Annotated in this window: 91 protein-coding genes, 1 tRNA gene and 2 pseudogenes (2 of these 94 only partly in view); 49 read left to right on the top strand and 45 right to left on the bottom strand. The window is 42.9% G+C overall.

Annotated features, from left to right (window positions below; all coding sequences use genetic code 11):
• The 7 genes from CYLST_RS12030 to CYLST_RS12000 all read left to right on the top strand — a co-directional run.
• Positions 1–4,819: the 3' portion of a type I polyketide synthase gene (locus tag CYLST_RS12030; RefSeq protein ID WP_015207997.1), read on the top strand. The gene continues 566 nt to the left of window position 1, outside the view; 4,819 of the gene's 5,385 nt are visible here — the last part of the coding sequence; its start codon lies off the left edge, out of view; it ends in the stop codon at positions 4,817–4,819.
• Positions 4,820–5,014: 195 nt separating this feature from the next.
• On the top strand, positions 5,015–6,748 hold the full coding sequence (locus CYLST_RS12025) for an SDR family NAD(P)-dependent oxidoreductase (RefSeq protein ID WP_015207996.1): 1,734 nt from the start codon (positions 5,015–5,017) through the stop codon (positions 6,746–6,748).
• A 385-nt stretch (positions 6,749–7,133) separates the two neighbouring features.
• Positions 7,134–8,495: a beta-ketoacyl [acyl carrier protein] synthase domain-containing protein gene (locus CYLST_RS12020; RefSeq protein ID WP_015207995.1), complete on the top strand. Its 1,362-nt coding sequence runs from the start codon at positions 7,134–7,136 to the stop codon at positions 8,493–8,495.
• Positions 8,495–11,842 (top strand): PfaB family protein, encoded by a 3,348-nt coding sequence (locus tag CYLST_RS12015; RefSeq protein WP_015207994.1) that lies wholly within the window; start codon positions 8,495–8,497, stop codon positions 11,840–11,842. The genes CYLST_RS12020 and CYLST_RS12015 overlap by 1 nt, the downstream gene beginning before the upstream one ends.
• Positions 11,843–12,050: 208 nt before the next feature.
• Complete coding sequence (locus CYLST_RS12010) at positions 12,051–13,712, top strand: PfaD family polyunsaturated fatty acid/polyketide biosynthesis protein (RefSeq protein ID WP_015207993.1); 1,662 nt, start codon at positions 12,051–12,053, stop codon at positions 13,710–13,712.
• Between the two features lie 11 nt (positions 13,713–13,723).
• Positions 13,724–15,235: a thioester reductase domain-containing protein gene (locus tag CYLST_RS12005; protein WP_015207992.1), complete on the top strand. Its 1,512-nt coding sequence runs from the start codon at positions 13,724–13,726 to the stop codon at positions 15,233–15,235.
• Positions 15,236–15,548: 313 nt separating this feature from the next.
• Positions 15,549–16,352 (top strand): SDR family NAD(P)-dependent oxidoreductase, encoded by an 804-nt coding sequence (locus tag CYLST_RS12000; protein ID WP_015207991.1) that lies wholly within the window; start codon positions 15,549–15,551, stop codon positions 16,350–16,352.
• Positions 16,353–16,355: 3 nt separating this feature from the next.
• Here the strand turns inward: CYLST_RS12000 and hetI are convergent, their stop codons facing one another.
• Entirely contained in the window at positions 16,356–17,084 is a 729-nt protein-coding gene (hetI, locus tag CYLST_RS11995; protein WP_015207990.1) for a 4'-phosphopantetheinyl transferase HetI, read from the bottom strand.
• A 37-nt stretch (positions 17,085–17,121) separates the two neighbouring features.
• Positions 17,122–18,210: a YheT family hydrolase gene (locus tag CYLST_RS11990; protein WP_015207989.1), complete on the bottom strand. Its 1,089-nt coding sequence runs from the start codon at positions 18,208–18,210 to the stop codon at positions 17,122–17,124.
• A gap of 155 nt (positions 18,211–18,365) precedes the next feature.
• Between CYLST_RS11990 and CYLST_RS11985 the strand changes: the two genes are divergently transcribed.
• The 3 genes from CYLST_RS11985 (at position 18,366) to CYLST_RS11975 (ending at position 21,227) form a co-directional block, all read left to right on the top strand.
• Positions 18,366–19,109, top strand: a complete 744-nt coding sequence (locus CYLST_RS11985) for a response regulator transcription factor (protein WP_015207988.1) — start codon at positions 18,366–18,368, stop codon at positions 19,107–19,109.
• A 345-nt stretch (positions 19,110–19,454) separates the two neighbouring features.
• Positions 19,455–20,327, top strand: a complete 873-nt coding sequence (locus tag CYLST_RS11980; protein ID WP_015207987.1) for a hypothetical protein — start codon at positions 19,455–19,457, stop codon at positions 20,325–20,327.
• Between the two features lie 54 nt (positions 20,328–20,381).
• The gene (locus CYLST_RS11975) at positions 20,382–21,227 is read left to right on the top strand and encodes a hypothetical protein (RefSeq protein WP_015207986.1); all 846 of its coding nucleotides are present in this window, start codon (positions 20,382–20,384) and stop codon (positions 21,225–21,227) included.
• Between the two features lie 157 nt (positions 21,228–21,384).
• On the opposite strand, the gene CYLST_RS11970 is transcribed toward CYLST_RS11975, so the two are convergent.
• Together CYLST_RS11970 and chlP are read right to left on the bottom strand one after the other, a co-directional pair.
• Positions 21,385–22,002, bottom strand: coding sequence for a Uma2 family endonuclease (locus CYLST_RS11970; protein WP_015207985.1), 618 nt, complete (start codon positions 22,000–22,002; stop codon positions 21,385–21,387).
• 300 nt (positions 22,003–22,302) lie between these two features.
• Entirely contained in the window at positions 22,303–23,559 is a 1,257-nt protein-coding gene (gene chlP / locus CYLST_RS11965) for a geranylgeranyl reductase (RefSeq protein WP_015207984.1), read from the bottom strand.
• A gap of 198 nt (positions 23,560–23,757) precedes the next feature.
• Here chlP and yidD point away from each other — a divergent pair, with 198 nt between their 5' ends.
• From yidD to CYLST_RS11930, 8 genes are all read left to right on the top strand, one after another.
• Positions 23,758–24,258, top strand: coding sequence for a membrane protein insertion efficiency factor YidD (yidD, locus tag CYLST_RS11960; RefSeq protein ID WP_015207983.1), 501 nt, complete (start codon positions 23,758–23,760; stop codon positions 24,256–24,258).
• A gap of 103 nt (positions 24,259–24,361) precedes the next feature.
• A complete protein-coding gene (locus tag CYLST_RS11955) occupies positions 24,362–25,378 on the top strand; it encodes a sulfate/molybdate ABC transporter ATP-binding protein (protein ID WP_015207982.1) in 1,017 nt (338 codons plus the stop codon).
• A 702-nt stretch (positions 25,379–26,080) separates the two neighbouring features.
• Positions 26,081–30,721 (top strand): hypothetical protein, encoded by a 4,641-nt coding sequence (locus CYLST_RS35895; protein ID WP_015207981.1) that lies wholly within the window; start codon positions 26,081–26,083, stop codon positions 30,719–30,721.
• 17 nt (positions 30,722–30,738) lie between these two features.
• The gene (locus CYLST_RS32280; protein ID WP_015207980.1) at positions 30,739–31,155 is read left to right on the top strand and encodes a hypothetical protein; all 417 of its coding nucleotides are present in this window, start codon (positions 30,739–30,741) and stop codon (positions 31,153–31,155) included.
• Positions 31,156–31,257: 102 nt separating this feature from the next.
• Positions 31,258–31,599, top strand: coding sequence for a hypothetical protein (locus CYLST_RS11940; protein WP_015207979.1), 342 nt, complete (start codon positions 31,258–31,260; stop codon positions 31,597–31,599).
• 18 nt (positions 31,600–31,617) lie between these two features.
• A complete protein-coding gene (locus tag CYLST_RS11935) occupies positions 31,618–32,061 on the top strand; it encodes a hypothetical protein (RefSeq protein ID WP_015207978.1) in 444 nt (147 codons plus the stop codon).
• Between the two features lie 41 nt (positions 32,062–32,102).
• Positions 32,103–32,258, top strand: a complete 156-nt coding sequence (locus CYLST_RS34435; RefSeq protein ID WP_015207977.1) for a hypothetical protein — start codon at positions 32,103–32,105, stop codon at positions 32,256–32,258.
• A gap of 363 nt (positions 32,259–32,621) precedes the next feature.
• Entirely contained in the window at positions 32,622–32,963 is a 342-nt protein-coding gene (locus CYLST_RS11930; protein WP_015207976.1) for a hypothetical protein, read from the top strand.
• A gap of 74 nt (positions 32,964–33,037) precedes the next feature.
• Here the strand turns inward: CYLST_RS11930 and CYLST_RS11925 are convergent, their stop codons facing one another.
• The 6 genes from CYLST_RS11925 to CYLST_RS11900 form a co-directional block, all read right to left on the bottom strand.
• Positions 33,038–33,622 carry a Uma2 family endonuclease gene (locus tag CYLST_RS11925; RefSeq protein WP_015207975.1) on the bottom strand — a complete coding sequence of 195 codons (585 nt, stop codon included), beginning with the start codon at positions 33,620–33,622 and terminating at the stop codon, positions 33,038–33,040.
• A gap of 288 nt (positions 33,623–33,910) precedes the next feature.
• Positions 33,911–34,645 carry an HAD family hydrolase gene (locus CYLST_RS11920; protein WP_015207974.1) on the bottom strand — a complete coding sequence of 245 codons (735 nt, stop codon included), beginning with the start codon at positions 34,643–34,645 and terminating at the stop codon, positions 33,911–33,913.
• A gap of 137 nt (positions 34,646–34,782) precedes the next feature.
• Complete coding sequence (locus CYLST_RS11915) at positions 34,783–35,919, bottom strand: 30S ribosomal protein S1 (RefSeq protein WP_015207973.1); 1,137 nt, start codon at positions 35,917–35,919, stop codon at positions 34,783–34,785.
• A gap of 478 nt (positions 35,920–36,397) precedes the next feature.
• The gene (locus tag CYLST_RS11910) at positions 36,398–36,502 is read right to left on the bottom strand and encodes a photosystem II reaction center protein T (protein WP_015207972.1); all 105 of its coding nucleotides are present in this window, start codon (positions 36,500–36,502) and stop codon (positions 36,398–36,400) included.
• 150 nt (positions 36,503–36,652) lie between these two features.
• Entirely contained in the window at positions 36,653–38,185 is a 1,533-nt protein-coding gene (gene psbB / locus CYLST_RS11905; protein WP_015207971.1) for a photosystem II chlorophyll-binding protein CP47, read from the bottom strand.
• A gap of 561 nt (positions 38,186–38,746) precedes the next feature.
• Entirely contained in the window at positions 38,747–39,073 is a 327-nt protein-coding gene (locus tag CYLST_RS11900; RefSeq protein ID WP_015207970.1) for a hypothetical protein, read from the bottom strand.
• Between the two features lie 803 nt (positions 39,074–39,876).
• Between CYLST_RS11900 and CYLST_RS11895 the strand changes: the two genes are divergently transcribed.
• Positions 39,877–41,529 (top strand): ABC transporter substrate-binding protein, encoded by a 1,653-nt coding sequence (locus CYLST_RS11895; RefSeq protein ID WP_041233076.1) that lies wholly within the window; start codon positions 39,877–39,879, stop codon positions 41,527–41,529.
• Between the two features lie 142 nt (positions 41,530–41,671).
• Positions 41,672–42,697 carry an ABC transporter permease gene (locus CYLST_RS11890; RefSeq protein WP_015207968.1) on the top strand — a complete coding sequence of 342 codons (1,026 nt, stop codon included), beginning with the start codon at positions 41,672–41,674 and terminating at the stop codon, positions 42,695–42,697.
• Between the two features lie 666 nt (positions 42,698–43,363).
• On the opposite strand, the gene CYLST_RS11885 is transcribed toward CYLST_RS11890, so the two are convergent.
• From CYLST_RS11885 to CYLST_RS11875, 3 genes are read right to left on the bottom strand one after another with little or no spacing between them, the layout of a single operon-like run.
• Entirely contained in the window at positions 43,364–44,932 is a 1,569-nt protein-coding gene (locus tag CYLST_RS11885) for a TniQ family protein (RefSeq protein WP_015207966.1), read from the bottom strand.
• 1 nt (position 44,933) lies between these two features.
• Positions 44,934–46,103: an AAA family ATPase gene (locus CYLST_RS11880; RefSeq protein WP_015207965.1), complete on the bottom strand. Its 1,170-nt coding sequence runs from the start codon at positions 46,101–46,103 to the stop codon at positions 44,934–44,936.
• Between the two features lie 2 nt (positions 46,104–46,105).
• Positions 46,106–48,820: a TnsA endonuclease C-terminal domain-containing protein gene (locus CYLST_RS11875; protein WP_015207964.1), complete on the bottom strand. Its 2,715-nt coding sequence runs from the start codon at positions 48,818–48,820 to the stop codon at positions 46,106–46,108.
• 594 nt (positions 48,821–49,414) lie between these two features.
• Here CYLST_RS11875 and CYLST_RS11870 point away from each other — a divergent pair.
• The 3 genes from CYLST_RS11870 to CYLST_RS11860 all read left to right on the top strand — a co-directional run bounded on the left by CYLST_RS11870 (position 49,415) and on the right by CYLST_RS11860 (position 52,016).
• Positions 49,415–51,130 carry an alpha/beta hydrolase gene (locus CYLST_RS11870; protein ID WP_015207963.1) on the top strand — a complete coding sequence of 572 codons (1,716 nt, stop codon included), beginning with the start codon at positions 49,415–49,417 and terminating at the stop codon, positions 51,128–51,130.
• A gap of 348 nt (positions 51,131–51,478) precedes the next feature.
• Positions 51,479–51,694, top strand: coding sequence for a hypothetical protein (locus CYLST_RS11865; protein ID WP_041233075.1), 216 nt, complete (start codon positions 51,479–51,481; stop codon positions 51,692–51,694).
• A 64-nt stretch (positions 51,695–51,758) separates the two neighbouring features.
• Positions 51,759–52,016, top strand: coding sequence for a hypothetical protein (locus tag CYLST_RS11860; protein ID WP_041233074.1), 258 nt, complete (start codon positions 51,759–51,761; stop codon positions 52,014–52,016).
• Between the two features lie 280 nt (positions 52,017–52,296).
• Here CYLST_RS11860 and CYLST_RS11855 read toward each other — a convergent pair whose 3' ends face one another.
• From CYLST_RS11855 to CYLST_RS11845, 3 genes are all read right to left on the bottom strand, one after another.
• Positions 52,297–52,848, bottom strand: a complete 552-nt coding sequence (locus tag CYLST_RS11855; protein ID WP_015207962.1) for a Uma2 family endonuclease — start codon at positions 52,846–52,848, stop codon at positions 52,297–52,299.
• Positions 52,849–52,881: 33 nt separating this feature from the next.
• On the bottom strand, positions 52,882–53,997 hold the full coding sequence (locus CYLST_RS11850) for an ABC transporter permease (protein ID WP_015207961.1): 1,116 nt from the start codon (positions 53,995–53,997) through the stop codon (positions 52,882–52,884).
• Between the two features lie 72 nt (positions 53,998–54,069).
• A complete protein-coding gene (locus CYLST_RS11845; RefSeq protein WP_015207960.1) occupies positions 54,070–54,945 on the bottom strand; it encodes an Npun_R2479 family HD domain-containing metalloprotein in 876 nt (291 codons plus the stop codon).
• A gap of 887 nt (positions 54,946–55,832) precedes the next feature.
• Here CYLST_RS11845 and CYLST_RS11840 point away from each other — a divergent pair.
• From CYLST_RS11840 to CYLST_RS11820, 5 genes are all read left to right on the top strand, one after another.
• The gene (locus tag CYLST_RS11840) at positions 55,833–57,350 is read left to right on the top strand and encodes an efflux RND transporter periplasmic adaptor subunit (protein WP_015207959.1); all 1,518 of its coding nucleotides are present in this window, start codon (positions 55,833–55,835) and stop codon (positions 57,348–57,350) included.
• Positions 57,351–57,396: 46 nt separating this feature from the next.
• Complete coding sequence (locus tag CYLST_RS11835; RefSeq protein WP_015207958.1) at positions 57,397–60,585, top strand: efflux RND transporter permease subunit; 3,189 nt, start codon at positions 57,397–57,399, stop codon at positions 60,583–60,585.
• A gap of 42 nt (positions 60,586–60,627) precedes the next feature.
• Positions 60,628–60,699, top strand: a tRNA-Gly gene (locus tag CYLST_RS11830).
• Between the two features lie 74 nt (positions 60,700–60,773).
• Entirely contained in the window at positions 60,774–61,532 is a 759-nt protein-coding gene (locus tag CYLST_RS11825; RefSeq protein ID WP_015207957.1) for an ATP-binding cassette domain-containing protein, read from the top strand.
• A 15-nt stretch (positions 61,533–61,547) separates the two neighbouring features.
• Positions 61,548–63,080 carry a glycine betaine ABC transporter substrate-binding protein gene (locus CYLST_RS11820; RefSeq protein ID WP_015207956.1) on the top strand — a complete coding sequence of 511 codons (1,533 nt, stop codon included), beginning with the start codon at positions 61,548–61,550 and terminating at the stop codon, positions 63,078–63,080.
• 97 nt (positions 63,081–63,177) lie between these two features.
• On the opposite strand, the gene CYLST_RS11815 is transcribed toward CYLST_RS11820, so the two are convergent.
• From CYLST_RS11815 to ovoA, 6 genes are all read right to left on the bottom strand, one after another.
• Positions 63,178–64,740 (bottom strand): radical SAM protein, encoded by a 1,563-nt coding sequence (locus CYLST_RS11815; RefSeq protein ID WP_015207955.1) that lies wholly within the window; start codon positions 64,738–64,740, stop codon positions 63,178–63,180.
• Positions 64,737–66,098 carry a MurL C-terminal domain-containing protein gene (locus tag CYLST_RS11810; RefSeq protein ID WP_015207954.1) on the bottom strand — a complete coding sequence of 454 codons (1,362 nt, stop codon included), beginning with the start codon at positions 66,096–66,098 and terminating at the stop codon, positions 64,737–64,739. The genes CYLST_RS11815 and CYLST_RS11810 overlap by 4 nt, the downstream gene beginning before the upstream one ends.
• Positions 66,099–66,225: 127 nt before the next feature.
• Entirely contained in the window at positions 66,226–66,720 is a 495-nt protein-coding gene (locus CYLST_RS11805; RefSeq protein WP_015207953.1) for a DUF427 domain-containing protein, read from the bottom strand.
• A 166-nt stretch (positions 66,721–66,886) separates the two neighbouring features.
• Positions 66,887–68,008, bottom strand: coding sequence for a mechanosensitive ion channel family protein (locus CYLST_RS11800; RefSeq protein ID WP_015207952.1), 1,122 nt, complete (start codon positions 68,006–68,008; stop codon positions 66,887–66,889).
• Positions 68,009–68,050: 42 nt separating this feature from the next.
• Positions 68,051–69,025, bottom strand: a complete 975-nt coding sequence (gene egtD, locus CYLST_RS11795) for an L-histidine N(alpha)-methyltransferase (protein WP_015207951.1) — start codon at positions 69,023–69,025, stop codon at positions 68,051–68,053.
• 83 nt (positions 69,026–69,108) lie between these two features.
• A complete protein-coding gene (gene ovoA / locus CYLST_RS11790; RefSeq protein ID WP_015207950.1) occupies positions 69,109–70,467 on the bottom strand; it encodes a 5-histidylcysteine sulfoxide synthase in 1,359 nt (452 codons plus the stop codon).
• A gap of 883 nt (positions 70,468–71,350) precedes the next feature.
• Here ovoA and CYLST_RS11785 point away from each other — a divergent pair.
• The 5 genes from CYLST_RS11785 (at position 71,351) to CYLST_RS11765 (ending at position 75,929) form a co-directional block, all read left to right on the top strand.
• Positions 71,351–71,851 carry a DUF2231 domain-containing protein gene (locus tag CYLST_RS11785; RefSeq protein ID WP_015207949.1) on the top strand — a complete coding sequence of 167 codons (501 nt, stop codon included), beginning with the start codon at positions 71,351–71,353 and terminating at the stop codon, positions 71,849–71,851.
• A complete protein-coding gene (locus tag CYLST_RS11780; protein ID WP_015207948.1) occupies positions 71,848–72,465 on the top strand; it encodes a DUF2231 domain-containing protein in 618 nt (205 codons plus the stop codon). The genes CYLST_RS11785 and CYLST_RS11780 overlap by 4 nt, the downstream gene beginning before the upstream one ends.
• Before the next feature lie 93 nt (positions 72,466–72,558).
• The gene (locus CYLST_RS11775) at positions 72,559–73,473 is read left to right on the top strand and encodes a cytochrome c oxidase subunit II (protein ID WP_015207947.1); all 915 of its coding nucleotides are present in this window, start codon (positions 72,559–72,561) and stop codon (positions 73,471–73,473) included.
• A gap of 121 nt (positions 73,474–73,594) precedes the next feature.
• Entirely contained in the window at positions 73,595–75,262 is a 1,668-nt protein-coding gene (ctaD, locus tag CYLST_RS11770) for a cytochrome c oxidase subunit I (RefSeq protein WP_015207946.1), read from the top strand.
• 64 nt (positions 75,263–75,326) lie between these two features.
• Entirely contained in the window at positions 75,327–75,929 is a 603-nt protein-coding gene (locus CYLST_RS11765) for a cytochrome c oxidase subunit 3 (protein WP_015207945.1), read from the top strand.
• Between the two features lie 91 nt (positions 75,930–76,020).
• Here the strand turns inward: CYLST_RS11765 and CYLST_RS11760 are convergent, their stop codons facing one another.
• From CYLST_RS11760 to tmk, 7 genes and pseudogenes are all read right to left on the bottom strand, one after another.
• Positions 76,021–76,422 carry a ribosomal maturation YjgA family protein gene (locus CYLST_RS11760; protein ID WP_015207944.1) on the bottom strand — a complete coding sequence of 134 codons (402 nt, stop codon included), beginning with the start codon at positions 76,420–76,422 and terminating at the stop codon, positions 76,021–76,023.
• A gap of 89 nt (positions 76,423–76,511) precedes the next feature.
• Positions 76,512–78,806, bottom strand: coding sequence for a hypothetical protein (locus CYLST_RS11755; RefSeq protein ID WP_015207943.1), 2,295 nt, complete (start codon positions 78,804–78,806; stop codon positions 76,512–76,514).
• Positions 78,799–79,512: a hypothetical protein gene (locus tag CYLST_RS11750; RefSeq protein ID WP_015207942.1), complete on the bottom strand. Its 714-nt coding sequence runs from the start codon at positions 79,510–79,512 to the stop codon at positions 78,799–78,801. The genes CYLST_RS11755 and CYLST_RS11750 overlap by 8 nt, the downstream gene beginning before the upstream one ends.
• A gap of 12 nt (positions 79,513–79,524) precedes the next feature.
• Complete coding sequence (locus CYLST_RS11745) at positions 79,525–80,343, bottom strand: ParB/RepB/Spo0J family partition protein (RefSeq protein WP_015207941.1); 819 nt, start codon at positions 80,341–80,343, stop codon at positions 79,525–79,527.
• Positions 80,344–80,825: 482 nt separating this feature from the next.
• Positions 80,826–81,849 (bottom strand): annotated as a pseudogene (locus CYLST_RS11740) (IS4 family transposase).
• 601 nt (positions 81,850–82,450) lie between these two features.
• Positions 82,451–83,407: a DNA polymerase III subunit delta' gene (locus CYLST_RS11735; RefSeq protein WP_015207940.1), complete on the bottom strand. Its 957-nt coding sequence runs from the start codon at positions 83,405–83,407 to the stop codon at positions 82,451–82,453.
• 32 nt (positions 83,408–83,439) lie between these two features.
• The gene (gene tmk, locus CYLST_RS11730) at positions 83,440–84,078 is read right to left on the bottom strand and encodes a dTMP kinase (protein WP_015207939.1); all 639 of its coding nucleotides are present in this window, start codon (positions 84,076–84,078) and stop codon (positions 83,440–83,442) included.
• Positions 84,079–84,171: 93 nt separating this feature from the next.
• Between tmk and CYLST_RS11725 the strand changes: the two genes are divergently transcribed.
• Together CYLST_RS11725 and CYLST_RS11720 are read left to right on the top strand one after the other, a co-directional pair.
• Complete coding sequence (locus tag CYLST_RS11725) at positions 84,172–87,003, top strand: ATP-binding protein (RefSeq protein ID WP_015207938.1); 2,832 nt, start codon at positions 84,172–84,174, stop codon at positions 87,001–87,003.
• Positions 87,004–87,083: 80 nt separating this feature from the next.
• Positions 87,084–89,069: a sensor histidine kinase gene (locus CYLST_RS11720; RefSeq protein WP_015207937.1), complete on the top strand. Its 1,986-nt coding sequence runs from the start codon at positions 87,084–87,086 to the stop codon at positions 89,067–89,069.
• A gap of 148 nt (positions 89,070–89,217) precedes the next feature.
• On the opposite strand, the gene CYLST_RS11715 is transcribed toward CYLST_RS11720, so the two are convergent.
• The 7 genes from CYLST_RS11715 to trxA form a co-directional block, all read right to left on the bottom strand.
• Positions 89,218–90,063, bottom strand: a complete 846-nt coding sequence (locus tag CYLST_RS11715; protein WP_015207936.1) for an alpha/beta fold hydrolase — start codon at positions 90,061–90,063, stop codon at positions 89,218–89,220.
• Between the two features lie 150 nt (positions 90,064–90,213).
• On the bottom strand, positions 90,214–90,912 hold the full coding sequence (locus tag CYLST_RS11710; RefSeq protein WP_015207935.1) for a glutathione S-transferase N-terminal domain-containing protein: 699 nt from the start codon (positions 90,910–90,912) through the stop codon (positions 90,214–90,216).
• Positions 90,913–91,059: 147 nt separating this feature from the next.
• Positions 91,060–91,725, bottom strand: coding sequence for a nitroreductase family protein (locus CYLST_RS11705; RefSeq protein ID WP_015207934.1), 666 nt, complete (start codon positions 91,723–91,725; stop codon positions 91,060–91,062).
• 74 nt (positions 91,726–91,799) lie between these two features.
• Positions 91,800–92,921 (bottom strand): alkene reductase, encoded by a 1,122-nt coding sequence (locus tag CYLST_RS11700; RefSeq protein ID WP_015207933.1) that lies wholly within the window; start codon positions 92,919–92,921, stop codon positions 91,800–91,802.
• 13 nt (positions 92,922–92,934) lie between these two features.
• Positions 92,935–93,135, bottom strand: a complete 201-nt coding sequence (locus CYLST_RS35890; protein WP_245587494.1) for an SDR family oxidoreductase — start codon at positions 93,133–93,135, stop codon at positions 92,935–92,937.
• Positions 93,060–93,548, bottom strand: a complete 489-nt coding sequence (locus CYLST_RS11695; protein WP_245587493.1) for an SDR family NAD(P)-dependent oxidoreductase — start codon at positions 93,546–93,548, stop codon at positions 93,060–93,062. Before CYLST_RS11695 ends, CYLST_RS35890 begins: the two co-directional genes overlap by 76 nt.
• 63 nt (positions 93,549–93,611) lie before the next feature.
• The gene (gene trxA / locus CYLST_RS11690) at positions 93,612–93,935 is read right to left on the bottom strand and encodes a thioredoxin (protein WP_015207932.1); all 324 of its coding nucleotides are present in this window, start codon (positions 93,933–93,935) and stop codon (positions 93,612–93,614) included.
• 80 nt (positions 93,936–94,015) lie between these two features.
• Between trxA and CYLST_RS11685 the strand changes: the two genes are divergently transcribed.
• A complete protein-coding gene (locus tag CYLST_RS11685) occupies positions 94,016–94,369 on the top strand; it encodes an ArsR/SmtB family transcription factor (RefSeq protein ID WP_015207931.1) in 354 nt (117 codons plus the stop codon).
• A gap of 99 nt (positions 94,370–94,468) precedes the next feature.
• On the opposite strand, the gene CYLST_RS11680 is transcribed toward CYLST_RS11685, so the two are convergent.
• Positions 94,469–94,741: a multicopper oxidase domain-containing protein gene (locus CYLST_RS11680; RefSeq protein ID WP_041233071.1), complete on the bottom strand. Its 273-nt coding sequence runs from the start codon at positions 94,739–94,741 to the stop codon at positions 94,469–94,471.
• Positions 94,742–95,234: 493 nt separating this feature from the next.
• Between CYLST_RS11680 and CYLST_RS11675 the strand changes: the two genes are divergently transcribed.
• The gene (locus CYLST_RS11675) at positions 95,235–96,359 is read left to right on the top strand and encodes a site-2 protease family protein (RefSeq protein ID WP_015207930.1); all 1,125 of its coding nucleotides are present in this window, start codon (positions 95,235–95,237) and stop codon (positions 96,357–96,359) included.
• Between the two features lie 106 nt (positions 96,360–96,465).
• On the opposite strand, the gene CYLST_RS11670 is transcribed toward CYLST_RS11675, so the two are convergent.
• From CYLST_RS11670 to CYLST_RS11660, 3 genes are all read right to left on the bottom strand, one after another.
• Positions 96,466–96,924 carry an ATP-binding protein gene (locus tag CYLST_RS11670; RefSeq protein ID WP_015207929.1) on the bottom strand — a complete coding sequence of 153 codons (459 nt, stop codon included), beginning with the start codon at positions 96,922–96,924 and terminating at the stop codon, positions 96,466–96,468.
• The gene (locus CYLST_RS11665; protein ID WP_015207928.1) at positions 96,921–99,044 is read right to left on the bottom strand and encodes a WD40 repeat domain-containing protein; all 2,124 of its coding nucleotides are present in this window, start codon (positions 99,042–99,044) and stop codon (positions 96,921–96,923) included. The genes CYLST_RS11670 and CYLST_RS11665 overlap by 4 nt, the downstream gene beginning before the upstream one ends.
• A 193-nt stretch (positions 99,045–99,237) precedes the next feature.
• Positions 99,238–100,794 (bottom strand): P-loop domain-containing protein, encoded by a 1,557-nt coding sequence (locus tag CYLST_RS11660; RefSeq protein ID WP_015207927.1) that lies wholly within the window; start codon positions 100,792–100,794, stop codon positions 99,238–99,240.
• A 222-nt stretch (positions 100,795–101,016) separates the two neighbouring features.
• On the opposite strand from CYLST_RS11660, the gene CYLST_RS11655 reads away from it, so the two are divergent.
• From CYLST_RS11655 to CYLST_RS11645, 3 genes are all read left to right on the top strand, one after another.
• Positions 101,017–101,622, top strand: a complete 606-nt coding sequence (locus CYLST_RS11655) for a vWA domain-containing protein (protein WP_015207926.1) — start codon at positions 101,017–101,019, stop codon at positions 101,620–101,622.
• 56 nt (positions 101,623–101,678) lie between these two features.
• Complete coding sequence (locus CYLST_RS11650) at positions 101,679–102,284, top strand: vWA domain-containing protein (RefSeq protein WP_015207925.1); 606 nt, start codon at positions 101,679–101,681, stop codon at positions 102,282–102,284.
• Between the two features lie 154 nt (positions 102,285–102,438).
• Positions 102,439–102,831: a salt stress protein, Slr1339 family gene (locus CYLST_RS11645; RefSeq protein ID WP_015207924.1), complete on the top strand. Its 393-nt coding sequence runs from the start codon at positions 102,439–102,441 to the stop codon at positions 102,829–102,831.
• Positions 102,832–102,886: 55 nt separating this feature from the next.
• Here the strand turns inward: CYLST_RS11645 and CYLST_RS11640 are convergent, their stop codons facing one another.
• A complete protein-coding gene (locus CYLST_RS11640) occupies positions 102,887–103,219 on the bottom strand; it encodes a winged helix-turn-helix transcriptional regulator (RefSeq protein ID WP_015207923.1) in 333 nt (110 codons plus the stop codon).
• A 149-nt stretch (positions 103,220–103,368) separates the two neighbouring features.
• On the opposite strand from CYLST_RS11640, the gene CYLST_RS11635 reads away from it, so the two are divergent.
• Positions 103,369–103,992, top strand: a complete 624-nt coding sequence (locus tag CYLST_RS11635; RefSeq protein WP_015207922.1) for an FMN-dependent NADH-azoreductase — start codon at positions 103,369–103,371, stop codon at positions 103,990–103,992.
• A gap of 191 nt (positions 103,993–104,183) precedes the next feature.
• On the opposite strand, the gene CYLST_RS11630 is transcribed toward CYLST_RS11635, so the two are convergent.
• Positions 104,184–104,687 carry a 2TM domain-containing protein gene (locus CYLST_RS11630; protein ID WP_015207921.1) on the bottom strand — a complete coding sequence of 168 codons (504 nt, stop codon included), beginning with the start codon at positions 104,685–104,687 and terminating at the stop codon, positions 104,184–104,186.
• Between the two features lie 417 nt (positions 104,688–105,104).
• Between CYLST_RS11630 and CYLST_RS11625 the strand changes: the two genes are divergently transcribed.
• The 4 genes and pseudogenes from CYLST_RS11625 to CYLST_RS11620 all read left to right on the top strand — a co-directional run bounded on the left by CYLST_RS11625 (position 105,105) and on the right by CYLST_RS11620 (position 106,889).
• On the top strand, positions 105,105–105,812 hold the full coding sequence (locus CYLST_RS11625) for an ROK family protein (RefSeq protein ID WP_015207920.1): 708 nt from the start codon (positions 105,105–105,107) through the stop codon (positions 105,810–105,812).
• Positions 105,800–105,943 carry a hypothetical protein gene (locus CYLST_RS34430; protein WP_157162570.1) on the top strand — a complete coding sequence of 48 codons (144 nt, stop codon included), beginning with the start codon at positions 105,800–105,802 and terminating at the stop codon, positions 105,941–105,943. Before CYLST_RS11625 ends, CYLST_RS34430 begins: the two co-directional genes overlap by 13 nt.
• Positions 105,944–106,065: 122 nt before the next feature.
• A pseudogene (locus CYLST_RS35885) lies at positions 106,066–106,182 on the top strand (SDR family oxidoreductase); the annotation flags it as partial.
• Positions 106,183–106,310: 128 nt separating this feature from the next.
• A complete protein-coding gene (locus tag CYLST_RS11620; protein WP_015207919.1) occupies positions 106,311–106,889 on the top strand; it encodes a cytochrome b in 579 nt (192 codons plus the stop codon).
• Between the two features lie 16 nt (positions 106,890–106,905).
• On the opposite strand, the gene CYLST_RS11615 is transcribed toward CYLST_RS11620, so the two are convergent.
• Positions 106,906–108,093, bottom strand: a complete 1,188-nt coding sequence (locus tag CYLST_RS11615) for a glycosyltransferase (RefSeq protein ID WP_015207918.1) — start codon at positions 108,091–108,093, stop codon at positions 106,906–106,908.
• Positions 108,094–108,217: 124 nt separating this feature from the next.
• Here CYLST_RS11615 and shc point away from each other — a divergent pair, with 124 nt between their 5' ends.
• The 3 genes from shc to CYLST_RS11600 all read left to right on the top strand — a co-directional run bounded on the left by shc (position 108,218) and on the right by CYLST_RS11600 (position 112,467).
• Complete coding sequence (gene shc, locus CYLST_RS11610) at positions 108,218–110,143, top strand: squalene--hopene cyclase (protein WP_015207917.1); 1,926 nt, start codon at positions 108,218–108,220, stop codon at positions 110,141–110,143.
• A gap of 356 nt (positions 110,144–110,499) precedes the next feature.
• Positions 110,500–111,339, top strand: coding sequence for a DUF2887 domain-containing protein (locus tag CYLST_RS11605; RefSeq protein ID WP_015207916.1), 840 nt, complete (start codon positions 110,500–110,502; stop codon positions 111,337–111,339).
• A gap of 540 nt (positions 111,340–111,879) precedes the next feature.
• Positions 111,880–112,467, top strand: coding sequence for a pentapeptide repeat-containing protein (locus tag CYLST_RS11600; protein WP_015207915.1), 588 nt, complete (start codon positions 111,880–111,882; stop codon positions 112,465–112,467).
• A 65-nt stretch (positions 112,468–112,532) separates the two neighbouring features.
• Here CYLST_RS11600 and CYLST_RS11595 read toward each other — a convergent pair whose 3' ends face one another.
• Positions 112,533–112,844, bottom strand: coding sequence for a hypothetical protein (locus CYLST_RS11595; protein WP_041233070.1), 312 nt, complete (start codon positions 112,842–112,844; stop codon positions 112,533–112,535).
• Positions 112,845–112,958: 114 nt separating this feature from the next.
• Between CYLST_RS11595 and CYLST_RS11590 the strand changes: the two genes are divergently transcribed.
• Complete coding sequence (locus tag CYLST_RS11590; RefSeq protein WP_015207913.1) at positions 112,959–114,965, top strand: ATP-binding cassette domain-containing protein; 2,007 nt, start codon at positions 112,959–112,961, stop codon at positions 114,963–114,965.
• Here the strand turns inward: CYLST_RS11590 and CYLST_RS11585 are convergent.
• Positions 114,949–115,343, bottom strand: partial view of an orange carotenoid protein N-terminal domain-containing protein gene (locus CYLST_RS11585; protein ID WP_015207912.1) — the 3' portion only. 115 nt of this gene lie beyond the right edge of the window; the window shows 395 of its 510 coding nt (coding positions 116–510); its start codon lies off the right edge, out of view; the stop codon is at positions 114,949–114,951. The two genes, CYLST_RS11590 and CYLST_RS11585, sit on opposite strands and share 17 nt — an antisense overlap.

The raw sequence follows: 115,343 nt of genomic DNA, 5'->3' as shown, positions 1-115,343 counted from the left end.
AGTTTGGGAAAAGGTGCTGAAAAGCAGTGGTTTATCTGACGAAGATACACAAAAAATTGTTGAGAAAATCAAAAGCGCTTATATCAAATGGGATGAGAATGCTTTCCCTGGGATGTTGGCTAACGTTGTGGCGGGAAGAATTGCCAACCGGCTGAACTTTGGCGGGACAAACTGCGTTGTTGATGCAGCTTGCGCCAGTTCTTTTGGTGCTTTAAAAATGGCAATTAGTGAGCTAATTGAGTATCGCAGCGACATGATGCTAACTGGCGGTGTGGATACCGACAACACCATCATGGCTTACATCTCCTTTAGCAAAACTCCTGCTGTAACTCCCAGTGAAAATGTCAAACCCTTCGATGCTAAATCTGACGGGATGATGTTGGGTGAAGGTATTTGTATGCTTGTCCTCAGACGCTTGGAAGATGCGGAACGGGACGGCGACAAAATCTATGCAGTGATTAAGGGTATTGGTACTTCTAGCGATGGTCGCTACAAGAGCATTTATGCTCCTCGCAAAGAAGGACAAGTCAAAGCGTTAGAACGTGCTTATGATGATGCTGGCTTTTCTCCTGCGACTGTTGGCTTGATGGAAGCACATGGTACTGGGACAATGGCGGGAGATCCGACAGAATTCGGTTCTTTGAGAGACTACTTTGATGTACATGATTCTAAAAGGCAGCACATCGCCTTGGGTAGCGTCAAATCCCAAATTGGACATACCAAAGCGGCAGCGGGTGCGGCCAGTTTAATCAAAACTGTTTTGGCGCTACATCACAAAATCTTACCGCCGACAATTAATATTACTGAGCCGAACCCCAAACTGAATATTAAAAATTCGGCCTTTTATTTGAATACCGAAACTAGACCTTGGATTCGGGCCGCAGGGGAACCGCCAAGACGTGCGGGTGTGAGTTCTTTTGGCTTTGGTGGCACAAATTATCACGTTGTGCTGGAAGAATATGAAGCGGAACAAAAAGACGCCTACCGCTTACATAATGCGCCTAGTGAGGTGCTGCTGTTTGGTTCTTCCCCAGCTGCGTTGTTGCTTCAAGCGACTGAGGTTTTAGGTAAGTTGCAGTCTGAGGGTGGTGAGAGACACTATGCAGAATTAGTTCTGGAGTGTCAAACACAAGTAATTCCTCTCCCTGCTGCCAGAGTTGGGTTTGTGGCTGAGAATTTGGCTGAGGCTTGCAAGTTACTGCAAATTAGTATAGATTTGCTGAAACTCAAATCTGCGGCAGCGTCTTGGGAGCATCCCCAAGGGATTTATTACCGCGCTTCGGGGATGGATTTGGGCGGTAAAGTTGTGGCGTTGTTTTCTGGGCAAGGTTCACAATATTTAGAGATGGGTCGAGAAGCGGCGATGAATTTCCCGGAGATGCGCCGCCTTTATGGACAGATGGACAGTCTGTTGCTGAATGATAATTTGCGACCGGTTTCGGATATTGTTTTTCCCCATCCGGTTTTTGAGGAAGCGGAAAAGAATGCCCAGGTTGCGGCTTTGCAAAGAACAGAATATGCTCAACCGGCGATTGGTGTGTTTAGTGCTGGGCTATATTCTATTCTGCAACAAGCTGGCTTTAAGTCAGATTTTACTGCTGGACACAGCTTTGGGGAACTGACAGCTTTGTGGGCTGCTGGGGTTTTGAGTGAGGAAGATTACTTGTTTCTGGTGAAGTCCAGAGGTCAAGCAATGGCGGCACCGGAAGATCCGGATCATGATGCGGGCAGTATGCTGGCGGTGAAGGAAGATATTGTCAAGGTGGAAGCGGTGCTGAGGCATTTTCCCCTGGTGACGATCGCTAATTTCAATTCTCCGACTCAAATTGTCTTGGCTGGGCCAACGGCGGAAATCGCCAGAATCCGCCAAGCGTTGCATGACCAAGGTAGCGCCGCTGTGTTGTTACCGGTCTCCGCAGCTTTCCACACATCGCTGATTGCTTTTGCTCAAAAGTCATTTGCGATCGCGACTAAGTCTGTGGCTTTCCAAAATCCGAAAATTCCGGTTTTCAGCAACGTCACCAGTAGACCATATCCCAAGGAACCCCAAGCGATCCAAAAAATCCTGGAAACTCACCTCTCTAACTCGGTGTTGTTTAAGCAGGAAATTGAAAATATCTATGCAGCTGGTGGTCATTGCTTTGTGGAATTTGGTCCGAAGCGGATTCTCACCAACTTGGTTAAAGATATTTTAGGCGATCGCCCCCACATTACCGTATCTCTCAACCCCAGCACCCAAAAGAATAGCGATCGCTCTTTGCGAGAAGCAGCTGTGCAGTTACGCGTTATCGGTATGCCTCTCGGCAACCTCGATCCTTACCAACTGCCCCCAGTACTTCCCCCAACCGAGAAAAAGAAAACGCTAAATGTGCGCTTGAACGGCATTAACTACGTATCTGACAAAACCAAAAACGCCTTCACTCAAGCTTTGCAAGACGGGCACCAAGTAGGGGCTATTTCTCCCCGACCTCTTGTCGAGTCTCCTGTTCCATCGCCGGCTGCCATATATAGCCCCACCCCAGAATTTTCTGAGATTACGGCGACAAGTAATGGTAACGGACATAAAAAGACATCCCCAGTGCCTCCTGTAACCTTTTCACATCAACCAACCCCAGAACCGTTAGCGCAGCGTCCCGGAGGGAAGATGCAAACAACACCAGAAAAACTTGTAAATTTCCAACTGGCTCTCGAAAGCTTAGAAAACCTTTTAACCGAGTTTCAGCACAATCAAACTGAGAATTTACAAGTTCACGGGACTTATCTTAACCATCAGATGGAATACGCCAAAACGTTTTTCCAACTGATACAACAGCAAAATGCCCTGTTTGCCAACGCTAAATCTTCTCCTGAAGCCGCCCAGCTTAAACTTGTGGTGATGGAAAGTTTAGAGCGCAGCATGATGCAGTTTCATAGCCAACAAGGTGAAACCCTCCGCATTCATGAGCAATATCTCCAGGAACAGGTGGAATATGCCAAAAACTTCTTCCAACTCATCCAGCAAGAATATTCTCGGTTACTTTCTGGAGAAGTGACAATTCAATCTCTAACGGAGAAACTCAGCAACGGCAAAAGTTTATTGCCTTTGACAACAGAAGCACCAGTACCTCCCACCGCCAAGATTGTCGAAACTCAGCCCTTACCTGTAATGCAGCCCTTAGTTAAAAGTGGCTCATCTGTAGTTGAGGCAGCAGTTGCCAAGATTGTCGAACCAGTCATAGAGGCAGCAGTTGCCAAAATTGCTGAACCTGTAATTGAGGTACAAGTTGCCAAGATTGTCGAACCAGTCATAGAGGCAGCAGTTGCCAAGATCGCTGAACCTGTAATTGAGGCAGCAGTTGCCAAAATTGTGGAACCGGTAGCCATCCCAGAACCCGCAGCGACATCTGGCATTAATATTGCTGACTTGGGTAAAAACCTGTTAGCCATCACCAGCGAAAAGACCGGCTACCCCGTCGAGATGCTGGAATTAGATATGGATATGGAAGCGGACTTAGGGATTGACTCGATCAAACGGGTAGAAATCTTGGGAGGTTTGCAAGAGATATACCCCGACTTACCTAAGCCAAACTTGGAAGAACTGGCAGAAAAACGCACCATCGGTCAAGTTGTTGACTATTTGCAATCCCACGCTTTGGGAAATCCCACGGTAGTAATTGCACCTCAAGAAGTAAAACAGGCAATCGAGATGCCAGTAATTCCTGAGCCAGTTATCACCTTTAGCCCAGAACCAGAAGCACCTGTTAACAATCAATTTGCTAACTTGGCTGAAACATTATTAGCCATTACCAGCGAGAAGACTGGCTACCCAGTGGAGATGCTGGAGTTAGATATGGATATGGAAGCGGACTTAGGGATTGACTCGATCAAACGGGTAGAAATTTTGGGAGGTTTGCAAGAGTTATATCCCGACTTACCCAAACCAAACTTAGAAGAATTAGGTGAACTCCGCACCATCGGGCAAATAGTTGATTATCTCCAAAAGCTGGTTGGAGGTGAAAAAAAAAAGTCTCAGTCTGAGGTAACGACGTTATCTCCGTCTAACGTGGGGTTTCCCCGCCCTCCTGAAGCAGTATCGCCCCCACCAGCGGTAGATCCCAATACCCCAAGACTGCCTGCAAAGCTTAAAACCCTACCCCGTCCAGACTTTTTGGAATTCAGTTTACCAGAGGGACACATCGGTTTAATCACCGATGATGGTTCCCTCACCACTGCCAAACTAGCGTATTCGCTGATTGAACAAGGCTGGAAAGTAGTAGTTTTGAGTTTCCCTCTATCGCTTGTTGCTTCGCAAGTGCCTTTACCCACAGGTGTAACCCGTGTGACATTGGCAAACTTGAGTGAAGAACATCTGCAACAACAACTACAAGCGATCGCTAATCACTGCGGTGCGATCGCCGCCTTCATCCATCTACATCCTCTATTTGCGGCAGAAAACACAGGTAAACTGAGCTATCCAGAAGTTGAAAAGGCGATCGTCAAGCACGTGTTTTTGATCGCCAAACATCTCAAACAATCTCTAAATACAGCAGCAGATCAAGGACGGAGTTGTTTTTGCACAGTTGCCCATCTCGACGGTGCCTTTGGCTTAAAACATCAGCAAAACTTTAGCCCAATTGCTGCCGGTTTATTTGGATTAACCAAAAGCCTGAGATGGGAATGGCCCAAAGTATTCGCCCGCGCCATTGACTTAAATCCAACTTTAGATCCACACCAATCAGCCGAATATATCATTGCAGAACTACACGATTCCAATAGATATATCGCTGAAGTTGGCTACAGTTCTCAAGGACGAGTCACCCTAGTTGCAAAGAATGGGTAATGGGTAATGGGTAATGGGTAATGGGTAATGGGTAATGGGTAATGGGTAATGGGTAATGGGTAATGGGTAATGGGTAATGGGTAATGGGTAATGGGTCAGAGAAATCAATCACCTCTTCCCTAATTCCCAATACCAATTATCTCTTACCCAATAACTAATAAAAAAGCTAGTTTGTCCAGATATTTTAGAGGATTTATGACACAAATAGTCCGTGATAATCCATCATCTGTTTTTGTGGTCAGTGGTGGCGCCAAAGGGATTACAGCGCAATGTACAATTAAATTAGCACAACATCAACCGAGCAAATTTATTCTTCTTGGTCGTTCAGAATTATTAGAAACAGAGCCAGAATTTGCTCGTGATTGTTTAGAAGATGCAGCGTTAAAAAAACGCATCATGGAGCATCTTATTTCTCAAGGTGAGAAACCCACACCCATGAGTGTGCAAAAGGTATTTAATCAGATTACTTCTAGCCGCGAAATTAAAATAACACTGGCAGCGATCGCAGCAGCAGGTGGAAAAGCCGAATATATTAGCGTCGATATCACCGATAAAACGGCTGTGCAGGAGAAACTAAAAACTGCTGTAGAACGCCTGGGGGCAATTACCGGCATTATTCATGGTGCAGGCAATTTAGCCGATAAATTAATTGAAAAGAAAACAGAACAGGACTTTGAGAAAGTTTACACCGCCAAAGTTCAGGGATTAGAGAACTTGCTGACTTGCGTAAACCCCCAACAACTACAGCATTTAGTGCTATTTTCTTCAGTTACAGGGTTTTACGGGAATATCGGACAGACTGATTATGCGATCGCTAATGAAATTCTCAACAAATCAGCCCAACTTTTGAAACAATACCATCCCCAGTCCCATGTAGTCGCAATTAATTGGGGCGGTTGGGATAGTGGCATGGTAACACCAGAACTCAAAAAAGCCTTTGCCGAACGGGGAATTGAAATTATTCCTGTGGAAGTTGGCGCCCAAATGTTAGTTAATGAACTGCATCCCGCCTATCATGACACAGCACAAGTAGTCATTGGTCATCCAATTACCCTACCACCTGCACCCCTAGATCCGGTACTGCGAAGCTATCGAATCCGCCGACGGATGATATTAGCAGAAAATCCCTTTTTGCACGATCATACAATTGCTGGTTCACCAGTATTACCAGCAACCTGCGCCATGTCATGGATGATCAACGCCTGTGAAGAACTTTATCCAGGTTATCGATATTTACGTTGTCAAGATTTCAAAGTTTTAAAGGGCATTACCTTCAATGAAAATCTTGACACTGAATATACTATAGATGTCCAAGAAGTTACTAAAATCGATGGCGACACCATCGAATTCCAAACAAAAATCTTCAGCATCAATGCCAAAGGCAAAACACTGTATCATTTCTCATCCTTCATCAAACTGGTAAGAAAAATCCCAGCAATTCCCATTTATCAATCACTGGATCTCACAGAAGATAATATCATCACCACCACAGGCAAAGACTTTTATCAAAATGGAGATTCCTCATTATTTCATGGCCCAGCCTTTCAGAAAATCACCAGAGTATTAAATGTCAGTCCCACAAAACTCACAGCCGAATGCTTCTGGGAAGAAATCAGCCCCCAACAACAAGGACAGTTTCCTGTCAAATGGCACAATCCTTATACAAATGACATCAGCACCCAATCCTTATGGCTTTGGTTAAGCCATTTTCATCAAGAAGTTTGTTTACCAGGACAGTTAACACACTCCGAACAATTTGCACTTACACCATGCAACGAAGCCTTTTATGTCTCCTGTGAAATCATCAGCAAAACAGATACTGGAGTCAATGCCAACTTCATACTCCACAGCCGAACAGGTGAGATATACTCCCAGATATTAGGAGCAAAAGCAGTTATTTGGCCAATGAAACTACTCAAGCAAAAATAACCCTTACTCACTCCATTCCCAATACAATTCAGACAAGATCCCCCCGCCTGCGACGACCCCCTTTTTAAGGTGGTAAAAGAGAGTTAAAAGCCCCCTTTTTTAAGGGAGGAGGTGGGGGGATATTCGAGAGATTCAAAAGTCAACCGAACCGTATTAACTCCATTCCCCCTCCTCCTCTGCGTCCTCTGCGTCTCTGCGGTTCGTTAATCTTCCTGACAAAATTAAACTAACAGCAGAGAAAATCAAGATATTTTTCCCGAATACCTTAGATCATTGCATCTACCAAAATATTCCTGTAAAAGCAATTAGCGTAAATCGTTAAATCCTTGCCATTTTGGGGAACTGCGTAAATCCTAAAAAGTTCGCCCCAACGAGGATTTCAACAGTGGAAAAAATCGCCATCATCGGGTTATCTTGCCTCTTTCCAGATGCTAACAACCCAGAAGAATTTTGGCAGAATCTAACCGAAGAAAAAGATTCGACATCATCCGTAACAGACACAGAAATGGGAGTAGATCCCGCAGTCTTTTACGAACCTAACAAAGGTCAACCAGAAAAAATCTATTTTCAAAAAGGAGGTTTCATCCGGAACTTTAAGTTTGATGCCAGCGAATACAACTTGCCTACAGCATTTGTACAAAGCTTGGACAACACCTTTAAATGGTCACTTTATGCTGCCAAACAAGCAATTAAGCAAAGTGGTTATTTAGGAAATCAAACTGTACTTTCAAAATGCGGCGTAATTTTAGGGACTCTAGCCTTACCCACCAAATCTTCTAATCAATTGTTTGCACCAATTTATCAGCAAACAATTGAGCCGGCAATTAGCGAACTTTTACAAGACCAAGATTTTCATTTGGCAACTTCAGCAACTGCCTCCCCAGTCGCTCCATCTAATGCCATGATTTCCGGCTTGCCAGCAGCCATTGTTGCTCAAGCGTTTTCTCTGTCTGGGATTCATTTCTGTTTAGATGCTGCCTGTTCGTCATCGTTTTATGCGATTAAGATGGCATCTCATTATCTATGGTCACGAAAAGCTGATGTGATGTTAGCTGGTGCCATCAGTTGTACAGATCCGCTGTTTATCCGGATGTTCTTTTCGGGGATTCAAGGATATCCCGAAAATGGTATTAGTCACCCATTGGATAAGTCATCTAAAGGACTAATTACATCCGAAGGCATTGGGATGGTAATGCTGAAGCGCTATAGTGATGCTGTGAGAGATGGCGATCGCATTCTTGCCACTATTTGCGGCAATGGACTCTCTAATGATGGCAAAGGCAAACACCTACTCAGCCCCAATTCCAAAGGACAAACTCTAGCCTTCGAGCGAGCTTACACTGAAGCCAAACTTAGCCCCCAAGCAATTGACTACATGGAGTGTCACGCAACAGGCACTTCTCTCGGAGATACCACCGAATTAAACTCCATCGATAGCTTTTTTGGCAAACACCAAGCAGCGCCTTTGGTCGGTTCTGTCAAAAGTAATGTCGGTCACTTGCTCGTTGCTGCCGGTATGGTGAGCTTGACGAAGACGGTTTTGAGTATGTCTCATGGCGTGATTCCCGCAACTATTAATATTGCTGAACCTCTCGGTTCTGAGAATAGTGTGATTTCCGCCCAAAACATTGTGAGAACTACCACGCAATGGCCCAGCAAAGGGGCAACTAAACACGCGGCTTTAAGTGCTTTTGGTTTTGGTGGAACGAACTCTCATCTAATTCTTGAACAAGGGGAAGTAGTCTAATGAGTCTTGAACAAGAAAACAGCGGGAAACTGGCAATTGTTGGGATGGATGCGTTTTTTGGTGATTGTAACGGTTTAGATGCCTTTGAACGCAGTATTTACGACGGTAAACAGCATTTTATTCCTCTACCCCCAAAAAGGTGGCATGGCATAGATGAGCAAGAAAACCTACTCAAAGAGTACGGTTTGCCAGAAGGAAAAGCACCTTTGGGGGCTTATGTTACCGATTTTGAAATCGATACCTTAGCTTACAAAATCCCCCCAAATGAAATTGAAAAGCTGAATCCCCAACAGTTGCTACTGCTGAAGGTTGCCGATCGCGCTTTGAAAGATGCCAAAATCTCTGAAGGGGCTAACGTAGCGGTAATTATCGCCGCTGAAACCGAATTTTCTGTTCACCAGTTACAGCAACGCTGGAATTTATCTTGGCAGATTAAAGACGGTTTGAAGTCTGGGTCAATTGCCTTACCAGCAGATAAAATTGCTCAACTGGAAACCATAGTTAAAGACAGTCTTCACGGGCAAGTAGAACCCGGTGAATATCTCAGCTATGTCGCCAACATTATGGCAAGTCGAATTTCGTCCTTGTGGAATTTCACTGGCCCTGCCTTCACCATCAGCGCCGTCGAAACTGCCGCCTTCAAGGCTCTAGAATTGGCACAAATGTTACTGACGACTGGGGAAGTAGATGCAGTTGTCGTTGGTGCCGTCGATTTGGCTGGTGGTGTAGAAAATGTTTTGCTGCGAAACCAATCGGGAACCATTAACACTGGTATTAATACCTTAAGCTATGACCAAAAAGCCAACGGCTGGATCGTTGGCGAAGGTGCCGGTGCTGTTGTTCTCAAGCGTCACGAAACTGCTTTAGAAAATAGCGATCGCATCTATGCAATTATTGATGCCGTTAACATTGGTCAAGCTCATTCTGTAGCTGCCGATGCAGCAACTATTAGCCAAGTCTGCAATCAAGCTTTCGAGATGGCAGGCATTCAACCCGCAGATGTAAACTATGTGGAGGTTTGCGGTAGTGGAATTCCCCAAGAAGACGAAGCCGAAATCACCGGCTTACTCCAAGCTTATCCCCCCGTCGGTGACGGTTTACATTGTGCAATTGGCAGCGTCAAAGCGAATATTGGCCATACTTACGTTGCTTCAGGAATTGCTAGTTTAATCAAAACGGCTCTCTGTCTCCATTACAGATACATTCCCGCCACTCCCAACTGGTCAGGGGTCAAAAAACCCCAAGTCTGGGAGGGTAGCCCCTTCTACGTAGCTACAGAATCAAGACCTTGGTTTGTCAAAGATGGTATTTGCCGAATAGCGGCAATTAATAGCCTAGGTTGTGATGGCACTTATGCCCATTTAATCTTGTCGGAAGAACCCAGCCAAGAAGAACGCAGCAGCAAGTATTTGCAGCAAATGCCCTTTTATCTTTTCCCCTTGGCAGGTGACAGCAGCACAAATATCTTAGAGGTGCTGAACAATCTTCAACAAACGATTGAAAACAGTTCCTCTTTATCCAACAGCGCTAGCCAGACTTATGCTACCTATCAGCAGCATTCTCAGGCAAAGTATGTTTTAGCCATCACCGGACGTAACAAAAAAGAAATCCTCAAACAAATCGAATCTGCTCACAAAGGCGTAAATGATGCCTTTGAGAAAGGTACAGATTGGCAAACGCCCCTTGGTAGTTACTTTACCGCCAAACCATTGGGTAAAGAAGGAGCAACTGCTTATGTGTATCCAGCGGCTGTAAATTCTTACGTCGGCATCGGTCGCAGCGTGTTCCGCTTATTCCCCAAAGTCTTTGAGGATTTGAAAAGCAACAATCTCTACAACCGTGCTGCCGATGTTGAGAAGCTAGTCTACCCCAGAAGCTTGCCGAAATTATCTACCCGGCAACTGGAAACTCTCGAAAAGCGATTGTTAGATGATTCCCTGGCAATGTTTGAGAGTGAAATCGCCTTTGCCAGATACATGACAGCAATTTTCCGCGATGAGTTTCAAGTTAAGCCCCAGTATGTTTTTGGCTATAGCTTGGGTGAAACTAGCATGATGGTTGCCCAAGGCGTTTGGAGCGATTTTGAGGGTGGAAGTAACACTTTAAACTCATCTCCGCTGTTTGGAGACAAGTTATCTGGCCCGAAAAACGCCGTGCGTGAGTATTGGGGATTACCCACTTCCACAGATTCAGAAGATAAGAGCTTCTGGAATACCTATGTTCTCATGGCCACACCTGCCCAGGTGAGAGAATGTCTCAAACAAGAAAATCATGTTTATTTGACCCAGATTAATACACCAGAAGAAGTATTAATTGCTGGTGATGATGCAGCATGTCAGAGAGTGATTAAAACCCTTGGCTGTAATGCGTTTGCGGCGCCTTTCGACCATGCAATTCATGCAGAGGCGATGCGATCGCAATATGGCGAAATCAAAAAGGTAAACACCTTACCCACCCAAGACATCCCCGGTATAGTGTTTTACTCCGCCGCTGATTATCAACCGATTAATTTGGATAGCGATGCGATCGCTCACAATATTGCCAAAGGACTGTGCCAACAACTAGATTTTCCCCAATTAGTTAATCGCATCTACGACGATGGTGCCAAAATCTTTATCGAAGCTGGTGCTGGTGGTGTTTGTTCTCGATGGATTGATAAAATTCTCGCCAACAAAGAACACATCACCGTATCTCTAAATCGCCGAGGTATGGATGACCATACATCACTCGTCAAAGCACTAGCAAAACTCCTCAGCCATCGAGTGTCTTTAGATTTATCACCGCTGTATTCTCTTGCATCTGATACTGCCAATCAAACTAAATTAACACTGAGAAAAATTACCTTGGGCGGCAACTCAATTACCACTTCTATCTTAAGTGAAGATAACCGACAAATTTTCCTCAGTGACCGTGGACAACAACAGCATCAAAGCATAGCTAAATACCGAGAATCTAAAATCATTAATTCCCTAAAGGGAAACAGCGAAATTTCCCTTAGTGCAATTAATTCTCGCCCCATACCGCCATCCAATCCCCAGCCAGAAAAAGTCGAAATGAAAACTATCATGGATAACGGTTTTGAACTTAGAGAACAACTACAATCTTCAGAGTTAACCGCCACGAAACAGCAAATTCCCCAACTCGTCCTCACACAGGAACCTGGTAATACAATTACCATGCCCGATTTAAATACATCTCAGTATCAAAAGCTGAATGCTAACAATTCAAAAATGACTAAAGCACATACTAGCTTTTTACAAGCTAGACAGGATTTTAGTAAACAAATGAGCGAAATTATTCAATTGCAATTAACTTGCGCCCAAAACTTGCTCAACGAAAAATCCTGATTTCACCCCAACTTTTTCTCCTTTCCCCGTCCTCTTCCCTCGTTCCCAGTCGTTTCCCTCGTTCCCAGTCTCCGACTGGGAATGCATCCTCAGAGGTTCTACCTCCTATTTATTCCTCCTTTCCTCGTTCCCAGCCTCTGACTGGGAATGCATTCCCAGGGGCTTCCGCCTCCTTGCCTCCTATTTAATAACTTGAGGGATAACTACCGTGACAACCGTAGATACGGTACGCAGCAAACATGATAATGGTCTTGGTTTTTTCGCCTGGTTTCACAATCAAAACCAAGTATGGAAAGGTTCATTAGATTGCATATCTTTTGAGCGAAATGCCATCAAAGATAAATTCCTAGCATTAGATAAACCTTGTTACATCGTTAAAGTTGCCGATAAAATTGGTGTTACTAATGATGGGTATTTATCCAATACTGATAACAGTACAACAACCCAAGTAGAGCTACTATTATCTATTCCTCCAGTACGCAGCCAACAGTTAGGTGATCCAACTTTTCTCTCCTCTCATGGCGTGAAATATGCCTATGTAACTGGGGCAATGGCTGGCGGTATCGCTTCCGAAGAAATGGTAATTGCACTCGGAAAAGAGAAAATATTAAGTTCTTTTGGTGCAGGCGGTTTAAGTCCAGATCGTTTGGAAACAGCCATTAACCGCATTCAACAGGCTTTACCTCATGGCCCTTATGCTTTCAATTTAATTCACAGTCCTAGTGAACCGGCAATTGAACGCCGCGCAGTAGATTTATACCTCAAATATGAGGTGAAAACGGTAGAAGCTTCTGCCTTTCTAGACTTAACCCCTAATATTGTTTATTATCGGGCAGTTGGACTGAGTTTGAATGCTGCTAATCAAATTGAAATAAAAAATAAAGTCATTGCCAAAATTTCTCGCAGAGAAGTTGCCACTAAATTTCTACAACCAGCACCAGCAAGAATTCTTAAAGAACTTGTTGAGCAAGGACTAATTAGTGAGTTACAAGCAACTCTCGCAGCCAAAGTACCGATGGCTGATGATATTACCGTCGAAGCTGATTCTGGTGGTCATACAGATAACCGTCCCTTGGTTTGTTTGTTACCTTCTATCATTAGCTTGCGAGATGAAATTCAAGCGCAATATCATTACGCAAAACTCATTAGAGTAGGTGCTGCTGGTGGAATTGGGACACCACAATCAGCCTTAGCTGCCTTTATGATGGGTGCTGCTTATGTGATGACAGGCTCAATAAATCAGTCTTGCATTGAAGCTGGTAGCTCAGAACACACCAAGAAGTTACTAGCTCAAGCCGAAATGGCCGATATGATGATGGCTCCAGCGGCAGATATGTTTGAAATGGGCGTGAAGCTGCAAGTCCTCAAACGCGGCACAATGTTCCCCATGCGAGCGCAGAAACTATTTGAACTCTACCGCAGCTATGACTCAATTGAAGACATTCCTCTGCCAGAAAGAGAGAAATTAGAAAAACAAGTTTTTCGCAAAACTATTGCCGAAGTATGGGAAGGAAGCGCAGCTTATTTATCTCAAAGAAATCCTGAGAAATTGGGCAAGGCAGTCAATAATCCCAAACTGAAAATGGCTGTGATTTTCCGCTGGTATTTAGGATTGTCTTCTCGTTGGTCTCTCACTGGCGAAAAAGGACGAGAAGCCGATTATCAAATTTGGTGTGGCCCGGCAATGGGAAGCTTCAACGACTGGGTTCGAGGTTCCTACTTATCTGAACCAAATAATCGTCGGGTAGTGGATGTTGCCGACCAAATTATGACAGGTGCAGCATTTTTATACCGCATCCAAAGTTTAAAAATTCAAGGGCTGCAAATATCTGATTATTACAGTCAGTTTCAACCAGTTCATGCTAAATAGGAGATGTACAAATGACTTTTAAACAGTCTTATACCGCCGAAGATATTCAAGTATGGTTAGTGTCTAATTTGGCTGAGTTAATCGGAGTTACAACCGATGAAATAGATGTTAAAGAACATTTAGAAAACTACGGTTTAGATTCAGCCCAAGCAATGATTTTGGTGAGTAAGTTGGAGAAATTGCTGGGATTTCAACCATCCCCGCTCCTCCTCTGGCACTACCCAAATATTGAAGCCCTTTCTCAGCGTTTAGCAGAAGAATTGCCAGCCGATTCTCTCCTTCAAGATACAGTTTCTCCTGCCAAGACTGCCACCCCTTTCTTAGATTTGGCTGCGGAAGTTATTCTTGACTCCACTATCCAACCTGATATTGCATCTTATGTGGCTGTAGATGAACCTAAACACATTTTCTTAACTGGAGGAACAGGCTATTTAGGTGCTTTTGTTATCCAGGAATTATTACAAAAAACCCAGGCAGATATCTATTGCTTAGTGCGTGCTGATCATGCCGCTGAAGGCAAAATTAAACTGCAAAAAAACCTGGAAACTTATGCCCTTTGGGATGAGCAGTTTAATTCGAGAATTATCCCAATTGTTGGTGATTTATCTCAGCCACTGTTGGGAATTGGCGCTGAACAGTTTCAATTACTTGCTGCCAATATTGATACTATCTACCATAGTGCTGCTTTGCTGAATTATGTTTATCCCTATTCAGCACTGAAAGCAGCCAATGTTCTGGGAACTCAAGAAGTTTTACGCTTGGCTTGTCGTGTCAAAGTCAAACCTGTACATTACGTTTCTAGTGTCGCTGTTTTTGAATCACCTGCTTATGCTGGCAAGCTTGTCCAAGAACAAGATGATTTCAATCATTGGGAAGGGATTTTTCTTGGTTATTCTCAGACTAAATGGGTAGCAGAAAAGTTAGTTAAGATTGCTCGTGACCGAGGACTTCCTGTCACAATCTATAGACCACCATTAATTTCAGGTGATAGCAAAACAGGTATTTGTAATACACATGACTTTATTAATTTAATGGTCAAAGGCTGTCTACAAATGGGAGCTTTTCCTGATGTGGATTATATGTTGGATATGTCTCCTGTAGACTATGTCAGCAAAGCTGTTGTTTATCTATCCCAGCAGAAATCATCTATTGGTAAGGCTTTTCATTTACAACATCCCCAACCTGTTCCCTTGAGCGCTTTAATTGACTGGATACGCTCTTTTGGTTTTTCAATTGAGATGATTCCATATCAACAATGGCAAGAAAAGTTAATCAATGATGTCTCTTCTGTAGATAATCCTTTATACACACTGAGACCATTTTTACTAGAGCGTTGGTCTGACGAACAACTGACTATTCCAGATTTGTATCTGCAAGCTAGAAGACCTCATATTAGTTGCCAAGATACTCTACATGCACTCGCAGGTAGTTCTATTGTCTGTCCACCGATTGACTCCCAATTGTTGATCACTTATACCTCCTACTTGGTTCAAACTGGCTTCCTGAATATGGCCCAGTTATAACGCCAATTTCTGAGTAAGAATGAAGAGAGAACTATGTTCTTCATTCTTTCTTCAGAATTTAGCACTAATTAAGCAGAGATAATTAGAATTAGATGGAAAATTAAAATTTTGTTCGTAGTGAGCGATTTATCGCTCAGTTTAAATTATTTTAAGGACTGAAGTCCTTACTACGAACTTTTTTAATCCTTGAAAATGGGAACGACTTCAGACTTTTCTGGTAGTTCAAATATGACAGTTACTTGATTGTAGGCAACTGAAAACCACGCTCAGATCCAGGATAGCTTCATCAAGTTGAATTCACCAAGTTTCTGATATGAACACAACACAACAAATTCAGTATAAACAAACTGTTCTGATTACTGGGGCAGCTAGTGGAATCGGCTATGAATTAGCGTGTATTTTCGCCCATGATGGTTACAATCTTGTATTAGTCGATAGAAATGGGTTAAAACTCTCAGAAATAGCGGCGCAGTTCCAAGAAGAATTGGAAATTTCTGTGAGAGTTATTGTCAAGGATCTATCGATTTCTACATCTCCTGAAGAAATATTCACAGAACTTCAGCAAGCGAGTATCAAGGTTGATGTGCTAGTGAATAATGCTGGATTTGGTACTTATGGGTTATTTAATGAAACAAACCTGGCTATTGAACTGGAGATGATCCAGGTAAATTTGGTCTGTCTCACCCATTTAACCAAGTTATTTTTGAAGGAAATGGTCAAGCAAGGCCAGGGAAAAATATTAAATGTTTCCTCGGCGGCGGCTTTTCAACCAGGCCCTTTGATGGCGGTTTATTTTGCTACTAAGGCTTATATCTTATCTTTTTCAGAAGCGATCGCTAATGAGTTAGAAGGTACTGGTGTCAGTGTGACAGTTCTTTGCCCTGGTTCCACAGCATCGGCTTTTCATGAAAGAACGGGAATGGCAGACTCTAAGTTGCTTAAGGGGAAGAAGATGATGGATGCCCAAACAGTTGCCCAGATTGGTTATCAGGCTTTAATGAAAGGCAAAACTGTTGTCGTTCCTGGTTTGCTAAATCGACTACTGGCCAAAAGCGTCAGGTTTGTACCCAGAAAGCTGGTGACAAGAATTGTGAGAACGATGCAGGAAGATAATTAACCCTCATTGGTTCGGCAGATAATGCCAGCACTGGAAACGCCAAGCATCACCCGCTACGACAACAGCCGCCAAATAGTTGCTAGCAGGTACTAACTCCAGGAGACTCCAGTCTTGATCTATCAGTAACTTAGCTGGTTCTGTGGGCGTCAGGGATACCTCAATTTGCTCTAGTTGCGCTATTCCGTCTCCGGTTGCTTTTAAATAGGCTTCCTTGCAAGTCCAGTACCGAAAAAATACCTCTGGTTGGAGGTTTGCAGTTAGCGCGTGCAATAAATCATATTCTCTCGGTAAAAAGAACCGCTTGGCAAGGCTTTCTATGTCAGAAACCGGGCGAATGTATTCTATATCTACACCAATTTGGCCGCAACTCACCCCACACAAACCCAAGTTTTCAGAGTGAGACAAGTTAAAAAACAGTCCACTATTAGCAAATATCTCTGCTAACATCGGCTTACCACGGGGTTGATAATCAAACTGCACTTTTGCCGGCTCGATACCCAAATAGCGCCCTAATATCGCTCTGAGGCTACCGCGACCAGCGATAAACCGCTGCCGATGTTTGGGAAAATAGAAACGATCAGCCCGTGCTATTTCATCGCTGGAAAGGGTTTGAGCAAAAGATTGTAGTTGTGCTTCTGGTTGCTCTAGGTTTATTTGCCAGACATGCACATCATTTGGCGATAAAGTTAAATCTGTCGGTGGGGGCAGCCAGAGATAATTAGAAGCAGTCATGCCAATGCCAGGATTTTAGATTTAGAATTGGGAAGATTCAATTAACCAGTGATATCCTTTCTACCTTTTCTCTTTGCTTTTCCTCCAGCCACTGTAAAACGCGATTCCATGCCCACCAGGGATCAGGGTCTTGAGCTTGGCGCTGGCATTGTTTGCTACTCAAATAGCCAAGGTGACCGCCATGACGAGTCAGCAACAAATCTATCAACGGATTGCTAGCACAGCCAGCTTCTAATTCGGGTATGATAGCTGGGTGAAAAAATGGGTCATCGGCAGCATAAACAATTAAGGTCGGTTTAGAAAGCTGGGGTAACAACTGTAAAGCACTGCTGGCTTCATAATACGCTTCCACAGTGGGAAAACCCAAGCGCTGAATTACCAGTTCCTCGTCAAATCCCCAAATGCTGTTCGCCCGTTCAATCGCTGCTGGATCAAGGCTACCAGGATGAGCATCATGTATTTTCCAGGCGAGTTTTTTCAAATTTTTGGCGATCGCGGCTTCAAAATATTTGCCAATCGGTTGTTTGACTAAATAAGTTAGCGATCGCAAAGAATCCAAACTCGGACAAATTACCGCCCCACCCGCAATGTCACTGTCTTTTAGTCCTAAGTACTCATTCCCCTTCATCAAATCCGCCGCAATTTTCAGCCCCCAGAGCGCCAATTGTCCCCCCAATGAAAACCCTGTAAACCAAAATTTCTTCGGACATCCCATATTTGCCGCCGCCGCCGCAATATGCACAAAATCTTCCCCCTCATACAAGCCATCGGAGGTCAATGTCGGCGACAACTCGGCAGTTCTGCCGTGGGCACGCCAATCAAATAACACCACGGCGTATCCTTGAGCGTAAGCTTTACGTCCCAGCAGTCGCAAAGACCAACCTTCTTCTAAATCGCCTGTAATGCCATAAGTAGCCACAATTGTGCTATGAGCATTTTCCGGTATGGCAACCCAGCCAAAGATAGGCACACCTTGCCCACCCATAAAGATCATTTTGTGGTAAGGCGGCTCTGGATGTAGAGTGGTATTCTGCCAATTACGTTCTCCCCACAAAGCAGTGTACACAGTCAAAGCTACACCGTTTTGCAGCAACTGCGGCGGTTTATAGGCTGGATAATGCTTCATAGATGGAATTTCGAGTGATTTGGTCTTGATTTGACGATTCTTTAATCTTAATATTTATGTAAGATTTAAAATCTTTTTTATAATCAGGACAGCAATCTTTGTATCTATCAAAGGTTCTTAATTATCCTTAAATAAGTAGCCATAATTTTTTAAGAATGCCGAGGATTCTTGTCATAGACGATGACCCAGCGATTTCAGAACTCGTTGCTGTCAATCTAGAGATGGCTGGCTATGATGTTAGCCAAGCCGAAGACGGCATCAAAGGTCAAGCGCTGGCCCTCCAGCTACAACCAGACCTGATCATGCTCGATCTGATGTTGCCCAGGGTAGACGGCTTTACCGTCTGCCAACGCCTGCGTCGGGATGAGCGCACCGCTGAGATCCCCGTCTTAATGCTGACGGCTTTAAGCCAAACTCAGAATAAAGTCGAAGGGTTTAACGCCGGCGCAGATGACTACCTCACCAAGCCCTTTGAAGTCGAAGAAATGCTAGCGCGGGTAAGGGCCCTTTTGCGACGTACTGACCGCATTCCCCAAGCTGCAAAGCACAGTGAAATTCTCAACTATGGGCCTCTTACCCTCGTTCCTGAAAGATTTGAGGCGATATGGTTCAATGAGACCGTAAAACTGACTCACTTGGAATTTGAGCTGCTTCACTGTTTGCTTCAACGCCACGGACAAACAGTTTCCCCCAGCGAAATTCTCAGAGAAGTCTGGGGCTACGATCCTGATGATGACATCGAAACAATTCGGGTGCATATCCGCCATTTGCGAACCAAGCTGGAACCAGATCCCCGCCACCCTCGCTATATCAAGACGGTATATGGTGCGGGATACTGTCTAGAGTTACCCAGTGTACAGTCAGCAATTGAGGGGGTTATCACAACAGTGGTTGAGTAAAATATTACTCAATTCCCTTAGCTAATAGATTAATTGGCACTCCTTGCCGTCACAATTCAGGGAGTGCCAATCTATTTTGGATTTTGGATTTCACAAAACTGTGTAGCTTGGGTTGAGACACGAAACCCAACACAGCTTCGTTGTTGGTGTTTGATTTCACTCGGTTCAACCCAAGCTACTAGTCAGACTAAATATCTCGAAGCTTTACTTGGTCGTAAAGTAGAGGATGAGAAAAGATAGAAAGAGCGTAATAGTCATCCTACTTATCAGTCGTTATGGCAAAACTCAGTCAAAAGGTTAAATTAGTTACAAGAATGTTAATAACAATATTGCAATAACTCGCGTATGTCTCGCCACAAAGTACAAAAGTCATCTTTTGGGAACAATGCGGCTCCCAAGAAAAGCAGTTCTTTGAACCAAGCAAGCTCTTGGACAAACCCTTATCAACAAAGAAATGCCAAAGCCTCACAACAGCCAATAAATACTGTCAAGCCACCAACAGCAGAGGAATGGCTCAAAGATAACATCATGCTCAGAGCCATAGAAACAAGGCTTGCTCAACTTCAGAGACAGCAGCTAGAAGAGAATCCTGGCACTGAACCACAGCAGCCAGTTGAAAATGTACAGATGAAGTGTGCCGCGTGTGAATCACAAGAAACTGAAAAGGAACAGAATAATGGTTTTGAAGACTTGCAGCTTAAAGAAGATGGGACAAGGACTTCAGCATCAATGCAACAGATAGGTACAACAGGGTTTGATGGTTCGGCTACAAAACTACCTCATCTCAATCAAGTTCAGCAGCACGATATCCAGAGTCAAGAGCAAGAAGCAATCCAATTTGCCCGTATGCTTGACCCAAATGGTCAGGAATGCCAGGAACTTTTGCAAACCATTCGTAATGTTATTAGCGATATTCAGAAGCGAATAGGAGAACTACATGAAAACAGTGGAAACTTGCCTGAAACTCATCCTGACGATGACAAGCAACCAAGGTTAAGCAAGCGAGGGCATAGGGGAATCATAAATAGACTTAAGAAGACCTTAGCCAAACATAAGGCAGTATATGCATCCAAATGCGGTCAACTTCCCGATGATATCAGAGAATCAGAAGATCCACACAATAATTGGTTTCAATTACCCGATATCCAATGGCCTAATCCTCTAGAATGGATTCTACCTTTACCTTCGTTAGACCCATTTCCTAGACATGGATATTAAATAGAAAGCAATGTGCAACTTTATTCCTTGGTTGCTAATGTGGAAAGAAAAATTATGAATTCAGAAGTAATAACAGAAACAATTAATAAAGCAATAGCATCTAGTGATGCTAAACTCTTGAGGGAATGCTTTTTTTCTATAAAAAGCACCTTATCAGATGTTGAGATTTTTGCAGAATATTTTGATTTTCTTTCTGGGTTACTCAATCAAGATAAATTCTTAGAATTAGGAGGAGGATGGTATTTCCTCATGCTCTTAGGAACAGTTATGTTCAATCTATCAACTTCTGAAAAACAGAGCTTATTGCCAAGTTTACAACTGGCTCACGAAGCATTTGATAATATCAATCCACAGATTATTGAAGAAGCTATTGAACAAGCTATGGCTGTGGGTGAAGAAATGCAGATGGAAGAATGTGCCGATGCTATATCAGGTAATATGTCGATGAAAAACTATTTTCCCGAATATTTTTTTGATCTGATTATTGATTTACTCAAGCAACAAAAGTTTTTAGTTTCCCAAGGCTCATCGCATTTTCTTACAGTGTTAGAATTTAACTTTCGACTTTTATCTGATGTTCAAAAAGATAGTCTGCTCCCACTGCTGGAGACTGCATATCCATCTTTTACTGATTGGATGTCTTGGTTTGTGATTTCTGAACTGTTAGGACAATATTTTGCTGATGAACGAGCATTTGAAATTTTATGTAGACTAAAAAATGTAGCAGCAGAACAACCACGTTCTCTTGTACCCCATGGTTTTGAGCATATTGTTAGAGATTCTGGCAATGAAGCTTTAGCTAAAAAGGCATACGCTGAACTCTTAGAAATGAAAAGTGATGTTTCACCACAAGTCAGAGATGAAGTTGAAACATCACTCAAGCAGATAGATAATAAATAAATTATCATGGGCCATGCCTAGCATAACTTGTCTAGCTTCCTACCTTGATTTTCTTATTTCATTGCTGTGCTTTACGACATAATCAATAAAATGTCTACCAAAATCAGCTTCATCGTTTGTTTTGGGTTTCACTCGTTTCAACCCAAGTACACTGTGATCACAATTTATGTATCTGACTAGCGGTAATAACCTGCTCAACCGTTATATTTAATTCTGTAAAAGTAGGAGAAATTATTCTGTCTTCTCCTGTAAATGCTTGTATTTGATATTGCCCATCAACCAACTGATAAACAAAAATCGTAGGTAATTTGGGATTTCCTAGATAATTTCTAGAGGCAATAGCTAAATAATCCACAATCCAATACTCTTTAATTCCCAAACGTTGATATTCATCTAGTTTGTCTATGTAATCATCTTCCCAGTTAGTTGATGTTACTTCTACAGCTAGTTGAATTGGTTCAATAACAGCGCCGTAAGTTGTAACATTGGCGTTCCATAAAGATGCACTTACTACGCTGACATCTGGGTTTCTCCCTCGTTCTTCCCCATTAGCAGCAACAGTTCTGATGACTATATCTTTATCTACAATATAGTCAAGTTCTAAACGCTCACTTTCTCTGTCAAAAGATTTAACAAGATATCTGGCTATATTTTTATGCGCCCTAATTGCTTCCGCTTTGACAATATCCCCATTCACCAATTCGTAGATACCATCATCAGGATGGTGTACTAGAAATTCTTCAAAAGTTAGTTTTTTCAGGGTGATGCTAGTCATAGTAACCTCCTATTCCCATTCTAGAACATCCTCTAAGAGTGTTCCAACTTTCAAAATATCCCCAATATTCTGTAGAACAGGCGTCTCGCCTGTTGAGGGACTGTTGAGGGACTGTTGAGGGACAGGCGAGACGCCTGTCCTACGGGATAATTTATTTTTTTTGCTCACTCTAAAATGAAAAATAAGAAAATAACTAAGTGGATTAAATATATTTGATGTTATTTAACTGAAGAAAGTAATTCACAATTATTATGAATTACTTCCTCTCTTGGAGCATACTCGCAAACCTGAGACAATTGCTTAGGGTGCGAGGGCGTTACCGCGAATTAAGCTACCAATGGTTTTGGCAGTAATTTTTAGTTGGGTGATGGGATTGGCTGGAACCACAGTTTTATACAGATAACTATCAAATGTTAGTTTCTGTACATCCATGTCACCGCACATTTCTACAAAGGCTTCGCGGGTGGCGTCGGAACGATAAAAGACACTTTGCAAAATGTCTAGCACCTTGTAGGTGAGACCATATTTTTTATCCCAACGCTTCAGGTAAATCTTAAGATCGCCTTCTGAGGGAATACGGGCGCCGCTGTTGGATGCTTCCACAATGGTTTCGGCACACATCCGCCCAGATTTAGCTGCAAAGTAGATACCTTCACCGGAAGATTTGGTAACATAACCAGCAGCATCACCCACTAAAGCGATGCGACCGACAACGCGCCGGGGGCGGGGATGTTCGGGGATGGGGTGAGCTTCTACTTTGATAATTTGACCGCCTGCTAGTTTCTCAGAAGCACGGGCGCGAATACCAGCTTGTAGTTGTTTGATGCTGGCTTTGTTAACGTGCATTGTGCCAGTACCGACGGCTACGTGGTCATATTTGGGGAAAACCCAAGCGTAGAAGTCGGTGGAAACGTCATCGCCAACGTACATTTCGGCGAGGTCGTTGTAATAGTCCATTTTGTCTTGGGGTAGGCGAATCCGCTCTTGAAAAGCGATCGCATAATTGTAATCCCCAGCATCCATTTCTTTAGCAATGCGGGAATTAGCCCCATCCGCCCCAATTACTAAATCTACTTTCAGGGTTTTGGCAATCCCTTGAGCGCCACTTTCTGTATGGTCTACGTAATGGATGGTGTAGGGGTCAGTATTGTTGGTGGGTATATCGAGTTTATGAACGGTAGCATTTATTAAAATTGCACCTAGTTTTGCCGCTCGATCCCGCAGGAATCCATCTAGGACTTCCCGGCGACACATTCCTATATATTCATCTTGATTAATCAGATTGATATCAACCTCACGATTTGAGGGTGAAATCATTTTCATCTTCCGCACTCGACGGTCGATAATCTCTGGTGGTAGGTCAAATTCACTCACCATACACAGAGGAATCGCCCCCCCACAGGGTTTAGCGTTATCTAGCTTCCGTTCAATCAGGTAAGTTTCAATTCCAGCTTTTGCCAGTGTTTCAGCGGCAGATGAACCAGCTGGGCCTGAGCCAACAACAGCAACCCGTAGTGTCAAAGGTTTTCTCCCAATCTTCACATTTACCGAAAGCATCGTATCACGGACTTTTGGCTGATTTCTCGCTTAACCTTAGGGTTTTGATAGAAATGCAATATTCCTTAATATTGCGATACAAATATCAGCCTCTAGAGACGATTAAATTTTAGAAAAAAATAATATTTAATCGCAACGAAATCTGCATTTATAGATTGTTGTTATCTGAATGATAGACTCGCACATCGCAGAAAAAAAATGCAAATTTCTTTGTTCGATTCTTTTACTAGACAAATCAGCACCGCTGCAATTACTGGATATCAAAAGCATATTTCGCCTCACAAAGGCTTTGTTTGCGCTCATCGAGTCTTATATGGTGGGGAATCTTGCTCTCAATACATCAAAAGAGCGATCGCACAAGATGGCTTAAAAATAGCGTTTATCAAGTCACGGGAACGGTTCCAAGCTTGTAAGCAAGCTAATCAAATTTTGCACTCCCAAATCGAGAACCCAGAACCGACAGAGGAAGAAGAAGAGGAAAAACAAAACCCACCAGCTAAGGCTGCTCAAAGGTTTTCATTCGTGGGTAATGACATTTCTTTCTGCCCTGACTGCGCCGATTTAAGCTGTAGTTGTGCCGAACTTGTCAGCATGACTCCTGATTGCGGTGCCCTCGATTTTGGGGCGGCTGATTGTAGTGGTGCTGATTGCAGTGGTGCTGATTGTAGTGGTCTCGATTGCGGGGGCTGTAGTTGGTAACTTTTCTGTAATTTAATTAATTCAAAAGCCAGTATGTATGATATATATAAAACACCTTAATCCTAGCAACGAACCGTAGATTAATCGCAGAGGTATAGCATCAGTGGGCATAGTAGTTGAGAATATATCCAAGAAATTTGGCAGTTTCCAAGCAGTTGATCAGGTTAATTTGGAAATTCAGAGTGGTTCACTGGTTGCTTTGCTGGGTCCTTCGGGGTCTGGTAAATCTACCTTGCTGCGGTTAATTGCCGGTTTAGAAATGCCAGATAGCGGCAAAATCTTGCTGACTGGGAAAGATGCCACAAATCAAAGTGTGCAAGAACGGAAGATTGGGTTTGTGTTTCAGCACTATGCCCTATTTAAGCATTTGACTGTGCGGCAAAATATTGCTTTTGGTTTAGAAATTCGCAAAACACTACCCAAGAAGGTTAAAGGACGGGTAGACCAGTTGCTAGAATTGGTGCAACTGAGTGGATTAGGCGATCGCTATCCATCACAACTTTCTGGTGGTCAAAGACAACGGGTAGCTTTAGCCAGAGCGCTGGCTGTAGAACCCGATGTATTATTGCTAGATGAACCTTTCGGGGCACTTGATGCCAAAGTCCGCAAAGATTTACGGGCATGGTTACGCCGCTTGCATGATGAAGTTCACGTTACCACTGTTTTTGTCACCCACGACCAAGAAGAAGCGATGGAAGTTTCAGATGAAGTTGTGGTGATGAATAAAGGACGGGTGGAACAGATAGGAACACCAGCGGATATTTATGATAATCCCGCTACAGCTTTTGTCATGAGTTTCATTGGCCCGGTGAATGTTTTGCCCAGTTCTTCCAAGATTTTCCAAAGCAGCGGTTTTAATACACCAAACCCAGAAGTGTTTTTGCGTCCCCAAGATGTGATTGTCGAGAAAATTGCTAATGGGACAACAGCACCTGCAACAGTCAGCCGAGTCATTCATTTGGGTTGGGAAATTCAAGTAGAATTAAGATTAGATGATGGGCAAACCGTAACAGCGCATTTAACTCGCGATCGCTTTGATCAGTTAGAGTTAGAACCACAGCAGCGCGTCTATGTCAAGCCAAAAGATGCCAAATCTTTCCCGTTATATTATTCAATTTAAACCACCTCGCCCCCAACCCCAGGGCCAACGCATCTACAGTAGAGGAATTCTTTAATAGCAAGGGTTTGGGCGTTTCTTTAATCAGGCTATTTTTTCATCAAGATTTTTATCCAGAAAGCATTTCAGAAATTACGTGCCTTTGCCCTGTTGGGGAGTGCACCTAGAGTAGGTGATGTCATCGCCAAATCTCACACAAACTAGAGAAAGTCAGTTGCAGCCACCCGCTTGGGTGGTTTTTTTTATAAGCGTCATATATTAATGTACTTAATTTAAATATCTAGGACTTACGCATTGACAGACAAGCCAAAATAACGGGTATAGTTTTCAAGGCTTCTAACTAGATTATTCAATGGGATTTTTGCGATTGCAACCAATCAAGGGTGATTGACAAAAGCCTGAAACAACGTATTTACGTTGATACACAAGATTGTTATTTTGTACAGTGCGTAAGTCCTAATATCAAGCTTTTTTTACTTTCCTCAGAGAAAAATATAACAAAATAAATAGGGGATATACTGATTAACAAAATGACAAAAATCTTTCCTACCTTTAAGTAAAAAGCTAGGCAAGATATGGACTACAAAAGGGTGCAAAAAAACAGTTTCGGAAATCCCGTTTCCCAAAAAGAGTCTAGAGAGTCAAATCAAACCACACTCTTTTGGTATCCAGCCTGAATCAGCTTCTACTTAAAGATTTAAGAAAATGTATAACAGGCAACACAGAACTTCCAGAAAATCAAATTCTCAGAACACACCAGCACCAAATCGGTTCGCACCGCGTGGCTTTGGTGTTCTGCCCAAAACCGAAGAAGTAACGCCTCAACAAGACCAAACGCCAGAAGAACAGACTCAAAAGGAAGAGGCACAGCAGTATCAAAGTGGTTTTCTAGATGGCTTAAAACTTACGCCCCGCCCATCCCCAGCTAGAACACCAAGAATTCAGATGAAGTTGACCCTAGGTCAGCCTGGGGATATGTATCAGCAAGAAACAGTCCCATCAAACCCGATTGCTATCCAGCCTCAAGCCAACACGGATTTATCCCCAGAACAAAATCCAACGTTAGAGCCATTCGAGAAAGTTGAGGAAGTAGCGACTGAGGCTGTTGAAATCCAGCGTCTGAGTGAGTTAGGGGATAATGGTGATGATGATGCCAACTCGCCGAATGGAGGAACTGTTCAACGTGCCTGCTCAGAATGCGAGACAGAAAAATCACTCCTCTCCTCCAGACTCACCATAGGCTCGACCGGAGATAAATACGAGCAAGAGACAGACTCGATGGCAGAACGGGTGATGTCAATGGACACACCAACGACTAAAGAGCAAATAATTCAGCGCCAGGGTGAGGAACAAGAGCAACCCCAACAGCGACAGCCTTTATCGGCATCCATCACCCCACTCGTTCAACGCTTGTCAGAACTCGTTCAGCGGATGGCTGAAGTCAAAGCATCAACTAAAGAAACTCTAGTAAATTCCAACAAGGAACCACTCTTTACCTCTAAACAAGATCATCTAGAGTCTACACAACTGCCCTTGCTCCAGCCAAAACACATTAACCAGGTGAATGCCCTTCCAGGTAATAAAGCTAAATATTTAGACAACCACTCTCATAAAGAGACATCAACTGCCCAAGAGCAACCAATTCAACGCCTGACTGACAAAACGCTTCAAAGGTCAGGAAACAGTGATACAACCTCGGCAACTCCCAGCTTAGAGAATCGTTTGGGGAGTCAAACAGGTGGGGGAATTCCGGAGATACAAGGCAAAGACCCCCTGGAGCCAAAGATCCTCCCAGGCGAAACCCTGGAAATTGCCTTGAATAAAAACCTATTCAAGCCACACCATCAGAAATCAGCAGCATTTATCACTCCACTCATCCAACGCTCACCTGAAGAAGAAGCTGAAACTGCATCAGGTAAAAATACAACTGAAGGCAGTTCTTCTGTGGCGAATTCTCTGGTGAATACAGACAAAGTCACTCCCAACGGATTTACTCCTGCTGAAACTAATTCAAATACATCGGGAGTACCGTCTGAAGGAAATTCAGATCCCAATAATATCAGCACTTCTCAATCCAAGTCTGGAGATTCTACTAAAAGCAATAGTTTGCAACCACCTAGCGAAAATGGTATGGGGCAGGAGATAGCAGTCCCAATACAAAATGCTAGCCAGGCTCAAGTTGTTACAAATAGTGCAGTTCAGCAGAGTACAACCGTACAGTCTGGTGTGAGTACAAATCAAAGCAGTGGTGTTGCTAGCTCCACCAGTATTGCAGGGACGGCAACCAACACAAACGCGCCCCAAGTTGCTACTGCCTCTGCACCTGAATTTAGCACCGATGCCGGTGGGCTGAGTCCGGAATATGCCTCCCTAATTCAGGAACTCGCTACACAGCACGCAATACTACTCACTAACGCCGAGCAACAAAAGGCGCAAATCACCAGCGCCGCTGAACAACAAAAGCAAAGCATTCAGCAAATGGTTGAGACTGAGGCATTGCGGGTTGAGGGTACTTATGATCAGGTGATCACAGGCATCCAGAGTACAGGCGAAGCCCAACGACAATCTATTTACACTGGGCTGGAAGCCGAACGTGCTAAAGTCAACGCCGCCGCTGATGCTGAAATTTCCCAGTTGGAAACTGCCGTTACCACCAAGAAGACGGCAATATTGAACAAGGGTCAAGAAAAAGCTCAAAAAGCTGATATGTTGGGCAACCAAGAAGCCCAGCGTGCCCAACAGGGTAGTACCGAGCGCGGAAAGCGGGCGCAGCAAATTGGTAATGAAAAATCTGCTCAATACAGTGGTGGCGATAAGGGTAAGGAAATCGCTGGCAACATCAACAATGAAGTTCCCAAACTGGTTAGCAAATTCTTGGAAATGGGTAACAACATTGCCAGCAGCGTTCGTGAAAAAGCCACCGGGATGGCAGGGCATTTCCGTGGGGAAGCAGGGGAGATTGCTGGAGAATTTGACAAGCAACAAGGCAATGCAAAACAAAAAATTCTGGATAACCGCGACAAGACGCTGCAAAGCCTGCAAACAATGGCAGATGACGCCGCCACCCAGCTTGGTAAAGATACGAATGATCTAGTAACCAAATTGAGTTCCGACAAGGCAGGCAAGGCCGCCCAAGTGCGCGAACTGGCTCCAGGCTTAAGTAATCCCCTAGATGGAAGTGTAAAGGATGCGCTAGCAAAGATTGACGCCCAGACCACCAGCACCTCTGACGAATTGAACAACTTTGCTGAAAAGGTGAAGGAAGGCGGATGGTATGCACCATTCGTACAAGATGCCCGTGCTGAAATGTTGGCAGCGCAGACTGCACAGCAGAACGAACAGCAAAACTTTGTCACCCAGGTAATTAGTAGCTTTTCACAAGCGGCATCAACCGCCCAAGGCGAGGCCACTGGGCAGGCACAGACGCTCATCAGCGCCGTGGAAAAAGTTGGTAACGACTTTCAAACTAATGCCAGTAAGGTCGCCGATGAAACTAAGGGCAAGATGCAAGAAGCCAGTAGTAAAGGCGAAGAAAGCATGAAAGCGGTGACAACGGCAGTGGAGAGCAAGTTGCAAGAAGCTGTTGATAAGAGCGACAGCGAATGGGAAAAGCAACTGAGCGAAAAGGGTAAAGAAATTACTGAGCTAGTAGATAACGCATTGACAAAACAGGACAGCGTTCTCAGTAATTTCTCCTCTGACATTGATTCGCGGGCAGCGCGTGCAGCTAACCCCGGTATCTTTGAGTCTATCTGGAATTTCGTGGCTGGCGTCTTTGAAGGGCTAGTGCTTGGTGCATGGGAGATGCTCAAATCGGTTTGGGAGGCAATGAAGACGCCCCTTTTCTGGATAGTCGTCGCTGTCGTTGCAGTCGTGCTAGTGATTGCGGTGGTGGCGTTGGTCATCGGGGGCGCAACGGTGATGGCTGCCATCGGTGCGGTGCTGGCATTTGTCGGAAAGGTATTGCTAGTAATCGGTATAATCGCTGGCGTGATTGCTGCGGGTTACTTCTTGTATCAGATGCTTACCAAGCCCAACCTGAGTTGGCGTGAGCGCGGCCAGTTGTTTGGTAAGGCTATTTTTGAGCTAATCATGGCGTTTGCCGGTACGGGTATTCTCAAACGGCTGGGTGTATTTGGTCAGTTAGGTCGGCTGAGTGAATTTGTCAAGCGTGTAGGCGGAGTTGGGCGTGCTATCCGCTTGATCAACAAATTACCCAACCTGGAAAAGTTAATCCAACTGCTGGATAAGGTTGGCGATGCCGAAAAACTAATTCAACTATTAGATAAAGTCAACGATGCGGAGAAGGTAATCGAACTGATAGACACGGTTGGTAATGTAGAAACCGTTCTCAACTTAGTGAAGACGATTAATAAAGCCGATGATGTGCTGAAGTTGTGGCGTGCTATTGGCAATGCTGATGAGATTCTTAAACTCTGGAATGAGATTAAAAACGCGGATAACATCATTAAACTTTGGAGTGAGATTAAAAATGCCGATGATATTCTCAAACTCTGGAATGAGTTTAAAAATGCTGACGAAATCTTAGCTATTTGGAAAGCAGTCGGAAACACCGAAGACATTGCGAGGCTGCTGAAGCTTAAAGATATGACACCAGCACTACTGGTGGAAATCCTGAAAGCGAAGAACATGACAGTAGCCAGTCTGGAGGCGTTGATGACAATGCCAGAAATGACTGCGCCCCGTCTGAAGAGTTTACTAGATGAGGTTGGTGACGCAGAACTGCTTATACGCTTATTTACAGCATTAGAAGATTCTAATCCAGCACATCTGCCGGTTTTGTTGCAGGAGATTAAGAAATTTGGATTGAGTCCCAATGACTTACTCAACATATTGGAAGAAGCTAAACAGGCACGTAACACTGGTATTCCAATCGGTATACCAGAAAAACTCTTTGTGCAAGCATCCCAAACTGCGAGAGAAATGGCTGCCGGATTAGGCTATGGTAGCGATATTGTGGTGCAAGGCAGTCGTGTACGCGGATACAGTATGGATTTTGTAAATGGAGTACTGGAGCCTGTTCTCAAGCGTGTACAACCTGGACCAGACACCGATCTTGATGTTGCTGTCAGGTTGTCTCAAGAAGCTTTCAACGCAGCTCTTAAAAAGAGTTTTGGCACACCCAACCCTGGTTCAGCTAAAGCAAAAACAATGGGGGTAGCAATTGAAGACGGAAGAATCTTTGGTGGTGATGCCAGACCTAACCTACGAGAGATACGCAAAACGATTGCACGTATCTTGCAAATGCCAGAAGATAAAGTGCAAGTCACTCTCGTTAATACCGGAGGCAAATTCGACTCCACACCCACTATCCCACTTAAATAGAGACACGAGGTGATACGATGTCTGATGATTTAGCTTGCATGATCTATGCCGACATAAACGAGAATGAACTAGCAGAAAAATTGCGGCGTCTGTTATCTCAAAAAAACTATAATGCTAGTTTTTTTCTTGACGATAATGAAATTTTAGTCATTAAGAACTTAAGCTTTGACTCAATCCAACGTCAACAATTCCCCGATGGCTTTCTGTACTTCCAGCAGATCATTGAGATTTTTCCTGACGAGACGAAAACTGTCTCTTTAGAAAATCAAATTGCCTTAGTTTCAAGAATACTTCAATATCTCTGGTCGGAAGGTGTACCAGCAGTTGCAGCCTGTGATTATGAAAATAAACTGCCAAATAATGGCGGATACAAAAATACGGTGATTCCCTGGGTGAATTCTGAAAGAACAAAAGCCCATAAATATCAAGACTGAAAATTGTCAGATGGAAACCGAGTTAACTCTATTGAACCCAGTTTAAAGTTCTAACACTTTGATGGTCGCTTCTATCATGTTCATTTAACAGAGGTTCCCTAAATGCAACTTGTAAAAACTGTGGTTAAGGCACAGGCGCAGGTGTTCACCTTGACAGAAAAATTTGATGATCAGGCGTGGCGGCAATTTGCCAGGTTGATCGATGGGTATGCGATCGCTCAGGAATTGGGCTTTGATTTGATGACTTGGGGTGAAACCCAGGAAACCGCCTACCGCCAGAGCGGGATTCGGCATTTAAACATATTGGAACTACGCCTGATGCTGTTCTATGAGTTCCGCGCAGATTACATGAGTGGTTACACTTATCATGAGCGTGATCACCTAGTGGATAGCTTGCTAGCAGTATTGAGCAAGGCAACAGATCAGCCTTACCAACGGATTTAGCTCAAAAGTCAGGGGCTGATGAACACACACATTGAAGATCAACTTGTTGATAGCCTGAAAATTATCTGGGAGGAGACACCACAATATAGTGGACTCAGAGTGGTGGACGTTCCACCAAAACTGAGGGTACTACAGGACTTCCTCACTACGCGGTTCTGGCCAAGCCTGGTGCGTTTTATTGCGTCTGGCGTCTTAGACAGACATGGACGCACCCAAGAATACAGCGGATTCATGTTTCCAGAAGACCTTGACCCTGGTGACGAACCCTTTGAGGGTGTGATGATATTTGACCCGTTGGATACTATCTATCTCAGCGATAGTGCTTTTGACCGCTTGATGAACCGTTACTTTCAGACAGTGATCGAAGGAGCTACAAAATATCAGAAAGACGCGCTTAAGGAAGATTGGTGGACAGAATTCTTCGACATCGCTAAACAGATCAAACAAAGGGTGAGTGGATAATTGCAAAAATTGCTAAATAATGAGAGACATGAGATGATAGAGTGTCTGACGATTTAGCTTGCATGATCTATGCCGACATAAACGAGAATGAACTAGCAGAAAAATTGCGGCGTCTGTTATCTCAAAAAAACTATAATGCTAGTTTTTTTCTTGACGATAATGAAATTTTAGTCATTAAGAACTTAAGCTTTGACTGAATCCAACGTCAACAATTCCCCGATGGCTTTCTGTACTTCCAGCAGATCATTGAGATTTTTCCTGACGAGACGAAAACTGTCTCTTTAGAAAATCAAATTGCCTTAGTTTCAAGAATACTTCAATATCTCTGGTCGGAAGGTGTACCAGCAGTTGTAGCCTGTGATTATGAAAATAAACTGCCAAATAATGGCGGATACAAAAATACGGTGATTCCCTGGGTGAATTCTGAAAGAACAAAAGCCCATAAATATCAAGACTGAAAATTGTCAGATGGAAACCGAGTTAACTCTATTGAACCCAGTTTAAAGTTCTAACACTTTGATGGTCGCTTCTATCATGCTCATTTAACAGAGGTTCCCTAAATGCAACTTGTAAAAACTGTGGTTAAGGCACAGGTGCAGGTGTTCACCTTGACAGAAAAATTTGATGATCAGGCGTGGCGGCAATTTGCCAGGTTGATCGATGGGTATGCGATCGCTCAGGAATTGGGCTTTGATTTGATGACTTGGGGTGAAACCCAGGAAACCGCCTACCGCCAGAGCGGGATTTGGCATTTAAACATATTGGAACTACGCCTGATGCTGTTCTATGGGTTCCGCGCAGATTACATGAGTGGTTACACTTATCATGAGCGTGATCACCTAGTGGATAGCTTGCTAGCAGCATTGAGCAAGGCAACAGATCAGCCTTACCAACGTATTTAGCTCAAAAGTCAGGGGCTGATAAACTCACATATGGAAGAGCAATGGGCATTGACGAACAGGAAATACACTTTTACCTAAAACCCACTCACAGGTGGTAACATCTCTAAAACTGCAATCTGCAAATCAGGAAACTCTAAAGGTGAAACAATCCCATCTTCTGGCAAAATCACTTCACTTTGATAACCTTCTTCGCCTGGTTCGCGGAAAATATGCAACTCACGTTTTACCACATCTAACACCCAATAATCTTTAATTCCCGCTTGAGAATAAGCTTTAGCTTTAGTTTCACAATCTAACTTCAAACTGCTATCTGCTACTTCAATAATTAGATAAACTTCTGAAGGGGTGGGATGATGATCTGCATAGTCTAGCGGGTCTATTTTCACAACAGAAATATCTGGTTCTGGTTCAGACCGATTATTTAACTTTACCGGGTCTTGAACACATATCAGAGCAATATTCCTTAAACAATTTTGCAGTAATCTATCTGTTCTCCCCACAGCTGACCGATGGGCTGTTCCTTTAGCAATCATCCAAATTATCTTCCCTTCTAGAAGTTCCACACGTTCATCTGCACCAAAAATGCCAGCGTCAGCCATCCGGTGGTACTCGTCAACTGTCCACAGGCGCAGTTTTAAGGTTGTTTCTGTGTTCTGCATGGCTTATTTAGCAACTGTGAGGAGTAATTAATATCTTAACATTTTTAACTTGACATATCTGTATTTATATGATTTTTAAAAGGGCGGTTAGAAACCGCGTCTACACAGGCAAAACCCACACTTCGGCAAGACTTCGGCGTGAGCGCTCAGTCGAACGCTCAGTGACCGCCTCCGTGGGTTTCAAATATCTAGTTTTTCCTTAGTCCGCGGAGGCGGACTTTGTTTGTGTAGCCGCGAATTCCATTCGCCACGGCTGTACTACCCCGCGTTGCATCCAAACGAGAATCTTTATTCTTCGACAATTTGAATTTCATCGAGTTGGTTAATCACCACATCTGCACCTCGGACATGATCTGACTTACCCACCCAAGTGATACCAATGCAACCGGCGGCTTTAGCATTACGCGCCATTTGCATATCACCGACGGAATCACCTACCATTAATGTAGCTGCCGGTTCGACTCCCAAAGCTTGGCAAGCTTGTACAAATAGTATTGGATCTGGTTTACTCGGCCCTTCATCTACTCCCATTTCCAGTTGGATGTAATCGCTTAACTGGTGATTGGCGACAAATTTCTCAACTTCTTCAGTTGTGGCTGCTGAAAGAATGCCGAGTTTTAACCCTGCTGCTGAGAGAGATTGCAAGACTTCCAAGCTACCGACAAACAGCGGTGAGGGAGTTTGGCCAATGAATTGTTCGGCTTCGTCTAAGGCTTGACGGGCGATTTTTAAGGACTCAAACCAGCCTCTACCAGTTTCGGCTATATAAGCTGCTGCTGCTACTTCTGTTTCTCTGCGACTGGCTACAGAGATTAAACCGGCGGGATCTAAGCGATCGCTATTTATCCCAAAAGCCATTAACAACGGTTCCCCAGTTCCGGGAATCTGGGCGTCGATCATCCGCGCACCTCTTTGTCCAAGCGATCGCAAATACACTTCTGAGTCTTCTAAAGTCCCATTTTTATCAAACAAAATCCCTTGGATATTCGCAAACGTGATGTTTCTACATTTAATAGTTGCCAAAATATTCCACCCCGCTAAAACAATTCAAAAAAATTGAAAATCGCTAAAAGCTATTCTCCATAAAAAAAAGAGGGATTTTCCCTCTTGATATCATGATTTGATGCTTGTAGTTGCAATTATCTGCAACTACAAATCTATTACTCTTGAATAGCTGCTGAAATCTCTTCTTGAGTTTCCGTTGCTGCTAGAATCTCTTCTTGAGTTTCCGTTGCTGCTGGAATCTCTTCCTCAATTTCCATTGCTGATGGAATCTCTTCCTCAATTTCCATTGCTGATGGAATCTCTTCCTCAATTTCCATTGCTGATGGGATATCTTCTTCAGCTAAAGCTTCCACAGCTTCCACCGATGCAGCAGGCGCAGCCGCAGCACCCTGCTGTTTAGCTAGCAGCTGTTCCCGATACTTAGCTGCCATTTCTTCAGCCTTATCGTAAACCAAATCACGGTTCTTAATCATATCACCGGGTTCGGGTTCCAACTGTTTAGTAGACAGAGAAATCCGACCTCTTTCTGCATCCAAGTCAATGATCATGACTTTTACTTCATCATTGACATTGAACACACTATGGGGTGTATCAATATGCTCGTGAGATATTTCCGAGATGTGCAATAGTCCGCTGACGCCACCGATGTCGATGAAGGCACCATAAGGCTTGATACCGCGAACAGTACCAATCACCACCTCGCCAACTTCCAAGCGGTTCATCTTACGCTCAACCAGCGCCCGACGGTGGGAGAGAACTAGGCGGTTACGTTCTTCATCTACTTCTAGGAATTTCAATGGTAGTTCTTCACCTACCAATTCTTCTTTCGGTTTGCGAGTACTGATGTGAGAACCGGGGATAAAGCCGCGCAGTCCCTCAATTCTTACCAATGCTCCACCACGATTAGTCGCAAACACGCCAGAACGAACAGTAGCATCTTCTGCTTGCAACTGCCGTACTCGCTCCCAAGCACGCATATATTCAATCCGACGAATCGAGAGGGTTAGCTGACCATCTTCGTTTTCATCGGTGAGAATGAAAAATTCCCGTGTTTCGTTTGATTGTAAGACTTCTTCCGGGCTATCCACCCGGTTAATAGACATTTCTTGTATGGGTATATATGCTGCTGTTTTAGCACCAATGTCAATCAGAGCGCCGCGCGGCTCTATACTGAAGACAGTTCCTGGCACAATGTCACCAGGGCTAAAGTGATAATCGTATTTGTCAAGTAGAGCAGCGAAATCTTCGTGAGTAAATCCAATTTCTGTAGCGGTTAAGTTCTGATTGACCATGCTGATTCGTTCCTGGTTCTAGTCTCCGTAAAGGTTTTGCCACAACTCTCGATGTATTTGCAAGCGCTTCATATAGTAGTCTACACTTACATCCGTTTTTATCGTAGCGCAGAAAAGCTAGTATTATCACATATTAACTTCCAGATAGAAAATTATATCACAAATCAAAAAATTATTAAAAGGTAACAGGTAAAAGGTAACAGGTAAAAGGTAACAGGTAAAAGGTAACAGGTAAAAGGTAACAGGTAATGGGTAATGGGTAATGGGTAATGGGTAATGGGTAATGGGTAATGGGTAATGGGTAATGGGTAATGGGTAATGGGTAATAGGCAAGAGGCGAGAGGCAAGAGGTAAGAGGCAAGAGGTAAGAGGCAATATTTGAGGATTTTAAAAAATACACAAACGCGAATATCCGTTGCTACCATGCTCAGTAACAACGGATAGAAGGTTTATTTTTCCTTAGAAGTCTGGTGTTAACCTACTTATCTTTTTTCTCAAAGCGAGGCGGTTCGCGAAATGCGATCGCAAAAAAGAGAACACCTACGGCCAAGGTCAAAATCAAGATGTATGCAACGCTTTCCATATTATAAGTTCCTATTTATCTAGCTAGCGACATTTAGTGTACCAAGCCTAGGGATTGGGAAAAAGGTAATTGGTAACTGGTAATTGGGAAAAAGGTAATTAGTAAAAACTATTACCCATTACCCATCACCCATTACCCATTACCTAGACGTTAGAGAGCTTCCTTCCGGCGGCGGGTTGACTTGTCACCCACTTTCTGGAACAGACCCCACTCAACTTGTTCTTCCAGATCCGCCTCAACACCAGCAAACACATCTCGGTAGATTGTCCGAGAGCCATGCCAGAGGTGACCGAAGAAGAATAGTAGAGCAAATACAGCGTGTCCAAAGGTAAACCAACCTCTAGGACTGGTGCGGAATACACCATCAGAGTTCAAGGTTTCCCGGTCAAATTCAAAGATTTCACCGCCTTGAGCCTTACGGGCATACTTCTTCACGTCAGCTGGTTCTGTAAAGGTTTTGCCATTCAGATCGCCGCCGTAGAAGCTGACAGTAACGCCAGATTGTTCAAAGCTATACTTAGATTCTGCCCGACGGAAAGGAATATCAGCGCGGATAACTCCATCTTTGTCGGTCAGAATCACTGGGAAGGTTTCAAAGAAGTTGGGCAGACGACGCACGGTCAACTCCCTACCTTCAGAATCTTTGAATACCGCGTGGCCTTGCCAAGACTGAGCAATGCCATCGCCCTTGTCCATAGCACCTGTGCGGAATAGACCGCCTTTAGCGGGGCTATTACCTACATAATCAAAGAAAGCAAGTCTTTCGGGAATTTTTGCCCAAGCTTCTTCCAGGGTGTCGCCTTGAGCAACGCTAGTTTGGACGCGGCGCTCAATTTCCTGACGGAAGTAGCCCTGATCCCATTGATAACGGGTAGGACCAAACAATTCAATTGGGGTGGTAGCGTTACCGTACCACATAGTACCAGCTACGATGAAAGCGGCGAAGAAAACCGCAGCAATACTGCTAGAAAGTACTGTTTCGATGTTACCCATCCGCAGGGCCTTGTAGAGCCTTTCAGGGGGGCGAACTGAGAGGTGGAATAAACCAGCGATAATGCCAACAACACCAGCGGCAATGTGGTGAGCCACAACGCCACCAGGGTTAAATGGGTTAAACCCAGCAGGACCCCATTCTGGTGCTACTGGCTGGATGCTGCCAGCTACACCAAAGGCGTCAGAAACCCACATCCCCGGGCCGAATAGTCCGGTGAGGTGAAAAGCACCAAAACCAAAACAGAGAAGACCAGATAAGAACAGGTGAATGCCAAACATTTTTGGCAAGTCTAGGGCAGGTTCACCAGTGCGGGGGTCTCTAAAGAGTTCCAAATCCCAGTAAACCCAGTGCCAAACAGCAGCTAGGAATAACAGACCAGAAAGAACAATGTGAGCCGCAGCAACGCCTTCAAATGACCAGAAACCAGGATCGGTTGCTTGTGCAGTTGTTACGCTCCAACCACCCCAAGATTCGGTGACGCCCAAACGTGACATGAAGGGGAGAACGAACATCCCTTGGCGCCACATTGGGTTAAGAACTGGATCACTGGGGTCGTAGATAGCCAGTTCGTATAGTGCCATCGAACCGGCCCAGCCTGCTACCAAAGCAGTGTGCATCAAGTGTACAGAAATCAGCCGACCTGGATCGTTCAGAACGACTGTATGTACTCGGTACCAGGGTAGTCCCATTGACTACGCTCCTCCTCGATGAATTATGTTTACAAAGCAAGTTTCTTACCGAGGTTTACCAAGGACGGAATCCGCCACTTAGAGAACTCTCTGAGTTTTTGTTATTGCCAATGTCCTGACTCTTACCACAGCTTAAGTCTTAATGAGTTAGAAGTTGTGGCTGGTTTGGCAATGCTTATTCGCTTTACTTAGCTCTATCCTGTGAAGATGCGCGCCTTTGGCGGGCGCTTTGCGCCATCGCCTTTTAGCCCCAGCGGGTTCAGAATGAAGACGTTTGGGCGATAGGACGTGCTAGCTTTCAGGAAATCGCCTGTTGGGCGTCTACGCAATTACCAAGCAAAAATGAGAATGTTTTAAAAAGTGTAACTATTGATGGCACTGTTTGCAAGCGTGTAAATAGATGCGACTACGTAGCTTGTCGCCTGAATTTCTCCACAAATCTCTGTCAGAGATGAAATTTTCTGATTTTTTATGAGTTGGAGGCATTGGAAATTGGGCAAAGAAATAAATTCTTCTCCCCTTGTCTTCCTTCTCCCCCTGCCCCCTGGCCCCTACCGAAAGCTACTGCACCATCAATTGGATGTTTTGCAACTGACACTTTGCCGAGGCTGCACCTAGGCGTTCGATTACCTGCTCGGCATTTATCAAACGCTTAAGCACGACTTGGCCAATGGCATCACTAGCGCTTACTGGTGTGATTGGCTTGACTTCTACGGTTAAAATTGCATCTTCAACTCGGTAAAGCCAGAGCAATTCGTTCTCTTCCATTAGACAAATATTCAATTGCTGAATATCTGGTTGGCGTCGCCATGCGGTTATCTGCCATAGTCCATCAGATGCCCACACTCTGCCAATTGCCCATCCCTCAGATAGAAAGAAATACTTCACTGTCTTGGTCTCACTTTTAGACTCTCAATTTGCGGTTCAGAATATGAACATCATCTCAGTCGCTGATGTATAAAAAACGAGATGCGTAAGTAAAGCCATGTAGCGCTCACCCAAGTAGCAACAGGCAAAACCCCTGCTGTACGACTATTGAGCTACTATCCAAGCTTGACCAACCTATTACCTGATAACTATGAATTTACGACAAATTTAGCCTATGTTGGCAATTTTAATTAAATAAAAACTTTTCCTTAATCAACCTAGGTCGAACTCTATATTTACGTTAATATTTTGGTCACTAAACAGACTAAATTACCGACTGTTTATCGCACTACCCTATCTTAAATAAACTTAAATGTAAAGTTTAGTAACCAGAATAAGATTTTTGACTAAGAGGATGTCTGATTCGTATCAAAATTGATCGATATCCCCCTAAATCCACGCCAGTCGCTCATGGGGGAGACCCCCTTTCCCCGCGCCGGCTCCCCTAGCCAAGGGGGACTTTGAGAAGTTTTTGCCTGCCTTGGCTAGGGGGGTTGGGGGGATCTACGAGTGTTTTATTTATCACAAACAACTTTTCAGACAACCTCTAAGATGCCTAGGGTAAACGCCATTAAATTTAAATAGCGAGGGTTCGAGGAAAGTATCTACAACAGATTCTCCCGATTACGGACACAGTTATATTGAGTTGTGTCTGGCTACATAACAGAATGTGTTGCCTGAACTTAATGAATTATGAAAAATTTAGCATCAGAGTCACAGATATAGTAAGATTACTGACCGCTAATTAAATAAAATTTGATTCTATGACTTGGTTTTCTTTGTCCATGAGACAGTGGAGTCGGATTACAAAATTCCTATCTTTTTTCTGTCTATGTTTATTTTTGATTGTTAGTTGCACTCCTCGCCCACAGACAACTACCCCAGCATCTGGTTCTGTGAATACTCCCCTTGGTGATGGTCGCATTACTGTGGGTACGACATCAAAGCCCAGAACCCTTGATCCGGCTGATGCCTATGAACTGGCATCTTTGGGTTTAGTATTTAATATGAGCGATCGCCTTTACACCTACGAACCGGGAAGCACAGAAATTAAGCCCCAACTGGCGACAGCATTACCCAAAGTCAGTCAAGATGGTTTAACTTACACTATTCCCCTACGTCAGGGAGTAATTTTTCATGATCAAACTCCCTTCAACGCCAAAGCAATGGAGTTTAGCATCCAGCGCTTTATCGAAAATAAGGGTAAACCCTCGTTCTTGCTATCCGATGCGGTGGCTTCGGTGAAAGCCACTGGCGATAATGAGTTAACCATCAAGCTGAAAAAACCCTTTGCGGCGTTTCCTTCTCTGCTGGCTTTTTCTGGAGTGTGTGCAGTTTCACCCAAAGCTTACGAAATTGGCGCTGGCAAATTTAAGCCGAATATCTTTGTGGGGACTGGCCCTTACAAATTAGCCCAGTATGGCACTGATTCACTGAGATTTGACGTGTTCGATAAATATTGGGGGGAAAAACCAGCCAATAAAGGCGTCAACGTGCAAATCCAAACCAGTCCAGTTAATTTGTTTAATGCCTTCCGTACTGGTGCAATGGATGTGGTTTACTTGTCTCTGGAACCTGATCAAATTCGCAGCTTAACTAAAGATGCAACCAATGATAAATGGCAGGCAATCAGCGCTAAGGGTAGCGTAGTCAGTTATCTGGTGTTGAACCGGAATCAGAAGCCGTTGGATAAACCAGAGGTTCGGAGTGCGATCGCATCCTTAATAGATCGTCCCCTAATTATGGAACGCGCTTTATTTGGTCAAGCTGATCCACTTTACAGCATGATTCCCACCACCTTTGATGTTTCTCAGCCATTATTTAAAGATAAATATGGTGATGGTAACATTGAGCAGGCTAAAAAATCCTTAACTGCTGCTGGTTTCTCCAAAGAAAATCCGGCAAAGGTACAAATTTGGTATCCTTCAAGTTCACCAACTCGCAGTTTAGCAGCGCAAACAATTAAAGCCCTGGCTGATACAAAGTTGGATGGAATGCTGCAATTTGAAGTCAAACCCGCAGAATCGGCTACTTTCTTTAAAGAAGGCCCCAAAGGTTTATATCCGGCAACTTTGCTTGATTGGTATCCAGACTTTTTAGATCCAGATAACTACGTGCAACCATTTTTATCTTGTTCAAAAGGTTCGGTCGATAAAGGATGCGAAGATGGTGGTAGTCAGGGTCAGGGTTCGTTTTACTATAGCGAAGCTGTAAATAAGCTAATTGATCAGGAACGCAAGGAACAAAACCCCGAAGCTAGAAAGAAGATATTTACCGATATTCAAGCCCAAGTAGTGACTGATTTACCTTATATTCCTTTATGGCAAAACAAAGACTTTGTATTTGCCCAAAAAGGTGTGAGCGGTGTCCAACTTGACCCCACCCAAAACTTGATTTATAAGACTATTAAAAAGTAGTCATTAGTCATTAGTCATTGGTCATTAGTCATTGGTCATTAGTCATTGGTCATTGGCATTAACTTTTGACCATTGACTCTTAAATTTTGAATTTTGTATCCCTTACGGGAGCCGTAGGCTCTATTTTGAATTTTGAATTGTTATGTCTCGTTCTAAAGCTTTACAATATTACATTGTCTCCCGTTTGCTGCTGGCGCCACTTCAGCTATTAACTATCATTACAATAGTCTTTCTGTTACTCAGAGCAACACCGGGAGATCCAGCTGATGCAATTCTCGGTGGACGTGCGCCAGAAAGTGCTAAGGAGGAATTAAGAAAACAATTGGGTTTAGACCTGCCTATATGGTTACAGTATTTAAATTACTTGGGAAACATCCTGCGCTTTGATTTGGGAACTTCTTTAACGAGTCGGGGACAGAATGTTGGGGAGATAATTGGGCAATATTTCCCAGCGACGGTAGAGTTAGCTGTCTTTAGTATGGCGATCGCACTTGTCGTCGGTGTTACAGTTGGAACTGTGTCGGCTTCTCGTCCTGGAACATATCTTGATGTGGGTGGGCGGTTGTTTGGCGTTATCACCTACGCCATCCCGATGTTTTGGGCGGGTATGCTGTTGCAGTTGGTGTTCTCGGTTCAACTAGGTTGGTTCCCTAATTCCAACCGTTTTCCGCCAAATCTGCCGGCTCCCTCTGCTATCACTGGGCTGTATACAATTGATAGTCTGTTAAGTGGTAACATCAGCCAGTTTTTCACATCTTTGCATCATCTCGCCCTTCCGAGTCTCACCTTGGGAATATTACTCAGCAGTATTTTTGAGCGAATTGTGCGCGTGAATTTAGAGCAAACCCTAGAAGCGGATTATGTAGAAGCGGCTAGAGCGAGGGGAATTAGTGAAAATAAGATTTTAGTCTCCCATGCCTTGAAGAATGCCTTAATCCCCGTAATTACGGTGTTGGGGTTAACTTTTGCTTCTCTGCTAGGTGGGGCGATTTTAACTGAGGTGACGTTTTCCTGGCCTGGGTTAGCGAATCGATTGTATCAAGCCATCTCAGACCGCGATTATCCTACTGTACAGGGGGTTTTAGTCTTTTTCGGTGCGATCGTTGTTAGTGCCAGCATTTTAATTGATATTTTAAATGCTTATGTAGATCCACGAATTCGCTATTAATTAAAGTTCGTAGTTAGCACTCTCCGTGCTAATTGTCAGATTAACAGGACTTACACCACAATAAAAACCGTCAAACTCTATAGTTTAGCGGTTTTTTTATTTTTGGGGTGAAGTATCTTGGCGACTGGATGGCTAGCACTGTCACTTGTATCGGTGATGGGCATGACGGCATTTGGAATATCGTTGTTTGACATTTCTTTAAAAAGTGAGATGCTCCCAACTTGCATCTACCAAGTTTCAAGAGTTTTGGGATGATTAACCTTATTGTCCCCAATTATCTGACCCATCTCCCCCGAAAAAAATCGCTTTCCCAACACTATACTTTTGGTTTAGTTTTCTCTAACTTGGGTTAGAGGGTTAAGTCTTAGAACTTATCATAATGATGTGTATATCCGAATGGTATTTAAGATACGCTTAAGTACAATACAATACCCGTGAATTAAATTGATTCAAATCGGGAAAGCCTTGTTTAGCAAGGGATACAAGTTTTAGGTGAAGGGGTAAATCTAGCAAGCGTGTCATGAGGGGCAAGATAGACAGAAAGTATTGCTGCTGTCGGTGGAAGGATAAGATTGCCGTTTTTACGTGCTTATGCTTCCAATTGATTTCGGCAAAATTATGCTTCCAAATAAACAAGCGTGCCATTCATTCCGGTATAGATCATGTTCATTCATAGCCGAGAGAGCTTTGAACATCACGTAAAGTCTTCTTAGCATACCAACTCAGCATGACTCCTGGCCTAGTGAGAAGCTTAGTCACCCTAGCTTGAGTCGGCTTGTGTCCTGTTTCATGAAGAAATTGAGCAATATCAATAATTTCTTGGCATATGCGTTCTCTTTTCTCTTGCCCACTAGCTTTCTGGTACTCTTTATACCGCTTAGAGATTTCGCGAGAAAGTTCAGAGAAATATCGGTATAAATAGCTGTTATTTTTATAGCCAAGTCGTCGATTAATGGAAAGAAGTGAAGGAGGTGGAAATTCTTTGAGTGCTGCTTCCAGAATAGGTTGTATTTTTTGCTGTTGACTTACCTTTCTGTACTCAGTATGTCTAATTTTTATTTCCTCACATAAAGAAGGAAAATGATATTGTAGAACTAAAGGACGATATCTCAAACGAAGTGCCACATTTTCCAAAGAAGGTGCAAGATATTCCTTGAGTACCTCTGTTAGAACTACATTTAAAACTTGTTTTCTCTCCAAATCTAAGTGCTTATAAGATTTTCTTGGCTGCTTAACTACATTCAGTTCCGTTTCCAGAAAAATGTTTTTTGAGTCAGCTAATAATACGTCTGTTGTTAAGAAATCTAACAGCGATATTTCCAAATAGTGAGTTAAAACCAAAAGATTATCAATTTGAGGTATTACTTCTCCTTTACACCACAAACCAATTGTTGCCTTATTCATCCCAGATTGCCGAGAAAATGCAGGGATACTAGATTTCAAAACTTGCAAAATGTAGGTAGAAATTGTATTACTAACTTTCTGAAGATTAGGAGGAGAATTGAGAGTAGGTGTTACTGCAACTAGCTCTCCCAAATTGTTAACTATATTCAATTGCCGATTCTGTTCTGCTTCTGACTTTATCTGGCTTGTGACAACAGTTTTGTGTCGGTTATTTCCCAGCCATTTACCACATTTATTACAGTGTCCGGTTCGGGAGTCCCCAGAAATTGTCAGTTGTTGTTGATGACAGTAAGGACACTGCTCTTGCAACGGTTGATGATGGTAAGGACAGACTTGGGCAGTATTGATAGACCAGAGAAGTGGTTCATAAACGCTTGTGTGATTGTCATGCCATTCTTGGTAGCATTTGGGACACCAAGCCCGGTGACGACGGAGCAAGCCTCTTTTAGAAATGACCTGCGCCCAAGGTAACAGGGTAAGGTAGTGCAAGTCCAAACGCCTAGTTAGAGCAGACATTGCACCCACAAGATTAGTTGCCATCAACCCTGTTCCATTAAACGCTGTTCTATCTCTGCCAGTCCCAAATACTTTGCTAATACTTTCATCTTGCAATTTTGCTTCTTTGCCCATAAGTGGGGCAATTTCGGTTATAGTCAACCGTCTAACAGTGACGCAATGTTCATGAGCAAGTCTTTGCACATAGCCTGTTAAGCTTTCTACATCAGGAGTTCCTATACCAATTGGCTCTAGATGATATAAGCGACTTCTTTGTGGGATGGCAGTTTTCTCAATATCCCACGACGGGTAAAGTTTGAGCGTCTCGGAGAGCATATTACTGATTGCCTACTTGATGCCGCTTGGGTTTGGGTTGTCCAGGTTTTCTTCTTAAACGTCCTTTTTGAGTACCTAATTGTAGAGTTTTCAATGTCTGTGACTCCGAATCATCTGCAACGGCTCCTAAAGATGGCAAACCAAGTTCTGCACGCAGTTGAGAAACTTCTGCTTCAATTTGTGCATGATTGTTTTCACCTTCCTTAATTTTCTTGAGAATGTTCCGGCATTGGGCAACAGATAGGGCACGCCGTTCTAAATGTTGAATTTTAACGGTGTTCGCACCTTCAGTCATGGCATCGAAGAGCGCATTCTGAAACCAATTTTTGAGAATCCCTACGCAGCCGAGACTTCGCTCATAACAGTAATCCCAATGAGAAACTAAATCCGGCTCCTCAACAAGGGGCATATTCAGTTGAAAACCCCACACCACGCTTTGAAATATCTCCCTGTCCTGGGTGCAGTCAGCACGGTAGCGGGGAAAGTGTACATAGGCACTACGCCGACTCAATTGATCCCCTACATCGTGTAAGGTGAGCAGTTCATAGGTGCCAACTAACCCATGCACAACACTTGTTCTATTGGCAAGGGACTTAATAGCTTCTGGTAAATCTGTGAGCTTGCGCCCGGAAGCTATCATCAGCATGTGATGAGCTTCATCAATAAAAAAAATTTTGGGTTTACGATGCTTGAGAGCTTGTTCTAATGCCCATCCCAAGTCAGTTTCAATAACTTTTGATTCAATAACAATTTGCCCATTGCTATTACGATATATACCTCGCGTCCCATAGTCTATTTTCTGGTCAATTAATGGTTCATGAAGGGCAAATAAGCAGCGTTTGATATGATCTTTTGAATTGAAAAGTCCAGATTTTTGAACTACTGCCTCAACTGATGCAACTGGCAACCAACCTCTGTCAGCTTCTAATTCGTGTTGGTTCGTCTCAATCAGCCACTTTTCAATCAGCAGCCGCAGGGTTGTTTTACCAACTCCAGTTGGCCCGTAAATAAAAATAACTCGTGATTCACCAGAATTACTAACCAAAAGCTTGAGTAAATTGAAGGTTTCTTCTAACCGAGGGTGTGCCATTGTATAGTTATCGAAGAAAGCCAACCGCACTAGCGGTGATTGCAACAGTAGAGATTGAGGGAATTTAGAGGATTTAGACATGATTAATAAGAATCGAAAGATTGAAGCCGATGAGGTTTAATCGCTATATTTTCGGATGTAGGAGACGATTCTGAGTTATTATTGTTAATCTCTTCTGCGATATTCAATTGCTCCAAAAAACTTTCTTTTTGCCTGACTCCATTAATAACTTGAAATACTTCCTTACCTTGAGCATCTCGCAAACGTTGCGTGAGTAAAACTTCCTCTGCTTCAGCAGTTGATAAAAATTCCGCTAACTTTTTAGCTCTCACTGTTAATTGTTTGTCATGGTTAGAGTTACGCTTTTGTAACTCAGCAGTCGCCAGCCAAATTTCTTTTTCTGAGCGTCCTTTGAAAATTGCATAATATTCACTAATACATTTAACCCATTGACCACGGATATAGGCATAGGCAATTCCAACATCAAACGGGTCATATCTGGCTTCTACATCAGTTTTCTGGATTAAAGGGTCACGAAAGGCTGAATTCCAGTAGTGAATGCTCCTTATTTGTATCCCTTTAGCTGGATGCACTTTTACCTTCCCGGATTGTGTCGTTGGTAAGGTTAAAATTCTCCAGGTTTCGTCATTAGGTATTAGTCGGTGAGCGCGACTTCCGTACTGGGATATTCCTGAAGTAAAAGCCTGTTTTGGAGAAATTCCTAATGCCGGATGTTCTGTTGTGTCGTACTCAGAGTAAGCCCATTCGCAGAGATATAAATACAATAAGCCAAGTGTCCAAACTGCCAAATTTTTAGGATTGACAGATTTGGTCATCAACCTAATTTTTTTAGTAATCTGTGTATTACCAGCCAAGTTGTAGAGCAACTGGGTGTTTGCCGTTCCAAATAGGCGTTCACAAACTCCACTAAATCGAGAAGCAGCAGGAGGACGATGTTTGAGTGTACACTCAAACAAAGCCAACAAGCTCTCAAAATAGTTACTGTGAAACTCTTTGCCGTTGTCCGTCACAATTATTTGGGGTAGGCGAGAGTGACGCATCACGCAAATCCGCAGCACCATCATGCAGCTGCGGTAGCTGGGAGGGTCAAAAGTCAAATAAACCGCCAGTATTGAACGACTGTAAGCATCCACCAAAAATGTTGCCCAAGGTCTGCCAAGAACTTGACCTGTAAGTGAACACCGTAACTCTATATCCATTTTTGTGTGGTCAATATGACCAACCTCAAAAGGGCGGTCTCCGTGACGCGGTGTCGTTAGCTCTAATTCCCAGTAAAAAGGTTTTTGTGGGTAGGCAGCCCGATGTCCAACGCGTGCCTTTGTCTGTTCCCAACCACTACGCCGTTTTATTTCGTTAATAAATGTTTTGTAGCTGGGAATTTGGTCTGGGGAAATTCCGGCGCTTACACAGGCATTGCTAAAAGCTCCATAGACTTCATACTTGCGCTTCTGTTTGTGCGTTTCGTAGGCTTGTGTTATGAACTTGTCTATTAATTCTAAGGTCTGTTGGGGTAGCTTTCGGTTGCGGTTGCCTTTTTTATTAGAGCAACTCAAAAGCCCGATATACCCATAGCCGAATTTTTGTTGTGCTTGCCGATATTTGGTTAACCAATCCCTTAAGGTACGTTCTGATATTGTGGAATTCTCTAGTGGTTGTCCCAGCAATATTGGTTCAATACTTCTGTAGCGGTGATTAGCCTCTTCTAAATCTTTTGAACTGGCTTGGAGCAGAATAGACTTTATTTGGTCATCGTTACAGTTGGACTGTTGGAGTTGAGAAGCTGTGATTTTTCCTTGCCGAATTTTACTTTCAAACTCAGAAATGGGCAAATCAATAAAGTCTCCTTCTCTGGCACGCAAAGTAATCTCGGTATGACCAATTTGAACCACGTTGTAGCTTTGACCATCCCAATTAATTGGCGTGTTGGGAATCAAATTTATAACTGGGGAACTGATAGAATCAGCGATGGTCTGCGACGAAACCATCAAGTTGTAAGTTGTTCCCGAAAGTTGGTCACAAAAAACTCTGCACCGTTCTGGCTCAACCAAGAGGGTTGCCTTTAAATCCACATAAATTTTTTCAGTGGCAACCAGTTGGTAAATTTCATCTGCACTAACTTTATTAGCTTTATATAGCAATTCCCGAAGAGTTATTCCAGGTTGTTCCTGAATTATTGCTCTTATAAGTTGTGTTTGATTCGGATTTATACTATCAACACAATTTCGGTAATAGTCTTCTAGGAAGGTAATGTTGCGATATAGAACCCAATTAATTTGGTCATCTGACTGGATGTGAAAGTCAAATCCAAACTGCGCTGCGTGTTCAGATGCTGGTGGCGAATACCACTTCAAATCTTCTCCCTTACTGTAACGATGGGGGTGTTTAAAAATCAGCGATTTGAGTTCACTTAGAGTTTTACACTCTACCCAACCAGCACTGTTTGTTCTGATGACAAAAAAGTCTGGGGTGTAAAAGAATCCAATATTTCGCCCAGAGACTCCTTGATAATTAATCTTGAATGCAGGGGGTTGGTCGTAAAATTCTAAGATATCTTCATCATGCTCCAGTGAGTAAATGAAGGGAAGCTCGACTTTGTGGGACTCAAATTGGATGGTTTGCCCCATCTTTTTACTGGGGTAAAAACCTGACACATTTTTTCTCCCTCCTCCTACACGCCGTGCAGGTTCTTTTGAACGGATGTCGGCGAGAGTTTTGCGCCCTAGTAGCGATAGGTTTTGACGACTACACCAGCTATCAAACTCGTCAGGTGTGAGCATTTTTTCTCCCCCTGAAATTTGAATTGAAGACGCAACTCACAACATATGTCTTGTTGTTATAGCAGTGGTAGGAGTGCTGTCACCCAATTCATTGCTCTCGACACTGGTCTGAGCGCTTCAGTTCATTGTAATTCTTACTACCGATTTGAAATCTTAAGAAAGTACATTTTTGGCAAGCTTATGGTAACAATTTTGCTTGACGGCAATATTATGGTTCTAATTGCTGAAAAATGACTAAAAGTGTCTAACGGACACATCAGCATTTCAGCCACTGTAGCGGCAATATTATGGTTCCAGGCGTGGCAATCTTATCCTTCCACCGACAGCTGCATATACTTTTTAGCTATAGTTTCCTATAAAATAATCTAGACCTAATTCGTACTCATCTACCAAAGTCATAACCAGGGTAGAACGAAAAAAATAAAGGTTTTAGCCATGTTCTGTCATATTACAAACTGAGGTTTTGTACTACTTGCCCCTGTTAAAATGCTCGCTAGACTAACCCCAGAATGGGATACTTCTTCACTGTGCTAACAAAATCAAGTAATAGTAATGCGGCGTTTGAGATGATTTTGAAAAATCTAGGTAACAGAGATGACAAATGAAACTCCAAATACCGAAACACAGAGATTCGATAGAGAAATTCCCCTCATTATCATCGACAAGTTTAGACCATTAAATGTGGACGATGAGGTTGAAATTCCTGGCTACATTGCTATCAGTACTGCAACAAACAATGCTGAAGATGACGAGCGTGAATCACTTTTAACAAATCTGAATTTGAGTGTAGATTCTCCTGACACAAGGGATGACGAGCGTGAATCACTTTTAACAAATCTGAATTTGAGTGTAGATTCTCCTGACACAAGGGCTGAAAATTTTGCTTTCCAGACAGAAAATTATCTTCAAGAGATTGCTCAAAGACTATCGAAGGTTAACATAAATGATCCTGAAATTGTCATTGCAGTACATGGATTTAATAATAATTATAATAGTGTACGAGCTTGGTATAAAGATATTCACCGTTATATTAATGCTGATCCTACTATTAATAGAAGGGATGTTATTTTTATTGGCTATCGGTGGCCTTCAGAGAACTTTATAGATCATCTAATACTTAGTATCGTTCATGCATTTGAAGCTTTACCTATTTTGCCAAGAAATATTTTTTTTGCTGGACTATTAATTAGTTTACTGTTGTTAACTATTTTAATAATTTTTTATAAAAAAATTCTAATTTTTGCCTTCGGATTAACTACTATTATAACCTCACTCATTCTTACCCTAATTATATTGAGGTTGGTAGTCTACTTCCGGGATTGTTATCGAGCTGCTTATTTTGGAACTCCTGACTTGGTAGAGCTAGTCAGGCAACTTGATCGTGTTATCTTCCAGCGTAACCCAAATAATAAAGTAAAATTAAGTTTTCTAGGGCATAGTCTGGGCTGCTCAGTAATAACTAACGCCATTCGCATTCTTTCCGATGCCTTTGACCCTCTATCAATCGGTAATCTCAACCCTTATCGAACTGAGAAACGACCAACCAATAAGATTGGGCGGATTTTCCAACTTGAAAGGCTTATTCTTGTTGCTCCCGACATTCCTGTAGAGTCAGTTATTCCTCGACGTTCAAACTTCTTGCGTTCAGCAATCCGACGTGTTAAAGAGGCCCACGTATTCACTAATGAAGGAGATCTTGCACTGAGACTAGCGTCTACTGCTGCGAACTACTTTAGTTTTCCAGCCAAGACTCGCTTTAGCGGCTATCGTCTCGGTAATCTGACAGTGAAACACTTCAACAACTCTGAAGACAAGTCAGGTAACTTTCCACAATATGGGATCATCAATTCATTCAATAGCCTTCCCTTCAAGCATCTTGAAATCCGCTCCTCAAACACCGAACATAGGAATTTAGAAGAGACGCCTTTCTATCCTTGGGTTGCCAACAATCTGAATGATGTAACTAACCGCCTTAGCTACTATGACTGCACTGACTATTTTGACTTTAGTGATCTAGATCTAATAAATGTAAATGTCCAAAGAAGTATTGTCAGCCTAGCAGTTAGTAAACCTTCTCTCAACTTGCTTGATTATGGCAAACTTCTCTTTGCTTACGTCCGAAATACCTTTAATTCTAAGGTTGGTGTGGATACTCATGGTGGTTATTTCCATGGGGAATTCGGTAAAAAACTAATTTATCGTCTTGCTTTTGTCGGATTTCGTCAACTATGCACATCACTACGGCCACAAACGCTTCATCAAGTATGTCAAGAGAAGAAAATTCAAGTTGTCCTCTCTCATCGGGATTGACTTCTCTATCGGCTCTATTATAGAATCTAATACTAGAAGCTTGTTGCTTGACAGCTTTAAACCCTTACAGAAAAGGGCTTTCATGATTTCCACGTGCATTATTTGATAATAATGTCAGTGGCTCCACCATAAAATAGGCGGAAGAACCGGATTTCTTACAACTCTAGAACTTCGCGTGCGAGTAGCATTGGAACTAAAATGTACGCTGACGATTGATTCCTGTGATAACAATAAAACTCCTGCCTTCTTCAATGCCTAATGAACACCATTTACAGCAGTTCCCGGTGTTATGAGGTACAATAGCAGCAATTAGCAAACCAGTTTTTTAAATGTTCAGGATTTATTAAGTTGAGTGCAACTGAGATTACTGTATCAACCATTTCTGTTGTAGTTGGAGCAACCCTGTGTAAAAAAGATTTGAGTTGTGACCGCCACAATTCAATTGGATTAAAATCGGGAGAGTATGGGGCTCAACAAATAACAGTTGCACCGACAGCTTCAATTATTGGTTCAATTGATGCTAGTTTATGGGCGGATAAGTTATCCATAACTACTACCGCTTAAACCACTGTTTTATCAAATTGGACGCATTGAACCTGTACCAAAACATTATCAATTTATTGGTACTGTGCAGCGCTTCATCCCAGAAATTAAAGTAGTGGGTATACAGATAGAAGCTGCTAACCTTAAATATGGCGATCGCATAGCGTTTGAATTGACTGTTGAATTTGAAGAGCAAGATGTTAATTCTCTTCAAGTTAACAATAAATCAGTAGAACAAGCAGAGATTGGAAGTCTACCGGGAATTAAAACACATCTTACTAAAGAACAACTAAAAACAGGAGTGCGTGTTTTCCGAATAGTAGAAACTAACTTTAATGCTTGAAATCTGTCCATCTCAGTGTTATCAAATCTAAGAGGATGTCTGATTCGTATCAAAATTGATCGAGATCCCCCTAAATCCCCCTTAAAAAGGGGGACTTTGAGAAGTTTTTGCCCCCCTTAAAAAGGGGGGTTGGGGGGATCTACGAGTGTTAGATTTATCACAAACAACTTTTCAGACATCCTCAGAGGGCGTTTTGCAGTTGATTAAACAGGCGATAGCTTCCAGCGGGCGCTATGCGCCATCGCATTTTTTCCTCTTCCGAAGCAATCCATTATGCTTTTCACAAACCCATCAGCTGCTGAATTTGAATCAATATATCGGGAAAAGCTAGGGGGGAAATGGTGCCTGTGGTTAGTGTGAGTTCCGTTGTGTATTGCCTATTTTTTAAGTCTCGAAATACTTTCAACTGAGGAGTTTTGAGGTTGACAACCCAATATTCAGCAATGCCGGCTTCAGCGTAGATATCTTTTTTCTCACCTAAATCTTTGCTGAGGGTAGTGTTGGAGAATTCGATAATCCAGAAGATGTCTTCTGGGTAAGGATGGTGTTCTAGGTAAACTTCACCTAAAGGTTTGACAATGGCGACATCGGGGGCGGGTTCTGAGTCGTTGGGTAGGGTGATGGGTTTGGCATCGCGGATTTTTGCCCATGTACCTAGGAGGGTACGGAGATAATCGGCAGTTTCAGTGTTGTAGTAGGCGTGAGGTTCCCGTTCTGGAGGCATAACAATGAGGTCTCCGCGCAATAGTTCTATAGGCTGGTCGTCAAAGATGCCTGCTTCTATTGCCCGGTGATAGCGTTCAATTGTCCATTTATAGGTAGTTACGGTCATGAGACTTCGTTTATAAAGTAGATGACGGTAAGGCTATCTTCTTAAACTGCGGGGGTCGAGGGCATCTCGCAGCCCATCACCTAGTAGGTTGAATGCCAGCACTGTGAGGATAATTAGCACCACTGGCGGCCAGATCAGCCAAGGTTGCAGCACTATGATAGAAGCATTGCTTGCCAGGGTAAGCATATTGCCCCAAGATGGGTCTGGTTGTTGAATGCCTAAGCCGATGAGACTGAGTATCGCTTCTGAACCGATGAAGCCGGGAACTGATAAGGTAGCTGAGATAATTACATAACTGGCGGTTTGCGGCAAAACGTGGCGGAGGATGATATATAGTGGGTTGCCGCCCATTGCCCTTGCTGCTTGCACAAATTCTCGCTCTTTAATTGATAGCACCTGTCCGCGAATTACCCTTGCTAAACCTGCCCAGCCGATAATGGAAGTTATGACTACAATTAGCACAAAGCGTTGGGTGCTGCTTAAACCAGGGGGTAAGACTGCGCCTAATGTGACCAACAGATAGATGCTGGGGAAACTCATCAGCACTTCTGCCAAGCGCATGATGATGCTATCTGTCACGCCTCCGAAATAGCCAGAAATGCCACCCATCAATAGACCGAGGGGAAAGGAAATGGCAACGCCGAAAATACCGATGAACATACTGATGCGACCGCCATGTACCAGACGGCTGAATTGGTCGCGTCCTTGGTCATCAGTACCCAAGATGTTGAATTTGGCTCCGCCAGTGGTGCCAAATAAATGCCAATTTAGGGGGATGCCGGGAAAAATTGTGACTTCCTTCCACTTCGGCGGTAGTGGCAAACTCATTTGCAATAAGCGGTATTTTGGCCCAGACACAAATAAACGCAAGGGTGAGGGCTGTTTGTAGTCTACAGTTAGTTTGCGATCGCCTGTTTCTAAATCTGTGTCTCCCTGAGTCGTCGGATAAACATGGGGTCCGATAAATTGTCCTGACTGAGAAACCCAGTGGATTTGAGTTGGTGGCAGTAACGAACCATTCGCCTGTGAGGCATAAGGATCGTAAGGGGCGACAAAATCAGCCGCAATTACTGCAAAATAAAACACTAGCAGTATAATCGCCCCGAATCGTGCCAAAGGATTTTTCTTTAATCGATGCCACCAATCCATAGTTTTGAGTCAAGAGTCAAAGGTTATTCATTCAAGAGTAACAAGTCATTGGTCATAACTAACGACTTATGACTAAGCATGAAATTGCTCAACTAAATACCGCTGTTCTTCAAACTGTTTTTCATGTTCCACAACAAACACATTTGAGTAAAGGTTAGCAAGAATTTGTTTTCCTTGCTGTGTCAGAGATAGATAACGCAATCCATCTTTAATATATGGATAGACACCATGCCAGTAAAACTTGGCGTAATTCTTCCGTAAATCGGCAGGATTTTGATAGCCCAAAACTTTATTCATGCCGGTTTCTTCAAACTCGTAGAATAAAGAAGTAATTTTTTTCAAGTAACGCGGGTCGCTTAATTGCCCAATCAAATCAGCCGCACGCACTAAACCGGCAAAATTTTTGGTATCTTGATGATCTTCTGCCGTAGGTACAGGAAACCGAGTTAATTCAATGTTGCTCTTAATCGCTTCACCGTCTATTAACTTGTGACCACCAAAACGCTCTTCTATAAACAGCTTTGCCCGATCTACATGATATGGTGTCAAACTAGCATCAGAAGCGCCCGGAGGTAGAGCAATCATTTTGCCATTTTGACCTGTGGCATAGACGTCTTCGGTTTCTCTGTCTTGTCGGCAAACTCCTTTGACATAGCCAATATCATGACATACTAAGGAGATAATAAAATGCAACCAATCCTCGCTAGAAACACCACCTTCTCGGATGTGTTTACCGCGTAAAATTTCCTGCCCTACAAGGGCGACGAGGACTGAGTGTTCAACATTGTGATATAGGGCATCACTATTGGCAATGTTTTCCAAAGCCATGTTACCCGCCCAGGCTATAATATCCTCATATTCGCTTTTCAAGCAGCCGTAAGTACGACTATATCCTTCTCGAATTTGATTTACAAAAGCATCAATTAGAATCTCTGTGGCATTGAACATAGTAGATACTCACATACATATTAATCTGGGTTCTAAATTTCATCCAGGGAGACTGCATTTGACTATGGTTGCTGAATATTCGGCTCGATTCCTTGTTTGTACGCCTTACTCCATCATCTTAAGCCCCAGTAATATCCTGCGTATTTCGCCATTACAGGTTGTTGCTGGTAGTTCAAGTTCAATCTAGTTTTGAAGTCTTCAGATCCCAATAAATCAGGCCGTGTCTTCTGGCGGCTGGCTTCCCGGAGGGTAGAAACTGCCATGCTTTATCCTGGGTGCTATCTAATATTGCATTATATTGGCTTAAAGAAATAAGTAAGCTGAACAAAAGACTAAATTTTGGCGAAGGCGTTGCATGAGTTAGCGGTAACTGGATACAGGATTGGATTATCACTAATGATGTTGTCCGAACATTGACTTCTAATCTTCCACGAAAAATCTCCAAAAATAAAATGTTGAAATCCCCTTATGTAACAGGTTTTCATTTTTAATTTTTGAACAGGCGGATGGCACAATTCAGCAACTTAGTATAGCAAGAGACATGGGTGCAGATGGCGTCCCTAAGATAAATGTATATTATCTTCATAAAGTTTTTATTTTATTTCTATTGACAATAGGCTCGGAATTCATCTGCTATTTGACTTAGCCAGGGTTGTTGAAATCATGGAGTGAGATGAATGCAGAATTAGATTTCGCTATTTACTTAGGTAAATATACGTTTGCGGCTATTACTAGATTAGTAAGTGGTGACTTTTTCTTGGATTGTCTACCAAAGGTTAGCGGTGTCGTCAGCCAATAAAATGCGTCATAGTTGATAGATAGTAACAAAATTCAATCTTTCTTAAGAAAATGCTAATAGTGGTAATTACCAAAAGAGGAGTGGGGATATGAAGATTGGCGATGAAAACTTCTCAGAAGTTGAGATGGTAGAACCTGTGATGCTTGAGGAAGCAAGCTTGCAAAGAAAATCAACTCGCCCTTGGTTGAAACCGTTGTTGTTGGGTACTGGGTTAGGGATGGCGATCGCAGGTGGTGGGGGTTTAGTCAGTCGTCTTCTCGCTAGTAACCAAAATGCCCCTGGGGATAAATCGGCGCCAAAGCTTACCCCATCACTGACAGTCACCGTCGCTCCCGTAGAAACTGCCTCTGTGTCTCTAACTCTCAACACTACAGGTACTGTAGCAGCCCGTGACTTGATTCCAGTTTTGCCGCAGACCAACGGCTTACAAATCAAAAGCATCCCCGACAATGTGAGAGAAGGCGCTTTGGTCAACAAAGGTCAAGTTTTGGCGATTTTGGATGATTCTGTTCTGCAAACCCAAATTAGCCAAGCTAAAGCAGATGTAGAATCTAAGCAAGCAGATGTGGTATCTAAGGAGGCTGATGTCGAATCTAAGCGAGCATCTGTAGCCGCAAGTCTAGCGATAGTTCAGCAAAGAAGAGCAGATTTAGCTCAAGCTAAGGCGAGATTAGAAGAAGCACAAAAGAATTTTCGACGCTATCAAGAACTCGCAACCTCTGGGGCGATTAGTGATCAAGAACTCGATACTCGCTCCTACACTGTGAAAACTGCTATAGAAACTGTGCGTGTGGGGGAAGAAAATGTCCGTAGTGCTCAAGCGAATGTGAACAGTGCGAAGGCAAATATTGGCAACGCCGAAGCTGTTGTGAATAAAGCCAAAGCTGATGTTCGCAACAGTGCTGCCAAGGTGGCACAACTACAAGCTCAGTTAGCTCAAACTGTGGTGCGTGCCCCAGCGACGGGAATTATTGCTGAGAAACTGGTCAGGGTTGGGGATGTAACAGGTGTGCCGCCACAAACCCAAATCGGGAATGTGATTGGCGGTTCGCAAAAGCTGTTTTCGATTATCCAAAATGGGCAGTTGGAACTTCAGGCAGAAGTGCCCGATCTTCAACTTTCACTCTTAAAAATCGGTGCCCAAGTGCAAATCACCTCTAAGCTTGATAACCGTGTGAGCTTGCAGGGAAGGGTCAGAGATATTCAACCATTGGTGAACGATAAAAATCGTCAGGCAATAGTGAAAATTGATTTGCCCTCAACAAATTTGTTGAAGCCAGGGATGTTTGCCAGTGCAGAAATTACTACCAGTACAAAAATGGGGATGGCTGTACCACAGAAAGCAGTCCAATCTCAAGCAGATGGCAGTGTAATTGTATTCACCCAGTCGGGTGAAGACTTAGACCCCAATCCCAACGTAGAAGTAAGAGAAGTTCGCGCCCAGAAAGTAGAAGTAGGAGAATCGATCAACGGTGACCGGGTGGAAATTAAGAGCGGGTTGGAATTGGGCGATGGCTCACAGCCAGACGGGCAGCGGTTAAGCGTGGTCGTAGATGGTGCTGGTTATCTCAAAGATGGCGATCGCGTCCGAGTCGTAAGTCAATAATAACTGTAGACAATCAAACCAAAATCTCTTTCTTTAAAATTCTGCGATGTCCTTCAATATCTCAGCTTGGTCGATTAAAAAACCTGTTCCGACAATAGTTATATTTTTAATTTTGACGGTAATCGGTTGGTTCTCTTTTACCACCTTGGGGATTGATATCAACCCGAATATTGACGTGCCAACCGTGACGGTGACGGTAACACAACCAGGAGCAGGCCCGGCAGAACTTGAATCTCAAGTGACGAAAAAAGTTGAAGATGCCGTCGCTGGGTTGGGCAATATTGATAACATGATCTCCACGGTGACTGACGGCTCATCCAGGACGATCATCAATTTTCTTTTGGGCACTGATAGCGATCGCGCCACCAATGATGTCCGCAACGCTGTCTCCCAAATTCGCCAAAACCTCCCCCAAGAAATCAACGAGCCAATTATCCAACGTCTGGAATTTGCCGGCGGCCCAGTCATCACCTACGCGGTAAAATCTGACCAGCGTTCTGTAGAAGAATTAAGCAATCTCGTAGACCAAACCATTAGCCGCGCTTTATTAGCAGTCAAGGGTGTAGCCCAAATTAAGCGTGTGGGTGGAGTTGACCGAGAAATCCGGATTAACCTTGATCCAAACCGCTTACAATCTCTAGGCATCACCGCCACCCAAGTCAACGACCAAATCCGGAATTTGAATATTAATTTACCAGGGGGACGGGCTGAAGTTGGTGGTAGTGAACAAACCATCCGCACCCTAGGTAGTGCTAAGAGTGTAGATGATTTGGGAACCTACGAAATCCTGCTTCCTGGGGGCGGTTCTATCCCTTTGTCCAGCTTGGGAACCGTAGAAGATAAATATGGCGACGTGCGTCAATCTGCACGCTTGAATAATCAGCCTGTGGTCGCTTTCCAAGTGTTACGCAGTACTGGCAGCGTCTTGGTGACAGTAGAAGAAGGGGTGAAAGCAGCAGTCAAAGAACTGCAAAAAACACTTCCTGCCGATGTGAAGCTGGATTTGATTTTTACAAGAGCCGACATTGTTCGTCAATCTTATCAAAGCACCATTGATGAATTGATTCAGGCTTCGGTGTTGGCGGTAATCGTGATCATGTTATTTTTACGGGACTGGCGAGCTACATTAATTACCGCAGTCGCCCTGCCTTTGTCGATGATTCCCACCTTTGCGGTGCAGCAGGCCCTTGGTTACACCCTCAACAACATGACGTTGTTAGCCTTAGCATTGGCGGTAGGTAACTTGGTGGATGATGCCGTTGTGGAAATCGAAAACATGGAACGGCACATGGCAATGGGGAAATCTTCCTGGGAAGCAGCTTTTGATTCTTCTGATGAAGTGGGATTAGCCGTAATCGCTTCGGCAGCAACCATTATTGCCGTGTTTCTGCCGGTTGCCTTTATGGGTGGCATTCCAGGGCAGTTTTTTCAACCTTTTGGCGTTACCGTTGCCGTTTCGACGATTTTCTCAACTGTTGTCGCCCGGATGGTAACGCCGATGATGGGGGCTTACCTGATGAAGGATAAAGAGATAATTCAAAAGTCGAAAAAGCCTAAAGTCATTCGTTTTTTCAATTTTAGATTTACACTTCCTTTTAGCTCTCAACACAAAGCAACCAACACTGGCTTTAAACCCTATAAATCCCTTCTTCAGTGGGCATTACGCCACAGATTAACGACAATGGCGATCGCGATCGCTTTTTTCGTTGCCAGTCTGATGCTAGTACCTTTGATTCCCAAGGGTTTTGTGGATGATGGTGACTTTGGCATTTCTAACGTTTCTGTGGAAGTACCGCCCGGTTCCACTTTGGCAGACGTCAACAAGGTAGTCACACAGTTAACGAATACCATCAGAGAAAATCCCAATGTTGTCGGGGTGCTAGCCACAGAAGAGATTAATTCTGCCTCCTTGGCCATTACTCTCAAACCCAAGGAAGAACGGAAAATCAATCAAAAACAGTTTCAGGAAGAAATACGCCCTCTATTTGGGCAAATACCGGGAGCTAGAATCAGTTTTCAAAGTCAGGGGCCAGGTGGTAGTAACAAGGATTTATCTATAGTCCTCAGAAGTGAAAATCCCCAAGCCTTGACTCAAGCGGCTGATGCCCTAGAAACGCAGATGCGATCTGTACGCGGTTTGGTGGAAGTCGCTTCCAGTGCGAGTTTGGTAAAACCTGAAATATTAGTTATTCCCAATCCCCAACGGGCAGCAGATTTGGGGGTGACAGTCAGATCGATAGCCCGGACAGCCTCCCTCGCTACTATCGGCGACAATGAGGCCAACTTGGCTAAATACAATTTAAGCGATCGCCAAATTCCGATTCGGGTACAAATCGACCCCAGAGCACGCGCAGACATCAACACAATCAAAAATCTCCAAGTCCCTGCCACCAACGGCAATTTAGTATCATTAGGGGCAGTTGCAGAGATCCGCTTTGGTAGTGGCCCGGCAACAATTAACCGTTATGATCGCGCCCGTCAAGTTGCTGTAGAAGCTAACTTACAAGGTATTTCCTTGGGTGAAGGTGTGCAAGCTGTCAACAAATTACCGGTGATGCTAAACCTACCGTCAGGAGTAGCACAGCAATCTTCCGGTGGTGCGAAAATTATGCAAGACATCTTCAGTCGCTTTGGTCTTGCCCTAGCCCTAGCACTGATGTGTATCTATGCGATTCTCGTCTTGCTATATAACAACTTTCTCCATCCCTTGTCGATTATGGCAGCGTTACCTTTTTCTTTAGGTGGCGCACTAATCGCCTTGATGGTGATGCAAAAACCCTTGGGAATCTATGCCCTGATTGGGATTGTGCTGCTGTTGGGGATTGTCACCAAAAACTCCATTCTCTTGGTGGACTATACAATCATCAATATGCAGGAAGGTAAAACCCAACGAGAAGCACTCATAGAAGCTGGTGTTTCCCGACTACGTCCAATTATGATGACTTCTCTCGCCACAATTGTCGGTATCTTACCTTTAGCCTTGGGTATTGGTATCGGTTCAGAAGTCCGTCAACCAATGGGAATCGCCATTATGGGAGGTTTCACAACTTCGACGCTGTTAACCCTGGTGGTTGTACCTGTGATTTTTAGCTATATTGACAACTTCCAAGATTGGATTTTGGGAATATTCCGTTATGGCTTTGGCAGAAAGCGTCCTCGTCCCCCAGTAGTTGAGCCAGAAGTAATCAATCTGCCCCCTACCAGCGAAAAACCTGTTTCGACAATTAGCAAATAATGATATAATGCTTGTTAGCCTCAACTGAGCTAACAACGCCTCGCGGGTGTAATTCAGTGGTAGAATGTCTGCTTCCCATGCAGAATGTCGTGGGTTCGAGTCCCATCGCCCGCTTTGAGAAATGTATGAATGTGAAATTGGCGATCGCATGACGACAAGCCGCTCTTTATTCATTTAACCAAACTCTCATGTCCCCAGCACCAGAAATTGCCGTTGAGTTTCGGGATGTCAGCTTCCAAATTAATCGCCGTACCCTGTTATCTCACTTAAATCTCACCATCTACCAAGGGGAAGCCCTCGTCTTACTAGGACGCAGTGGTAGCGGCAAAACCACCACCTTAAAATTAATCAATCACCTCCTCATACCCACTCAAGGGCAAGTTTTAGTCAACAATCGCCCTACAACTGACTGGGATGCCATTCAACTGCGGCGGCGCATCGGCTACGTTATCCAGGACATCGGCTTGTTTCCCCACATTAGCGTCGGCGAAAATGTTGCACTTGTCCCCTCTCTAGAAAAGTGGACACAACAGCGGATTGAGGCGCGAGTCTATGAAATGTTACACTTAGTTGATTTAGATCCGGAAACATTTGCCCACCGTTATCCAAATCAGCTATCTGGCGGTCAGCGTCAGCGAGTTGGTGTGGCCAGGGCATTAGCTGCCGACCCGCCTATATTATTGATGGATGAGCCTTTTGGGGCACTCGATCCCATCACTCGCCTAGAATTACAACAACAGTTCCATCACTTGCAAAAGCAACTGGGAAAAACAGTTATCTTTGTCACCCACGACATTCAAGAAGCTTTCTTTCTGGCGACTCGAATTGGGTTGATGTATGAAGGGAATTTAGTTTTTCTGGGAACGAAGGCAGAATTCCTCCAATCCCAACATCCAGAGGCCAAGGCTTTTATTGCTTGTTTGAATGCTTGGGAAAACAGCGCTTAATTTAAGGATTTAACCTTGTTTTTAACCCAATACGCCCCAGAAATCCTTCTCCATACCGGGGAACATTTAATATTAGTGGCGATCGCCATGCTAGTGGCCATCTCCATCGGCATTCCCTTAGGCATTCTCATCACTCGTCAACCAAAACTCGCCCAACCCGTTCTCGGTTTAGCTAACGCCCTGCAAACCATTCCCAGTTTAGCCATCTTTGGCTTCCTGATTTCTGTGCCCTTTATCGGCGGAATTGGCAAAGTTCCGGCCATTGTCGCCTTGACTCTCTATGCTTTGCTCCCCCTGATTCGCAATACCTATATCGGCATTAATAACGTCGATCCGGCGATTCGAGAAGCAGGAAGAGGAATGGGGATGACAGACTGGCAATTGCTATTTCAGGTAGAAATTCCCCTAGCCTCAGGGGTGATTTTGGCAGGAGTGCGGGTAGCAACGGTGATTTCTGTGGGAATTGCCACCATTGCGGCGGCGATTGGTGGCGGTGGTTTGGGGGTGTTTATTTTTCGGGGAATTTCTACGGTTAATAATGAATTAATTTTAGCCGGAGCCATACCCGCCGCTATCATCGCCTTAGGTGCAGATTTAGGCTTGGGATGGGTAGAAAAACGGTTGACATTGCAAAGAGACAAAAAGGGAAAAGTTAATCGCCAACTTGGCATTGTTTTTGGCATATTAGCCTTACTGCTTATTGGATTAATAGCCCTTGCCTATCAACAAACACCACCAACCATTATTATTGGCTCTAAAAATTTCACTGAACAAGTGATTTTAGGAGAATTACTTGCTCAACAAATTGAATCCCATACTAAATTAAAGGTTGACCGACGCTTCAATTTAGGGGGAACTTTAATCTGTCATGAAGCTGTGAAAGCAGGCAAAATTGCTGGCTATGTAGAATATACAGGAACGTCATTGACAGCTATCTTGAAACAGAAACCTGTCAGTAATCCTCAAGTTGTCTATGACAAAGTCAAGCAAGACTACAACCAGCAATTTAAATTAGAAATTATGCAGCCGTTGGGAGTAAATAGTACTTATGCAATGATTATTCGAGGTGATGATGCTAAACGGTTGCAGATCAAAACTCTTACCGAAGTAGCCAAATATGCTCCTCAATGGCAAGCAGCCTTTGGATATGAATTTTTCGCACGAGAAGACGGCTATCGAGGGTTAGCGAAGACTTATAACTTAAAGTTTACTAAACCTCCTCAACAAATGGAGTTAGGAGTGATGTATCAAGCTTTAGCAGAAAAAAAAGTAGATTTCATCGCCGCAAATTCTACAGATGCCTTGATTCCTGTGCTGAAGTTAGTCATTTTAGAAGATGACAAAAAATATTTCCCACCTTATCAAGCTGTTCCTGTTTTTAATCAAGCAACGCTGAAAAAATATCCAGAGTTACGCAAAACTATCAATCAATTGGCTGGGTTAGTTTCGACTGAAGAAATACAAAAGATGAATTATCAAGTAGATAATCAATCTCGTCCCGTTGAACAAGTTGTTACTGAGTGGCTCAAGTCTAAATCTCAATTATGAAAAATCCCCGACTTCTCAGAGAAGTCGGGGATTTTGTTTAACTCTAAACTTTAGAGATATCTGAATCTGTAGAAAATGGCAAATCTGCCGCCAGTAGTTAAACTTTTGCGTCACTTGTTCTTTGTTTAGCACCAGTAGATATCTTTGTTAATCCCCCGTGATAGTTGATCAATTTAGACTCGGCTTTACCGATTTTAGTCAAACGAAATTGCCACTCGGAAATATCTTCGTAGCTGAGATGCTGGGTATCGCAACTTGGTGTCCAGAACCCGCCGATAATAGAGGGATCATCAAAGCGCAACAAACCGGACTTGCGGATGTTCTCACCTTGGGGTGTTCCTGGTATGGGGGAGATAGAATAGGCTGCTACTTGAAATTCCAGTGCTGGATTAATCGCCCTGAGTTGCTGATGAAGTTCCAAGACTGCTTCCTCAAGACGGAGTAAACTCTCGTGGTTGTCATCGGGAAAGCCAATGATTAGACCATAGACAATCACGGGTAGACCAGCTTGGACAATTAGTTGCATCATTTCACAATGCTGTTTCCAGGGGAGAAGCTTGCTATAGGATTCTCTGCCAAAAACTGGACGTTCAGCGGGAATGTAACCCAGAAAGCCGCCAACTTTGCCATCCCAACCCCAAAGTGCTTCGATCAGTTCTTCATCAGGTGTGAGGTCAGTATGCTCATAGTTGCGTCCCCTGCCTAAAGTTGCCTTTCTCAGTTCTAAACCATTGGGCCACAACAGCGGCATTCCCATCTCTCTTGCTGCTGTGGTAATCTCTAGAATTTCTTCTTTACCCCCTGGAAAGAGAACGCGGCCGAGGAATTGATCGGAACCCATGACTGTGCAACGCGCCCCGGCTTCTTTCTGACGCGCAATCCATTTGAGGGTTGTTTCCGGGGACATTCGCCGATAGCCTGATGTGTAAGTTGGAGTCTGGCAAAAGTCACATTTGCGATCGCACCCAATGTCAGGATATACCGAGCCTATAGGTACTAAATTTTCGATAAAAGGCTCCTCTGAGTATTCTGTACCCAAACATTGCCTGGCCACTTCCACTGATGGTATTGCCCACTCATCTGGACTCATGGCTTTAGTACGCACTGGATAATAAGTACCATCAGCCAAGATCACACCACTAAGCGGCTCTCGTGGAGTCCGCCCCAGTACGTAGTCAAAAATCGGCCAATTGGCTGCACCAGATTTGTCAATCACTATGGCTGTTGCCCCTGCTTCTAAGTAGTGTTTGGGTTCCGCAATGGCATCGGAACCACCTACAACCACTGGCTTGCCTTTACTGGCAAGATGAGCGATTACCATACAGGTTACTTGGCGTTCTTGGGTGAAGTTAACTGTTACTCCCCAGGCATCATAGGTTTGAGGATCGAGATCGAAAATCCGCTGCCCTACATAGGCTTTGGTCAACTTCATGCCTTTCCAAGTTACTTCTCCGAATGGTTCTCTGCGATCGCCATCTTTGAGGTTAACTAGTCTGGCATCGAACCCACCCGCTTGCAAATCTGCCAGCAAAACTTGCTTGCTCAGTAAAGTGTTACGTCTATATAGCGCCGTCCAGTTGTGTCCATCTGGATCATATAGTCCTAGAGCAGGCACTTCAATCAGTCCAATTGTCGGAGTATTGTTAGATGTTAATCTCATAAATTCCCCTCAATTTGAGTGAATAACCAATTTGGAATAGAGTGTTCTGTCTGGTAAACACGGTCATATTTTGCTTCAAGTTTTTGCCAATTAATTGCAGGGTCTGGTAAAATTTCTTGAGCAAACATATCCAATGCTTTACCCGATAAACCTTTCTCTAAACATTTTTTTATCATCAATCGGCTTTCATCAATTTCGCCGATACATTCAAACGGAGTATGCTTAGTTAAGCCTACCATTTGCCGAAATGTAGTTAATAAATCTTCATCGTTAAACAAATTTACCTCAAAAACTGCATCGACAATATCCGGTTGAAAAAATGCCATTAATCCTACCCAAACATAAGCACATTTAGGGCATTTCTTACACCAAGGCTTCTGAATATTACAAGAATGAATTTTTGGTAAAACTTCGGGATATTTGCTAAAATTTTTAAAGATACGGAAGTCGTAGATAGGTTGTAAAAGGCTGAAATATTGGAAATTAGATAAAAGGTTTTCTCGAATAAATTGGTCTAAAATTTGTTCAGCGACAAAACTTTTCCCCCATTGATGGTTAACTTCTAGCCCTAATTCCTCCCAAAACAAATTTCCAGTATTAGCACTTTTCTCATGAGCGAGAGATAAATAATGATATCCTCCATCCAGCATGATAAATAAGGATTCAAAGATAGAAACTGGAGTTTCCGGGACAGTAATTCCTGAATTTTCAGGAAAATATAGCTGGAGAAAGGGAAAATCAATAAAATCATCGTAAATTGAAATTTTATGGTTTTTAACTGGCTTAACATGTTCTAGCACTCCAGAAATTAAGTTATGCTGAATATCAGCTTTACCATAAACACTATGAGAATATTGCATTGAAGCAAAAGGAATATCTACTTCTTGCAACATTTTCATAGCTAAAATACTATCTTTACCACCGCCACAACCCGCAAGGATGGTAGAATTGTCCCCTAATATGGGGAAAGGATTGCTTTTTTCTAAACTAACTTGTGAATAGATAATTTCTGGTTGTTGATAATCGCTAACATTATTTTCATACCAATGTTGAGCAAATACTCCTTGGTATATCTTGCCAAATAAGTCTAAAACAGGCTTTTCTAGATGTTCAGCAATTACCGAAATATCGTAATATTTAGGAAATAATGAACATAATTTCATGCCTTCAAATAAGGCAATATGAGCAGCAATGCCCTCGATAAGTTTTTGAGGATACTTTATCTTGAGCGCAGAAAATGAAACATCATGATAGAAAACTTTAGTGCAGAATTTAAATTTATCTGCACTATAGATAATATCTAAATGATGTTCATGGATTTTCAACTCATCTATTTTAATTACTTCAATTTTCATCATTTAAGTAGGTAGAGATAGTTGAATTTAAAATGGTAATTTGTTTGTAGTGAACGATTTATCGCTCTCTACAAAGATATTAAGGACTAAAGTCCTTACTACGAACTTCCTTTTAATTTAACTGTCCCATTTACCATCCCCATGTGCCAGCACCACCTTTAAATGGCCCAACAATATCAGCGGTAATCCATCCTCCATAAAAATCACCAGATTGAGGCGTAACTAGCTCATCATTGACATAGCAAGCATCCATTAAAGCGGCAATAAAACCGTAGTATTCCCCAATCTGCAAAAAATCTGGTGTGGGGTCAAAATATCGCCAAGCACCATAATTTATATACTTATCACCAATGCGGACATCATAATATTGATATCGACCTTTCCATTCACACAAACCTTTTTTCGGTGTTTCGATTAGATGTTCTAGTTTAATGTCTTCAGGGGGAAAGTAATAGGTGGGAGGGTGACTGGTTTCTAAGACTCTTTTACCTCTGTCTGTTTCTGCTAAAACGATGCTGTTACAAATAACTTTCAGGTGTTTATTGGTATCTTGTAAAATAGCAGGACGGGGATAATCCCAAACTGATTCTTGACCTGGTTGTGGGGGGATAGGATTGGTTTTCATTGCTAGTAATCTCCTAATTTAAAGGTCTTGAGTTGATGCAAGCGATCACCTATTCAGTAACTTACTTGATTGACTGTCAGCTTGTGGGAGCTTTGTCTGTTAGTAATGTTATACAAGTTTCTTGAAAAATGCTATGAATGTGCAAAAAATCACATGAATTTAGTCTTCAATTTTTGTCGGCTGTTTGTCTGCTTGGTTTATAGCTCTCTGGGTTGGCTTGTAGTTCTACAGACAAGAAATCGATGCCCTCTGTTTCCAAGAGTTCTAGTATGGCTAGATTTAATTCTCTCTCTGCCGTAAAGTAAAGATTGTCATCATTAACAAAAGCCATAATTTCGATGACGCGGGCATTTTGTTCAATTTTTTTGAATCGCACTGTACAAGATGGAGAAAAGCCAGGAATCTGTTTTGGTAATTCTTGAATACTATCGCAAATTCTGGCAGTTTGTTGTGCAGAAATTCCGTCAATGCGGAGAATTAAATTCAGTCCCCATTTTAGTTCGTCACCCGGATTTTGTGACCAATTCTCCACAATTCCAGAAATCATCCGAGAGTTGGGCATTTTTAGAATAGAGCCCCATTTAGCTAGATGCAAGCTTGTGGTTCTAAAGCCAATATCTTTGATTTGCACAAAACCATCTATTCCTGATATTCCTACCCAATCACCTTCTTTATAGAGATTATCAGAATAGATAATTAGTGTGCAAAACCAGTCATAAACAATGTCTTTTAACAGCAACCCTATAGTGATCCCAGCACCACCTAGTAAACCAACAAGTGCGGCTGCTGATTGTCCTAAAAATATCTCACTTACCTTAATTGTGATGACGACAATTGCTGCCGATTGAAAAATTTTCGGCATCAATGGCCTAAGTAATTCATCAAGCTCAGTGTCTGTGTGCAGCACCATGTTAGCAATTATCTGCCCAAGAATTGAAGAGGCTCGATAAATCACATAAGCTACTATGAAAACAACGATTAAGTTGAGAATTCTAGTGATTGTTTCGCTTAATTGCAGTCCAATATTTTCTGCCAGAATCTCCTTGACTAGCCACAGTCCACTAATGAGAATCATCCAGCTTAAGGAGGGTTTGATAATTTCGATCAACTCATCGTCAAATTTAGTTTCAGTTTTGTTAGTGAAGCGCTCGATATTTTTAATGATTCCGGCAACCAAAAACCGCCTTAAAGCCTGTGTTAGCGTCAGGATGACAATGATAACAAGGATTTTAGCAATTGGTATGCCTGAATAATTGATATTTTTTAGCGCGTTCCAAATTTCTGGCATAGTAACCCTGAGAGTGATTTTTTTTAGTGATATAAAAAGCCATTAAGCTTGACAAAGAATTAAGCCAAACCACTTTTGAGTATCTGTCCAAACTTTCAATGGTTTCAGTCCTTGGTCTGCAAGTTGTTTTTGCAATTTTACTAAATCGAACTTGCGAGAGATTTCTGTGAGAATGCTTTCTCCAGCTTGAAAGGAAACTTTTAAATTGAGAACATCGAGGGATACCAAATGACTCTCTTGGCAATGGAGATACATTTCAATTTGAGTATCAGCTTGATTATAAATTGCTTGATGTCTAAATAAATTGAGGTCGAAATTACCTTGAAACCGCCAATTTAAATGAGAGAGCATATTCAAATTAAAAGCAGCCGTTACCTCTTGAATGTCGTTATAGGCTGCTTCTAAAATTTCTGTTGGTTTTTGCAAATCAATGCCGAGTAGAAAGTAGTCTCCTGGTTTTAGAGTGTGAGCAATTTGGCTCAAGAACTGGTCAGATTCTTGTGTGGCAAAATTCCCGATTGAATTTCCTAGAAAAAATAGCATTCGTGATTGAAAATAGTTAGATTCTAGGTGAGTTAAGGCTTGTTCATAAGTTCCTAGTAATCCATGAATCAAGAAATCAGGATATTCTTTTTGTAGCTGGAGGACACTGGTTTTGAGAATTCCCCCACTAACATCAATGGGTAGATATCTACAAGAATCGGCAATTTTTTGATATGCATCTAATAAAAGACGAGTTTTAGTAGAACTGCCACTACCTAATTCTACTAGTTCACAACAGCCTGTAATTTGAGCAATTTCATCGGCATATTGGCTCAAAATCCATGCTTCTGTGCGTGTGGGGTAATATTCAGGTAACTCACAGATTTTTTCAAATAGTTCAGAACCATGATCATCATAAAAATATTTGGGTGGTAAACTCTTTGGTGTTTGGGTTAATCTTTGAATAATATCGGCACCATCATTGTTTAAATCTTGATAGTGTTCATCAAGAATTGTCAAAGGTTTAATTAGCATTTTTTCATTCCTTCTATTGTTTGATATTAGAAAATCCTGACTCTTTAATTCTCTGGAGCGACTCTAGGTGAAAAAAATGTAAATTACATAGGATTCAAATCTTGAACAGTTCTAAAACCGACGTGCTGATAAAAGTACGGACGAAACCAGTTACGATAGGATGGTAATGCCATTGAACCGTTACTAGCCCAAGAACCACCGAGCATCATCTGATGTCTGCTATCAAAAAAGGGTGCTGCTTGGTCTTGGTAGAGTGGATGGGGTTGAAATCCTGGTAGGGGGTTGAAGGTGTCTGCTAGCCATTCCCAAACATTTCCGCGCAGGTCATAAAGACCAGAAGCGCTGTTTGCTGGTTTGAACATTCCTACTGGACTAGGGGAAATGAATTGTAAGTTGAGATTATGGTTAGTTGATAAGTGGTTTCCCTCGGATGTGAGTAAGGCTTGATTCCATTCGGCTTCGGTCATCAAGCGGATATCTCTGCCTTTCCAAGTGCAAAATGCGATCGCTTCGTAGTAGTTGACTTCTACAGGCCAGTCAAGGGGTAAGTCGATTTCGTCGAATGTAGCTCGATAGCGGTAGCCATCTGGGATGGGTAGCCAAAATTTGGGATGTTGGACGTTGTAGAGTTGTTTCCATGCCGCAGATTCAGCATTCCAGTAGTCGGGGTTGTTGTAGCCATCTTGCTGGACAAACTCTAGAAATTCTTTGTTAGTGACTAGACACTTGCTAGCTAAAAACGGTTTCACTTCAATTGTGCGATCGCCATATTCGCTATCCCAACCGTAAGTAAGATCATCCTTGGCTTTACCCAGTCGCACCACACCCCCCGGAATTGCTGACTTTTGATTTTTGGGAGTGTCACCATAGCTAGGTGCGTAATTCCAGCCTTGGGGGCGTTTTAGGCGATCAACAGGCAATTGACGCAGCAGCATCGAAGAAGTTTCAAAGTGAATCCGACTGTGTTCTATTCCCATCAGCAAAGCCCAAAAAGGATGCTGTTGATCAATGGGGAGATTTAGGCAAGTTTTTTGAATAACCTTTGTGATGGCCTCCCGTGCTTTGTCTCGATATTGCCAAACTTTTCCGACATCTGGCCAGTTAACTCCTTGCATAGCTGCATCGAGTTCTGTCGGTGTTTCTGGATCAACTCCGATTTCAAAGAGAATTTCGTATTGTGAATTAATTCGCTTTTCTATTAAACCAACGCTAATTAACTTGTTGATGTAAAAAACAGATGTGTGACCAAGATAAAAAATTAGACGGTTTCTTAAAGGATCAGGGTTAAGATAGAAAGTATCTTCCCCGACCAAACTTTTCATGAGTTTCTCTTCAAGTTCCCAGGAATTTTCAAAGTAGTTGAGTAAGCTTTGTGAACTGCAATCATCTAGTCTGAGGACTTGAGCGGATGTCAGTTTATCTATCGTTGGAACTATACCCATGACATTTATTTAATTTTGTACTCAGAGCAATTATACATTTCGTACTCTATGTCTTTAAGTACCCCATATGGCTGATATTTTGAAAAATTTAACCAAATTTTAAGAATTTTAGCATTTTAACCACAACAAAGTTAAAGTAAGAATTGTGTAGCAAACAGCAATAATGTGGTAATGGGAACCGATTAACCCCTTTTTTTACTCTAGCCAGAGAATAATATGGGACTTTTATTTAACAAAGCTTTTAGCGAGTTATCGATGTTTGAAAATAATTTATTTAAATCTTTTGTCACAGGAGTATAAATTATGCATCAAATGCAAAATGTATAATTCATAAATTTTCCCAAAAACAAAAATTATTCTGTCGCTAAGTTTATGCACATAATCCGAAAACCTGTAAACTTCTGTAATTTAAATTACAAACATTTAATTCATTAATGTTAAATATTTAGCATTAAAATTATTTTTTTTATTTAATAATATTTAAAGAAAGCAAAAATAGTTACATTTTGAAATTTCTTTTTTTGCTAACTAACTAATTTTAAAGGCTTAACCTTTATTTTTTTGACAATTCACAAAAGTTTACTTAAGCTAAAAGATAGGGCTAGTAAATCAAACAAGCAACAGCAATTTAATTTAGCTACATCAAAAATTGCTGTTGCAGAATATTGGCATGAGGAAACAACTTGAACCAAAATCATTCACTATAAATTGCAGCAAGTTCGCCCCATTTAGTCACCAAAAGCTGACACTTGCTGAATTGAATCGCAACGCGCAGATATTGAACAGAATCCAGTCAGATGTAAATGCTAGTAGTGATATTAGCGGGTTTATATCGCTTATTCAAGTTCCGTCTAGGAGTATCATATATGTCTAGGAGAGAATTATGCAAAGTCTTTTTACGTCGTTAAACGACCACAACTTACCCTACCCAGATACGCTTCATCCCATCGTTGTTCACTTCGTAATTGCGATGGTAATATTTGCCTTTTTCTGTGATTTAGTAGGTTATTTCACTGGCAGAACTAACCTTTTTGAAGTGAGTTGGTGGAATTTGTGTGTTGCCACACTCGCTGTCTTTGTTGCCGTTATTTTTGGTCAATTTGAAGCGGGTTTAGCAGAACCTTACGACTTGGCAAAGTCAGTGCTAAATGTACACACCCTGATGGGTTGGTCGATTTCTGGAATACTCGCGGCAATTACAGCGTGGCGCTATGTACTTCGTACCCGCAACCCACACAAATTACCAGTTCACTATATGGCAGCGGGTCTAGTTTTAACTTTAATTGTTGGCTTTCAAGTATATCTCGGTGATCAGCTTGTGTGGGTGTATGGACTGCATACCGTACCAGTTGTGGAAGCAATAAAGGACGGTCTTTTGCCATGAATTCAGAACTAATTGACCAATTAAGCAACCAACTAGGTGCAAACGGACTACCTTACACTATTCCCATTCATCCCAACTTAGTTCATTTGACTTTGGGTTTGTTCATTATTGCGATTCTTTTTGATATCGTTGGTGTTCTTTTCCCCTTGGAAAAATGGGTCTTCAAATTTTTGGCAATTTCTGTTGAACGTGCCTATTTCTTTGAAGTTGGCTGGTACAACATGCTGGCTTCATCCATCATCACCTTTTTCACGGTGGCGGCTGGTTTTTATGAAATGTTGCTAGCTACCCCACCGACTGATGTTAAGAGTGCCTGGGGATTTCAGGCAATGGAAACCATGATTTGGCATGGTGTAATCGGCGTTTTGCTATTAGCAGTAATTGTTGGCATGACTGTCTGGAGAGGATGGCAGCGCTTTGTGTGGAGTCGGGAAATCAGCAACCAAGTAGATAGACAAGTGCAGTGGAGTTATCTGCTTGCAGGGGTGACTGTGATGTTGGTTATGTATATCCACGGCACACTGGGAGCGCAATTAGCCGCCGAGTTTGGCGTTCACAACACAGCAGATAGTTTGCTGCGATTGGGCCAAGACCTGAACAAAACCCTCAGGTAATGGGTAACGGGTAATGGGTAATGGGTAAGAGTTTTTTCCTTTTTGCCAGTCACTAATTACCAATCACCTCATCACCAATTATCAACGACTAACATGACACTCCGAAAGACTTTAAATATTGCCACCTTGATTGTCGGTGCGATCGCAATTACAGTCATCAGTCTCTGGATAGGCAAACAAGCTTACTCCTGGCTTCCCCCCCAAGCCGCAGCCGAATCTGTACTGATTGATGATTTGCTGAGTTTCTTAGTTACTTTAGGTGCCTTCATCTTTCTGGGAGTGACAGCCACTCTCACTTATTCCCTGATTTTCCATCGCGCGGCTAAAGATGACTTCAGCGACGGCCCCCCAATTCAAGGTAATGTCACCCTAGAAGTTGTCTGGACAGCCATTCCCATCATGTTAGTGCTGTGGATTGCTAGTTATAGCTATCAAGTCTATGACCAAATGGGAATTCAAGGGCCAGCCGAACATCTCCATGTACACAACCCCATCGCTACACAAACAGCATTAGCAGCCCCCAAAGAGGCAGCTGTAACCGAACCTGTAGAAAAAATTGACGTGCTGGCTAAACAGTGGGCTTGGGTTTTCCACTATCCAGAGAATAACGTCACAAGTACAGAATTGCATCTACCTAGCGATCGCCGAATTCGTTTAGCTTTGCAATCAGCAGACGTACTCCACGGCTTCTACATCCCCGCATTCCGCCTCAAACAAGACATAGTTCCCAACCAAACTATTGACTTTGAATTCACACCCATCCGCCCCGGTGAATACCAACTCACCGACTCCCAATATAGCGGCACCTACTTTGCCACCATGCAAGCAAATGTAGTCGTCCAATCACCCGAAGATTACCAGCAGTGGTTAGCAAAAGCTGCAACCCAAAAGCTAACTCCCGCAAACAATCAAGCAGCGGCGGAATATGCCCAAGCAGCCAGTCAAAAAGTAAAAACAGGCTGGGCCACCGTTGTACCTGCCGCACCTCCCCTGGTCAACCAATTTTAGATTTTGGATTGCCGATTTTAGATTTTGGAATAAAAAAATCCAAAATCCAAAATTCAGAATCTAAAATTGACTACCACTTTTTTCACCAATCTAAAATCAGTCAACCAAAATCCAAAATTCGATGACTAATATTCCCATTGAAAGCATAAGTATTGATGGTGAAAAGCCACATCATCAACCTCCAGGCAACTGGAAAGAATACTTCAGCTTTAGCATTGACCACAAAGTAATTGGTATCCAATACCTCGTTACCTCATTCCTCTTCTTTCTCATCGGCGGGATGTTCGCGATGGTGATTAGGGGAGAACTAATTACACCCGAATCAGATTTAATCGACCGCACCGTTTATAACGGAATGTTCACCATGCACGGCACCATCATGCTGTTCTTATGGACATTTCCCTCATTAGTTGGTTTAGCTAACTATCTAGTCCCCTTAATGATTGGGGCACGAGATATGGCATTTCCCCGCTTAAATGCCGTTGCCTTTTGGATGGTGCCGGTAGTGGGAATTTTGTTAATGGGTAGCTTTTTAGTTCCCGGTGGCCCAGCCCAAGCAGGTTGGTGGTCTTATCCACCAGTAAGCTTACAAAACCCCACAGGTAACTTGATTAATGGTCAAGTTATCTGGTTGTTAGCGGTAGCAATTTCCGGCGTGTCCTCAATTATGGGGGCAGTCAACTTTGTGACGACAATCGTCAAAATGCGCGCCCCTGGTATGGGCTTTTTCAAAATGCCCCTATTTGTTTGGGCAGTATTTAGCGCTCAAATAATCCAACTTTTCGGACTACCGGCGCTGACAGCTGGCGCAGTCATGTTACTCCTTGATTTAACCGTCGGTACTGGCTTTTTTGATCCCTCCAAGGGAGGAAATCCAGTCATGTTTCAGCATTACTTTTGGTTCTACTCCCACCCCGCCGTTTATGTGATCATTCTGCCCATCTTCGGCATATTCTCAGAAATCTTCCCGGTTTACTCCCGCAAACCCTTATTTGGCTACAAAGTCGTTGCCATTTCATCAATGTTGATTGCCGTAGTCAGCGGCATCGTCTGGGTACACCACATGTATGTCAGCGGTACTCCTAGCTGGATGCGGTTGATTTTCATGCTGACAACAATGTTTGTCTCAGTTCCCACAGGCATTAAAGTATTTGCTTGGGTAGCAACTATCTGGGGCGGTAAATTGCGGCTAGATACCCCCATGTTATTCGCTTTGGGTGGTTTAGTAATGTTTGTTTTCGCCGGTATCACAGGAATCATGCTTTCTTCTGTGCCGGTTGATGTACACGTTAACAACACCTACTTTGTAGTTGGACACTTTCATTATGTTCTTTACGGTACCGTGACGATGGGCTTATATGCAGCCATCTATCACTGGTTCCCCAAAATGACAGGGCGGATGTATTTAGAAGGCTGGGGTAAATTGCATTTTTGGTTAGCATTTATCGGCACTAACCTCAACTTTTTACCCATGCATCCCTTAGGTTTACAAGGAATGTTACGCCGAGTTTCTTCCTATGCGCCAGAATATGCATTTTGGAATATCATCGCTAGCATCGGCGGCTTCCTTTTAGGGATGTCCACCTTACCCTTTATTTTCAATATGGTGATTTCTTGGATGCAAGGAGAGAAAGCACCCAATAATCCTTGGCGCGCCATTGGTTTAGAATGGTTAGTTTCTTCACCTCCACCTGTAGAGAACTTTGAAGAAATCCCCATTATCCTCAGCGAACCCTACGGCTATGGCAAATCTGAACCCTTAACAGCTAACCTTGAAAGCCACGCATAAAGGAATTTTCTCTGCGTAACCTTTGCGTTTCCAACTTCACCCAAGGTAAAGGAAAATTCCCCCAATGGACAGTTCTCTAATTCCCGAAGAATTACATCACGCAAGTGGTGAACATGAACATGATGAAGAAGGCAATAAAATGTTTGGCTTCATCGTCTTCTTACTTTCTGAAAGTGTAATTTTTCTCAGCTTCTTCGCCGGATATATCATCTACAAAACCACAACTCCTAACTGGCTGCCGGCTGGTGTTTCCGGTTTAGAAATTAAAGAACCGGCAATCAACACAGTTATTCTTGTTGCCAGTAGTTTTGTGATTTATTTAGCAGAACGGGAACTCCAACGCCACAATTTAAAGGGGTTTCGTCTGTATCTGTTGGCAACAATGGCGATGGGCAGTTACTTTTTACTTGGGCAGATGATTGAATGGAGTCATCTAGAATTTGGCTTCACTTCTGGGACATTCGGTGGAATGTTCTATCTGTTAACAGGTTTCCACGGTTTGCACGTTCTCACCGGTGTGTTGTTGCAGTTAATGATTTTGGTGCGTTCTTTCATTCCTGGTAATTACGAAACAAGTCACTACGGCGTTAATGCAACTTCGTTGTTTTGGCACTTTGTCGATGTTATTTGGATTGTTTTGTTTCTCCTCATTTACGTTTGGCAGTAAATATTGTAAGGTGGGCAATGCCCATCTTGCAATTTGTCTTATTATTGATAATTTCTAATTTAGAAAAATGTTTAAATGTCTAGTTGCTAAATTAATTTAGCTTCGCTCCCCAAACTATCAGCCGCAACCATAGCCATCCTAAGCCACTTCCAATAAAATAATAGGGAAAATCTGCCCAAGTGAAGGTAGTAGCGATTAACATTTTTCCCCACCAAAATGAACGTACCCAATTTAGAAATGGTGGATGCCACAATTGCATAAACTCCAACAAGCAAGTAATTACTAATACCCATAAAGGGATTTGCCAAACTGCTCGGCGAGTGGGAATAAATAGAAAGACGAACAAGCACCAAAATATCTCATAAAAAATCCCTCCTACCTCTTGGTTCAACCACCAAATAGAATGGCGATAGTGGCTGTATAAAAGTCCAATGGGGAGAATAATAGCCAGAGAAAGAACGGAACGTCTGCGAATGTTTGTAAGTAGTGGCATTATTTAGAATAGCTGCACCAGCAGCGCTATGCAGATGCGTTTGTACTAAGAATTTTTGAGGAAATGACTGAAAATTTGCGAAATTAAACTTATATCACACTTAATAAAATTCGGATAACCCAGAAAATTAATACATGGGTCATTAAAATTATCGCTAACTTTATCACTGAAAAATTATAAATTATTAATATCAAATCGACTATTATAAACCCTATAATAATCAAACGACTAGCAAAAGGCGAAAACCTTGAGAAAAATTGAAATTTAGATATTTCTGCTTCAGATTTTAATCCCTCTGGTTTAGAAATTATGCCAGTCAAAATATATTGAATAATACTGTTGTGATTACTCTCCTCAACAGGTTTTCCATGATCTCCATTAAAATAGCACAATTCTTTCAGCCGATTATCTCCCATCAAAAACCCATCAAATCCTCCAGTTCCAATATCTCGCATTCCTACTCCTCGTAAACCATTACATAGAATTCCCACAGGCCAATCAGAAGAGCTACGGGCGTTGCATAGCATTTCTACCTGATCTTTATCAAATTTCTCTTTCCAAGGATAGTCTCGTGGTAAAACACTACCAGCCAAGTACACTCGCTGGAACTTCATTCCAGATAATTTCTTTAAAGTTTCCCCTAGAATATAAGTACCATTACTATGTCCAATAAAATGGAAATTAGTGTCAGGATATTTAGCGAAATAGTAGCTATATTCATCTTGAAACCAGTCAACATTAATTTGGCGAAGACCAGGAAGAACAAAGTTAAACGCTGAGAAGTAATCGTAGGAAGGAGTGATAACTACTGTGTCTGGATCTTCTAGACCTATTTTCTCTTTTACTTGTTCAACCCAGCCACTATTGCTAGCTCGAATCCCATGAAGAATAAATACCACATTATTTTTAGCAATGGATGGCTCTAAATTCGTATTTCTATCTAATAGTCTTTCTTTGAAAATTGCTTCCCTAATGAGCTTATACCTTTCTACCCTGTCTTCTGCCTGATCTATGCAGTGAATATTAGTGTTTTCAGCATCAGGAACATCTACATGAAAGGCATCAGGAAACTGATCTAAATCAACGCTGTCATCACGAGTTATATTTCCATCTTTTGCCCCCAGTAGTTGAACGACAGTTAGTGGATAATAAAATTTTGAGAAATGTCGAATCCAGTCAATCCTTAAATTAGTGATAAATGCAGAACCCTTAACAAAGTCTTGTAATGGCATCAAGCTCCGTAAGGAAAAAGATGTGGCTTTCTCGACGGCTCTTGCTATTTGCCAAATTCGAGATTGAGTAGGATCTAAACCGCGATTGGGTGAAGCGAAAAGAACAAAGCGGCTAACGTACTTATACCAGGGACTTTGATTATAGCCTAGGTCATGATAATCACCAGAGGCTAGTAGATAAGCCTGCCGAACAAGAATACCACCTAAGCTATGTCCGACAAGGATAACTTCTTCAAAAGCTCCGTCCTTTTGCCATTTCGCATCTATCTGAGCTTTTAGCTGTGTAGATAAGTTGATGCCTCTCTCAAAACTCCAATCATGAAGTTTATGCTTATCCCAAAGTAGCCATTCACTCTCAGTTAGGGCAGTTTCCTCCTTAAGTTCTTCAACTAATGGCTTCCAACTATGAGCATTTTGATTTTCAGAGGGAACAACAACGATGAGCCGTTTTAAGGAAGTTGAGCTAACCGGAGTAGTTCTAGTTGCAGATTGACTAGTTGTTCTTGTTCCGTCTGTCCCTCCCCAAGCCAGTCCTACAGGCTGTTCCTCGAAACTTGCTTCGATTCCTAAGTTATTTTCTATGTATTCAGCTAGTAACCTAGCATTTCCATCTTGCGAACTGTAAGTGATAACTAAAGCTGGCTGTACTTTTTGTATTAGTGATACTACTCCGCTCACATCAGCACTATTAGAGTCAAAATTTCCTGATTTTACATCTACAACCAAAACATCTATTTCAGGGAATGAAAGCTGTGATAAATTCGGAGTACAAGAGAAATCCGATGAATACATTACGTTAATGCTATTTTCAGTGCGAATCACTGGCATCACTGAACCGGGCATATAACCCGATGGAAACAGACATATTTGAATATTCTCGACTGTATGACAGCTTCCATCTGCTGGAAGAACTACAAATTGCTCACGTCTAGATTTTATATCTGGAGATTGTTCTAACAACTTATCATGAGTTTCTTGACTTAAAACAATCTTTCCTTGCTTTCCTTTACTGGTACTGAAATCCTTAAGACGATTGATATTAGTCTGTATGCGAATAGAACGCTCTAGAGCAAATCCATCACAAGTCACAGTCTTACCAATAAGAATGCATCCATCCTTGCGAACCGTAGCCGCACCTCGAAGATTATTCATTGTTGCTCCTTTTCATCAGTAAATTGGCGACAAAAGCTTCGAGTTTCTCTGGTGTAAGATGGGGAGCAACTGTAGGATTATTCATGGCTGACTCCGTTAAGGTGAAGCTAAAACGTCCATCTTTGATAGCAGCAGAAAGAACGTTTTCCTCACGTACTAGCTTAGATAAAATAGCTCGAAGCTCAAAACTATACTGTTCTTCCCATTGGCTCCCATTAGTTAAAGTTGGAAGTTGCCCCAAGAAAACATAATGGTGAATAACCTTGGGTCGAGTTGAGTCAATTGTTTCTATACAGTGAGTTAAGCTTCCTCCTCCCCGTAAGTTGCATTGAAGAATTGCACGAACTTCTTCTTTACTCCTCTGATTTTCAAGCGCATCTTTAGCTAAGAGCTTAATTTTTTCAGGCTCTTTAGCTCTAGAAATTTCAGACGCTACGGAAAAAGACAGATGACCTGGTGATGTTCCCCAATTGACGAGAGATTGTAGTTCAGGCGGCAGCAATAATAGTGAAAGAAACCTACGCACAATAGAGGAGTCTTTTAACTCCAGTTCCTGGGCGATTTGATTGAGGGAAATTCCTTGAACTTGATACAAGCGATTTAATAATTGAGCAACTTGTATCGGAGACAATCTGCGATTTTTCTTATGCGTTCCAATAGAGAGAATTATATCTCGCCGTTCATCAGACGAAAGTGAATCTAACATAAATATTTTAACTTAGAGATAACCCCGTTCAGAAAGTGCTGCTTCAAGGAGAGTAATAACCGCATTATTTTGGTCAATCTTCTCATCTTGTGTAAATTGATTTATAGCATCATATAGGTTGTCGCCAACGACTATTCTGAGATTTATTTGCTGCTGCCGTCTACTCTTTTTGATAGCTTCTTCTGGAGGAATGCTTGGCTCTTGAATCGCAACTTTTTCGAGTTGTCGTTGTTGAACACCACTCATTTTTTGCATTTCTTCAGCATAAGCAATAGCAGCTTCTTCGTTGACATTTTGACTACTTGAATCTGTAGCTGCTTTTTGCGCTCGAAGAGCAACATCAAGCTTTAAACCGCTTTCAACTTTTTGTTTTAGTGGTTCAATAAGTTGCTCATACTTTACATACTGGCTGACCTTAGCACGCGGTAGTCCTAATACTTCTGAAATCTTTTTAATCGACCCATATTCTCTGTATAATTCTGTGCAAGCGTCAATATAGTCTTGAGTTGACAAATTTTGCCGAACCATATTCTCAGTTAGCGAAATCGCTTTTGCAAAACCTGGTTCTACTGGTTTAGAAAGTATTGTGGCACGTATAGTTTCATATTCTAAATGCTGATGGGCTAGAAAACGCCTCTGACCTGTGACTACTTCATATCGACCGTCCGCTTTCCGAAAGACAACAATTGGCTCAAGAAGTCCTATTTTTTCAATGCTGGCTGCTAATTCCTGAATACCTTCGTTAACATCGCTAGTACGAACTTGAGACAGTCCGATGTCAATTGCGTCAAGTGGAATTTCTTTAACTTCGCTATTCTCAGTAATTGTCATCTGTACCTCATGATCAAGCGTTTTGTATTGAAATAATTGAATTAAAAAAGTACATTTTTTTAATTTTGATGTTGGCTATTTTTACAATTCATCTAGCCTTGATATAGGCGTGTAACAAAATAGCTACTGAGATATTGCTTTTGTGTTAGACCGGTCAACAGCCGCATTTCTCAGATCGATTGCCCAATTTCCGGCTGTTTGACTACCAATATTTAGATTGTCATCTGCCTCAAGGCTTAATTTAATAAATTATATATCACACAAAACAATAGTTGTAATTATGAACAATCACGACAAATAATTTATGAAACTTTACGCAGAGATTTCTTATTGCTCAGTAAATACCTTTCAGCAAATAACGCAAGGTTCTAAATTTTAGATAAAGAAATAACTGTTTTGTAATAATATTAAAAACAGAAACGTTGAATGCAGCAATAAAACTTTACATACTAAGATGTAATTGTCCTATCAAGGGTTAATTGTCAACATTTCATAATATCTTCCATCCAATGTACATAACTAATTTGTTGACACATACAGGCTTGTAAATAGCGGAATTTATCTAATATTTTTTCACCCCATTGTTTAGGAACAGATACAAGTTGTAAAATCAGATAAGCAATGAGACTTGCATAGATTTGTATGGTAATACCATTAACATTTTTGGTAATTAATTTATCAAGTTTTAGGTGCATCTTTAAAAATTTCCATAACAATTCAACTCCCCACCTTAAGCGATAAATATCTCTAATATCATCATCTCTAACTGCTGCATCTCCATTAGTTGGTAAATTAGTGACTAAGCGAAATTCAGTTCTCGTTTCTAAATCACAAAAATTAATCACTCTATAAGCTTGTGCATCTGTTGATGAGCCTAATTTTTACCAGTCCATTTTCTGATTCAAATTCTAACTTCCAATTATTTTTAATCCGTAACACAAAGTATTTATTTTCTTGAACTAGTTCTTGAATAAAATTTAAACCTGCAAAGCCCCTATCCATTACTCCAACAGCATCTGCTGGCAAATTAGACATCATCTTTGAGCCAAATTTATAATCATGATTATGACCAAAGTTGATGAAATTATCTTCTGGACTTCCTGTAGCAAGATTTAGGGAACTAAACAGTTTAACTTGATGATAATCCAGAATCCATAACAGCTTACTTGTCAATGTAATAATTGTTGAATCAATTGGACATATTGCATATTTATTGTGTAACTTTTTCTGGACTTTATTCTGGACTAATTGATTTAATTGATGATAAATCTTCTGGAATACTTCTTGACTTCGATGAGTGTTAGCTTTGGAAAACGTGGAAATATCTACATCAAATCCTGTATTGTTTAATCGTTTAAATAAATCCCTCATACTCGTTAAGCTATTATCCAGGGCATAAGCTAACCAACACTCGACAAAAAGACGGCTGTTCAAAACAGGATAATCATTTTTTGGTAGCCCTCCCAGGATATTTTTGACAATCTTGGGAAATGAATTTATAATCATCGTTAATCGAAATATTTTAATCCTTTGCCCAAAATCTAACATATTTTGGGCTATTCTTATCGGAATTTTCTTAACATTCAACACTTCTGTATTAAAAACTATAAATAGCACAAAATTGACCTTCGCCTATTAAGCAGTTTAATCTTTTTCCAGAGAAAAACATTTAACTGCTGAAAGAGAGGCCACAATTTGCTATTGCTAGAGTTCTCTGTGTACTTATCACAGCTAAACCAACTCTTTATGCAAATTCGAGAAAAAAGATGTTAGTAGTCTTTTTGTACTACTAGAAATTAGATATTGCCACAATTTCAGGACTTACGCATTGACAAACAATGCTAAATATGTAGGTAAATTGAAAATTTTAATCCGTGCGTTAGGGAACGCACCCTACAGGTAAATTGAAAATCTTAATCCGTGCGTTAGGGAACGCACCCTACAGGTAAATTGAAAATTTTAATCCGTGCGTTAGGGAACACACCCTACAGGTAAATTGAAAATCTTAATCCGTGCGTTAGGGAACGCACCCTACAGGATGAATTTCCAAAGGAAGTAAGTCCTAAGATTTTCGATATCTGACGCATTCACGCCAATATATAAATCACTAACCACGGGATATTTTACATAACGCCATTAATGTACATTCCCAAACGAGTCGCGGTTGGGCGTAAGTAAGTAAGTATTTACGAGCTTTTTCTAGTTCGTTAATTATGCTGGATTGATGGGTTTGCTGCCAGTAGGATTGCTGGAGATAATCAACTAACCAGAGTTGTGCTTCTGTGTCTAAATCTTTATCAATTTTTTTGGCTAATTCTAAGGCGCTGCGGTAGGTTGTCGGTGCTTTGGTAACTTGTTGGAGCAACTCAGGGGAAATGGTTTGTAATTGTTGGTAAGATGCGATCGCACTCCCCGGACTACCAGCCGCTAAATTTAACACCGCTGGATGCTGCAAAATTTCCTGATTCCCCGTCTGTGTCAGCACTTGCGCCACAGCAGCCACATCTAAGCGATAAAAAGGAATGCGTTGACAGCGAGAAACCAACGTTGGTAAAACAGCCTCAGGCGTTGGTGCAATCAAAATCAAAGTCGCCTGTCCCGGTTCTTCCAAAGTCTTCAATAAAGCATTCGCTGCGCCTTCCGCCATCGTTTCTGCTTGTTCCAACACCACCACATTGCGCGGCGCTTCCAAAGGCGGACGTCCCAAAAACTCGGTAATTCCCCGAATTTGCTCTAGACGAATCACCGGCGGTGCTTTGCGCTTCACCCCTTTCTCGGCTGCTTCTGCGGCTGTTAGTCGTTGTCCTTGATATTGATATGTTGGTTCTACCCATAATAAAGATGGGTGGTTTCCTTGACGCACGCGATTGTGTAGCGTGTTGAAGTCGCGCTGCGGGTCAAAAAAGAGTAATTCTATAAAGCATCGTGCTGCTAAACTCCGCCCCACACCATCAGGGCCAACAAACATATAAGCCGGGGCCACTCGGTTTTGCCTCACAGCCTGAGTCAGTAATTCTACGGCTTGTTTTTGTCCAATAAGGGGAGCAAATGTGTCAACACTCATGAGTCAATTATAGGTTGACTCATGATGTTAACCTATCTCACAGAAGATAGAAGGCGATCGCCCAAAATTCCCTGAATTGTCTGTTGAACAGTTTCTTTATCCAAGCTGCCATCTACCCGCACAATCTGCCCGCTCCCGGATGCGGCTAACTCTGCATATCCTTGCTGAACGCGGCGATGAAATGCGATCGCTTCTTGCTCAATCCGGTCTAGTCCAACTTCACCACCAAGTTTGCGGGCTAGTCCCACCTCGACATCCACATCTAGCCAGATAGTTAAATCACTTTCCAAACCACCAGTAGCAATATAATTAAGCTGGTTAATAATAGTCATACTCAAACCCCTGCCATAACCCTGGTAGGCAATGGTAGAGTCAGTATAGCGATCGCACAAAATAAATTTCCCCCCGGCTAGATTAGGCTTGAGTTCTTGTTCAACGTGTTGCGATCGGTCAGCAGCATACAACAACAGTTCCGTCACCTCCGCAATTAGTGTGTTCTCTGACTTGGACAGTAACAAGCGGCGAAGATGCAAACCTAACTCTGTACCCCCCGGTTCACGAGTCAGAACCACAGAAACACCCAGGCTTTGCAGCCATTCAGCACAAAGCTGCATCTGGGTAGTTTTGCCGCAGCCTTCCACCCCTTCAAATACAATCAATTTGCCACTCATGCTTTTTTAATTTAGCTTTTTCGCTGACGCTTTATAAAGCTATCAGCTAACCATCACAATTGGATAAAAGTCTCTGTTCAGAAATTTGCAGGTATGGGAACTCTAGGAAATGAGGTTAACTGCCCAGTGCTACCAATAATGTCCCATCGCGACCATACTCCTCTGAGCCAATTTTCATCCCCTCGTTTAACCAAAAGCCTGAGTACCGTTGAAACTTGGGGCTTCGGTCTGACATCTCATATTTCCTGGACAGCTTTGGTACCAACAATTCATGCTGCTTTGGGTTCACAAGCTATTTTCGTCTGGATACCCGCCGTAATTGTGGGCATGCTGCTCAACTATCAAGTAAAACGCTTGGGTATGCATTTCATGGATGTAGCTGGCGGGACACCCAACTATGCCACTAAGCTGCTGAGACGCTACCCAAAATTAGCTTGCTATGCCGCAATTGCATATATCCTCGCTTGGATTTCTTACTTGGCAGTTAATACAATCGTACTCAGAGATTTAATTAAAGTGAATTTGGCGGCGTTGGGCATTGCCTGTCCGGTAATATTTCTAGATATTGGCTTAACGCTGTTGCCATTTGTCGTCGCTTTTAGTGGTACTCGCGCCTTGAGTATCTTGCATGTGTTTTTTGTGATTCCCGCCTTAGGATTGCTAATCACCTTTTGTATGCAGGGTTTAGGCTGGTTAGCCTTTTCTCCAGACAGTCCTGGATTTTTTCCTAGCAGTTGGTCATCTCTGAACTTTGTGGACTGGGCAAAATGGTTCTTTTTCGTTACCTATACAACCTACGGTTGTGAAACAGCTTCTTCCTTTGTCGCTGATAGCCGCCACCCCAGCCAGACACTGCGCTTTCTAGATATTGCTGCTTGGATGATGCCACCCATCTTTCTAGGGGGATCTTGGGTTGTGATGCGGTTAGCAACTGCTCCCGACCTCAAAGACAGTGCTTTCCTCAATTTTTTGGCGGCTGCCACCCCCTTCTGGGGAAAATCAGCTGCTGTTAGTGTTACCTTTTTGCTGGTAGCTTCTTGTCTACTAGGTTCGGCAACCGTCGTTTCTAATTGCCCGCGAATATTGTATCAGCTAGCTTTAGACCAGCACATTTCTCCAGTGTTTTCTGTGGTGACGCGCCGGGGTGTGTTTGTACCTGCTTTGAGCTTGACATTATTGTTTTGCTTGATTTATCTGTTTTGGGGAGATGTCGCTCGAATTGTGGCTGTTGGCAACATTGGTTGGTTCGTCTCCTTGATGTTATTGCATCTGGGGCTTTGGCTACAACGTAAACACTCATTCGTTTTGCTTCCCTGGATATCTTTGGCTATTCTGCTGTTAGAAATTGTGGTGCTGCTGGTAGGTGGAACTGCTTGGGGTTGGGGAAACTTGATCATTGGGCTGCTATTTCCCATTGGCGTCATGGGAATTGATCAGGTAATCCGCCGTGTGGCTTTTCCTCCGTTCCATCTAAGTTGGTGGATGCGACGATATCAATCCCGACCTTCAGTCATTATTAAAGACTCAGTGATGCTGCAAGTGAGCATCCTGATTTTTTTGCTGTGCAGTGCAGTTGGGGTGGGCTGGTTATTTGGTGTCAAGCTGAATAAAGCGGCAAATGCGGGGGGTGAGAATTTAGTTGTGGTGCTGCTGATGATAGTGGCTTTTGTGGGAGTTGCGATCGCCTGTTGGACAAGTTTACCCCAAATAGTCGCCTTGACAGAAGCCAGAGTTGCAGCCGAACACCTGTTTAACGTAGCCCAAGATAGTATTTTAGTCGTAGACAACCAAGGCATTATCCGCCAAGCCAACCCCGCAACCGCATCTTTCTTTAATGTCAACCCATTGCAGTTATTGGGACAACATCTGCAACAATGGCTCCCCGAATTAACCAACTATCCAGAACAATGGGCAAAGCGCAGCGAACACACCCTACTCCACAACAATCAAACCAGAACTCTCGAAGTTTCCATCTCCGACCGCAAAGACCAAGATTTTCAGGAATACGTCGTCATCATCCACGACATTAGCCAACGCAAACAGGCAGAGGAAATATTGAGACGAGAAGAAGCGCAATTGCGGCAAGAAGCCCAGCAACTAGCTAACCAACTGGTGCAAAGCGAAAAGATGTCTAGCTTGGGGCAATTGGTGGCAGGTGTGGCCCATGAAATCAATAACCCAGTCAATTTTATCTATGGCAACCTTGCACCTACTAGTGAATACATCCAAGATTTAATCAGACTATTGCAACTTTACCAGCAGCATTATCCCCAGCCAGTCCCAGAAATTCAAACCCAGGCAGAAGCCATCGACTTAAATTTCCTGCTCGCAGACTTGCCCAAATCCCTCAATTCGATGACAGTAGGTGCCCAGAGAATTAAAGAAATTGTTTTATCTCTGCGAAACTTCTCTCGCTTGGATGAGTCAGAAATCAAAGCCGTGGATATCCATGAGGGTATTGATAGTACGCTGATGATTTTGGCTAATCGTCTCAAATCTAATCCAAATAATCCAGAAATTCAGGTAATTAAAGAGTATAGCAACTTACCATTAGTCGAATGTTACGCCGGACAACTCAATCAGGTGTTAATGAATATTCTGGTAAATGCCATTGATGCTTTGGAAGAATCCTTTGTCAGTAAACAACTGAGCACTAACAAACCGCAAATTATTATTTCTACAGAACTAACTGCCGACAACCAAGTAATTATTCGCATTGCTGATAACGGTTCTGGCATGACAACAACTGTGCAACAGCGCTTATTTGATCCCTTTTTCACTACTAAACCAGTGGGTAAAGGTACGGGGCTGGGCTTATCTATTAGCTATAAAATTATAACTGAAAAACATGGGGGAGAATTAAAATGTAATTCTGCTCCTGACCAGGGTACAGAATTTGTGATTATAATTCCTCTGCATCAATAATTTATAACAGTTTAGCTGAAGTCACAAATAATAACCTTGTCCATTCTTGCTCAAAAAAAATTTAATAATGGGAGATAAAGATGATAATAGATAAACCTAAAAAATCCCGAAACTTATTCAAGACTTGGCAAAGTCAAACTCAGCGGCAAATGAGATATCTAGCGACAAGCCACTTTGCATCCAAGCCTAATTTGACCACATCATTGATTTTGATTAGCACTACCTTAGCCATAGGTATCATTGGCATTACTAGTTACCAAGTAGTCAGGAGTTTAATTCTGCAACAACTTCAGGAAAAAGCACTGCTTCAAGTTCGTCAAGGAACTGATGAACTTGATCAATGGTTGGCAACTCGCTCTAGTACAATCCAAACTCTAGCCAATACAAATATAGTAAGTTCTCTTAATTGGCAAGAGATAGAACCATATTTGCAGTCAGAACTTAAACGTATTAATGGATTTTTTATTTTTGGGTTAACCTACCCTGACGGTTCTTTTTACACGACTGAATCAATTAACACTAAGAAAAATAATAAAGATCGGGATTACATCCAAAAAGCATTGGCAGGACAAGTCAACATTTCCGCTCCCTTTATTGGTCGTACTACTGGAATTCCGGCGATCGCGATCGCCGCGCCGATTAGTCAAGCTGATGGCAGTGTCAACGCCCCTATTGGAGTATTATTTGGTAGCTTAAAGGTAGATCTCGTCTCTAAGGTAGTCAGTAGATTGCGCTATGGCAATAACAGTTATGCCTTTGCACTCAACTCCAAAGGGCAGGCTATTATTCATCCCAATCCAGCGTTGATGTCGACGATAGAAAAACCTGCTCCCAGTTTTCTAGAGTCAACTGATCCTGGCCTAGCAGCGAGCGCTCGTCGGATGGTGAGTAAAGAGCCAGGAATTGAACTCATTTCTATTGACGGTACGAACAAGTATGTTGCCCATATCCCCCTCAAACAAACGGATTGGTCAGTAGCTCTAGTCATACCGCGGGAAAATATCGAATCTCAACTGGGAGCGCTCAACTTACTCGCTTCTATATTAGGTGGACTGCTTCTGATTGCAGCAATTGTAGCTTGGCGGCAAATACAATTATCTGAACAAGCAAAAATACAAGTTACACTACTGAGTCAACAACAGAAGACACTGCAACAGCAATCGCATGAACTAGTGCAAACCTTGCAGGAATTACAAAAAACTCAAAGTCAGTTAATTCAGAGAGAAAAAATGTCCAGTTTGGGACAGTTGGTCGCGGGGGTAGCCCATGAAATCAATAACCCAGTCAGCTTCATTTACAGCAATATTACCCCTGCCTATGAATATACACAAGATTTATTCAGGTTACTGCAACTTTACCAACAGTACTATCCTCACCCAGCACCAGAAATTCAAAATGAAGTAGAAGCAATTGAATTGAATTTCTTGATGCAAGACTTGCCGAATTTGCTGGATTCGATGAAAGTGGGTGCTGACAGAATTAAAGATATTGTCTTATCTCTGCGAAACTTTTCCCGCTTAGATGAAGCAGATATGAAAGCGGTAAATATTCACGAAGGCATCGATAGTACGCTGATGATTCTAGAAAGTCGCCTCAAGGATACAACTAAACATCCAACAATTACAGTTACAAAAGAATATAATGATCTGCCGCTGGTGGAATGTTACGCCGGAGAACTAAATCAGGTATTTATGAATATTCTGGTAAATGCTATTGATGCTTTAGAAAATGCTAATGAATCATGGTTTGTGGGTGATGGGCAAGATAATTCCCATGACCAATTACCAACAATTTTCATTTATACTAAATTGACTGCCAACCAGCAAGTAATTATTGGCATTGCTAATAATGGCCCTAGTATTCCTGAAACTGTGCAACAGCGATTATTTGAACCCTTCTTTACAACTAAACCAGTGGGTAAAGGTACAGGATTGGGCTTATCTATAAGTTACCAAATTATTACTGAAAAACATCAGGGTAAATTGCAGTGTATTTCCTCTCCTGGTAAGGGTGCAGAATTTGTCCTGGTAATTCCTCTCAAACAACAAAAGCAGCAAACTGCCTAACTTGATATAAGTTGCCACTTATGAATTTAAATTTTAGAGGATGTTTTAAAAGACCTTGGTGATGTATCAAAAATGTTTAGATCCCCTCAATCCCCCTTTGAAAGGGGGGCAAGAAACTCTTAAAGTCCCCGTAGATGGTGATTGAGCGCTAGATGTTTATAGTTAGAGCAGGAGAAGACAAACGATCACTGTTAGCTGGCGTCAACTTGTCTAGAAAGTTGAGCATAATTTTAGCCACAGCCGCCGGCGACTCAATCAAAAAACCATGCCCGCCACTGTCAAGCACCACAAGTTCAGCATTGGGAATGTTTTGAGCCAGTTGTTGAGAAAACTTCACTGGGGTGAGAATATCCTGTCTACCGACTAAAACGAGGGTAGGACAATGAATATCTGACAGGCGATCGCTTGTGTCACTGTTAATAATAGCTCGGCTCTGATGATAGAGTCCATGAGCCGTCGGTGGTGCGGGGTAATTAATCGCCCATTCGATCAGCTGTTCTATCATCCCCGGAATCGAGTAGAACTCTGGGGTAAAAATCCAGGGTAATATCAGTTGTTCAAATAGCTTCAAGTCTACTTTATCAAGGAGGTTGCCCCAAGTCTCGACGACACTATTAAATAATGCATCACCCTTTGCCAAAGTAGAAATTAAAATGAGACTTTGAATTTTTTCGGGATGTGCAAATACTAACTCTTGGGCAATTTGACCGCCCATTGAATGACCTATGACATGTACCTTGTTAATTCCGATATGCTCAAGTAATGCTGCGGCATCCTTTGCCATTTGCTGGATAGTATAGGGGCTATCAGGAGCAGAACTGCGCCCTATGCCTCGATTGTCTAAGCGAATCACCTGATATTGCTTGGTGAGGGATGGGATAAACTGCGACCAATAAAAATGATCGCAAGAGAACCCCGCTATTAATAGTAAAGGTTCGCCTATTCCCTTAATGTCGTAGAACAAGTCAATATCGTTAACCTGAAGCTTCGGCATGATTACTCGATGGTTTTTATCAAAAGCGCCGTAATACCCCTTCCTCAACGAAGTAGGGAGGGGATATAAGGCGGACAATGACGAAAGTATCCCCGAACGAAGATGAGCTTCATTATCCACAATTCTGCAATTGTGTAATACCGAGAAGGCTCAACGCTGGATAGTGTTCGCCGATTGGTTAAATAACACATCTCGCGACTTTTCGAGATCAAGAGCCTGATTTTTCAAGGCTTCTGCCTGATCGTAGGCGCGAATTGTTGCCGGACGGACTTTAATTGCCTCAAACCAGTGCTGCAACGCCGGAAAATCTTCTAGCTTTTGGTTTTGGCGCTCATAAGGCGCAATCCAAGGATAAATTGCCATATCTGCAATGGAATAATCGCCAGCTACAAACTCTCTATCTGCCAGTCGTTTATTCAGCACTGCATATAAACGTCCTGTCTCCTTCACATAGCGGTTAATGGCATACTCAATTTTTTCGGGAGCGTATTGGTTAAAGTGGTGGTTTTGCCCCGCCATTGGCCCCAACCCTCCTATTTGCCAAAATAACCACTGGAGGACTTCAACTCGTCCAGGCAAGTCTTGGGGGATGAATTTCCCGGTTTTTTCGGCTAAATATAGCAAGATTGCCCCAGACTCAAATACAGAAATTGGCGCACCTCCGGTTGCTGGTTCGTTGTCCACGATTGCCGGGATGCGATTATTGGGAGAAATTTTCAGAAATTCGGGCTTAAATTGGTCGCCAGCACCGATATTTACCGGAATTATCTTGTAAGGCAGTCCCGCTTCTTCTAAGAAAATCGTGATTTTATGACCGTTGGGGGTTGCCCAATAGTAAAGTTCAATCATGAGTTAGTTCTCCTAAGAAATTTGCTCTAAGATTGTTTAGCCTAAAAACGCTCTACCCAAGGTCGCACAACACCAAGGAAATTCTGATAGCCGCAAAGTGCCAGAAGCCTACACTATTAGGGTACGGTGTAGGCGCTTCACTGAAAACTAACCCTGGTAAGGGTTGCCGATGGTGTCCACAGAAACGTTGTAGGCAAATGGCAAGCGGCCGGGATTCAAGCGTGGTTCTGCGGCATAACCAACAGGGACTAAAACAGCGATCGCTAAATCTGAATTATCCTCTGCCCCAATCACAGCCTTCACCTGCTCCTCAATCCAGCCATTCATAAAGCAGGTGGATAACCCCAAACTTTCTGCTGCTAAAACCAAATGGGTAGCGGCAATAATCGCATCTTTAATCGCATATTCGCGCCGCTTATCTCCCAACCCAGCTTGAAACTGGGGAACAGCGTTTTTAAAGTAGCCGACTGTGCCCTCATTCCATGCCCCGGTTTGGAGTCCTTGCTCTAAAATTGGTGTCAAATCTTGTTCACCTGCGGAGCTATCAGCGGCAAAGACAAAGGTAACAGGTGCTTGAACAATTTGCTTTTGATTCCAAGATGCTGCTGATAAAGCTGCCTTTTGCGCCTCATCTTGAACGAGAATGATCCGCCAAGCTTGGGTATTAAAGCTACTGGGTGCAGCCACAGTCAACTCTACCAGTTGCTTAAGTAGTTCTGGGGCTATGGGGTCTGATTTGAAAGTTTTGATTGAACGACGCTGAACTATAGCGCTGGGTACATCTAGGGGTTGAATTTGGGTGATTGCACTCATGAAAATCTCCTCTTGTTTAAAATATGGTGCCGCTGTAGCGCCTTTTATTATCGAGCTAAAAAGTAGATAAAAAACTACTGACTAACTACTGGCTCGCTAGTAACCGACCAAAAGGGATAATCTGTATATCCTTCTTCACCCCTACCATTACCACCATAAAAGGTTGTTTGATTTGGCTGATTCAGCGGTGCATTTAGAGCGAACCGTTGAGGTAAATCAGGATTGGCTATATATGGGATGCCAAAGGCAACTAAATCTGCTGCTTTGTTTGCTAATACGGCATCACCTCTTTCACGGGTATAACCACCACAGACTATCAGACCACCTGTAAACTTTTGCCGCAAATGACTGGTAGGCACAAGTGTTGCACCATGTCTGATGTCTCCTTCTAGCCCCTCAACAATATGCAGATATGCTAAATCAAACTGGTTCAGCGCTTGAGCCGCATAACCAAAGGTTTCTAGGGGATGAGAATCATGCATATCGTTAAATGTCCCACTGGGTGCAAGACGTACCCCCACCCGTTGAGAATCCCACACACCAGTTACCGCCTCTGTCACCTCTAACAACAATCTTGTCCGATTTTCAATCGCGCCCCCATATTTATCGGTGCGTTGATTTGTGCCATCTCGGAGAAATTGGTCAATTAGATAACCATTGGCTGCATGAATTTCTACCCCATCAAACCCAGCCGCTAGGGCATTGGCAGCACCTTGACGGTACTGTTCCACAATTCCTGGAATTTCTGAGGTTTCCAAGGCACGGGGCGTGACAAAGGGTTTATAACCCTGATATGTTAACGCCTGACCTTTAGGTGCAATGGCTGAAGGTGCCACAGGTAATGCCCCATCTGGTTGTAAGTCTGGGTGGGAAATTCTGCCTACGTGCCATAGTTGCAGAAAAATTCTCCCTCCTTGTTGATGCACGGCATCTGTCACCAACCGCCAACCTGCTACCTGTGCTGATGAATAAATTCCTGGTGTATCTGGATAGCCCAGTCCTTGAGGAGAAATCTGAGTCGCTTCTGAAATAATCAGTCCAGCGGTAGCGCGTTGGGCGTAGTAAGTGGCGTTGAGTTGGTGCGGAACGTTTCCCGCTGCTGCTCTTTGTCGGGTTAAGGGTGCCATGACTATCCGATTAGGCAGTTCTAAGTCACCTAACTGGTAGGGAGAGAATAAGTTAATCTCGGTATTCATTTTGGTTATATCTCTAAATAATTGATCTTACAACGCCACCATCAACTCGCACAGCTGCGCCATTAGTTGCTGAAGCTAGAGCACTGGAAAGGTAAACAACCATTGCTGCTACTTCTTCGTTAGTTGCAAAGCGTTTGATTAAGGAAGTTGGTCGCAGGGTCTGGAAAAACTCAGCCTCAACTTCTGCTGGACTAATGCCTCGGTCTTGACCCATTTTGGCATCTTGGGCAGATATTGCCGACTCAAGCGAATGCCACTGAGTACGTTAACTTCAAATATATTTAACCAGTCCTCATCGGTAATATCAAGAAACGCTTTGGGTTCGTAAATACCCAAATTGTTAATTAGGATATCGATGTGAGGTACTTGTTGAAAAAGTTGCTCTACTCCTTCAATTGTTGCGAGATCAGCAACGACACCGGAAACTTTCGCTGTGGGAGTAGTTTGCTGAATTTTGGCGTTCGGCTTTGCCGCGCCGGAGGCGATCGCTTCGGCTACTCTTGCTTCAGTCCGACCGTTGATAATTGTTGATACACCCTCTTGGGCTAGTGCTTGGGCAACCGCAAAACCAATGCCTGCGGTTGAACCACTCACTAGCGCAGATTTACCATCTAATTTCAAGTCCATTGCGCTTCTTCCCTGGCAGAGATTCCACTGTCTAAAACCGAACAGTTATAACTCTACAACTGCTTAAATATACTGTGTTAAAGTTTTGGTTAAGCTAGCTTTGGGCACTGCCCCCACAACAGTATCCACTTGCCGACCCCCTTTAAACACCATCAGCGTGGGAATGCTACGAATTCCATAGTGACTGGCGACGGTAGGATTTTGATCTGTATTCAGCTTCACTACTTTCACCTGTCCAAGGTACTCGTTCGCAACCTCATCGACGACTACAGCCAACATCCGACAAGGGCCGCACCAAGGTGCCCAAAAGTCAACCAAGACCGGAGTTTCACTTTCCAGAACTTCTTGCTTGAATGTGGCTTCTGTGACATTTGTAATGGATGACATAGTTGCCCTCTTGAGTTAATTCATTTATTCGATATTATCGAATAAGTAAAATATAAGTCATCTTAAGAGATAATGCAACTATGAGATTTTTATATCATCCAGATCGAAAAGACATTTGTTTACCGGGAGTGCTGTATGCCTTGGGAGACCCAGTGCGGCTAGAGATTGTGCGGTTGCTGGCGACTAAGGGAGAGCAATGTTGTGCTGAGTTTAATTTTGCCATTGCTAAATCTACCATGTCTAACCACTTTAAGATTTTGCGGGAGTCGGGGGTAGTCTTGACTCACAAAGAAGGCACACAGCACATCAATCAGTTGCGATGTGAAGATTTAGAGGCGCTGTTTCCGGGGTTGCTGGGTGCAGTGTTGCGATCGGCTCAACCATTGCTGGTTGAATCTTCAACGGTGAAAAAAAGTGTTTCCCAGATGTGGTGAGCGATCGCTCAAAAAGCGATCGCATTCTTGGTCTATATCAGTCATCCAAATCTCTGAATTTGGCAATGAGAAACTGCTCAAAAATCAGGCTTTTCTGCCCTATTCCTCTATTTTGACGAATTTCATCATTCCTAGATCCTCATGGTCTAGGATGTGACAGTGGAGCACAAATTCGCCAGTGAATAGCGTATAACGGCTGCGGATATTTACAGGTTCACCCTGTCTCACCAGCAATGTATCCCGCCAAATCAACTCATCATTGCCACGCTGTGCAATTTGTAACGAAGCCGCATAAGAGGCAGAAACTGGTGTAATTACCAATATTACCGTCGCAGCAAATACACAGAGAATACTGAAGAGGCGTTTTCCCATTATGGCACTCGTTACTGATTAGTGATGTTGAGCAGGGATTTATCAGGTTGCAGGCTGAAAATATCTATCTGGGGATAGATACAAAGCAAGTTTGACAACCTGTAGTAGTAAGTTTAGGACTGAATGGGGATTAACTGTAGTAGCGAAGACAGACTGTTAACACAACTTTATTTCTCTGGAAAAATAAAAATCATCCCAAGTAGTCAACTATTTTTCTAACTAAAAATAATCAAAGTTTTTTAAATCCAGGTTTTTGACAAAAGAGTTTCAGTCTGTGAGAAAGTACCTTGGAGTGAAGCGCCGGATTTCTCAGTTTTCTATGAGATAGATTTGCACCTTTATTAGGGGATAGCAATAATTCCCGATAACCGCACCTTTATAGCCGGACACCACTACCGTTAGAAATTCTCATTTTTGTTTACATATCGTTACACTAGAGACATCGAGAGCGGTGAAAGCCAAGATCTCAAAATTGAAATTAAAGGCAAACGACATGAATGGCACAATTCGCGTTGGTAATCTCTGGGGAATTCCCTTCTATATCCATCCATCGTGGTTTTTAGTTCTAGGTCTGGTAACTTGGAGCTATAGCGGTGGATTGGCAGCGCAATTTCCCCAATTAGATGGGGGGTTAGCTTTGGTACTAGGATTGCTGACAGCGCTGTTGTTATTTGCCTCTGTCGTCGCCCACGAATTAGGACACAGCTTTGTCGCCCTGCGCCAGGGAATTGAAGTTAAATCAATCACACTATTTATATTTGGCGGGTTGGCGAGTTTAGAAAAAGAGTCAGAAACACCAGCTGATGCTTTTTGGGTAGCGATCGCCGGGCCTTTAGTTAGTTTACTGCTATTTGCCACAACCACAGCCATCGGTTTTGCTACCACCATATCAAGTCCATTAGGAGCAATTCTCAACCTGCTGGCATCTGTAAACCTAGCACTAGCCTTATTTAACCTGATTCCTGGCTTGCCGTTAGATGGCGGAAATATACTGAAAGCTTTAGTTTGGAAAATCACAGGTAAACCTTATAAAGGTGTGCTTTTCGCCAGCCGCATTGGACAACTATTTGGTTGGGTGGCGGTGATTTATGGTTTACTTCCCCTAATCGTATATGGCAGCTTTGCAAACGCTTGGTACGGGTTAATTGGTTTCTTCTTGCTGCAAAATGCTGGTAGTTCTGCTCAATTTGGCAGAGTGCAAGAACAACTGATCGGTTTGACTGCTGGGGATGTTGTCACAGCTAATAGCCCAATTATCTCTGCTAGTTTAACCTTGAGAGAGTTTGCCGATCAGCAGGTGGTGAGTGACAATAACTGGCGTCGGTTCTTGGTTACAGACGATGAGGGACAATTAATCGGTGCGATCGCCGTTAACGAGTTGCAAAATGTCCCAACAGCCCAGTGGACAGAGACTCAAGTCAGAGACATCATGCGACCAAATACATTATCTACCACAGTGCAATGCGATCGCCCTTTATTAGAAGTAGTGCAGCTACTCGAACAACAACAGCTATCTTCACTCCCCGTAATTCGTGACAACGGCGTGCTAGTGGGAATCTTAGAAAAAACAGAAATTGTCCAGCTAATTAAGCGCAGATCCCAGCTTAACCCCGCATAGTCACCCAATAAAAAATTCTGTAAATCAATGTAGAGACGTTGCATGCAACGTCTCTACTACTGTTTTAAACCCAGGTCGGTGGGTTTTGCCTGTGTAGACGCGGTTTCTAACCGCTAGGAGATTGGAAACTTCGGTCAATTGCATCCACCGCATCAATAGCAATAATCAACCTTTGCTGCGGTTGTAGCTGATTGCTGACTTGCTGGAGAAGAGATTGCAGAGATATTTCCGCCAACGGTTGAGTAAATTGGGTGCAGAGAGAAGCCAGAAAAACATCAGCGCGATTTTTGCCAGCAACTTGAGCATTGTAATAGACAACTTGGGGATTAGCGATCGCGTACCGCCCACCGGAGGCGATCGCATAATTAGCGAGGATAGCACTTTTACCGCTGCCGGGAGTACCCACAATCGTAAAGTAACCCCGGTCATAGCGCTGAAGAAAGTTAGAAATCGCAGTAAACACGAACCCACGACCAACAAAATTGAGGTTGTGTGCTTGCAAGACTTGCTGAAACTCTAGCGGATATCTGCCGTTATTGTTAGCGATAGACGGCGAATTATTCATAATTCTGAACCTTCCCCACCTTCCCACCGCAAAGAATGCAATCTTCCTGATTCATCCCCCGCTACAATTGTCACCCCATCCGGTGCAACAGCGCAGCAAAGTAAGGAACTTTCCCCGATAAAAGTGGTAATTACTTCCCCCGTTGCTAAACACCAGACTTTGATTGTGGTGTCCCATGAACCAGAAATCACCTGCTGGCCATCGGGGGTGATAGCGACTGCTTTTACCCCGTAACTATCACCAGTAAAAGTCCGCAATTCTTCCCCCGTTGCTAAACACCAGACTTTGATTGTGTTGTCCCCTGAACCAGAAATCACCTGCTGGCCATCGGGGGTGATAGCGACTGCTGTTACCCCGAAGCTATGACCAGTAAAAGTCCGCAATTCTAACCCTATTGCTAAACTCCAGACTTTGATTGTCTTGTCCTCTGAACCAGAAATCACCTGCTGGCCATCGGGGGTGATAGCGATCGCATTTACCCAGGAACGATGACCAGTAAAAGTCAGCAATTCTGACCCTGTGGCTAAACTCCAGACTTTGATTGTCTTGTCCTCTGAACCAGAAATCACCTGCTGGCCATCGGGGGTGATAGCGATCGCATTTACCCAGGAACGATGACCAGTAAAAGTCAGCAATTCTGACCCTGTGGCTAAACTCCAGACTTTGATTGTCTTGTCATAAGAACCAGAAATCACCTGCTGGCCATCGGGGGTGATAGCGACTGCATATACCGAGTCACTATGACCAGTAAAAGTCCGCAATTCTGACCCTGTGGCTAAACTCCAGACTTTGATTGTCTCGTCCTCTGAACCAGAAATCATCTGCTGGCCATCGGGGGTGATAGCGATCGCTGTTACCGAGTCACTATTACCAGTAAAAGTCCGCAATTCTGACCCTGTGGCTAAACTCCAGACTTTGATTGTGTTGTCCGATGAACCAGAAATCACCTGCTGGCCATCGGGGGTGATAGCGACTGCTGTTACCCCGTAACGATGACCAGTAAAAGTCCGCAATTCTGACCCTGTGGCTAAACTCCAGACTTTGATTGTGTTGTCCGATGAACCAGAAATCACCTGCTGGCCATCGGGGGTGATAGCGACTGCATTTACAATAGCGACTGCATTTACATAGGAACTATGACCAGTAAAAGTCCGCAATTCTGACCCTGTGGCTAAACACCAGACTTTGATTGTTCCGTAATAAGAACCAGAAATCACCTGCTGGCCATCGGGGGTGATAGCGATCGCTGTTACCGAGTCACTATTACCAGTAAAAGTCCGCAATTCCGACCCTGTGGCTAAACTCCAGACTTTGATTGTCTCGTCACAAGAACCAGAAATCACCTGCTGTCCATCGGGGGTGATAGCGATCGCATTTACCGAGTGACTATGACCAGTAAAAGTCCGCAATTCTTCCCCTGTGGCTAAACTCCAGACTTTGATTGTGTCGTCATAAGAACCAGAAATCACCTGCTGGCCATCGGGGGTGATAGTGACTGCATTTACCGAGTGACGATGACCAGTAAAAGTCTGCAATTCTGACCCTGTGGCTAAACTCCAGACTTTGATTGTCTCGTCACAAGAACCAGAAATCACCTGCTGGCCATCGGGGGTGATAGCGACTGCATTTACCGAGTGACGATGACCGCTGAGGGTGCGTAATAATCTGCCACCAGGGGGGGTTAAGCTTGATGTTAAGGGACGCAACCAAGGTGAAATTTGCCGCTGTTTTGCTTGCTCCAACATTGCTTGAATTTCTGGCAATTCAAAACACAGCATTCGTCCTAATAATTGCGCTACTAATTGGGTTTGGTCCTCTCTCAAAATCTGCGCTGACAGTCCCAACGCTCCTTGAATCAACTTTAGCGCTTTCACCTTCTCCGGCTGATATTCTGGGTGATTTAATATTTCTGGCTGCTCTATCAAATCATAATCTTCAATCAGCGACTGCACCCCAAACTCAGGATGATTAATTTTGTTAGCCAAAAAGTCAAAATCTGTCAGCGTTTGATAATACCTTGGCAATTGCCCCGACTGCACCAAGCTATAGGGTAAACTCTTCAGTCGAGCGCGTTGAAATGCAGGACTTTCTGTTAGTGATTTCTCGTTAATATTTCTCATTTATTGATAGATTTGTAAGTACTTAGGCAGAGCCTAGGAACGAGAGGAACCTCACCCTGGTTCTGCTACGCACAACCTGTCCCTCTCCTTCGCAAGGAGAGGGATGTCCGTCAGGACAGGGTGAGGTTTTTCAAGACTTTTGGTTAATCGGATAACTTGTGTGTACACGGTAGCTTGGGTATCTCCGAGTTAATTAATATAAATAATTAGCAATTTGTTGATTCACCTCATCAAAAATCTTCCTGCTCGATTTCAATTCCCGCTTACCTTTTAAGAAGTCCAGAAAACTTGCATGATAAATGCTATAACAAATTTCTCCCTGGATTTCCCGCTTCTTCAAATATTCCCGCCAAGTATCTAAAATCTTTTCAACATCACATTCATCCTGCTGAGAAATCGCCGCGATAATTTCACAGGTAATAGCTGTACCAATCTCCACCAAAATAAACAACACAATTACCTTTAATCTATTGGGTTCATTCTCCATACCCATCCGTTCCCAATGAATTTGATAATATTCTTGTAAACCTTCTGGTAACTGCTGCAAAGATAGGTCATTATACAAACCTTGAGCAATACCTGGTAAGACATAGCGCAGGTACATGAAATTATTGTCGCTCTTAACAGACACCTGCTCAATAAATTCTTCAGATGAGATATTGCGGTCTTTAATCCATTTGCTTAAAGCGTCTTTATATTCTGAATCTTCATTGACAAATAACCGAATATACTCTTTCACATCGGCGCGGTTAAACTCTGCATATTCACCTGCTGTCAAATCTAACTCTTGCTGCTTCAATCCTTCAGTAAACAGGCGTTTTTTATTCGGTGCATAAGGTCGTCTAGTGAGCAAAAAATAAATTCTATTTGGCAGAGTTTTAGGCAAATATAAAATATTCTCTGCTCCTGGTTCTTGTTCCACTTCATCGAGAGCATCAACGACAATTATTAGCCGTTCATTAGCGGTAAAGTTTTCACTGATTTTATTCAACAATGTTGGTAAATCGGCGTTGTCTGCATCTGTCAATCGATAACGTTCAATTAGTTGTTTACGAATACTTTCTAGAAATTGCTCTGGTCGATTGCTACCTTCAGCGATAACATTGAAATAACATATCGCTTGATGGTCATAAACGTATTTAGCAGCGATCGCACTTTTTCCCATCCCCGCATCCCCAATCACCGTAAAATAGCCCTTTCGCTGGTTTTTGAGGAAATTATCAAACTCAGCAAACACGAATTTACGACCACGAAACGCCCTAATTTTTTCTTCAATCAGTGACTTAAACTTATCTGGGTAGGGTAACTCTTCCCCCATTTCCCGGAAATTGGGATCAAGTAAAATTTCTGCTGGGTTTCTCGTGCGCCTCGTTACGCCCAGAAAAATATGATAAAATTCTTTAAATTCCTGACGAATATTGATTTTCTCTGCTCTAATCTCATCCCCTAAGATATTCCAGTCGAGAAAATATTCTGCATCCTCAATAAAATTTGTGGGATTTTCCTGAAACGCTTTCCAAAAAGCCTGTTTAATCTCTTTTTGTCTAAAAAAATCTAGTAAATTATCAGATTTAGGTACGCCATACTTTACTAAAGCATAAGCATAAACCCCCTCAAAATCTTTTGGTGGTTGTGATTGGTCAAGTTTTAAGTTTTGTAAAACTTTAATGAAAATTTCGCTTTTCTGCGCTTGTCTAAAACTTAGAGGGCCAGCAGCTTTAATTGTGTTTATAACGAAGTCAATATTCATCTTTGCTGTTGTGAGAGCAATAATTTAATACCTTATCTGTACTTTAGCCCATAGTTACGGGTTTTTTCGGTAGTTTCTCTTAGTTATAAATGTTATAAATATGTAGAGTAACTTATAGCGAGAAGAAAAACGTCCTAGGGGTGGGAAACCGTCTAGAGCAAGATGCTAGGGAGCTATTCTTGAACTAAACTAGAACCACAGGGATGTAATCACAGGGATATTATGATGAGCGATCGCGACTATACTTTAATTATTGACAAAAGCGGCAGTATGTCTACCCCCGACCAAGCGGGCGGTAGAAGTAGATGGGAGATAGCCCAAGAGTCTACAATCGCCTTAGCCAGAAAATGCGAACAGTTTGACCCTGACGGGATCACCGTTTACCTGTTTTCCGGGAGATTTAAACGCTACGAAAACGTCACCACAGCCAAAGTCGCGCAGATATTTCAAGAAAACGACCCCGCTGGAACGACAAACTTAGCAGGTGTACTTCAGGATGCCGTCAACAATTTCTTTCAGCGCAAAGCCAGCGGTCAAACTAAGCCCAATGGTGAGACAATATTAGTCATCACCGATGGCGAACCAGACGATCGCAAAGCGGTCTTTGAGGTAATCATTCAAGCAACTCGTCAAATGGAACGGGATGAAGAATTAGCAATTTCGATCATTCAAGTAGGTTCTGACGCTCAAGCAACTAAGTTTCTCAAAGCTTTGGACGATCAATTACAAGGTGTAGGCGCTAAATTTGATATTTGCGACACCATCACTTTAGATGATTTAGAAGACATGAGCCTTGCAGATGTTTTAATGAATGCGATAACCGACTAATTTATCAATAGTCTAAAGTCCGGAATCATAAATAACTGATAACTGGTGAGGGAAAAGTGTTGGAAAACCGGGATTATACATTAATTATCGATAAAAGTGGCAGCATGGCTACCCCAGATCAAAAAGGTGGTAGAAGCAGATGGCTAGCCGCACAGGAATCTACCTTAGCTTTAGCTAATAAGTGCGAGCAATTTGACCCAGATGGCATCACCATTTATGTATTTTCTGGTAGATTCAAGCGCTATGAAAATGTCACAACCAGCAAGGTATCACAAATTTTTCAAGAAAATGATCCCTCTGGTACTACTGATTTAGCTGGTGTGTTGAAACACGCTACTGATGATTACTTTCAACGCAAAGCAGCTAATAAAACTAAAGCGAATGGCGAGACAATTTTAGTTGTGACTGATGGGGAACCAGATGATCGCAAAGCGGTGATGAAGGTAATTATTGAAGCTTCTCGCCGAATGGATCGCGATGAAGAATTAGCTATTTCTTTTATTCAAGTTGGCACAGATGCCCAAGCTACCCGCTTTCTGAAAGTTTTGGATGATGAACTCCAAGGCGCTGGTGCAAAATTTGATATCTGTGACACTGTGACAATGGATGATATGGAAGATATGAGTTTATCAGAAGTGCTACTCAATGCCATTACTGACTAATACATAATGGCGTAATAAGGCTACTATTCAAAATAGACCAAAAGCCTACGTCATCAACTTTTTGAATTTTAAATTTTGAATTTTGAATTCCGCGTTCGCGTAGCGTCTCGTAGAGATAGCGGTACTAGCCATACCCTTAACAGGACTCGAAAAAATGGATTCCATTGATAAGCTGTTATCTGAAATCAAAGCTGAATATGAAGAACCAAAACCTCAACAGCAGCAGCCTCAATCAACTCCTGCTAAATCATTCGTGCAACCGCCAGCAAATTCAGGATCTTTTATAGATAACTTGTTGGCGGAAGTTCAAGCTGATATTGCTGAACAAGATGCTGCTGAGGAGTTGAGAAAACAGCAAGAATTAGCAGCGGAGAAAGTTCGCCAAGAACAACTCAAAGCCAAGCAACTAGAGGCTTTAAGAAAACCTGCTAAAGAATGGCTAGCCAAATTAGATCCACTTTCATCAGAAGGACTTTGGTTTGAAAGTTTTGCTAAAGGATTTCCTTCAAAATTAGAAGCGGCGATTGAATATTTGCAAAGTAATTAATAAAAAGAGCCAATTACCTATTACCCATTACCCATTACCAATTACCCATTACCCATTACCTATTACTTAAATGCTGTATAGCCCATTCATGCATTGCATAGAGAATGGGTTTGAGACTTTCTCCCAAAGGCGTTAATGAATATTCTACCTTGGGGGGGATTTGTGGGTAGACTTCTCGATGTATGATCCCGTCTTCTTCCATTTCTCTGAGTTGCTGGGTGAGCATTTTTTGGGTAATTCCTGGTAAGGAACGCTGCAACTCACCAAACCGTTTTACCCCTGCAATTAATTCTCTAATAATCAAAACCTTCCAGCGTCCGCCGATTACCTTGATCGTGGTTTCTACTTCACAAGTCAGTCTGCTTTCGATTTCTGCTTCAGCTTTCATGGTTACTTTTTAGTAAGTATCTTACTTATTAGTGCCTACTGTTCATAGCAATTGTACATAGGTTAAAGTCATTACGGTTAAGAATTTTGTCGCCTGACTGAACACTATTAAACGCCCACAGGCGTAGTTTTATTTAGGAACTTTAAATTATGGCAAATATCCTTCATATTGATTCTAGTCCTCGTGGCGATCGCTCTGTTTCCCGCGCACTCTCCTATGAGTTCGTCACTTCTTGGAAAGATGCTCATTCTGGTGATACAGTCACTTACCGGGATTTAGGCCGCAATCCTGTGCCCCATGTAGACGAATCGTGGATTGCTGGTGCTTTCACACCACCCGATGCGCGTACACCCGAATTGGTTGAGGCAATTAAGTTATCTGATACCCTGATTGATGAACTGCTAGCGGCTGATCTCTATGTCTTTGGTGTGCCGATGTACAACCTGAGCATCCCTTCTACTTTCAAGGCTTACATTGACCAAATTGTTCGTATTGGGCGTACCTTTGCAATTGGTGAGCAAGGCTACAAAGGTTTAGTTGATAGCAGTAAAAAAGCACTGGTTATCACGTCGCGTGGTGGTACTTACCCACCAGGAACCGCCTACGCTGCCTATGATTTGCAAGAACCCTACATCCGCACTATTTTCGGTTTTATTGGTATTACTGACATTACTTTTATCCATGCCGATAGCCTGAACTTCGGTGATGATGCCCGTGATAAGTCTTTAGCCGCAGCTAAGGATGCGATCGCTCAAGCGGTAGCTAATTGGTAATTTAGGGACTTCCAATAAAAAAATATCCAATCGGTAGGGACACAGCATTGCTACAAGTCTATGATTACTGGATATTTTATTTTTTGGTATTCCCTTAGATCAAGAAGATCCCCCCAACCCCCCAAGTCCTGGGGGGCTTCATTTCCCCTAAAACGGGCGGTAGGTTTAGTTTTCTTTCAAACAAGTTTGAGCTAAATCTGCAAAGCTTTGAACCACTTATTGATCACTGTGTTGATGGTTTGTTTGATTTGATGCTTGCGATTCCATTTCTGAAATGCCATTTCATATTCTTCGCCTTTAGTTTGAAAGGTATTCCAGATATCTAGCCCTAGGGCGAATCCACAGAATAGCAAAATGTACAGCGCCCAAGAGATGCCGCCACCACCAATCAAATCTACCACCATAAAAAAACCGTTGACAATGGCATAATTGCCAAGACGCTTCTTAAATCTTCCTTGGCGGTAAACATCAAAAGCTTGTCGCTGTTGCCCTTCGCTCCGTTGTGCTAGCCAGTCGCGTTCTGCTAGATTTAAAGAGTCTGGGGATATTTCTAACTCAGCCGCGATTTCTAATATTTGCTCATAAGAAAATTCTTTATTTTGATCGTCAGCTTGGCGGGCGATCGCAAATTGCAAAATTTTCTGTACGTCTTCTTGGCTATAAGAACGGAGACTTTTAGGTTCAAACGCCGTCATAATTCTTAGCTCTGAAATTAATTTTAATAGAGAACTCCTGCCCGATAACTATCGCGCAGTGACACCACCACTATTTCCATTATCCCTACACTAACAAATCTGGATGGGGGCTGGCGGTAGTGATTACCCGAATTTTTAACTCGGTTGGGGTTGGCGAAAGCTGTAAATCTCTTTAATTACCTGTACCCAAGCGTTGGCGACAGATTGGAGGATAAATAAAATGGTGGCAAGGGTGGCAAGTATTCTGGCTAGGGATTAAAAGCCCTCTAACTTTATCTTTACCATAACTGCGTGGGTTTATGGTAAAGAGGTTGCGGGTAGCAATCTCAAAGATGTGAAGACTATCAAAATATCTGGATATCACCTGGACGCCGCAGCATAATATCCAAAGAGGAAGCAGCGAAAAGGAAAAAAACAATGGTTGAAGATAATGGATCAGTTCGCACCCTATCAGTGGATATTGGCGGTAGTGGTGTTAAGGCTATGGTGTTGGATATCGCTGGGAAGCCCTTAACGGAAAGGGCGCGTTTAGAAACGCCCCAACCGGCTAAACCGGAGGTAGTGATTAATGCAATTGTGGTGTTAGCAGCGGCACAAGGTGATTTTCATCGTGTTTCCGTAGGTTTTCCGGGTGTGGTGCGATGTGGCGTTACGGAAACAGCGGTAAATTTACATCCAGATTGGATTGGCTGTGATTTGGCAACAACCTTGTCTAAGCAGTTAAACAAACCTGTGCGGGTGATTAATGACGCTGATATGCAGGGTTTAGGTGCGATCGCAGGCAAGGGTGTAGAATTAGTGGTGACCCTGGGGACTGGCTTTGGTTCGGCGTTGTTTATCGATGGTAAATTGGTGCCAAATATGGAAATGGGACATCATCAGTTTCGCAAAGGGGAGACTTATGAAGAACAACTCCGACGGGCAGCTTTGGAACAAATTGGTGAGAAAAAGTGGAATCGGCGGTTAGAAAAAGCGATCGCTTCTTTGCAGCATCTCTTCAATTATGACTACCTTTACATCGGTGGTGGTGAAGCTGTCAAGGTGAATATGCATCTGCCATTAAATGTGAAACTCATCCCCAATGTCACCGGTTTATTAGGTGGGATTGCTTTGTGGAAAGATTAGACTTTGCTCTCGGCATCAGTCTTGTGAGGCTTGTGAGGGGTGAAGCGATGGCGAAACGCCCGCTGTTGGCGAACGCAAATCCAACTGATCACATCGAAGAAGTAGATACAGATTATTTACCATGCAATTAAAGCCAATAGACATAGGAGTGAAAATTAAATATGCATTACCTGGAACCCTTGTAGAAACCTGACATGTCACGTCTCTAGATTCTTTTTTACCAGATGTCTAATTAATCAGCAGGTAGTAATCATTGGCGCAAATCTGCGGCTTTGGCGGTGAAGCGATATCTGTGATTGCAGATGTCACTAACTTTCAGCAGGTAAAGAGGATCATCGCCGACAAAGCCGTGGCAGAATATGAAAGATTATCGCGGCTTACTCTGAGGAGGTTTGGGGTTTTGTCTAGAATCCTGATTGTTTCGTTGTAATTATGCCTGAACTTGCTAAAAAAAATCAAACTGAGCAATAATTACTAAGAAATAAAGGAGTAATTCAGATGACAGTTGCTCAACAAAAGCGAGTAAGAAAAAAGTCGGCCGCGCAGAGGTTGTGGTTTTTGCATTGGCTCATGGCCTCATTCTACTTACTGATATTTGTTAGTGGTCGGGTGATGGTAAGTCTCTCAGATTCCTTTGCTTATAGGGAGAGTTTTTACGACTTCCATAAGGTGCTTGGGGCTACCGTTATGAGTTTGTTGCTAGCGAGAATTTCTTTTTTGCTGCTGGCTCTCCAACACAAATATAGACGGCGTCAGCCTCAACGCAAAGGAGACTGGTTGCAAATTGTGGCTTTGCACAGTGCGCTATACTTTTTTATGCTTTTAGTACCACTCAGCGGTTACTTTTTTTCTAACTCTGCTGGTTATGAGGTCAAAGTATTTAATACTGGGCTTGTGCTACCACGCTTGTTTCCCACCAACAAATCTCTATATGACTTGGCCGAAAGTTTACACTTTTGGATATCCTACACATTTCTAGCTTTTATTATCCTGCATTCCTTCGACCAAAGGAAATACTTACGCGCCCAAATGCGGCGGTTTTCCCAAGCTGCGATCGCACTTGTGTCATCAAAATGAATTTTCCACAGTTTGCTCAAATTTTGTAAACCCGTCCCTTCCAAGCACCGCCGCGCCCTTGCCAATGACGGATTGCTGAGTCTAGGGTCATGAGGGTATAGAGAAAGGCGATCGCAGGTAAGCAAAAAGCTAAAGCCGGGGAACACTTGTAAAAACGGATAATCGGGAAATAAGCCCATGTACACAGCAACCATCCACATAAACCTGTAAATGCGATTGCCCAATTCCCCATCAATCCACCCAAAATCATCCCCACGGGTGGCACTAGATAAACCAAAATCATCCCCAATAAACTGCCCACTAACAGCAATGGGGAATAATTTAGTTGAGTGTAAGCACTGCGGGCTACCATCTGCCAAATTGTCTCTAGGGAATCATAAGGACGCAAGCTGCGAGTTAAATCACTCAATCCTAACCAAATGCGCCCTCCACTGGATTTAACAGCTTGCGCTAAAGAGCAATCGTCAATTAAAGCTTGGCGAATCACTGATAACCCACCAATTCGGGCTAAAGCTTCTCTCCGAATTAAAATACAACCCCCAGCCGCTGCTGCGGCTTTATTTTTGGGGTCATTCACCCAGCGAAAGGGGTAGAGTTTTTGGAAGAAAAAGACAAAAGCCGGAATTAACAGTTTTTCCCAAAAGCTTTCACATCTAAGTCGCACCATTACAGAAACCATGTCTAAATCTTCCCTCACCGCTTTCGCAACCATGCGGTGGAGATTGCCAATATCATGTTCGATATCTGCGTCAGTGAGCAAAAAATAGTCTGGTGTTTGTAAAGACGTTTCATGAAACGTCTCTACAGCTTTCTGAATGCCTTGTTCCATTGCCCAAAGTTTACCCGTCCAACCGGGAGGTAGAGATTCACCAGAGACAATGTGTAATTGCTGGGCTTTGTTGACAGCGTGGGCAATGCCTTCAGCAAAATTAGCTGTTTGGTCTGTGCTGTGATCATCTACTAAAACCACGTTAAAAGTACCGGGATAATCTTGGCGTAATAGCGATCGCAAAGTGATTGGTAATAATTCAGCTTCGTTGCGGGCAGGAATCACCGCACAAACCGTTGGTGTAGAGGCGTTATAGGCAACGTCTCTAGATAGTTCTAATTGCTGATCTGCTCGCCAAAACTGCCCCCAAAAACTCAGTAAACCGACCCAAATGATCAAGGATAAAAGCATCAGCCCGAACACAATTGCAGCCATGATGTATTGCAAATTCTCAATGTCTCAGACAGAATACTATGTCTACTGTTGATGGGAAAGAATGTTATCTCCCCACAGCCGAGTTTCTCACCATTGTCTCCTTTCTGAGGTTGAGTAAGAGTTGATGCAAACACAATATCAAGTAAAAGTCAAGCAAGTTGAAACTGCGATCGCCGCCAGTCAAAACTTTCTGCTGTCGTTACAAAATACAGATGGTTACTGGTGGGCAGAATTAGAATCTAATGTCACCATCACCGCTGAAGTTGTCCTGCTGCATAAAATTTGGGGCACAGACAAAACCAGATCCTTAGACAAAGTTGCCACTTACCTCCGTTCTCAGCAAAGGCAGCATGGCGGCTGGGAAATGTTTTATGGCGATGGTGGAGACTTGAGTACTTCCGTAGAGGCTTACATGGCGCTGAAGTTGCTAGGTGTACCAGCAACAGATCCGGCAATGATCAAAGCCCAAGCCTTTATTGTTGGGCGGGGTGGAATCAGCAAAACTCGGATTTTTACCAAATTGTACTTAGCCCTCATTGGCTGCTACAACTGGCGCGGACTCCCCTCCCTGCCTCCTTGGGTAATGCTTGTACCCAATGATTTTCCAGTCAATATTTATTCCATGTCTAGCTGGGCCCGTTCCAGCACAGTGCCATTGTTGATTGTCTTGGATCGTAAACCTGTTTATCTGACAGATCCAACTATCTCCTTAGATGAGTTATATGCAGAAAGTATCAATCAAGTACAGTTTGAATTACCCCGCAACGGTGATTGGACTGATTTATTCATCACCCTAGATCATGGATTTAAATTAGCAGAAAGCCTGAATTTAGTCTTCTTTCGAGAAGAAGGCATCAAAGCCGCCGAAAAGTGGATTTTAGAGAGACAAGAAGCTACAGGCGATTGGGGGGGAATTATTCCCGCCATGCTAAATTCGCTGTTAGCTTTGCGCTGTCTGGGTTACGATGTCACCGACCCCATTGTCGAACGAGGCTTGCAAGCAGTTGATCACTTTGCCATAGAAACAGAAAATCATTACCGCATCCAGCCTTGTGTTTCACCTGTTTGGGATACAGCTTGGGTGATGCGGGCCTTGATAGATTCTGGTTTAGCAGGGGATCATCCGGCGGTGGTGCGGGGGGGAGAATGGTTATTGCAAAAGCAAATTCTCGATTACGGTGATTGGGCGGTGAAGAATCGCCAGGGAAAACCAGGTGCTTGGGCCTTTGAGTTTGAAAATCGCTTTTATCCAGATGTTGACGATTCGGCAGTGGTGGTGATGGCACTCCAAGCCGCGAAACTGCCTAACGAAAAACTCAAACAAAATGCGATCGCTCGCGCCCTCAACTGGATAGCTTCCATGCAGTGCAAACCAGGGGGTTGGGCAGCCTTTGATTTAGATAATGATCAAGATTGGCTCAACTCAATGCCTTATGCAGACTTGAAAGCCATGATCGACCCCAACACCGCAGACGTCACCGCTAGAGTATTAGAAATGTTGGGTTTGTGTCATCTATCCATCGATACATATAATCTAGAACGGGCACTTGCATATATCATCAGTGAGCAAGAAACCGAAGGTTGTTGGTTTGGTCGTTGGGGAGTAAATTACATTTATGGAACCAGCGGCGTTTTGTCAGCCCTAGCTTTAATTAATCCCCAAAAGCACAAACTCAGCATCGAACGGGGTGCAGCTTGGTTAGCTAAATGTCAAAATCCAGATGGTGGTTGGGGCGAGACTTGCCGCAGTTACGACGATCCCAGTCTCAAAGGACAAGGTTGCAGTACAGCATCCCAAACAGCTTGGGCGTTAATTGGGTTAATCGCCGCAGGTGAAGCCACAGAAAAATTAGCTGTTGATATTATTGAAAAAGGAATCAGCTACCTATTAGCAACTCAGCAGTCAAATGGTACTTGGGATGAAGCAGAGTTTACAGGGACTGGCTTCCCTGGTCATTTTTATTTAAAGTATCATCTCTATCAGCAATACTTCCCGTTAATAGCCCTAGGTCGCTATCAGGCAATGATTAAAGAAACTTCTAGAGACTAAACACACACAAGTAGGATGCGTTCCCTAACGCATCAAAAAACCTAGGTCGCTATCAGGCAATGATTAAAGAAACTTCTAGAGACTAAACACACACAGGTAGGATGCGTTCCCTAACGCATCAAAAAACCACAGGTAGGATGCGTTTCGTTAGGGCTAGGGGCAAAATGTTAGGAACTCAATATTTCACAATTAAAACTATTATTTAAGTAGGTTGATAAAAATAACTTAAATTGTGTTAACTAATGTAAAAAAAATTAGCTCGTAGTAAGGGCTTCAGCCCTACATTGAGGGCTAAAGCCCTCACTACAAACCTTTAATTATTTACGGCCAGCTACTTAACACAAATTGAAGTAATAATGCGACGTGATACCATCTTTTATAAATTGTTCAAGCAATTTCCGGGATTGTTGTTTGAATTAGTAGATGAACCACCCCCAGAAGCCGAAAACTACCAGTTTGAATCAGTTGAGGTAAAAGAAACAGCATTTCGGATTGATGGAGTATTTCTACCTCCAGCCAATGCAGTTTCTAAAGTAGTCTTTTTTGCTGAAGTGCAATTTCAGAAAGATGAGGATTTGTATTTTCGCTTCTTTTCAGAATTATCGCTGTTTCTTCACCGCCATTCTATCCGTTATGATGACTGGTTTGGGATAATAATTTTTGGTTCTCGCAACCTAGAACCCTCAAATTTAATAATTCATCGGTCTTTGTTAGCAGGTGATCAAGTTCGTCGAGTTTATCTTGATGAATTGGGAGAGTTACAGCAACAACCCTTAGGATTAGGGTTAATGTTGCTGACTATTAAAGAAGGAACGGAGGTAATAGAAACAGCACGTTTTCTGCTGGAACAAGCGCAGGTACAGTCAGAACCAGCGATAATAGATTTAATCACAACTATTATCTTCTACAAGTTCACTAACCTAAGTCGAGAGGAGATTGATGCCATGTTAGGATTGCCACTAGAAGAACCGAGGGTTTTGCGAGAAGCGAGGGAAGCAGGTCGTGAAGCAGGAGAGCGATCGCTTGTTCTCAGACAGTTAAACCGACGCTTGGGTGTGATTCCTGACGAATTTTTGTCAGAGGTTCAGGTGTTATCTTTGGCACAGCTAGAGGCTTTAGGTGAAGCGTTGTTGGATTTTTCTACTGTTGCGGATTTAGAAGGATGGTTACAGCAGAACTTTGAGATTGGAGCATGAAACTTTAAGAGGATGTTTGAAAAGTATTGTTATTAACATCAAAATCTCGGAAACCTAACCCCTAACCCCTTCCCTAGAAGGGAAGGGGAACGAAGAATAGGATTTTTAAAGCCTCTCGGACTGTGGGAGAGAGGTTTGGAGAGGGGTCTTTTGATAAACTTTATGACTTTCCAAACATCCTCTAAGCTCCACATTATCCAAAATTAAGAAATCGATTTTCCTGACCCGAAAAAACCCTGGTTTTTTGGCAAATACTTTTTTTATGTCACTGATTTTCGATAAATTACAAAAACTAAAACTACCGTCCCACAATGGTTTCTGCGTCAGATTTTGGGTTTCGTAAAAATGGATAAAGTCGAGCTAAAATTGTAGTTGCGCTTCAAAGTCTGCTTCCAGTGTTCGAGAGCTTTATTTAGTCGGCTTGAGCCGACTTCGGCTATTAGACTGAGAATTGATTCTCAGGCGGTATTGGCTAATAATTAGGCTCCAAATGGCTCCAAATCCAGTATAAAATATTTATTATCCATTCATAGACTTCTAATGGCTAATCAAGAGCAGCTATCTGTGCTCAAGCAAGGGGTAAAGAATTGGAATCAATGGCGAGTAAAAAATTATGAAACTAAAGTAGACCTTAGTAAAGGCGACCTTGAAGGAGCTAACCTTGAAGGAGCTAACCTTGAAGGAGCTAACCTCGAAGGAGTCAACCTTTTAAGAGCCAACCTTGAAGGAGCCAATCTTAGTGAAACCGACTTTAGTAGAGCCAACCTTAGTGAAACCGACCTTAGTAGAGCCAATCTTAGTAAAGCCAACCTTAGTAAAGCCAATGTTAGTGACGCTTCCCTATGGGAAACCAGGCTTATAGAGGCCAACCTTAGTGGAGTCGACCTTAGTTACGCTATCCTTATAGAGGCCAAACTTATAGGGGCCAATCTCAGTGAAGCCGACCTTAGTTACGCCGACATACGGGACACTGACATGAGTAGAACCGATTTGAGTGGAGCCAATTTGAGTAGAACCAATTTGATTAGAACCAATTTGAGTGGAGCCAATTTGAGTGCAGTCGACTTTAGTGGAGCCTACCTCACTAGTACTACTTTACCCATAATCTTGCCGCCACCAGAAGTATAGCTTTACCGTTTTAATAACCAAAATACCCAACTTAAGAGATTTGTAGTTCTGAGCGATCGCTAATCTCACGATGTTTGCTGCTTCACAGACTGCTCTGTGCCGATGTCGTTAAAGCCATAGTTACCAATAGATACTGCCAAATCTTGCAAACTACTATCATGTACCGTGTCGAGGTTCAGCGGTGTTGAGAAGGTGGGATGCAGCATGGTTAATTCTTGCTCTCGTCCCACGAAGCTAGCAGAGGCGCGATATGGTATATATTTGGTGGGGTTTGGCTTTTGTTGTCCTTGAATGATTTGGATGCCAAGGGTAATTTGACCACCTGAAAAAGCAATAGCGCCAACTTTGTCTGTAAATTTGCGGGTGTCGTCAGGCATAATAGTAAATTCGTTTTTTGGCATTAACCCCGACGGATTATTTTAAAAGTATCATTTCTACTAATTATTACCTGAAGATACTGTAGTTATTCTGAAATCAAGGTAAAAAATTTTATGACTATTATCACATCAGCCACAGCTAGAGAAGATTACTTAAAATCTCCCCAGAGCGATGTTGAAGTAATTCAAGTAGCAGGTTTATCTAAACGTTACGGAAAATTAGTTGCTGTTAAAGGAATAGATTTTGCAGTCAAGCGGGGAGAAATCTTTGGTTTAATTGGCCCTGATGGTGCAGGAAAAACCACAACCTTCCACATTTTGGGTGGGGTAATGGAAGCATCTGCTGGCAAAATCGAGATTTTAGGCAAACGACCCCGCGATGCTCGTTTATCTATTGGTTATTTGACACAGCAATTTTCACTTTATCTCGACTTAAGCATTGATGAAAATCTGCGTTACAGTGCTGGGTTGCGTGAGGTGCCAGATCAGGTTTTTCGGCAGCGTCGCGACAAATATCTGCGTTTGATGAGTATAGAGCAATTTAGCGATCGCATCGCTGGTCGTCTTTCAGGGGGAATGAAGCAAAAATTAGCTCTGTGCTGTGCGTTGATTTCCCAACCAGAAATTCTCCTGTTGGATGAACCAACTACAGGGGTTGACCCTGTATCCCGAAGGGAATTTTGGGATATTCTCGCCGCTGTGGCCGGACAAGGTGTAACTATAGTCGTAGCCACACCTTATTTAGACGAAGCCGAAAGATGCGATCGCCTTGCTTTGATTTATGATGGACAAATTCAGCAAATCGGCACCCTCGGACAATTGCGAAAAAGTTTAGGTTTACAACGTCTAGAAGTGCGAACCGATCAAATTGTCGCCGCCGAACAAATCTTGCACAACGCCATAGCCAACAAACAAACAACCATCGTCGATGTCCAAACCTTTGGCGATAGATTAGATGTTCTGGTGAAAGATGCCGCAGTGGGTATTGCAGCCGTTGAGAAAATTTTCAGTCAACAGCAACTGCAACTACAAAGCATTTACACCGCTGAAGCTACCCTAGAAAACGTTTTTGTGACCCGCCTGCGTGCATCTGGTAACGACCCAGCATTTTTACCCTTTCCCCGTTCCCGTCAGCAAACTCACCCCCTAACCACCTTCTCTGATAGCGGCGGAATTGGGGGAGATGTCGCCATTGGTGCCAAAAACCTCAAAAAAGTCTTTGGCGACTTCCAAGCCGTTAAAAGTGTCAATTTGGAAATTTGCCATGGTGAAATTTACGGCTTATTAGGAGCAAATGGCGCAGGTAAAACGACGACTATTAAGATGCTATGCGGATTGCTAGAAGCCACATCTGGAAAAATTTCCCTAGCTGGACAAACCCAAAATCTGCGTAGTAGTGCCTTACGCCAACGCCTAGGTTACATGAGCCAAAAATTCACCCTCTATGACGACTTGAGCATTATCCAAAATCTGGAATTTTACTGTGGCGTTTACAGTGTGCCGCCTCGGTTACGCCGTAAAAAAATTGACTGGGTACTGGCAACTTGCGGCTTAGTCGGTAAAGAGAATATGCTCACAGGTCAACTACCGGGAGGTTGGAAGCAGCGAGTTGCTTTCGGTGCTTCAGTGATGCATGAGCCAGAAATTTTGTTTCTCGATGAACCAACTTCCGGGGTAGATCCCTTAGCGCGGCGTCAGTTTTGGCGGTTGATTAATGAGTTTGCGCGGTCAGGTACAGCAGTGTTAGTGACAACCCATTATTTAGAAGAAGCAGAACAATGCCACCGCATGGGGTTTATGGTAGCCGGTGAGGTGGTGATCCAAGGTTCGCCGAGTGAGATTAAAGCATCACTTCCCGGTCAACTGGTGGAGGTGGCGACTGATAAAACGCAAATTGCCTCAAACCTGCTCAAGACTCAGTTTACACCCTGGCGAGTCTCGATATTTGGCGATCGCCTCCACCTAGTTCTCGATCACCCCGACTCCGACCTTCCCCGAATCCGCTCCATCTTACAAGCAGAGGGAATCAATCTGCACTCTCTGCGACCGATTCCCTTTTCTCTCGAAGATGCCTTTATTGGCATTGTTCAACGTACCCAAAAAGTTACAAAACCTGCTTGAGAAATGTCACTAAATCATTAGTATTTAATGACTTGAGTGTGTTCAGCAATTCTGTTGCTGACTCAGAAGGACTATAGTCACGCGGTATACCGATGATTGTAGTGCCTAATCTTTCTCCTATCAAATACCAAAAAGCTAATTTAGCTTCAGCACTGAGTGAGCCATACTCACCAGTCGGAATCTTTGTCCCACCGCGAGTAAGTTCCACTAATGCCTTGCTAGGGTGTGGATCAAGCATCACTTCATCTTGATCATTCCTGTTTGCTGAAAGTAAATCACCCAGAGCATATAACTGTTCTTCTGGGGATAGTTGCTGAATTTGTGCTACCAAATCTCCAGCAGTTTCTATCGGTAAAGAATCGATTGCATCGGCGGGTA

Origin of the sequence: Cylindrospermum stagnale PCC 7417 (assembly GCF_000317535.1) — a bacterium.
Taxonomy (GTDB): Bacteria; Cyanobacteriota; Cyanobacteriia; order Cyanobacteriales; family Nostocaceae; genus Cylindrospermum; species Cylindrospermum stagnale.
Note: the sequence above shows the minus strand (reverse complement) of the source record. Positions and strands in the feature narration are given on the sequence as shown.

Bases quoted from the DNA above. Each gene is read 5' to 3' on its own strand.
- CYLST_RS12025 (WP_015207996.1), top strand. From the start codon at position 5,015: ATGACACAAATAGTCCGTGATAATCCATCATCTGTTTTTGTGGTCAGT.
- CYLST_RS12015 (WP_015207994.1), top strand. From the start codon at position 8,495: ATGAGTCTTGAACAAGAAAACAGCGGGAAACTGGCAATTGTTGGGATG.
- CYLST_RS12005 (WP_015207992.1), top strand. From the start codon at position 13,724: ATGACTTTTAAACAGTCTTATACCGCCGAAGATATTCAAGTATGGTTA.
- CYLST_RS12000 (WP_015207991.1), top strand. From the start codon at position 15,549: ATGAACACAACACAACAAATTCAGTATAAACAAACTGTTCTGATTACT.
- hetI (WP_015207990.1), bottom strand. From the start codon at position 17,084: ATGACTGCTTCTAATTATCTCTGGCTGCCCCCACCGACAGATTTAACT.
- CYLST_RS11990 (WP_015207989.1), bottom strand. From the start codon at position 18,210: ATGAAGCATTATCCAGCCTATAAACCGCCGCAGTTGCTGCAAAACGGT.
- CYLST_RS11985 (WP_015207988.1), top strand. From the start codon at position 18,366: ATGCCGAGGATTCTTGTCATAGACGATGACCCAGCGATTTCAGAACTC.
- CYLST_RS11980 (WP_015207987.1), top strand. From the start codon at position 19,455: ATGTCTCGCCACAAAGTACAAAAGTCATCTTTTGGGAACAATGCGGCT.
- CYLST_RS11975 (WP_015207986.1), top strand. From the start codon at position 20,382: ATGAATTCAGAAGTAATAACAGAAACAATTAATAAAGCAATAGCATCT.
- CYLST_RS11970 (WP_015207985.1), bottom strand. From the start codon at position 22,002: ATGACTAGCATCACCCTGAAAAAACTAACTTTTGAAGAATTTCTAGTA.
- chlP (WP_015207984.1), bottom strand. From the start codon at position 23,559: ATGCTTTCGGTAAATGTGAAGATTGGGAGAAAACCTTTGACACTACGG.
- yidD (WP_015207983.1), top strand. From the start codon at position 23,758: ATGCAAATTTCTTTGTTCGATTCTTTTACTAGACAAATCAGCACCGCT.
- CYLST_RS35895 (WP_015207981.1), top strand. From the start codon at position 26,081: ATGTATAACAGGCAACACAGAACTTCCAGAAAATCAAATTCTCAGAAC.
- CYLST_RS32280 (WP_015207980.1), top strand. From the start codon at position 30,739: ATGTCTGATGATTTAGCTTGCATGATCTATGCCGACATAAACGAGAAT.
- CYLST_RS11940 (WP_015207979.1), top strand. From the start codon at position 31,258: ATGCAACTTGTAAAAACTGTGGTTAAGGCACAGGCGCAGGTGTTCACC.
- CYLST_RS11935 (WP_015207978.1), top strand. From the start codon at position 31,618: ATGAACACACACATTGAAGATCAACTTGTTGATAGCCTGAAAATTATC.
- CYLST_RS11930 (WP_015207976.1), top strand. From the start codon at position 32,622: ATGCAACTTGTAAAAACTGTGGTTAAGGCACAGGTGCAGGTGTTCACC.
- CYLST_RS11925 (WP_015207975.1), bottom strand. From the start codon at position 33,622: ATGCAGAACACAGAAACAACCTTAAAACTGCGCCTGTGGACAGTTGAC.
- CYLST_RS11915 (WP_015207973.1), bottom strand. From the start codon at position 35,919: ATGGTCAATCAGAACTTAACCGCTACAGAAATTGGATTTACTCACGAA.
- CYLST_RS11910 (WP_015207972.1), bottom strand. From the start codon at position 36,502: ATGGAAAGCGTTGCATACATCTTGATTTTGACCTTGGCCGTAGGTGTT.
- psbB (WP_015207971.1), bottom strand. From the start codon at position 38,185: ATGGGACTACCCTGGTACCGAGTACATACAGTCGTTCTGAACGATCCA.
- CYLST_RS11895 (WP_041233076.1), top strand. From the start codon at position 39,877: ATGACTTGGTTTTCTTTGTCCATGAGACAGTGGAGTCGGATTACAAAA.
- CYLST_RS11890 (WP_015207968.1), top strand. From the start codon at position 41,672: ATGTCTCGTTCTAAAGCTTTACAATATTACATTGTCTCCCGTTTGCTG.
- CYLST_RS11885 (WP_015207966.1), bottom strand. From the start codon at position 44,932: ATGCTCTCCGAGACGCTCAAACTTTACCCGTCGTGGGATATTGAGAAA.
- CYLST_RS11880 (WP_015207965.1), bottom strand. From the start codon at position 46,103: ATGTCTAAATCCTCTAAATTCCCTCAATCTCTACTGTTGCAATCACCG.
- CYLST_RS11875 (WP_015207964.1), bottom strand. From the start codon at position 48,820: ATGCTCACACCTGACGAGTTTGATAGCTGGTGTAGTCGTCAAAACCTA.
- CYLST_RS11870 (WP_015207963.1), top strand. From the start codon at position 49,415: ATGACAAATGAAACTCCAAATACCGAAACACAGAGATTCGATAGAGAA.
- CYLST_RS11855 (WP_015207962.1), bottom strand. From the start codon at position 52,848: ATGACCGTAACTACCTATAAATGGACAATTGAACGCTATCACCGGGCA.
- CYLST_RS11850 (WP_015207961.1), bottom strand. From the start codon at position 53,997: ATGGATTGGTGGCATCGATTAAAGAAAAATCCTTTGGCACGATTCGGG.
- CYLST_RS11845 (WP_015207960.1), bottom strand. From the start codon at position 54,945: ATGTTCAATGCCACAGAGATTCTAATTGATGCTTTTGTAAATCAAATT.
- CYLST_RS11840 (WP_015207959.1), top strand. From the start codon at position 55,833: ATGAAGATTGGCGATGAAAACTTCTCAGAAGTTGAGATGGTAGAACCT.
- CYLST_RS11835 (WP_015207958.1), top strand. From the start codon at position 57,397: ATGTCCTTCAATATCTCAGCTTGGTCGATTAAAAAACCTGTTCCGACA.
- CYLST_RS11825 (WP_015207957.1), top strand. From the start codon at position 60,774: ATGTCCCCAGCACCAGAAATTGCCGTTGAGTTTCGGGATGTCAGCTTC.
- CYLST_RS11815 (WP_015207955.1), bottom strand. From the start codon at position 64,740: ATGAGATTAACATCTAACAATACTCCGACAATTGGACTGATTGAAGTG.
- CYLST_RS11810 (WP_015207954.1), bottom strand. From the start codon at position 66,098: ATGATGAAAATTGAAGTAATTAAAATAGATGAGTTGAAAATCCATGAA.
- CYLST_RS11805 (WP_015207953.1), bottom strand. From the start codon at position 66,720: ATGAAAACCAATCCTATCCCCCCACAACCAGGTCAAGAATCAGTTTGG.
- CYLST_RS11800 (WP_015207952.1), bottom strand. From the start codon at position 68,008: ATGCCAGAAATTTGGAACGCGCTAAAAAATATCAATTATTCAGGCATA.
- egtD (WP_015207951.1), bottom strand. From the start codon at position 69,025: ATGCTAATTAAACCTTTGACAATTCTTGATGAACACTATCAAGATTTA.
- ovoA (WP_015207950.1), bottom strand. From the start codon at position 70,467: ATGGGTATAGTTCCAACGATAGATAAACTGACATCCGCTCAAGTCCTC.
- CYLST_RS11785 (WP_015207949.1), top strand. From the start codon at position 71,351: ATGCAAAGTCTTTTTACGTCGTTAAACGACCACAACTTACCCTACCCA.
- CYLST_RS11780 (WP_015207948.1), top strand. From the start codon at position 71,848: ATGAATTCAGAACTAATTGACCAATTAAGCAACCAACTAGGTGCAAAC.
- CYLST_RS11775 (WP_015207947.1), top strand. From the start codon at position 72,559: ATGACACTCCGAAAGACTTTAAATATTGCCACCTTGATTGTCGGTGCG.
- ctaD (WP_015207946.1), top strand. From the start codon at position 73,595: ATGACTAATATTCCCATTGAAAGCATAAGTATTGATGGTGAAAAGCCA.
- CYLST_RS11765 (WP_015207945.1), top strand. From the start codon at position 75,327: ATGGACAGTTCTCTAATTCCCGAAGAATTACATCACGCAAGTGGTGAA.
- CYLST_RS11760 (WP_015207944.1), bottom strand. From the start codon at position 76,422: ATGCCACTACTTACAAACATTCGCAGACGTTCCGTTCTTTCTCTGGCT.
- CYLST_RS11755 (WP_015207943.1), bottom strand. From the start codon at position 78,806: ATGAATAATCTTCGAGGTGCGGCTACGGTTCGCAAGGATGGATGCATT.
- CYLST_RS11750 (WP_015207942.1), bottom strand. From the start codon at position 79,512: ATGTTAGATTCACTTTCGTCTGATGAACGGCGAGATATAATTCTCTCT.
- CYLST_RS11745 (WP_015207941.1), bottom strand. From the start codon at position 80,343: ATGACAATTACTGAGAATAGCGAAGTTAAAGAAATTCCACTTGACGCA.
- CYLST_RS11735 (WP_015207940.1), bottom strand. From the start codon at position 83,407: ATGAGTGTTGACACATTTGCTCCCCTTATTGGACAAAAACAAGCCGTA.
- tmk (WP_015207939.1), bottom strand. From the start codon at position 84,078: ATGAGTGGCAAATTGATTGTATTTGAAGGGGTGGAAGGCTGCGGCAAA.
- CYLST_RS11725 (WP_015207938.1), top strand. From the start codon at position 84,172: ATGGGAACTCTAGGAAATGAGGTTAACTGCCCAGTGCTACCAATAATG.
- CYLST_RS11720 (WP_015207937.1), top strand. From the start codon at position 87,084: ATGATAATAGATAAACCTAAAAAATCCCGAAACTTATTCAAGACTTGG.
- CYLST_RS11715 (WP_015207936.1), bottom strand. From the start codon at position 90,063: ATGCCGAAGCTTCAGGTTAACGATATTGACTTGTTCTACGACATTAAG.
- CYLST_RS11710 (WP_015207935.1), bottom strand. From the start codon at position 90,912: ATGATTGAACTTTACTATTGGGCAACCCCCAACGGTCATAAAATCACG.
- CYLST_RS11705 (WP_015207934.1), bottom strand. From the start codon at position 91,725: ATGAGTGCAATCACCCAAATTCAACCCCTAGATGTACCCAGCGCTATA.
- CYLST_RS11700 (WP_015207933.1), bottom strand. From the start codon at position 92,921: ATGAATACCGAGATTAACTTATTCTCTCCCTACCAGTTAGGTGACTTA.
- CYLST_RS35890 (WP_245587494.1), bottom strand. From the start codon at position 93,135: ATGGGTCAAGACCGAGGCATTAGTCCAGCAGAAGTTGAGGCTGAGTTT.
- CYLST_RS11695 (WP_245587493.1), bottom strand. From the start codon at position 93,548: ATGGACTTGAAATTAGATGGTAAATCTGCGCTAGTGAGTGGTTCAACC.
- trxA (WP_015207932.1), bottom strand. From the start codon at position 93,935: ATGTCATCCATTACAAATGTCACAGAAGCCACATTCAAGCAAGAAGTT.
- CYLST_RS11685 (WP_015207931.1), top strand. From the start codon at position 94,016: ATGAGATTTTTATATCATCCAGATCGAAAAGACATTTGTTTACCGGGA.
- CYLST_RS11680 (WP_041233071.1), bottom strand. From the start codon at position 94,741: ATGGGAAAACGCCTCTTCAGTATTCTCTGTGTATTTGCTGCGACGGTA.
- CYLST_RS11675 (WP_015207930.1), top strand. From the start codon at position 95,235: ATGAATGGCACAATTCGCGTTGGTAATCTCTGGGGAATTCCCTTCTAT.
- CYLST_RS11670 (WP_015207929.1), bottom strand. From the start codon at position 96,924: ATGAATAATTCGCCGTCTATCGCTAACAATAACGGCAGATATCCGCTA.
- CYLST_RS11665 (WP_015207928.1), bottom strand. From the start codon at position 99,044: ATGAGAAATATTAACGAGAAATCACTAACAGAAAGTCCTGCATTTCAA.
- CYLST_RS11660 (WP_015207927.1), bottom strand. From the start codon at position 100,794: ATGAATATTGACTTCGTTATAAACACAATTAAAGCTGCTGGCCCTCTA.
- CYLST_RS11655 (WP_015207926.1), top strand. From the start codon at position 101,017: ATGATGAGCGATCGCGACTATACTTTAATTATTGACAAAAGCGGCAGT.
- CYLST_RS11645 (WP_015207924.1), top strand. From the start codon at position 102,439: ATGGATTCCATTGATAAGCTGTTATCTGAAATCAAAGCTGAATATGAA.
- CYLST_RS11640 (WP_015207923.1), bottom strand. From the start codon at position 103,219: ATGAAAGCTGAAGCAGAAATCGAAAGCAGACTGACTTGTGAAGTAGAA.
- CYLST_RS11635 (WP_015207922.1), top strand. From the start codon at position 103,369: ATGGCAAATATCCTTCATATTGATTCTAGTCCTCGTGGCGATCGCTCT.
- CYLST_RS11630 (WP_015207921.1), bottom strand. From the start codon at position 104,687: ATGACGGCGTTTGAACCTAAAAGTCTCCGTTCTTATAGCCAAGAAGAC.
- CYLST_RS11625 (WP_015207920.1), top strand. From the start codon at position 105,105: ATGGTTGAAGATAATGGATCAGTTCGCACCCTATCAGTGGATATTGGC.
- CYLST_RS11620 (WP_015207919.1), top strand. From the start codon at position 106,311: ATGACAGTTGCTCAACAAAAGCGAGTAAGAAAAAAGTCGGCCGCGCAG.
- CYLST_RS11615 (WP_015207918.1), bottom strand. From the start codon at position 108,093: ATGGCTGCAATTGTGTTCGGGCTGATGCTTTTATCCTTGATCATTTGG.
- shc (WP_015207917.1), top strand. From the start codon at position 108,218: ATGCAAACACAATATCAAGTAAAAGTCAAGCAAGTTGAAACTGCGATC.
- CYLST_RS11605 (WP_015207916.1), top strand. From the start codon at position 110,500: ATGCGACGTGATACCATCTTTTATAAATTGTTCAAGCAATTTCCGGGA.
- CYLST_RS11600 (WP_015207915.1), top strand. From the start codon at position 111,880: ATGGCTAATCAAGAGCAGCTATCTGTGCTCAAGCAAGGGGTAAAGAAT.
- CYLST_RS11595 (WP_041233070.1), bottom strand. From the start codon at position 112,844: ATGCCTGACGACACCCGCAAATTTACAGACAAAGTTGGCGCTATTGCT.
- CYLST_RS11590 (WP_015207913.1), top strand. From the start codon at position 112,959: ATGACTATTATCACATCAGCCACAGCTAGAGAAGATTACTTAAAATCT.